At 47.9% G+C, this 115,343-nt stretch carries 107 protein-coding genes and 2 pseudogenes (2 of these 109 cut by a window edge); 46 read left to right on the top strand and 63 right to left on the bottom strand.

What is annotated here, in order from left to right; translation table 11 throughout:
* Positions 1–778, top strand: the 3' portion of a protein-coding gene (locus tag FMS18_RS01735) for an A24 family peptidase (protein ID WP_163292032.1). The gene continues 5 nt to the left of window position 1, outside the view; only the last 778 of its 783 coding nucleotides appear in the window; the start codon falls outside the window, past its left edge; the stop codon is at positions 776–778.
* A gap of 53 nt (positions 779–831) precedes the next feature.
* Here the strand turns inward: FMS18_RS01735 and FMS18_RS01730 are convergent, their stop codons facing one another.
* Entirely contained in the window at positions 832–1,092 is a 261-nt protein-coding gene (locus FMS18_RS01730) for a hypothetical protein (protein ID WP_163292030.1), read from the bottom strand.
* Positions 1,093–1,303: 211 nt separating this feature from the next.
* Between FMS18_RS01730 and lpxB the strand changes: the two genes are divergently transcribed.
* The 3 genes from lpxB to FMS18_RS01715 are packed head-to-tail and all read left to right on the top strand — an operon-like array spanning position 1,304 to position 3,645.
* Entirely contained in the window at positions 1,304–2,431 is a 1,128-nt protein-coding gene (gene lpxB, locus FMS18_RS01725; RefSeq protein ID WP_163292029.1) for a lipid-A-disaccharide synthase, read from the top strand.
* 36 nt (positions 2,432–2,467) lie between these two features.
* Positions 2,468–3,178, top strand: a complete 711-nt coding sequence (locus tag FMS18_RS01720) for a hypothetical protein (protein WP_163292027.1) — start codon at positions 2,468–2,470, stop codon at positions 3,176–3,178.
* Positions 3,179–3,201: 23 nt separating this feature from the next.
* The gene (locus FMS18_RS01715; protein WP_163292026.1) at positions 3,202–3,645 is read left to right on the top strand and encodes a hypothetical protein; all 444 of its coding nucleotides are present in this window, start codon (positions 3,202–3,204) and stop codon (positions 3,643–3,645) included.
* A 128-nt stretch (positions 3,646–3,773) separates the two neighbouring features.
* On the opposite strand, the pseudogene FMS18_RS01710 reads toward FMS18_RS01715, so the two are convergent.
* The 3 genes and pseudogenes from FMS18_RS01710 to FMS18_RS01700 form a co-directional block, all read right to left on the bottom strand.
* Positions 3,774–4,001: pseudogene (locus tag FMS18_RS01710) on the bottom strand (TusE/DsrC/DsvC family sulfur relay protein); the annotation flags it as partial.
* Between the two features lie 10 nt (positions 4,002–4,011).
* Positions 4,012–6,378, bottom strand: a complete 2,367-nt coding sequence (locus FMS18_RS01705; protein ID WP_163292024.1) for an adenylate/guanylate cyclase domain-containing protein — start codon at positions 6,376–6,378, stop codon at positions 4,012–4,014.
* A gap of 187 nt (positions 6,379–6,565) precedes the next feature.
* Positions 6,566–6,883: a TusE/DsrC/DsvC family sulfur relay protein gene (locus FMS18_RS01700; RefSeq protein ID WP_163292023.1), complete on the bottom strand. Its 318-nt coding sequence runs from the start codon at positions 6,881–6,883 to the stop codon at positions 6,566–6,568.
* 408 nt (positions 6,884–7,291) lie between these two features.
* On the opposite strand from FMS18_RS01700, the gene FMS18_RS01695 reads away from it, so the two are divergent.
* The 9 genes from FMS18_RS01695 to FMS18_RS01655 all read left to right on the top strand — a co-directional run bounded on the left by FMS18_RS01695 (position 7,292) and on the right by FMS18_RS01655 (position 14,355).
* Positions 7,292–7,576 carry a hypothetical protein gene (locus FMS18_RS01695; RefSeq protein ID WP_163292021.1) on the top strand — a complete coding sequence of 95 codons (285 nt, stop codon included), beginning with the start codon at positions 7,292–7,294 and terminating at the stop codon, positions 7,574–7,576.
* 154 nt (positions 7,577–7,730) lie between these two features.
* Positions 7,731–8,390 (top strand): phosphohydrolase, encoded by a 660-nt coding sequence (locus tag FMS18_RS01690; RefSeq protein ID WP_163292020.1) that lies wholly within the window; start codon positions 7,731–7,733, stop codon positions 8,388–8,390.
* Positions 8,356–9,264, top strand: a complete 909-nt coding sequence (locus tag FMS18_RS01685) for a D-alanine--D-alanine ligase (protein ID WP_163292018.1) — start codon at positions 8,356–8,358, stop codon at positions 9,262–9,264. The genes FMS18_RS01690 and FMS18_RS01685 overlap by 35 nt, the downstream gene beginning before the upstream one ends.
* A gap of 31 nt (positions 9,265–9,295) precedes the next feature.
* On the top strand, positions 9,296–10,570 hold the full coding sequence (locus tag FMS18_RS01680) for a 3-deoxy-D-manno-octulosonic acid transferase (RefSeq protein ID WP_163292017.1): 1,275 nt from the start codon (positions 9,296–9,298) through the stop codon (positions 10,568–10,570).
* A gap of 5 nt (positions 10,571–10,575) precedes the next feature.
* Positions 10,576–11,319 carry a 3-deoxy-manno-octulosonate cytidylyltransferase gene (kdsB, locus tag FMS18_RS01675; protein ID WP_163292015.1) on the top strand — a complete coding sequence of 248 codons (744 nt, stop codon included), beginning with the start codon at positions 10,576–10,578 and terminating at the stop codon, positions 11,317–11,319.
* The gene (gene carA, locus FMS18_RS01670; RefSeq protein WP_163292013.1) at positions 11,316–12,440 is read left to right on the top strand and encodes a glutamine-hydrolyzing carbamoyl-phosphate synthase small subunit; all 1,125 of its coding nucleotides are present in this window, start codon (positions 11,316–11,318) and stop codon (positions 12,438–12,440) included. Before kdsB ends, carA begins: the two co-directional genes overlap by 4 nt.
* A gap of 30 nt (positions 12,441–12,470) precedes the next feature.
* Positions 12,471–13,271 (top strand): tetratricopeptide repeat protein, encoded by an 801-nt coding sequence (locus FMS18_RS01665; protein WP_163292012.1) that lies wholly within the window; start codon positions 12,471–12,473, stop codon positions 13,269–13,271.
* Positions 13,272–13,391: 120 nt separating this feature from the next.
* A complete protein-coding gene (locus tag FMS18_RS01660; protein ID WP_163292010.1) occupies positions 13,392–13,931 on the top strand; it encodes an HAD-IIIA family hydrolase in 540 nt (179 codons plus the stop codon).
* The gene (locus tag FMS18_RS01655) at positions 13,924–14,355 is read left to right on the top strand and encodes a hypothetical protein (protein ID WP_163292008.1); all 432 of its coding nucleotides are present in this window, start codon (positions 13,924–13,926) and stop codon (positions 14,353–14,355) included. Before FMS18_RS01660 ends, FMS18_RS01655 begins: the two co-directional genes overlap by 8 nt.
* 74 nt (positions 14,356–14,429) lie before the next feature.
* Here FMS18_RS01655 and FMS18_RS01650 read toward each other — a convergent pair whose 3' ends face one another.
* Both FMS18_RS01650 and FMS18_RS01645 read right to left on the bottom strand, forming a co-directional pair.
* On the bottom strand, positions 14,430–15,449 hold the full coding sequence (locus tag FMS18_RS01650; RefSeq protein WP_163292006.1) for a methyltransferase: 1,020 nt from the start codon (positions 15,447–15,449) through the stop codon (positions 14,430–14,432).
* 47 nt (positions 15,450–15,496) lie between these two features.
* Entirely contained in the window at positions 15,497–15,934 is a 438-nt protein-coding gene (locus FMS18_RS01645; protein WP_203544484.1) for a MarR family winged helix-turn-helix transcriptional regulator, read from the bottom strand.
* Positions 15,935–16,034: 100 nt separating this feature from the next.
* Here FMS18_RS01645 and FMS18_RS01640 point away from each other — a divergent pair, with 100 nt between their 5' ends.
* Positions 16,035–17,330 (top strand): alpha/beta hydrolase, encoded by a 1,296-nt coding sequence (locus FMS18_RS01640; RefSeq protein ID WP_163292004.1) that lies wholly within the window; start codon positions 16,035–16,037, stop codon positions 17,328–17,330.
* Positions 17,327–18,208 (top strand): VacJ family lipoprotein, encoded by an 882-nt coding sequence (locus tag FMS18_RS01635; RefSeq protein WP_163292003.1) that lies wholly within the window; start codon positions 17,327–17,329, stop codon positions 18,206–18,208. The genes FMS18_RS01640 and FMS18_RS01635 overlap by 4 nt, the downstream gene beginning before the upstream one ends.
* 91 nt (positions 18,209–18,299) lie before the next feature.
* On the opposite strand, the gene FMS18_RS01630 is transcribed toward FMS18_RS01635, so the two are convergent.
* A complete protein-coding gene (locus FMS18_RS01630) occupies positions 18,300–19,136 on the bottom strand; it encodes a DUF4198 domain-containing protein (RefSeq protein ID WP_163292001.1) in 837 nt (278 codons plus the stop codon).
* 112 nt (positions 19,137–19,248) lie between these two features.
* Positions 19,249–20,223, bottom strand: coding sequence for a GlxA family transcriptional regulator (locus tag FMS18_RS01625; RefSeq protein ID WP_163291999.1), 975 nt, complete (start codon positions 20,221–20,223; stop codon positions 19,249–19,251).
* Between the two features lie 115 nt (positions 20,224–20,338).
* Here FMS18_RS01625 and FMS18_RS01620 point away from each other — a divergent pair, with 115 nt between their 5' ends.
* Positions 20,339–20,884 (top strand): cysteine hydrolase family protein, encoded by a 546-nt coding sequence (locus FMS18_RS01620; protein ID WP_163291997.1) that lies wholly within the window; start codon positions 20,339–20,341, stop codon positions 20,882–20,884.
* Here the strand turns inward: FMS18_RS01620 and FMS18_RS01615 are convergent.
* From FMS18_RS01615 to FMS18_RS01600, 4 genes are all read right to left on the bottom strand, one after another.
* Positions 20,881–21,813: a multidrug resistance efflux transporter family protein gene (locus FMS18_RS01615; protein ID WP_203544483.1), complete on the bottom strand. Its 933-nt coding sequence runs from the start codon at positions 21,811–21,813 to the stop codon at positions 20,881–20,883. The two genes, FMS18_RS01620 and FMS18_RS01615, sit on opposite strands and share 4 nt — an antisense overlap.
* Positions 21,814–21,837: 24 nt before the next feature.
* Entirely contained in the window at positions 21,838–22,662 is an 825-nt protein-coding gene (locus FMS18_RS01610; RefSeq protein WP_163291995.1) for a glycosyltransferase family 2 protein, read from the bottom strand.
* A 113-nt stretch (positions 22,663–22,775) separates the two neighbouring features.
* On the bottom strand, positions 22,776–23,786 hold the full coding sequence (msrB, locus tag FMS18_RS01605) for a peptide-methionine (R)-S-oxide reductase MsrB (protein ID WP_239060917.1): 1,011 nt from the start codon (positions 23,784–23,786) through the stop codon (positions 22,776–22,778).
* A 216-nt stretch (positions 23,787–24,002) separates the two neighbouring features.
* On the bottom strand, positions 24,003–24,692 hold the full coding sequence (locus FMS18_RS01600) for a M15 family metallopeptidase (protein WP_163291991.1): 690 nt from the start codon (positions 24,690–24,692) through the stop codon (positions 24,003–24,005).
* 89 nt (positions 24,693–24,781) lie between these two features.
* Here FMS18_RS01600 and FMS18_RS01595 point away from each other — a divergent pair, with 89 nt between their 5' ends.
* A complete protein-coding gene (locus FMS18_RS01595) occupies positions 24,782–25,807 on the top strand; it encodes a substrate-binding domain-containing protein (protein WP_203544482.1) in 1,026 nt (341 codons plus the stop codon).
* Positions 25,808–25,883: 76 nt separating this feature from the next.
* On the opposite strand, the gene FMS18_RS01590 is transcribed toward FMS18_RS01595, so the two are convergent.
* The 4 genes from FMS18_RS01590 to FMS18_RS01575 all read right to left on the bottom strand — a co-directional run bounded on the left by FMS18_RS01590 (position 25,884) and on the right by FMS18_RS01575 (position 30,262).
* The gene (locus FMS18_RS01590) at positions 25,884–26,246 is read right to left on the bottom strand and encodes a hypothetical protein (RefSeq protein ID WP_163291990.1); all 363 of its coding nucleotides are present in this window, start codon (positions 26,244–26,246) and stop codon (positions 25,884–25,886) included.
* A gap of 168 nt (positions 26,247–26,414) precedes the next feature.
* Entirely contained in the window at positions 26,415–27,761 is a 1,347-nt protein-coding gene (locus FMS18_RS01585; protein WP_163291988.1) for a deoxyribodipyrimidine photo-lyase, read from the bottom strand.
* On the bottom strand, positions 27,754–29,307 hold the full coding sequence (locus FMS18_RS01580) for an SDR family oxidoreductase (protein WP_163291986.1): 1,554 nt from the start codon (positions 29,305–29,307) through the stop codon (positions 27,754–27,756). Before FMS18_RS01580 ends, FMS18_RS01585 begins: the two co-directional genes overlap by 8 nt.
* Positions 29,300–30,262, bottom strand: a complete 963-nt coding sequence (locus FMS18_RS01575; RefSeq protein WP_163291985.1) for a DUF523 and DUF1722 domain-containing protein — start codon at positions 30,260–30,262, stop codon at positions 29,300–29,302. The genes FMS18_RS01580 and FMS18_RS01575 overlap by 8 nt, the downstream gene beginning before the upstream one ends.
* A gap of 191 nt (positions 30,263–30,453) precedes the next feature.
* Here FMS18_RS01575 and FMS18_RS01570 point away from each other — a divergent pair, with 191 nt between their 5' ends.
* The 3 genes from FMS18_RS01570 to FMS18_RS01560 all read left to right on the top strand — a co-directional run bounded on the left by FMS18_RS01570 (position 30,454) and on the right by FMS18_RS01560 (position 34,661).
* Positions 30,454–32,907: a response regulator gene (locus FMS18_RS01570; RefSeq protein WP_163291983.1), complete on the top strand. Its 2,454-nt coding sequence runs from the start codon at positions 30,454–30,456 to the stop codon at positions 32,905–32,907.
* 117 nt (positions 32,908–33,024) lie between these two features.
* Entirely contained in the window at positions 33,025–33,408 is a 384-nt protein-coding gene (locus FMS18_RS01565) for a pancreas/duodenum homeobox protein 1 (RefSeq protein ID WP_163291982.1), read from the top strand.
* A 164-nt stretch (positions 33,409–33,572) separates the two neighbouring features.
* A complete protein-coding gene (locus tag FMS18_RS01560; RefSeq protein ID WP_163291980.1) occupies positions 33,573–34,661 on the top strand; it encodes a tetratricopeptide repeat protein in 1,089 nt (362 codons plus the stop codon).
* A 14-nt stretch (positions 34,662–34,675) separates the two neighbouring features.
* Here the strand turns inward: FMS18_RS01560 and FMS18_RS01555 are convergent, their stop codons facing one another.
* Complete coding sequence (locus tag FMS18_RS01555; protein WP_163291979.1) at positions 34,676–35,158, bottom strand: methylated-DNA--[protein]-cysteine S-methyltransferase; 483 nt, start codon at positions 35,156–35,158, stop codon at positions 34,676–34,678.
* A gap of 2 nt (positions 35,159–35,160) precedes the next feature.
* A complete protein-coding gene (locus FMS18_RS01550) occupies positions 35,161–36,612 on the bottom strand; it encodes a DNA-3-methyladenine glycosylase 2 family protein (protein WP_163291978.1) in 1,452 nt (483 codons plus the stop codon).
* A gap of 221 nt (positions 36,613–36,833) precedes the next feature.
* Here FMS18_RS01550 and FMS18_RS01545 point away from each other — a divergent pair, with 221 nt between their 5' ends.
* On the top strand, positions 36,834–37,133 hold the full coding sequence (locus FMS18_RS01545; RefSeq protein ID WP_163291977.1) for a putative quinol monooxygenase: 300 nt from the start codon (positions 36,834–36,836) through the stop codon (positions 37,131–37,133).
* An 89-nt stretch (positions 37,134–37,222) separates the two neighbouring features.
* Here FMS18_RS01545 and FMS18_RS01540 read toward each other — a convergent pair whose 3' ends face one another.
* A complete protein-coding gene (locus FMS18_RS01540; RefSeq protein WP_163291976.1) occupies positions 37,223–38,374 on the bottom strand; it encodes a multidrug effflux MFS transporter in 1,152 nt (383 codons plus the stop codon).
* Between the two features lie 322 nt (positions 38,375–38,696).
* Here FMS18_RS01540 and FMS18_RS01535 point away from each other — a divergent pair, with 322 nt between their 5' ends.
* The 4 genes from FMS18_RS01535 to FMS18_RS01520 all read left to right on the top strand — a co-directional run bounded on the left by FMS18_RS01535 (position 38,697) and on the right by FMS18_RS01520 (position 44,679).
* Complete coding sequence (locus FMS18_RS01535) at positions 38,697–39,332, top strand: TetR/AcrR family transcriptional regulator (protein ID WP_163291975.1); 636 nt, start codon at positions 38,697–38,699, stop codon at positions 39,330–39,332.
* On the top strand, positions 39,322–40,362 hold the full coding sequence (locus tag FMS18_RS01530) for an efflux RND transporter periplasmic adaptor subunit (protein WP_163291974.1): 1,041 nt from the start codon (positions 39,322–39,324) through the stop codon (positions 40,360–40,362). Before FMS18_RS01535 ends, FMS18_RS01530 begins: the two co-directional genes overlap by 11 nt.
* Positions 40,359–43,487: an efflux RND transporter permease subunit gene (locus tag FMS18_RS01525; RefSeq protein WP_163291973.1), complete on the top strand. Its 3,129-nt coding sequence runs from the start codon at positions 40,359–40,361 to the stop codon at positions 43,485–43,487. Before FMS18_RS01530 ends, FMS18_RS01525 begins: the two co-directional genes overlap by 4 nt.
* 73 nt (positions 43,488–43,560) lie before the next feature.
* Complete coding sequence (locus FMS18_RS01520; RefSeq protein ID WP_163291972.1) at positions 43,561–44,679, top strand: MBL fold metallo-hydrolase; 1,119 nt, start codon at positions 43,561–43,563, stop codon at positions 44,677–44,679.
* 176 nt (positions 44,680–44,855) lie between these two features.
* Here FMS18_RS01520 and FMS18_RS01515 read toward each other — a convergent pair whose 3' ends face one another.
* The 9 genes from FMS18_RS01515 to FMS18_RS01475 all read right to left on the bottom strand — a co-directional run bounded on the left by FMS18_RS01515 (position 44,856) and on the right by FMS18_RS01475 (position 55,159).
* Entirely contained in the window at positions 44,856–45,194 is a 339-nt protein-coding gene (locus FMS18_RS01515) for a tRNA-binding protein (protein WP_163291971.1), read from the bottom strand.
* A 220-nt stretch (positions 45,195–45,414) separates the two neighbouring features.
* Positions 45,415–46,218, bottom strand: coding sequence for an AraC family transcriptional regulator (locus tag FMS18_RS01510; protein ID WP_163291970.1), 804 nt, complete (start codon positions 46,216–46,218; stop codon positions 45,415–45,417).
* 24 nt (positions 46,219–46,242) lie between these two features.
* Positions 46,243–47,973, bottom strand: a complete 1,731-nt coding sequence (fliD, locus tag FMS18_RS01505) for a flagellar filament capping protein FliD (RefSeq protein ID WP_163291969.1) — start codon at positions 47,971–47,973, stop codon at positions 46,243–46,245.
* Between the two features lie 9 nt (positions 47,974–47,982).
* Positions 47,983–49,191 carry a flagellin gene (locus tag FMS18_RS01500; RefSeq protein WP_163291968.1) on the bottom strand — a complete coding sequence of 403 codons (1,209 nt, stop codon included), beginning with the start codon at positions 49,189–49,191 and terminating at the stop codon, positions 47,983–47,985.
* 10 nt (positions 49,192–49,201) lie between these two features.
* Complete coding sequence (gene flgK / locus FMS18_RS01495) at positions 49,202–50,953, bottom strand: flagellar hook-associated protein FlgK (protein ID WP_163291967.1); 1,752 nt, start codon at positions 50,951–50,953, stop codon at positions 49,202–49,204.
* Positions 50,954–51,159: 206 nt separating this feature from the next.
* On the bottom strand, positions 51,160–52,701 hold the full coding sequence (locus tag FMS18_RS01490; protein WP_163291966.1) for a flagellar hook protein FlgE: 1,542 nt from the start codon (positions 52,699–52,701) through the stop codon (positions 51,160–51,162).
* 29 nt (positions 52,702–52,730) lie between these two features.
* Complete coding sequence (locus tag FMS18_RS01485) at positions 52,731–53,408, bottom strand: flagellar hook assembly protein FlgD (RefSeq protein WP_163291965.1); 678 nt, start codon at positions 53,406–53,408, stop codon at positions 52,731–52,733.
* Positions 53,405–53,950: a sigma-70 family RNA polymerase sigma factor gene (locus FMS18_RS01480; protein ID WP_163291964.1), complete on the bottom strand. Its 546-nt coding sequence runs from the start codon at positions 53,948–53,950 to the stop codon at positions 53,405–53,407. The genes FMS18_RS01485 and FMS18_RS01480 overlap by 4 nt, the downstream gene beginning before the upstream one ends.
* 351 nt (positions 53,951–54,301) lie before the next feature.
* Positions 54,302–55,159: a flagellin gene (locus FMS18_RS01475; RefSeq protein WP_163291963.1), complete on the bottom strand. Its 858-nt coding sequence runs from the start codon at positions 55,157–55,159 to the stop codon at positions 54,302–54,304.
* A 251-nt stretch (positions 55,160–55,410) separates the two neighbouring features.
* Between FMS18_RS01475 and FMS18_RS01470 the strand changes: the two genes are divergently transcribed.
* The 4 genes from FMS18_RS01470 to FMS18_RS01455 are packed head-to-tail and all read left to right on the top strand — an operon-like array spanning position 55,411 to position 60,099.
* Positions 55,411–56,115 (top strand): response regulator transcription factor, encoded by a 705-nt coding sequence (locus tag FMS18_RS01470; protein ID WP_163291962.1) that lies wholly within the window; start codon positions 55,411–55,413, stop codon positions 56,113–56,115.
* Positions 56,112–58,043, top strand: a complete 1,932-nt coding sequence (locus FMS18_RS01465; protein WP_163291961.1) for a TonB-dependent siderophore receptor — start codon at positions 56,112–56,114, stop codon at positions 58,041–58,043. The genes FMS18_RS01470 and FMS18_RS01465 overlap by 4 nt, the downstream gene beginning before the upstream one ends.
* Positions 58,031–58,591, top strand: a complete 561-nt coding sequence (locus tag FMS18_RS01460) for a YfiR family protein (RefSeq protein ID WP_163291960.1) — start codon at positions 58,031–58,033, stop codon at positions 58,589–58,591. The genes FMS18_RS01465 and FMS18_RS01460 overlap by 13 nt, the downstream gene beginning before the upstream one ends.
* Entirely contained in the window at positions 58,588–60,099 is a 1,512-nt protein-coding gene (locus FMS18_RS01455; protein ID WP_163291959.1) for an ATP-binding protein, read from the top strand. Before FMS18_RS01460 ends, FMS18_RS01455 begins: the two co-directional genes overlap by 4 nt.
* 12 nt (positions 60,100–60,111) lie before the next feature.
* On the opposite strand, the gene FMS18_RS01450 is transcribed toward FMS18_RS01455, so the two are convergent.
* The 8 genes from FMS18_RS01450 to FMS18_RS01415 all read right to left on the bottom strand — a co-directional run bounded on the left by FMS18_RS01450 (position 60,112) and on the right by FMS18_RS01415 (position 67,871).
* Complete coding sequence (locus tag FMS18_RS01450) at positions 60,112–61,170, bottom strand: TrkA family potassium uptake protein (RefSeq protein WP_163291958.1); 1,059 nt, start codon at positions 61,168–61,170, stop codon at positions 60,112–60,114.
* A gap of 77 nt (positions 61,171–61,247) precedes the next feature.
* Positions 61,248–61,499 (bottom strand): DUF805 domain-containing protein, encoded by a 252-nt coding sequence (locus FMS18_RS01445; RefSeq protein ID WP_163291957.1) that lies wholly within the window; start codon positions 61,497–61,499, stop codon positions 61,248–61,250.
* Positions 61,500–61,618: 119 nt separating this feature from the next.
* On the bottom strand, positions 61,619–62,200 hold the full coding sequence (locus tag FMS18_RS01440; protein ID WP_239060916.1) for a LysE family transporter: 582 nt from the start codon (positions 62,198–62,200) through the stop codon (positions 61,619–61,621).
* A gap of 71 nt (positions 62,201–62,271) precedes the next feature.
* Positions 62,272–64,005 carry a bacteriohemerythrin gene (locus FMS18_RS01435; protein ID WP_163291955.1) on the bottom strand — a complete coding sequence of 578 codons (1,734 nt, stop codon included), beginning with the start codon at positions 64,003–64,005 and terminating at the stop codon, positions 62,272–62,274.
* 181 nt (positions 64,006–64,186) lie between these two features.
* The gene (locus FMS18_RS01430; RefSeq protein WP_163291954.1) at positions 64,187–64,498 is read right to left on the bottom strand and encodes a glycosyltransferase family 2 protein; all 312 of its coding nucleotides are present in this window, start codon (positions 64,496–64,498) and stop codon (positions 64,187–64,189) included.
* Complete coding sequence (locus FMS18_RS01425) at positions 64,498–65,610, bottom strand: radical SAM protein (protein WP_163291953.1); 1,113 nt, start codon at positions 65,608–65,610, stop codon at positions 64,498–64,500. Before FMS18_RS01425 ends, FMS18_RS01430 begins: the two co-directional genes overlap by 1 nt.
* 85 nt (positions 65,611–65,695) lie before the next feature.
* Positions 65,696–66,871 carry a sensor domain-containing diguanylate cyclase gene (locus FMS18_RS01420; RefSeq protein ID WP_163291952.1) on the bottom strand — a complete coding sequence of 392 codons (1,176 nt, stop codon included), beginning with the start codon at positions 66,869–66,871 and terminating at the stop codon, positions 65,696–65,698.
* The gene (locus FMS18_RS01415; protein WP_163291951.1) at positions 66,861–67,871 is read right to left on the bottom strand and encodes a BMP family ABC transporter substrate-binding protein; all 1,011 of its coding nucleotides are present in this window, start codon (positions 67,869–67,871) and stop codon (positions 66,861–66,863) included. The genes FMS18_RS01420 and FMS18_RS01415 overlap by 11 nt, the downstream gene beginning before the upstream one ends.
* 221 nt (positions 67,872–68,092) lie before the next feature.
* On the opposite strand from FMS18_RS01415, the gene FMS18_RS01410 reads away from it, so the two are divergent.
* Positions 68,093–69,445 (top strand): diguanylate cyclase, encoded by a 1,353-nt coding sequence (locus tag FMS18_RS01410; RefSeq protein WP_163291950.1) that lies wholly within the window; start codon positions 68,093–68,095, stop codon positions 69,443–69,445.
* 78 nt (positions 69,446–69,523) lie between these two features.
* On the opposite strand, the gene FMS18_RS01405 is transcribed toward FMS18_RS01410, so the two are convergent.
* Positions 69,524–69,973, bottom strand: coding sequence for a MarR family winged helix-turn-helix transcriptional regulator (locus tag FMS18_RS01405; protein ID WP_163291949.1), 450 nt, complete (start codon positions 69,971–69,973; stop codon positions 69,524–69,526).
* A 120-nt stretch (positions 69,974–70,093) separates the two neighbouring features.
* Between FMS18_RS01405 and FMS18_RS01400 the strand changes: the two genes are divergently transcribed.
* Positions 70,094–70,540 carry an isoprenylcysteine carboxylmethyltransferase family protein gene (locus FMS18_RS01400; protein WP_163291948.1) on the top strand — a complete coding sequence of 149 codons (447 nt, stop codon included), beginning with the start codon at positions 70,094–70,096 and terminating at the stop codon, positions 70,538–70,540.
* Between the two features lie 200 nt (positions 70,541–70,740).
* Here FMS18_RS01400 and FMS18_RS01395 read toward each other — a convergent pair whose 3' ends face one another.
* From FMS18_RS01395 to FMS18_RS01360, 8 genes are all read right to left on the bottom strand, one after another.
* Positions 70,741–71,778, bottom strand: coding sequence for an FAD:protein FMN transferase (locus FMS18_RS01395; RefSeq protein WP_163291947.1), 1,038 nt, complete (start codon positions 71,776–71,778; stop codon positions 70,741–70,743).
* Between the two features lie 11 nt (positions 71,779–71,789).
* A complete protein-coding gene (locus tag FMS18_RS01390; RefSeq protein WP_163291946.1) occupies positions 71,790–73,904 on the bottom strand; it encodes an RnfABCDGE type electron transport complex subunit B in 2,115 nt (704 codons plus the stop codon).
* A 27-nt stretch (positions 73,905–73,931) separates the two neighbouring features.
* Positions 73,932–74,507, bottom strand: a complete 576-nt coding sequence (locus tag FMS18_RS01385) for an electron transport complex protein RnfA (RefSeq protein ID WP_163291945.1) — start codon at positions 74,505–74,507, stop codon at positions 73,932–73,934.
* A gap of 14 nt (positions 74,508–74,521) precedes the next feature.
* Complete coding sequence (gene rsxE, locus FMS18_RS01380; protein ID WP_163291944.1) at positions 74,522–75,208, bottom strand: electron transport complex subunit RsxE; 687 nt, start codon at positions 75,206–75,208, stop codon at positions 74,522–74,524.
* 9 nt (positions 75,209–75,217) lie between these two features.
* Entirely contained in the window at positions 75,218–75,787 is a 570-nt protein-coding gene (rnfG, locus tag FMS18_RS01375) for an RnfABCDGE type electron transport complex subunit G (RefSeq protein WP_163291943.1), read from the bottom strand.
* Positions 75,788–75,790: 3 nt separating this feature from the next.
* Complete coding sequence (locus FMS18_RS01370; RefSeq protein ID WP_163291942.1) at positions 75,791–76,762, bottom strand: RnfABCDGE type electron transport complex subunit D; 972 nt, start codon at positions 76,760–76,762, stop codon at positions 75,791–75,793.
* A gap of 256 nt (positions 76,763–77,018) precedes the next feature.
* Positions 77,019–78,164, bottom strand: a complete 1,146-nt coding sequence (locus FMS18_RS01365) for a 4Fe-4S dicluster domain-containing protein (RefSeq protein WP_163291941.1) — start codon at positions 78,162–78,164, stop codon at positions 77,019–77,021.
* 5 nt (positions 78,165–78,169) lie between these two features.
* The gene (locus tag FMS18_RS01360; RefSeq protein ID WP_163291940.1) at positions 78,170–78,646 is read right to left on the bottom strand and encodes a cytochrome c3 family protein; all 477 of its coding nucleotides are present in this window, start codon (positions 78,644–78,646) and stop codon (positions 78,170–78,172) included.
* A gap of 853 nt (positions 78,647–79,499) precedes the next feature.
* Here FMS18_RS01360 and FMS18_RS01355 point away from each other — a divergent pair.
* Positions 79,500–79,847, top strand: coding sequence for an antibiotic biosynthesis monooxygenase (locus FMS18_RS01355; RefSeq protein ID WP_163291939.1), 348 nt, complete (start codon positions 79,500–79,502; stop codon positions 79,845–79,847).
* A 225-nt stretch (positions 79,848–80,072) separates the two neighbouring features.
* Positions 80,073–82,100 (top strand): methyl-accepting chemotaxis protein, encoded by a 2,028-nt coding sequence (locus FMS18_RS01350; protein ID WP_163291938.1) that lies wholly within the window; start codon positions 80,073–80,075, stop codon positions 82,098–82,100.
* Positions 82,101–82,138: 38 nt separating this feature from the next.
* On the opposite strand, the gene FMS18_RS01345 is transcribed toward FMS18_RS01350, so the two are convergent.
* The 3 genes from FMS18_RS01345 to FMS18_RS01335 all read right to left on the bottom strand — a co-directional run bounded on the left by FMS18_RS01345 (position 82,139) and on the right by FMS18_RS01335 (position 85,641).
* Complete coding sequence (locus tag FMS18_RS01345; RefSeq protein WP_163291937.1) at positions 82,139–84,070, bottom strand: diguanylate cyclase; 1,932 nt, start codon at positions 84,068–84,070, stop codon at positions 82,139–82,141.
* A gap of 84 nt (positions 84,071–84,154) precedes the next feature.
* Positions 84,155–84,952, bottom strand: coding sequence for an iron export ABC transporter permease subunit FetB (gene fetB, locus FMS18_RS01340; protein ID WP_163291936.1), 798 nt, complete (start codon positions 84,950–84,952; stop codon positions 84,155–84,157).
* On the bottom strand, positions 84,949–85,641 hold the full coding sequence (locus FMS18_RS01335; RefSeq protein ID WP_163291935.1) for an ATP-binding cassette domain-containing protein: 693 nt from the start codon (positions 85,639–85,641) through the stop codon (positions 84,949–84,951). Before FMS18_RS01335 ends, fetB begins: the two co-directional genes overlap by 4 nt.
* A gap of 212 nt (positions 85,642–85,853) precedes the next feature.
* On the opposite strand from FMS18_RS01335, the gene FMS18_RS01330 reads away from it, so the two are divergent.
* From FMS18_RS01330 to FMS18_RS01315, 4 genes are all read left to right on the top strand, one after another.
* Positions 85,854–87,176, top strand: coding sequence for a M48 family metalloprotease (locus FMS18_RS01330; RefSeq protein WP_163291934.1), 1,323 nt, complete (start codon positions 85,854–85,856; stop codon positions 87,174–87,176).
* 1 nt (position 87,177) lies between these two features.
* Positions 87,178–87,915, top strand: coding sequence for an ABC transporter substrate-binding protein (locus FMS18_RS01325; protein ID WP_163291933.1), 738 nt, complete (start codon positions 87,178–87,180; stop codon positions 87,913–87,915).
* A 224-nt stretch (positions 87,916–88,139) separates the two neighbouring features.
* Positions 88,140–90,575 carry a methyl-accepting chemotaxis protein gene (locus tag FMS18_RS01320; protein ID WP_163291932.1) on the top strand — a complete coding sequence of 812 codons (2,436 nt, stop codon included), beginning with the start codon at positions 88,140–88,142 and terminating at the stop codon, positions 90,573–90,575.
* Positions 90,576–90,761: 186 nt separating this feature from the next.
* On the top strand, positions 90,762–92,318 hold the full coding sequence (locus FMS18_RS01315; protein WP_163291931.1) for a DUF1566 domain-containing protein: 1,557 nt from the start codon (positions 90,762–90,764) through the stop codon (positions 92,316–92,318).
* A gap of 41 nt (positions 92,319–92,359) precedes the next feature.
* On the opposite strand, the gene FMS18_RS01310 is transcribed toward FMS18_RS01315, so the two are convergent.
* The 4 genes from FMS18_RS01310 to FMS18_RS01295 form a co-directional block, all read right to left on the bottom strand.
* Positions 92,360–96,145 carry an SIR2 family protein gene (locus FMS18_RS01310; RefSeq protein ID WP_163291930.1) on the bottom strand — a complete coding sequence of 1,262 codons (3,786 nt, stop codon included), beginning with the start codon at positions 96,143–96,145 and terminating at the stop codon, positions 92,360–92,362.
* A 15-nt stretch (positions 96,146–96,160) separates the two neighbouring features.
* Positions 96,161–96,727: an SLATT domain-containing protein gene (locus FMS18_RS01305; RefSeq protein WP_163291929.1), complete on the bottom strand. Its 567-nt coding sequence runs from the start codon at positions 96,725–96,727 to the stop codon at positions 96,161–96,163.
* Positions 96,728–96,897: 170 nt separating this feature from the next.
* Positions 96,898–98,121, bottom strand: a complete 1,224-nt coding sequence (locus FMS18_RS01300; protein ID WP_163291928.1) for an NAD(P)-dependent oxidoreductase — start codon at positions 98,119–98,121, stop codon at positions 96,898–96,900.
* A 190-nt stretch (positions 98,122–98,311) separates the two neighbouring features.
* Positions 98,312–99,466, bottom strand: a complete 1,155-nt coding sequence (locus FMS18_RS01295; protein WP_163291927.1) for an iron-containing alcohol dehydrogenase — start codon at positions 99,464–99,466, stop codon at positions 98,312–98,314.
* Between the two features lie 423 nt (positions 99,467–99,889).
* Between FMS18_RS01295 and FMS18_RS01290 the strand changes: the two genes are divergently transcribed.
* Positions 99,890–100,240 (top strand): helix-turn-helix domain-containing protein, encoded by a 351-nt coding sequence (locus FMS18_RS01290; RefSeq protein ID WP_163291926.1) that lies wholly within the window; start codon positions 99,890–99,892, stop codon positions 100,238–100,240.
* Between the two features lie 66 nt (positions 100,241–100,306).
* Here FMS18_RS01290 and FMS18_RS01285 read toward each other — a convergent pair whose 3' ends face one another.
* A complete protein-coding gene (locus FMS18_RS01285; protein ID WP_163291925.1) occupies positions 100,307–100,963 on the bottom strand; it encodes a nitrite reductase in 657 nt (218 codons plus the stop codon).
* Positions 100,964–101,170: 207 nt separating this feature from the next.
* Here FMS18_RS01285 and FMS18_RS01280 point away from each other — a divergent pair, with 207 nt between their 5' ends.
* The 4 genes from FMS18_RS01280 (at position 101,171) to FMS18_RS01265 (ending at position 104,650) form a co-directional block, all read left to right on the top strand.
* Positions 101,171–101,503: a DUF3302 domain-containing protein gene (locus FMS18_RS01280; RefSeq protein ID WP_163291924.1), complete on the top strand. Its 333-nt coding sequence runs from the start codon at positions 101,171–101,173 to the stop codon at positions 101,501–101,503.
* A 2-nt stretch (positions 101,504–101,505) separates the two neighbouring features.
* Complete coding sequence (locus tag FMS18_RS01275) at positions 101,506–102,459, top strand: efflux RND transporter periplasmic adaptor subunit (RefSeq protein ID WP_163291923.1); 954 nt, start codon at positions 101,506–101,508, stop codon at positions 102,457–102,459.
* Between the two features lie 13 nt (positions 102,460–102,472).
* On the top strand, positions 102,473–103,828 hold the full coding sequence (locus tag FMS18_RS01270; RefSeq protein WP_163291922.1) for a TolC family protein: 1,356 nt from the start codon (positions 102,473–102,475) through the stop codon (positions 103,826–103,828).
* A 75-nt stretch (positions 103,829–103,903) separates the two neighbouring features.
* Positions 103,904–104,650: an ABC transporter substrate-binding protein gene (locus FMS18_RS01265; protein WP_163291921.1), complete on the top strand. Its 747-nt coding sequence runs from the start codon at positions 103,904–103,906 to the stop codon at positions 104,648–104,650.
* Between the two features lie 6 nt (positions 104,651–104,656).
* On the opposite strand, the gene FMS18_RS01260 is transcribed toward FMS18_RS01265, so the two are convergent.
* Entirely contained in the window at positions 104,657–105,373 is a 717-nt protein-coding gene (locus FMS18_RS01260; protein WP_163291920.1) for a bifunctional 2-polyprenyl-6-hydroxyphenol methylase/3-demethylubiquinol 3-O-methyltransferase UbiG, read from the bottom strand.
* Positions 105,374–105,548: 175 nt separating this feature from the next.
* On the opposite strand from FMS18_RS01260, the gene FMS18_RS01255 reads away from it, so the two are divergent.
* Positions 105,549–106,328 (top strand): hypothetical protein, encoded by a 780-nt coding sequence (locus FMS18_RS01255; RefSeq protein WP_163291919.1) that lies wholly within the window; start codon positions 105,549–105,551, stop codon positions 106,326–106,328.
* Between the two features lie 33 nt (positions 106,329–106,361).
* Here the strand turns inward: FMS18_RS01255 and FMS18_RS01250 are convergent, their stop codons facing one another.
* Complete coding sequence (locus tag FMS18_RS01250; RefSeq protein WP_163291918.1) at positions 106,362–106,709, bottom strand: helix-turn-helix transcriptional regulator; 348 nt, start codon at positions 106,707–106,709, stop codon at positions 106,362–106,364.
* 96 nt (positions 106,710–106,805) lie between these two features.
* Here FMS18_RS01250 and FMS18_RS01245 point away from each other — a divergent pair, with 96 nt between their 5' ends.
* Positions 106,806–107,012, top strand: a complete 207-nt coding sequence (locus FMS18_RS01245; RefSeq protein WP_163291917.1) for a hypothetical protein — start codon at positions 106,806–106,808, stop codon at positions 107,010–107,012.
* Between the two features lie 138 nt (positions 107,013–107,150).
* On the opposite strand, the gene FMS18_RS01240 is transcribed toward FMS18_RS01245, so the two are convergent.
* The 6 genes from FMS18_RS01240 to FMS18_RS01210 form a co-directional block, all read right to left on the bottom strand.
* Positions 107,151–108,002: a uridine kinase gene (locus FMS18_RS01240; RefSeq protein WP_163291916.1), complete on the bottom strand. Its 852-nt coding sequence runs from the start codon at positions 108,000–108,002 to the stop codon at positions 107,151–107,153.
* Positions 108,003–108,072: 70 nt separating this feature from the next.
* Positions 108,073–109,266, bottom strand: coding sequence for a putative sulfate/molybdate transporter (locus FMS18_RS01235; RefSeq protein WP_163291915.1), 1,194 nt, complete (start codon positions 109,264–109,266; stop codon positions 108,073–108,075).
* Positions 109,267–109,450: 184 nt separating this feature from the next.
* Positions 109,451–110,170: a thioredoxin-dependent peroxiredoxin gene (gene prxU, locus FMS18_RS20615; RefSeq protein WP_239060915.1), complete on the bottom strand. Its 720-nt coding sequence runs from the start codon at positions 110,168–110,170 to the stop codon at positions 109,451–109,453.
* Between the two features lie 133 nt (positions 110,171–110,303).
* Entirely contained in the window at positions 110,304–111,185 is an 882-nt protein-coding gene (locus tag FMS18_RS01220; RefSeq protein WP_163291913.1) for a hypothetical protein, read from the bottom strand.
* A gap of 126 nt (positions 111,186–111,311) precedes the next feature.
* Positions 111,312–111,587 (bottom strand): hypothetical protein, encoded by a 276-nt coding sequence (locus tag FMS18_RS01215; protein WP_163291912.1) that lies wholly within the window; start codon positions 111,585–111,587, stop codon positions 111,312–111,314.
* Positions 111,588–111,654: 67 nt separating this feature from the next.
* Complete coding sequence (locus tag FMS18_RS01210) at positions 111,655–112,128, bottom strand: methylglyoxal synthase (protein ID WP_163291911.1); 474 nt, start codon at positions 112,126–112,128, stop codon at positions 111,655–111,657.
* A gap of 184 nt (positions 112,129–112,312) precedes the next feature.
* Between FMS18_RS01210 and FMS18_RS01205 the strand changes: the two genes are divergently transcribed.
* Positions 112,313–113,293, top strand: a complete 981-nt coding sequence (locus FMS18_RS01205) for an AEC family transporter (protein ID WP_203544480.1) — start codon at positions 112,313–112,315, stop codon at positions 113,291–113,293.
* 56 nt (positions 113,294–113,349) lie between these two features.
* On the opposite strand, the pseudogene FMS18_RS01200 reads toward FMS18_RS01205, so the two are convergent.
* Positions 113,350–113,658, bottom strand: a pseudogene (locus FMS18_RS01200) (Spx/MgsR family RNA polymerase-binding regulatory protein); the annotation flags it as partial.
* Positions 113,659–113,790: 132 nt separating this feature from the next.
* Positions 113,791–114,531, bottom strand: a complete 741-nt coding sequence (locus FMS18_RS01195) for a hypothetical protein (RefSeq protein ID WP_163291909.1) — start codon at positions 114,529–114,531, stop codon at positions 113,791–113,793.
* Positions 114,532–114,613: 82 nt separating this feature from the next.
* Here FMS18_RS01195 and FMS18_RS01190 point away from each other — a divergent pair, with 82 nt between their 5' ends.
* Positions 114,614–115,343 carry the beginning of a glycosyltransferase gene (locus tag FMS18_RS01190; RefSeq protein WP_163291908.1) on the top strand. The gene runs 917 nt beyond the window's last position, so the window shows 730 of its 1,647 coding nt (coding positions 1–730); the start codon lies at positions 114,614–114,616; its stop codon lies off the right edge, out of view.

Raw genomic sequence — 115,343 nt, 5'->3', positions numbered from 1 at the left:
TCTAATTTCCATAAATATTTTTCAGATCGTGGCAGCAGCCTTAATCGGGGCAATTCTGGGCAGCTTCTACGGCTGCGCAGTATCCCGTTACATCAACGGTCAGACATTGATCAATCCGCGCCGTTCAACCTGCCCTGATTGCGGACACACTATCCGCTGGTATGAAAATATCCCTCTAATCAGCTACCTGCTGCTGCGCGGCAAATGCTCCGCCTGCAAACAAAAAATCAGCCCCATATACTCTGTGATCGAACTGGTGTCGGTTGCATGGGCAGTACTGCTAATGCTCACATTCGGACCCTCCGCACAGTGGCTGGTATACATGTTTTTCGGCGGACTGATGATTGTGGCTTCATTCATAGATCTGCAAACCTTCATTCTGCCGGACATCATCACCATACCCGGCTCAGTGATTGCTATTCCCTGCGCAGCCATGTTCACTCCCGTAGGCTGGGAAGGCGCGCTGCTCGGAGCAGGCATCGGCGGGGGATTATTCTGGTCGTTGCGCCTGCTCTACCGGGGATTGAAAGGAACTGAAGGACTTGGACTGGGAGATGTTAAGATCATGTTCATGATCGGAGCATTGGCCGGGCCGCAGAACCTGCCGCTGGTGATCACGGTTTCAGCATTCACTGGACTTGTAGCCGGACTGATCATGATGGTGGTTGATAAAGATCAGGAATACGGCTCAATGATTCCCTTTGGACCGTTCCTTGCGCTGGGGTCCATGCTGACTATTCTTTACGCTGATCCGTTCTGGAACTGGTATCTGATATAAAAAAAGGGAAGATCAGAAGATCTCCCCTTTATACCGTAAAAACGGAAATTTAATTACACACCGAAAGGACCGAACTTCTTAACGTATTCCTGAAGTTCTTCCCAGAGGTGTTCTGAAAAGTTGTCATATTTTTCAGCTGCACTGTCGTAGCTTTCCAGCTTTTTAACAACATTTGCTGCTTTTTCGTAAACTGTCTTGAACTCAGCTTCGTCCATGCCAGCCATTTTCATGGCTTCTTCTTTAGAAAGGTGACCTGTATGAGCAAAAACCCCGGACAGAACGCCCATCATATTTTTTACGTTCTTTTGAGCCATCTAACACTCCTTAATAAAATGAAATTCTAAAAACTACCTCACAACCATGTTGGGACTTAACACTATTTAATCCATCATTGCAAGCAGTTCCCTTTATAACGCTTAAATTCGTAAACAAATTTCAGCAGACTTTCGCGACCGCCTCAAGCGTTGCTTTTTCAAGAATGCAAACGTATTGTCCTGCTTTAAACCACTATTATGAGAACTAAAAATGAGCGTTAAAAATAACAGCATCTGGATCAACGCAGGCGAAGCTTCCGGCGACATGCACGGAGCACGGCTGGCAAAAGAACTCATGGAGCGCGACCCCGGCCTGAAAGTTATGGGCATGGGCGGTTCCGATATGGAAAATGCGGGCTGCGACATCCGCTACCCCATGCAGCTCATTTCACTGGTAGGGCTGACCGAAGTCCTGCCCAAATTGCCCCGGCTGCTGAAACTTTTCGGGCAGATTGAGGATATCCTTAAAGCAGAACGTCCCAAGGCAATCATTCTCATCGACTGCCCGGACTTCAATTTCCGACTGGTCAAAATTGCCCGCAAACTGGATATTCCTGTCTACTATTACATCACCCCGCAAATCTGGGCATGGCGTCAGGGCCGCGCAAAATTCCTGCAAAAACACGTGCGTAAGATTCTGTGCATCCTGCCCTTTGAGCAACAATTCTTTAAAGATCGCGGGGTTGATGCCCAGTACGTGGGCCATCCCCTGCTGGATCTCATGCCCCTTGATGAACTGGATGCCATCGCCCCGGACCCGAATCTTGTGGGCATCCTGCCGGGCAGCCGGAGCAAGGAAATATCATCACTGCTGCCGGAATTCGCCATGGCAGCGGAAAGGCTCTCAAAAGATTTCCCGGAACTGAAATTTTCCATTGCCCGCGCGCCGGGTGTAAAAGAGGAAAAGTTGCGCCATTTCTGGCCGGATCATATCCCGGTGACCATCAATCAGCCGGAGAACAGATATCGGCTCATGCGCAATTCCAATGTGATAATGGCTGCTTCCGGTACCGCAACTCTGGAATGCGCTCTCATCGGAACCCCTACGCTGGTGGCCTACAAGATGTCCGCCCTGAGTGGCTTTCTGGCTAAAAAAATTATCAAAATTAAATATGTCAGCCTCGCCAACATCATCCCGGATAAGCTGATCCTGCCGGAATACCTGCTGGAAAATGCAACTGCGGATAACTTCTACAAACAAATCCGCCAGTGGGTGGGCTTCCCTGAATCAGCGGAAAAAGTAAGATCTGAATTAAAAGAATTGCGTGAAATGATAGGAGAACCGGGTGTGGCTGCACGGACAGCAGAAACGATTTTGCAGGATTTAAAAACCTTGTAGAACCATAACCTGAAAGAAAGTCACCGGATTATCACTATGAAAAAACTTTTCCTGATATTCATTTTGCTGGCAAATCTCATCCTTTGCGGATGCGTGGCCCAGAAAGTTCCCGGCAAGCATGGTTTCTATTCCACCAAATCACCGGCCTTGACCATACAATTCAACGGTCTGGAATATCAGGGTGAGTACAAAGAGAACAAGAGCAAAGCCAGCGTACACACTTATTTTTACTCTGACCGGGAAGGCAATAACGGAGCATGGGTGGAGATCATCAACATGCGACAGGGCTGGACTGTACGCCCCAAACAGGTTCCGGGCGACAAGTTACCCAATACAGGCATTTATACGCGAAAAATAGCAGGTGAAAGCTATTACTGCCGCACTTTTCTCGTCCCGCCCGATTCAGGCAAAAGCGGTCTGGCCTCCCAGCCCGGATACACGGCAGTGCGTATCTGCAACAAACTGATATCCCCTGCACAAAAAATTTCCATCGGCTATGCCGGGAAAGTTGATCCTGCCCTGACTAAGAAGTTATTCAGTTCTACAAATTATGGTGGACTTACTCAGGCGCAGAAAGATTTTTTTACCGCCTTTGACAAGAGAGCGGACACTGTACTCATCATGGATAAGTATCAGCAAGGTGATGTGGAAGAGAAAATAGAGAATGCCGTAATTCTTGAAGACCCTTGGTATACATTCACGGATTTTCTGCCTTTGAATCGACAGATTGATAAGATCGTGCGATAAACGGCATTAACGGAGGTACTTTTATGAAATTCATTCCTGTGTATCTTTTAATTCTTCTGGCAACGACAATGGCATCATCGGCAAATGCCCAAACCCACCGCTACGAAGGATTCGGCAAATTCGATAGCGTCGGGGGATACCACCATTACTATTGCACTGTTACCGTAACCAGTAAGGCATGGAACGGAAGATGGACAGCCTATAACGTGCTTATAGACTGGGGACATGGAGATGCTCATAAAGCTGAGTGTACCACTAGACTTCCTAATCTGATGAAAGAGGAATTTATATCCGACCGCCACGAATGCACTATAACACCTATTAGAAAAAACGAATTCATATCAAATCCCGGCTTTGCAAAATTTACATTAGAATTTAATGATAAACATGCTGCAGGAGTTATCTGCCGAAGTATAAATGACAGATACTACATAAAGGACAAATACGCAGCCAGTCGGATAGACTAAGCAAAGCACAAAACACTGGAATGCACAAAGAACCCCAGAGCCGATCCCCGGGGTTTTTCTGACTTTGGACTCGCTGTGAAACAGCCAACGTGACTGCTTCACAATTCACAAACTGATTAACTTAAAAACTATACGCAGCCGGTAGGCTTAGGCAGACCAGCCATTTTACAAGCTCCCTTACCGGGACCGGAGGGGAACAGCTCATAAATGCGCTTGAGTTTGAATCCGGTAACCTTGGAAAGGATACGGACCATAGGTGCGATACCGTTCTTCTTGTAGTAGTCCTGCAAGAAGTCGATAACTTTCTGGTGCTCTTCGTTCAGTTCTTTGATGCCTTCGCCTTCTTTACAGAAGTCAAATTGCTATCTACTTGCTCAGCATGACCCAAACGCCGTCCCAATCGGCTGGTGGCGGGGAGCAGAGGAAGTGGTCGCATCGATCAATGTACATTGCGCTCATCTTGTCACCGGGCAAAAGCTTTAAACATTCCTTAAAAAGCTTCCGCGCGGCTTTGAACTCCCGGTTGCGATAAACTTCCAGAGCATGAACAAAGGTACGGACCACCTCCCGGAGGAGTGGGTGGTGCTCCTCCCTGGCATGGTCAAGCACTTCATAAATGGCCACAGGCTCGGTTTTGCCCTTGACCTGAATAAGATCTGCTTCCCGCAGGAGATAGTCGTCTTTGAGAGCCGCCACCGTGAACTCGCTGATCAGGATGTGGGAACCATACATCTTGTTAGCCCCCTCCAATCGGGCCGCCAAGTTCACCCCGTCACCGATCACGGTGTAGTCCATGCGCTTGAGGGACCCGATGTTGCCTACAACCACCGGGGCGGTATTCAGACCTATTCCGATATCGATAGGATCGTGCCCCTCCTTGAACCGGCGTTCATTAAAATCGCGCAGGGAACGCATCATCTCAATGGCTGACAAAACAGCTTGATCAGCGTCGCGATCCGTCGCAAATGGTGTGCCGAACACGGCCATAATTGCGTCGCCGATGTATTTGTCCAGTATCCCCCCTCGTTCGAAAAGGATTTCCACCATATCGGTAAAATAGTCGTTGAGCATGGAGACTGTTTCCTGTGCCCCCAAGGACTCGGACAGGGTGGTAAAACTGCGGATGTCGGAAAAAAAGACAGTGGCCTCCTTGAGCTGCCCGCCGAGCATGGCCTCATTGTCCATAAGCTGGTCAGCCACTTCCTTGGTCATATACCGGGCCAGAGTACCCTTGAGTCGTTTTTCGCTCGAAAAATCCTCGAGGACGAGCAGTACGCCGAGGTTCACACCCTTGGAATTAACCAGAGGCTTGCTCGATACATTCACGGACTTGGCCTTACCGAGGGTGGACAGTTCAGCATCCATGACCAACTCGGTCGTATTGTCGGTAACCGTCTTGTGAACAGCGTTCGCAATCCATTCATTATCATCCACAAAGAGCTCGTCCGCCTTCTTGGCAAGAATATCCATTTCGCGCATTTCCAGAATACGCTCCGCAGACAAATTGCATTTTTGGGCAATCCCGTCCTCGTTGAACGTGACCACGCCGTTGGCCATGGATTCAAGCATGGACTCATTGTAATTTTTCATAGTCAGGACTTCTTCAAAAAGCGTTGCATTCTCGATCGCAATGGAAGCCTGAGCAGAAAAAGCATTAAGCCGTTTTTCATCGACGCCGGTGAACGGACCGCCCTTCTTGTTCAAAGACTGGACCACGCCGATGATCTTGCCGGACTTGTTCTTCACCGGCATGCACAAAATGGTATTGGTCCTGTATCCGGTCTTCTTGTCCACCTCGGGGTTAAACCGGGAATCTGCATACGCGTCCGGAATATTGACAGTACTTCCGGACGTAAACACCGATCCGGCTATGCCAAGATGGTTGGGAAAACGGATTTCCTTTGTCTCCATTCCCTGAGCAACCATGGACCACAATTCTTTTGTTTTTTCATCGTTCAAAAACAAAGTGCTGCGGTCGGCATCCAGAAGCATGGAAGTGGTGGACATGATCCTGTTAATGAGAGGCTTGAGATGGATTTCCTTGGAGATGGCCTTGGTAACCTCAAGGAGTTGCGTCTCTTCCTTACGGGCACGGGTGACCTGCTCGAACAATTGGGCGTTGATCAGTGCCGAGGCGGCCTGAGCGGCCATGGCTTCCAGCAGGGAAAGGTCATGTTCGGAAAAATTGTTTTCATGCTTGTTGAGCAACTGGACCACACCCACGGCAATGCCATCCTTCCCCCGTATGGGAGCGGTGACAATATTGCGGGTGCGATAGCCGGTTTTTTTGTCCACTTCCGGATTGAATCTGGGATCGGCGTAGGCGTCATCAATGATGATCGACTCACCGGAAGTAAAAACCGAACCTGCTATTCCCAAGTGGTTGGGAAACCGGATTTCCTGAATTAATTCCCCCATGGCCACGCGCGAGAACAATTCGTCCGTCTCGGGATCATTGAGAAAAATCGTCCCCCTGTCCGCGCGTAACGCCTCGGTGGTCAGTTCCACAAGGCGGGTGAACAGAATATCAAGCGTCAGGATATCCGACACCTGATGTGTGACTTCCAGAACAGCATTCAACTTGTCGAAAGTGCCTGTCAGCGTCTCGACAAAAAAATCACGATCTTCCAAGGACAGTTGATTCAACACCTGACGAATATCGGCCTGTAGCAGCCGATGCTCCATCACATCCTTGAAAAGTTCATATTTGTCACTGTTCTCTTTATTTGCCACCAAAAAATCTCCTATACTCCCATCATAGGCAATTATTCTGGCCGCAGCAAATACACTTTAAAAAAACTATCGAAAATTAACCAAAAAAAACCCCGGAGCCGATCCCCGGGGTTTTTCTGACTTTGGACTCGCTGTGAAACAGCCAACGTGACTGCTCCACAATTCACAAACTGATTAACTTATAAAACTATACGCAGCCGGTAGGCTTGGGCAGACCAGCCATTTTACAAGCTCCCTTACCGGGACCGGAGGGGAACAGCTCATAAATGTGCTTGAGTTTGAATCCGGTAACCTTGGAAAGGATACGGACCATAGGTGCGATACCGTTCTTCTTGTAGTAGTCCTGCAAGAAGTCGATAACTTTCTGGTGCTCTTCGTTCAGTTCTTTGATGCCTTCGCCTTCTTTACAGAAGTCAACCCACTCGGGGCACCAGTCTTCAAACTTGAGCAGGAAGCCGTCTTCGTCTACGTCAAAGCTTTTTCCCATGAATTCAACGATTGCCATGTAAAACCTCCTAAAAAAATTAATCGTAAAAGTGCACCTGGCACTTTAACAACAGGATATCGTGAATTTCCCGAAATCCAATTCCGAGGAAAATTTCTCACTCACCCAAAGAGCCAATTAAAACCTTGGCAAGAAAAATTCAAGAAAAATATTGTGCGAGTTTGCATATTTCACACAAAAATGTCCAAACGGAAGCTTAAAACGACTCCATCAGGCACAATTTCTTTTTCAAAATTAATTCCTTCTTAAGCAAAAAGAGGAAAATCTTTACACTTCTTTTTCTGGCCTAACGGTCCAAAACGGAATTTTTGTCCCCCCTTACGCAACTAACAGCTTATAATACCTTACTTTTTATCCGTAGGAATAGTTCATGCTTAATATTTCTCCATAAAATCAGGAGGAAATAAAATGGAAATCAGTTTTGTTAACAAATCAGCAAATACGCCTATCAGAAACGAACACCCCGGTCAGGTCGCCCCGGCTACAGTTACCCGTGAGCAAAAACTTGACTCCGTTTCCGGAAATATCCGCTCCGGCCTTAAATCAGCACAAGAAGATCCTGACCAGTTGCTGGAACAGACCGTGGAAGCCAGTGCTCAGGAAGGTGCCATCGACGGTGCACACGATTTCAACATGGCCCGAATAATGGAACTCCTTTCCGACCCGCTCCTTCAGGAAGATGTGCCGGAATAAAAATTTACAACTCAAAACGATTTTCATTGAACAAAAAAGTTCATATTTCGAAAAGGCAAAGCCCCGGAAATGTTGTTTCCGGGGCTTTGCCTTTTCGCGCGCAAAATGGTAACAAGGGGAAGTTTCAGCCCATAAATGGTTACGACGATTTTCTATGAATAAAATCAACTTGATAAAATCCCCGGACAAACCGACTCTCAAATATCCGCCAATGGAGTCTGCCCTGATTCCGCCCCCGCCGGTGGAAATAGATCCTTCCTGGGCAATCCCTTCCGCCCGGCAATGCATCGCATGGTGGGATGACTACCGCATGCTCGACAACATCAAATCCCACAGCATGCTTGTGGCCGAAGTGGCTATTCAAGTCTCTACTCTGGCTGTAGAGTCGGGAATCAATGTTGACATACCGACAATTCAGGCTTCCGCCCTGCTACACGATATAGCCAAAAGCTACTGCATTTATCACGGGGGCAACCACAGCCAGCTCGGAGCAGCATGGGTTATGCGACTGACCGGAAATCCGGCAATCTCCATGGGCGTACTTCACCACGTCTTCTGGCCTTTTGAGCCGGAAGCCGACAAATATTTCCTTCCGCTTGTCGTCAGTTACGCTGATAAACGTGTAATGCACGACACACTGACTTCACTTGAAAAAAGATTCAATGATTTGAAGGTCCGCTACGGCAAGACCGACAAAATCAAACAAAGAATTCACAAAACTTTCGAGCAGGCCCTTCATCTTGAGGAACGGCTCGGCAAACTTATCGGAGTAGATCTGAATGCATGTTCTCTTGATTGCGGGCGGCTGGTCTGAGGAAAGGGAAGTATCCCTTAGCGGTGCAAAAGGCATTGAGCAAGCTCTTCTTGAACTTGGGCACGATGTTGAATTCCTTGACCCGGCAAAAGATTTTAAAAATATCCTCACGCTTGCTGAACATGCGGATTTTGCCTTTATCAACCTCCACGGTTCTCCGGGGGAAGACGGCCTTATTCAGGCTATGCTAAACCAAGTCAACTGCCCTTATCAGGGAGCAGAACCTGAAAGCTCTTTCCTGACTCTGAACAAAGCCGCAACCAAAACAGTCTTTGACCAGAACTCCATCATTACCCCGCGCTGGGAATTGGTCTGCGCAGCTGACGGCTGCAAAGGACTCGAAGAATTGGAGCCTCCGGTCTTTATCAAGCCCAATTCAGGCGGTTCCAGCCTTGGGATGACCTTTGCCCGGACCAGAGAAGAGCTGGAAAAAGGCATTGAGACTGTTTTCAGTCTGGGAGACAGTGCCCTCGTGGAAGAATACACCAAGGGAATCGAGGTGACCTGCGCAATACTGGATGGAGAACCGCTGCCGCTGATTCTGATCAATCCCCCGGATAACGCTGAATTCTTTGATTACCACAGCAAATACGCCCTTGACGGGGCGGAAGAAATATGCCCCGCGCCCATCGACCCGGTTCTGTCTGAACAGATTCAGCAGATCACTGTCAAAGCCCACCAATTGTTGGGCCTTAGCGATTACAGCAGGGCTGATTTTATAATTTCTGAAGGAGTCCCCTACCTGCTGGAAGTGAATACACTCCCCGGCATGACTCCTACTAGTCTGGTCCCGCAGGCTGCGAAGGAAGCGGGCTATTCATTCAATGAGTTAATTGCGAAACTCATTGAACTGGGACAGCGCAAGCGGAAGTAACTTTTTCAAACGGAAACGTCAGGATCAACACATGTCAGTATCGCTCAAACTCAAAGCTGCATCATTTCTCTACGGCCTCGGCTGGAAAGCCGCCATCCCTTTTCTCAAGAAGAATGACAGGTTAAGGGAAGGATTCGACCGCAGAACCCTCAAACACAGCCTGCCACCGCGTGCGGATGTCTGGATTCAGGCCGCCTCAGCCGGAGAATCTAAAATAGCTTCCCGGATCATGGAAAACATTTCCATGAGCAGCCCCACAAAATTCCTGCTGACCACCAATACCGAGCAGGGACTTTCCGAACTTGAAAGAACAGCCTACAGATTGAGTCCCAACCCGCGCAATGTTTCCGCATCTGCAACGTATTTCCCGTTTGACAGCCCTGAAATAGCCCGAAAGGCCCTTGAAGCTGTCTGCCCGAAGCTGGTGGTGCTCATTGAGACTGAAATCTGGCCCGGTTTCCTTTCCGCCTGCAAAGAGCTCGGCGTAAAAGTGATCATTATCAACGGTCGCATGACCACTAAGAGCCTCGCCGGATACATGGCCCTGCCTGAATTTTTCCGTTCCGTGGCCCCAGAAGAGATCCTCGCCATCTCCGAAGATGATGCCACCCGTTTCAAGACCCTTTTTGAAATTGAAAAAGTCTCGACCATGCCCAATGTCAAATTTGACAGCACCGGGACAGCCGCAGCAGTACCCTACACTGCCAACCCGCTCTCTTCTGTCTTTCGTCCCAAGACCCCGTTCATTATCCTCGGCTCAGTACGCAAAGAAGAGGAGTCGCAGGTACTCAAGCTGGTTCAGGGCTTGAAAAAAGAACGTCCCAAAACCGTAATCGGCCTTTTTCCGCGCCACATGCATCGCATTGAAGCATGGAAAAAAATGCTCGAAGATGCAGGCCTGCCTTGGGTTTTACGCTCTGAAATTGAATCCACCGCTCCCTTCGGACATGTGGTACTATGGGATGTATTCGGTGAAATGCAGTCCGCATTCTCACTCGCCCGCGCGGCCTTTATCGGAGGTTCGCTGGCCCCGGTGGGAGGACAGAATTTCCTTGAGCCGCTTTCGTACGGAGTCACCCCGGTGATCGGCCCCTACTGGTCCAACTTCACATGGGTTGGCGAAGAAATTTTTGAAAAGAAACTGGCCCGTCAGGAACAGGACTGGGAAGGTGTGCTTAAAGGTCTTCTCGATATCAGCAAGAAAGCCTTCAAGCCCGAAAAAGTAAAAAAAGATTTTGAAAAATATCTCGCAGACATGCGCGGCGGAACCGAGGCCGTGTGCGAAGCTATTAAAAGGAATATTTAGTCTAAATGAGTATAACTTACGGTTGTTATGGTATTATTCCGGCTCGGTATGATTCGAGCCGCTTTCCCGGCAAACCGCTGGCAGACATCTGCGGCAAGCCTATGTTCTGGCATGTCTGGAACCGGGCATCAAAATGCCCGGAGATGGACAAGGTTGTGCTGGCTACAGACAGTGAAATAATTCTGGAAGCAGCAAAAAAACACGGCGTCCCGGCAATAATGACCCGTTCAGACCACAGCACAGGCACTGAGCGAGTACTGGAAGCGGCCCGCAAAATGGAACTGCCTGCCGATTCCGTGGTGGTCAATATTCAGGGCGACGAACCCTGTCTGGCCCCGGAAATGATTTCGGAACTGGTTTCACCCTTTTCCAAAGACGGGGTCAGAGTCACAACACTGGCCTCTCCCATCAGTGCGGATGAAGCCCAAAGTCCGGACCGGGTGAAAGTAGCACTTGCAAAAGATGGCCGGGCGTTATACTTTTCCCGCTCACCCATTCCATTTTCCCATCAGGGTGACGGGGATTACCTTCTACATATCGGCCTTTACGGTTTCCGCATGGAAACCCTTGAAACCTTTGCCGGCACGGACGTTTCGCCTCTTGAAAAAAGAGAGCGGCTGGAACAGCTCCGACTGCTGGAAAACGGAATACCCATCCATGTCACCATCACCGAACACTCCTGCCACGGAGTGGACCGTCCAGAAGACTTGGATACAGCCATTAAGATTCTTGAGAGGGAGAAAATATGAAAGCCATACTGGCACTTGAAGACGGCACCTGGTTCGAAGGAACTTCCTTTACCGGCCCCGGTGAATCCGGCGGCGAAGCTATCTTCAATACCGGCATGACCGGATATCAGGAAGTCCTAACCGACCCCTCCTACACCGGACAGATGGTCTGCATGACCTACCCGCTTATCGGCAACTACGGCATCACCGAAAAAGATATCGAATCAGCAAAAATCCACGTTGCCGCATTTATCGTCAAGGAATGCTGTAAGCATCCTTCCAACTGGCAGTCGATTATGTCTCTGCCCGAATACCTGAAAGAAGCCGGAGTCATGGGCATCGAAGGTATCGATACCCGCGCCCTGACCCGCCATCTGCGCATCAACGGAGCCATGCGCGGCATTATTTCAACCAAGGAACTCGATCCGGCAAAACTGGCGGCAAAAGCTAAACAGCTACCCACCATGGAAGGCCAGAACCTTGCTGACACCGTAACTTCCGAAAGCTGCTATGCATGGCAGGACAACAAGCCTGTTCCGGTTGACGTTTCCTCCGGTTACAAATGGAGCGGCAAAGGCCCCCGCCTAGTGCTTATTGATTACGGTGTGAAATGGAACATCCTGCGCCTGCTTGATGAACAGGGCTTCGAAGTCCTTTCCGTTCCTTCCCACTACAGCGAAGAACAGGTCAGAGCCCTCGAGCCTGACGCGATTTTCCTTTCCAACGGCCCCGGTGATCCGGCGGTTCTTGATCAGGCAGTACAAAACGCAAAATCCTATTGCGAAGATCTGCCCGTGGCCGGAATCTGCCTCGGACACCAGATTCTGGGACAGGCTCTCGGCGGTAAAGCATTTAAGCTGAAGTTCGGCCATCACGGCTGCAACCACCCTGTTATGGACATGGAAAGCAAAAAAATTGAGATTTCTTCGCAAAACCATGGGTTTTGCGTTGACATTTCCGACTGTTCCGATCTTAAGATTACTCACAAGAACCTGAATGACGAAACTCTGGAAGGATTTGCTCACAAAACCAAACCGGTCATCGCCATCCAGTTTCACCCTGAAGCAGCTCCCGGTCCGCATGACAGCTGCTACTTCTTCGCCAGATTCCGTGATCTGGTAAAAGAAGCTACCGGAAAATAAACTGCGCTTATAACTACGTCGGAGACAAATATGTCCGGTGAACTTACCAATGCCAGAAAAAAACTGGCCAGCGTCCCTTCCCTGCTCAAGCAGCAGAAAGCCATGGCAGCAGTTCAGTCTGCCTATGACGCTGTGCTTGCCATGCTTAAGGGCTCTTTGATGAAAGCTGAGCGAGAGGAATTTCAGGAGCTGCTAGACAGCACTGTCCATATTCTCAACAGCGATAAAAAGCTCCGGGAAGACTATCCGCTCATCATCAATTATGCTCCCGGCGAAGAAAAAGCCCTGCTTGAAACCTTGCGGGAAATTTTGCAGGAATTGCAGAAGAACGTAAGTGCCGGGGCTCAACAGCTTCTTGAAGCAATGGAAAAGCGCAAAAGAGAGCAGCTGGAAAAAGGTCAGGCACTCATTGAAGAGAATAATGTTTCTGAAGCGCAGAAACTTTTTAATGCTCTGATCAAAGAATTTAAGGATGACACTGAACTTCGTGCTGAAATTGCCGACAAGTTCATTAAATCCGGACTTTACAATGAAGCTCTTGAGTATCTGGAAGATGCGCTGAAAAACGACCCTAATGCGATATTTCTATATAACCGTATCGGGATCGTACTGCGCAAGATGAAGGACTTTGAGGCTGCTGAAAAGTACTACCTCAGGGCTCTTAAAATAAACAACAAAGACGAGTATCTTTATTTCAATACCGGTCGTCTTTACTACGACTGGAAAAAATGGGACCGCATGGCCAAAGCCGCCCAAAAAGCCCTTGCCATCAACCCCAACTTTGCTGAAGCTGAAAAGATGCTTAAATTCGCCCAGAAAAAGATGGGATAAAGAGTTCTCCGGACTCTCCCATATTTTTTTAACAGGCTTCGCAACTAGCAATACTAATCCGTATAGAAAATATCAGGGGGGACTGTTTTTCAGTCCTCCCTTTTTTTAATGAGACTAAGCATGAAGTATATTTTGCTGGACCGTGACGGGACTATTATTGAGGACAAGCATTACCTATGCGACCCGGAAGGCGTTGAATTATGCCCTAACGCCGGACAGGGACTAAAAGCCATGCAGGATGCAGGATACGGACTGATCGTGGTAACAAACCAGTCCGGAATTGGCCGGGGATATTACACCACTTCGGACATGGAAGCAGTGAATACCCGCATGGCTCAACTTCTGGCCGGAGACGGCATTGAATTCAAGGCCGTATACCATTGTCCGCATGCACCGGACCAGAAATGCGATTGCCGTAAACCCGCGCCCGGCATGTTTGATCAAGCTATTTCCGAGTTCGGTATGAATCCAGAAGACTGTTTTGTCATTGGTGATAAAATTTGTGATGTGGAGCTGGGCATGGCCCGCAAGGCCCGCTCAATTCTGGTCCGTACCGGGAAGGGGCTGAAAGAAGAGCCGGATTGCATCGGCAAGGCTGCCTACATCGCTGACGACCTGCTTGATGCATCAGAATATATTAAAAGGGCCATCGATGAATAAGGTTCTTACTTTAAAGCAATTTCAGGACCTTGCGCAAGAAATGATCAGCCTTGAACCCTATGTGGAAGTAACTGCTGAAAATTTCCACATGGGTGATGAGGACAGAGATGTAGAAAAAGTTGCTGAGGTCTACGGTTTTTCCCGCCACAGCAAACCGGGCTATGAGATAATTTTTGACTGGGTGGCAAAAGGCAATCTGGATGGCTTTCTTATCGACATGTTTGATTTCAGTATAGAAACATACAAGAAAGGAGAATTCTGCCCGACCTTCAAAGGAGCGGTAGTTCTGGACGACTACAAGGAACCTTTTGAGGGCCATGAAATTGCCCAGAAAATTCTGGAACTGATCAAACCGGAACAATGGACCAAGTGGCTTATCGAATACCTGCCCGAGCCGCGTATGCTGGTTGATTTGGAAGAGTAAGCTGAATATTTTTTAATGCCTTATTAAGCAGGTCCGGCCCCTATTTCGTGACCGGACCTGTTTTATTTTAACTGCTATCCAATCTTCTGGGCAGAAACCAGCAGTATACCCTTATTTGAATCACTCCACGTCCTGTGAAAATTTCCAAATCCGCACTCCGCCAACTCCTTCTCAAGAACATCCGGTTCAATAAAATGGGAAAAATATCCGGCAAAGGTTGTAATAACTTCCAGCGAAGCTATGGTCTGAGTAGACATGGGGCTGCCAGTCTTGGCGTAATGATTGGCGCAAAACCACCCGCCGGGCCTGATGGATTTTGCAATTTTTTTCAGCACAGGGGTCAGATTCCCTCGGCAGGCATAAAGCACGTGGGAAGCAAAGATAAGGTCAAAATCAAGTAGCGGAAGTTCCTCTTCGCGCATATCAACTGCCATACCGCGCACACGCTTATCGAACCCATTGTCCCGACAACGCTGCTCGGCCAAAGGAGCCACATGGGGCAAATCTAGAACAACTCCCTCCAGTTGCGGATTTCGGGCAAGCACAGACATAGTATAATTTCCGTGATTACCGCCAAGGTCGCCCATAAGTTTAAAATCATGGAAGCCGGGAAGTTCGCATATGGCATCAACAGTCGTGTGCAGTCCGCCGCTAAGTGATTCCTGAGCCGTCCCTTCCATAGCATCTGTGGCGGCCCATTTTTTATCGCTGTCATCCCGTTGGCTTTTCTTACCCTTAAGCAGTTCGCCCATATCCCGGATTACTTCAGAACAAAAATCCATGGTCAAACCCATGGCCAAGCCCTGATACAAAGGAGAAGTGCTAACCAGATATTCAGTGGCAAGGTGGGTGTTGGAGTAAAGCCCCTGCTCATTCTGCACCAGATCGCAAGATTCAAGCAGATCCAACATAGATCCTAATTTCAATTCATCAAATTCAAAATATTCAGCCAAGCCCTTCACACTGGCAGGCTTCAATTCAAGAGTATCAAAAAGTTTGAAATTGACCGCTTCCATCACTACCTGTGAAGAAACGCTCTGGATAATCAAATTATGTACCGGGGAAAAATCTTGTTCAGGCTTGGGATAATTCATTTCATCCTCCGCAAGCGTTTAGCAACTAAACACTATGGTTAAAAAAATTATTTCAAATAACTGTCCATCCAATCATTCATTTTACCACAGATACCGTCGAACATTTCAAGCTCCTCCTCTGACATGGAACGTATATAATTGATGAATTCCCGATCATGATCCAAATGAAATTTGTAGTGGTTATCACTGGCCTCTTTGCCCAGTTCAGTCAGCCGCAAAATCACCTTTGAGCCGTTCTCCGGGTCAGACTCTTTAAGCAACAGTCCTTTTTTTACCAATTTACTGACCAGTTGCGACGTAGCACCCTTGGTTACTCCGGACTCACGAGCCAATTCGGTAACTCCACAGCCCCCCAACTGATCAACCGCGGAAAGAGTATGAATTTCTGACGGGTATAGCTTTACACCAACGCCAAAATCAAAAATTTTCCGCTCGACCATATTGTACTTGACCAGCACCCTGCCGAACTCACGCATATGAGGCATTATTTCTTCTATCGTTTTCACAGCCTCAGTGTTTAGTAGCTAAACAGTTTTTTGTCAACCACGAATTTACAATACCAATGACTATTGCTACAAACAAAGCATGAAAAAAGCATTTATGGGTCTGGAAAAACGAATTTTATTATTCTGCTTAACATTACTGCTTCCGCTGCTATGCATGGTCCGGCCTGTATCAGCCGAAACCGTGCAATTTCCCATTGCCGATCCCTATAAGGCTACTATCTTCGGCACTCCGCCGGAATTGATGTATAAATTAAAAGAGCCTACCAAACCGGATGAATGCGAAATAGTCATTGAAGACCGCAATATTCCAGATATCTTCTGGTATAATGAAAAATTTTACTATTCAACGGCCATGCAGGATGAAGAAGCTCCCCTGCTGTTCATCATTGCCGGAACAGGCTCGGAGCATGACTCCACTAAAATGCGTTTCCTGACTCAACTTTTCTACGAAGCCGGCTTTCACGTAGTCGCTCTTTCATCACCGACACATATGAATTTCGTAGTCAGTTTTTCCAAGTATGGTGCCCCAGGCTACGTCCCGCACGATGTTGAAGATTTATACCGGGCCATGAAATGGATTAAAGCCGACCTTCAAAACGACCACGAAATCAGAAATTTCAGCATCACCGGATACAGCCTCGGCGCCATGCACTCCGCATTCCTCGCCAAGTTGGATGAAGAGCGCAAGGACTTCCATTTCCGGCGGGTACTGATGCTCAATCCCCCGGTAAGTCTATACACTTCCGCATTGCGCTTTGATTCATGGCTCAGCCCGGAGAATCTCGGCGACAAGACGCCCCGGCAGGTCATTGACGATCTAATTGAAGCTTTCTCAGAGATTTATATTCATTCCGACATTGTCGACCTTGATGATAACTTTCTTTACGCCCTTTCACAGCATACTGGTTTTTCTGATATGGACATGCGGGCGATCATAGCCGCAGCATTCAGAATGTCATCGTCAAGCATGATCTTCAGTTCCGATGTCTGCCTCAACGCCGGGTATGTAGTCCCGGTAAACAAACAGCTCGGAACAGGCGATAACCTCATGCCCTATACACGGGTGGCGGCGGCCATCACCTTTGAAGATTACGTGGATGAATATCTGCTGCCCTACCTGCAATTTCTCAAGCCGGGAAGCACAAAAGGGGAACTGGTCCAAAACTGCGATCTTGGAAGTATCAAGGAATACCTGAGTAAATCGGATAAGATTTTCGTGCTGGGAAATGAAGACGATATAATTCTGAACAGCGCGGATGTGGATTTCCTGCGGAAAACCTTTGGACAGCGGGCCATTTTCTTTCCCCGAGGCGGCCACTGCGGCAATATGATGTTTGAACCATATGCCCGTAAAGCACTGGAGCTGATCAAATGAGAAAATTATTCAGCTTCATTCTACTCTTTCTCCTGCTGCAAGGGTGCGCCACCATCAGCAAAAACGATCCGTCACTAAACTTGAAACCGCAAGGGTTCATTGCCCCGGTCTCCCATGCCCCCATAGCTGGACAGCACAAAACAAAGAATGCAGATTTGGATTTTCTTGATGTCTATGACCCGTGGGATTCCATGAACCGCCACATTTATTCTTTCAACGCCCGCTTTGACCGCGCTATCTACCTTCCGGCAGTGGATGTTTATACCACGGTCCTGCCTTCCCCGGTACGCACGGGCGTGACCAATGCGGTCAACAACCTGAATGAAGTAAAGTCTTTCACCAACGGAATTCTACAATTCAACGGAGACAAGACCGCACGAGCCTTTTCCCGGTTCATGATCAACTCATCTGTCGGACTGCTGGGTTTATTTGACGTAGCAACCATGTGGGATTTGAAAAGAATGGAAACCGGATTTGCGGACACCCTCGGCGTCTGGGGAGTTCCGCCCGGACCTTACGTAGTCCTGCCCCTGCTCGGACCTTCCAGCGTGAGAGACTCTGGAGGTTCACTGGGTGATTTTGCCCTGCTCTGGTACGAAATGAACTGGGTCTACGATCTTGCCGGAGTAGAGGAAGGGCGGACAGCCATCGGTATCGGGGAATCCACTGTCCGCGGACTGAGCCTGCGCGCCAATGTACCTTTCCGTTACTACCAGACCGGTTCACCATTTGAGTACGATCTGGTCCGCTTCCTCTACACCAAGAAACGCGAACTTGATATGGAACGCGAAGAACTGGGTTCCTCCACCGAGGGCAAGCCGTACATGAAAAAGAAATTTGATACCCCCCGCAGAAACCGTGAACCCCAAAAACAATAAGAAACCTCCGGCGGCCAAAGAACCCTTTTGAAAAAGGGTTCTTTGGACTCTCCTAAAACTTTTATTAAGGGACCGCCGCTGGGACACTTATTTAATGACTATCAAGTTTTGGCCGTATACGCTCGTTAGGCACTTCAAAAACCAAAGTTGCGGTTTTCTTCTCCTGTAAGAAATCTGGGCTTGCTTTTGCCGGCTTCTTCTTGGTGAAGAAACGGACAAACCATCTTCCGGTCACATCTATAGTCAGCTTGATTTTGCCATCTGAAATCTCCTGACGCTGGATATACATATCCTCAGCCTGAGTGGAAAAACCATTATAGGTTGCATCCCAATAGCCATCGCCATGATAGGGTTTTCCGTCCATGTAGACCTGCATCTCCAGCAGATCACCTTTCTTGAGCATGGACACATCCTTTGCAGGGACCAGCTCCATGGGCATGCCCACAGCTGCCGGGAACACTGCGGAAGGATTTTCGCAGACCACGTAAGTTTTGGTCCACTGACTGCTGCGCAGACTGGATACAATCTTCGAGGCCCGGTCTGCCACGCTGCTCATGGGCTTGATGGAATGACGTTTACGGCCCTTCTCATCCAGCCATGTTGTAAAATGACCAGGGTTAGTGGCAGCGGTCAAAACAAATGTTCCGGGCATGTCGTAATCAATTACGTAGGAATGCAGGGACTTTTCATCCCGCAGTTTGATTCCATAGGTCTTGGAATCAGGTTTCTGCACTGTAATGTGATTAAGTTTTTTCATACGCACGGCATCATCAACCGGGACATGGTGTCCGTAGCAGAAAAAGAGCGGAGAGTTTTTACCTTCAGCAACATGATACCGCCCAGCCTGAATATACAAGGAATGGGCTGAAGCCGCAGCAGGAACGAGTACACTGAAAACCAAAAAGAATGAGAGCAATTTTTTAAACATCTGTCGATCCTATTTACTTGTTACAGTTACACGAGGCTAACGACAGGTAATGAAATTCGTTTTCATTTTCAAGAGATAATCAATAACTCATTGTTTGACCCAAAAACTGCAACTACCCCACTCTGCTGAAACGACTGCGATATTCGCGAGGATTCAAGCCGGTCATCCGCTTAAAAAGCCTCCTGAACGATGAAGGATTGTCATAACCGACCGCAGTGGTAATCTCATCTACCCCCTTGGAACTGACTTCAAGCAGATGACGGGCAGCCTCAACACGTAGTTGCTGGAGATAATTATTGGGAGTCAGGCCAGTTGCACGCTTGAAACGACGCAGGAATGTTCTCTCACCAAGCCCTGCTTTCTCAGAGAGGACTTGAATTGATGCAGTAAGTTGATAATTTCCCTGCATCCACTTCTGCACCTTGAGAATTTCCTTGTCTGCAAAACCATTTTCTTCTGACTTGCTCTCAAACATAAAATAGGGAGTCTGTACATCACGGGTGGAATCCATAACCAGCATTTTTGCACAGGCTGATGAAATTTCCCGACCCATAAAGCGGGCCACAATGTGCAGGGCAAGATCCTGCCAAGCCATGGCCCCCCCGGCACAAATATAGCTTCCCCCATCGATAAGCATACGCCGGGGCTGCAAGTCTACCCTTTCAAAACGGGCTTTAAAATCCGGGGCCAGCTTCCAATGAGTTGTGGCAGGCTTGCCGTCCAGCAATCCTGCTCGGGCCATGAGAAATGATCCGGCACAAGCTGAAGCTAAGACAGTGCCTCCCCTTCCAAGATCGGTAATGCGCTCTATGAGCGGAACGTCTTCCAGCAAGACCTCGATATCACCAAAAACAGGTGGAATGACCAGTATATCGGGCTTAACATCCGCGATCCCCACGCTGACCGACAAAGATATTCCCACATATCCGATTACATCTTTCCCATGTGGGCTGACTATTTCCAAACCGCTGAATTGATTTTTGCCACCGTACTCGCGTGGCAGGGAATTAGCGATACTCAAAATCTCCAGCACCCCGGAAACTGCACTGACCAGACAATCATCATAAGCAAGAACTGCAACATTCATAATGCCTACACTGTCACTTTAAGCATGTTTATTGTCAATACCGCCACTTAAAAATAATCACGATTCTGTCAGCATGAAATCAGCTCGAACCAAAAATTTAACCAAGGAGAATAAAATGAGCAAAAAAGCACTTATCATCATCGACATCCAAAACGACTATTTCCCCGGCGGAAAATTCCCCCTCGACAACAGCGAGCAGGCCGGAGCCAAGGCCGCAAGAGTACTTGACCATTTCAGGAAAACCGGACAGCCGGTAATCCACATCCAGCATATTTCTGTAAAAGAAGGAGCATTCTTCTTCCTGCCTGCAACCGAAGGAGCTGAGATTCACACGTGCGTGAAGCCACTTATGAACGAAACCGTAGTTCTCAAGAATTTCCCCAACAGCTTCCGGGAAACCGCTCTTGAGGATGAACTAAACAAACTGGGAGTAAATGAATTGGTGATAACCGGAATGATGAGTAATATGTGTGTGGACGCCACCACCCGCGCGGCTGCGGATATGGGCTACAAATGCACGGTTGTGCATGACGCATGCTGCGGGGCCAGCCTTGAATTTGACGGGGTGAAGGCGGGGTCAGCAGAAGTTCATGCCGGATTCATGGCTTCGCTTGGCATGTTCTATGCGCAGATGATCAGCGCGGAAAAACTTATCGCTTAGCGCACATTCTGAACCCGGATATATAGCACTAGTCCCAGCATGGTCAGCCCGATACCGGACCAACCCAGCATTCCGGGCAGGATTCCGTGCAGAAGCACAACTTCCCCGCCCAGAGAGAAAAGAACTTCCATGGACTGGGTGCAATCTGCTGCGGCCAGTTCTGCTGCGTTCCGGGCCTTGTGCCGGGCGTAAAGAAACAGACTGGTCGCGGCAATGCCGGAAAATATAGCCACTAAAGCGGTATTAAATATCTGTCCGCTTTGCGGCAAGGGAGGCTGGGTGAAAAGAATCAATACAAGCCAGAGCGGCAGGGAACCGAGAGTCAAAAGCAGAACCCGGCAGAAAGGATCATCCATGGCCGGATCTGCCAGCGCGGGAATACGCCCGCTGCCGCCATTACGTGCTTCCCAGACCAGCTGGTTCCCGAAAGGGTAGGCAAAAGCAGCCACGAACACCGGGATTGCTCCCAGCAGGACTGCGTTCAACGAACTTTGCTCCATACTTTCAATATTTACCAGCAGCACCCCGGCGAAAATTATCAGAGTCAGCAACATTGCCCGCAAGGGGATCTTTTTGCCAAACCCCAATAAAACCAACGGCGTGGCAAGAATGGTAGTCTGCCAAGTAGCTGCAACTACCCAGCCCGGAGTATAGGACGCACTGAAGGTGATCAAAGCATAAAAAACTCCGAAGCCCACTCCGCCCGCAAGGGTCCAGAACTTCAAATGATTCAGGTAAAGTTTGAATGAACGAACCAGCAGCTCACGACGAAATAGACCGAGGCCAATAAAAAGAAATCCCAACATCCAGAAATAACGCAGACTTGCCGACCAGACCCAATGTCCGCCCTCAAGGCTCATGGCCCGATTGAGTACAAAGGTGGTACTGAAAAACAAAGCAGCAAGGATTCCGGTCAGGATAATCTGCATCAACATCTCCGTAAGAATAGTTTTTTATATCCCGCCGATCTTAATCATATCTGACAGCTTCAGGAGGTCCTCGGCTGTGGGGATATAGCCGCGCTGAAAAGAAGGAGCATGGGCACGCCCACGCAAATGGTCAGCGGCCCACTGAGCTACTGACTGATGAAAAAAGCCGGGATTATTCAAAACAATGCGGGCCTTGGCTGCGCCGTCCTCTTTTTCCGCTTGGTGGGAAAAATTGGTTTCGTGCACATGATGAATGTAGAGCGGCTGGTCAATATGTTTAAATTTGCCTCCGGCCATCAAACATTGCACCCAGTAATCCCAATCCTCATAAACGGTGTTGTCCCGGTAGCGGACTCCTCCGTCCCATAACTCCCGACGATAAAGTGCGGCTGTTGCAACGGTATTCTGAGTCCGCAAATGCCGGGGGCTGAAATCCGGCAGGAAGCGGTGAAACGACTTATCCGGACTGGTTTCAAGATAATCACTGTAAACGACAGAAAAAATCGGATTGGATTCCAAAAAATAAATACAATTCTTCAAAAACTCCGGCTGAAACTCATCATCAGGATCAAAACAGAGCAGATATTTACCCGTGGCCTGCTCCAGACCGTGATTGCGCACCGGACCGGGCCTGCCGGCCCTCGGCGGAGTAAGAATTTTGAATTCCCGGCACTCGAGTATACCAGCCCATTTGCAGGCCTGTTCAAGGGAATCATCGCTACTGCCATCATCCACAAAAATGATTTCCGTCTCAGCAAGAGACATGGTCTGCGCTGCCAGAGAACCATAAAAACGATCGGCAAAATGTCCGTAATTATAATTGGGTATGATGATAGAAAGCAGAGTCATGAAAGTATATCCGTTACGGGAACTATTTTTAAAACAGATACACCACACGGCTGTCATTGAAAACCGTTTTAAATCAATCAGCCCGGAACACAAATGTTCCGGGCTGATATTTTTTACTTGAACAATTTTAAATATTCTCCGTACCCCTCAGCTTCCAGTTCTTCCACCGGAACAAACTTAAGAGATGCGGAGTTGATGCAATAGCGCAGTCCTGTGGGCTGGGGTCCGTCATCAAAAACATGCCCCAGATACGAATCAGCCTTGCGGGAACGGACCTCAATGCGGGTCATGAAAAAAGACCGATCTTTCTTTTCCACCACACCCCGCTCATCAATAGGCCGGGTAAAGCTGGGCCAGCCCGTGCCGGAGTCAAACTTATCGCGGGAACTGAAAAGAGGCTCACCGGAAACAATATCCACGTAAATTCCTTCGCGGTGATTGTCCCAGAATTCATTGCTGAAAGCAGGCTCGGTACCATCCTCGCGAACCACCTTAAATTGCAATGGAGTCAGAATTTCCTTAAGCTGTGCATCATCGGGACGTGTGTAGCCGTCTATTTCACCAGTAGATTCATTACGCCCATCTTTCCCACTCCAATGCTCCTCGATAAATGAATCCCGACCGGACATGAAGCGGTACCAATTGTAGCGTACAGGATTCTTCTTGTAGTAATCCTGATGATATTCCTCGGCCCGATAAAACTTTTCAAAAGGAATCAGTTTTGTAGCCAGCGGGCGCTCAAACACGCCAGCCCCATCCATCTTTACCAACACTTGCCCGGCAATCTTCTTCTGTTCATCGTTATGATAGAACACTGCTGAAGTGTATTGATTGCCACGGTCATTAAAAGAACCGCCCGGATCAGTGGGGTCATGGTGCTTCAGGAAAACTCGCAGGATTTCTTCATAGCTCACCTGCTCGGGATCAAAGCGAACCTGAACAACTTCAAGGTGTCCGCTATTACCGGAACTGACCTGCTCGTACGTGGGATCTTCCACATGTCCGCCGGAATAACCGGAAACCACGTCAATCACACCGGAAACTTTTTCAAGGTCGGATTCAACGCACCAGAAACATCCCCCGGCAAGGGTCGCTATTTCTACATTTTCAGTTCTTTTCTGCATGTTATCATCCCCTATAATTTCGGCGGCAACAGCATGACCGGCAAACAGGACAACGATTAAAATCATCGGTAATATTTTCAACATTGTTGCAACCTCACTATTAGTAGTCATTCCTAATAGTGTATAAACATATTGAATATAGTCAATCGGAAATTGGAAAATAAAAAAGCGCAGCCCGGCAGGACTGCGCTTTACTTAATCAATTTCAAACTTCCGCTACTTTATCGGAAAATTAAAATAGGTCTCAGCAAAAGGTTCAAACTCAAGGGTAAAATGCCACCACTCTTCTTTCAAAGGCTTAAACCCGTTTCGGACCATAACCTCACGCAGCAGGGCACGGTTGGCCCGCACTTGAATGCCCATTTCTTTATTGTCAGGCCACGACTTGGGACCAAAAAAATCAAAGCCCGTGCCCATATCCAGTTCCTGTCCGGTCTTGAGATCAATAATAGTCAGGTCCACTGTGGACCCCCGAGAATGGCCGGATTTTGCTGCTATGTACCCGTCGCGAAACAAATTCTTTTTCTGCACATCCGGGTAGTATTGCTGCTTCATGCGGGTATCGCCAAGATTCTCGGCCCAACGCACAAAATGAAGCACTGCATCCTGTGGCCGGTAGCCGTCAAAAATCTTAACCCCCAGCCCGAACGGAACAAGGTCCTGCTGCACCCCGGCAAGTGCCGCTGCGGCTTCGCGGGTCAGAATAACGCGCGGAACATGGTAACCGTCAATACGTTCGCCAACAAAATTATTACGACCGAAATAGCGGACATCATATACCGCATCAGGAATCATTTGATCCAGATAACAAAATTCATCCGGCAAATCACTTCCACCGCATACAGCAGCAGCCGGGAACAGCGTAATCAGTATAACAAACATCACAACTTTCTTTACACTTAGCATCAAACCTCCGGCGAAACCCGTTGCGGGAAAATTGAAATAAATATACTCTTTTATAAATCAGACTGTTCAACAAAATGGTTGCTAATCGAATGAATAAAACAACATCCCCAGCCCGCTCCCATAAGCATGTTTACGCTTGCAGGCTCATCGCGGGCTTATTAATTGCAACTTACATACTGTGCAGTCCCTGCGCAAGCCACGCGCAAAAAACAATCGTTGCCATTCCCAAAGCGACCATCCTCAACTTCTGGAAAATTGTCTGCACCGGTGCCCACGAAGCCGCAAAAGGACAAGACATCAATCTTATCTGGCGCGGTCCCAGAGTTGAAAATAAATCAAAAGCACAACAATACCTGCTTGAATATTATACTGAGCAAAATGTAGATGCTATTGTAATTGCCCCGGCAGACAAAACGGCACTGAATAAACATATTGATAAGGCCGTCGATGCAGGAATAATTGTAGTAGTTATTGACTCCCCGACAACAACAGACTCACCACACTCCTATATTGCGACAAATAACTACAAAGCAGGAGAACAAGGAGCAGAGCTTCTCCTGCAAAACGTTACTACAAAAGGTCCACTATTGCTGATTGGGCACGCAGCAACTAATGGTGCTACTTTTTTACGGGAAAATGGATTTATAAATAAAACCTCAGAACTCTCTCCCGGAAGAACGATTATAAGACTACATATTAAAGATGGTAGCGAAAGAGCAACAAGAATAGCCACAGAAGAAATTTTAAAAACCATGCCCAATATTGCCGGAATTTTTGCAGTAAATGAACCTACCTCTGATGGGATGCTAAATATTCTTGAAAAACAAGTAGAACTCAACATCCCTTTTGTAGGCTTTGATTATAACAAAAGACTTCTCCAAGGAATCAAAGAAAATAAAATTCAAGCCCTGATCACACAAAAACCATATGCAATGGGATATTTCGGGGTTAAAGCCGCAATTGACCTGCTCAATGGCAAAAAGAATCCAAAACAAATGGAAAGTCCAACAACAACAATAATAACCAAAGACAATTTAGAACTTTCTTTGAGCCTGCGCTGCCTGCGAAAACTCTCTGAGGAAGAAAAATCCAACTGCCCTATCTGTTTTAACTAATAAAAGCGTGAAGCTGAAAATGAAAAAGGCCAGTCAACTTAGGACCGGCCCTCTTGATCATAGACTTTAATCACAATCAACCACCGAACCAGCCGGGAGCCAAAACTTCCATAGCTTTGGTGTAATGGACCCGCAAATCTTCCAGCTTGCTGGAAATAACTTTCTCCTGTTCGCCCAAACTGGTAGGACAAACATCCTGCATTTGGACCACTACCGCTTCCAGCTCTTTCATGGTCGACTTGAGCATCACAACCTGATCCTTAAGTCTTTCAGACTTATCATCGACTAGTACATCGTAAAGACGAGCTTTCCAGGAATTAAGTTCCATTTCCAAACCCTTGCAATAATGATTCACAGCCTGTTTTTTTGCTTCTTCAGTGCTGCAACCGTCAATACCGACACAACTGGGGCAGGGTCCGGGATAATCCATATTAGCCATTAGAAACCTCCAAATAATAGATTTAGAAACTTCTAAATTCTAACACACAATATAAAGACCTACATTATTTTTATAAAAAATTACCTCTTTCGATAAACAATCATAATTCAAGAATTTATCACTCAAAAGTAAGCAGACACTTACTGCCAACAAGCACAATTCTCTTTTCTATGTACCAAGACCCCACTTCTCAATATAAGTATCAACATCAAATTTTCGGCGGCACCCCCGCTCGTTCATGTAACGGATTGAACCAAAAACAGACCTTTTTTTCCACGCTCGGTCATGCAACCCCGCAATGGACCAAAGCGCACCCACATAACCATTAGGATCACGCCCATCCAGTTGGAACCGATCATTGAGTGCTATGGTGATCCTCAAAGCCTCTTCGGGTGATGCAGACCATTCTAAAATTTTCTTTGCCCAAAACATACGCATGTAACCATGCATAAATCCTGATCGCACCATCTGATTCTGCGCTGCGTTCCAAAGCGTGGAGTGAGTGCGGGCCTGCTCAAAATTTTCATAGGTATAAAGGTAGGGTCGAATATCATCAGAGTGTTCAGCTAAAGTCTTCAATGCCCACTCCGGAGCAGCCTCCAGTGAATCATAATTCAAAGTATGCAAGCAAAAATTATCCGCAAGCTCACGCCGGACTATAAGTTCTTCAAGATATGACTGAGCTCCATCTCCCGGAAGGCTGGTAGCGACAGTTAATGCAGCCCGCTGCGGAGCCAGTTGCCCGAAATGGTAATAGGCCGAAAGACGTGAAGTTGATTCACCATTGGGGTCGTTACGCTTATCGGCATATTCTCCAAGCCCTAGGCCTACAAATTCATCAAGGGCAATATGAGCAGATTCTTCACCGGAGGGAAGTTCAACCGGACCGACAGTATCATCGACTTCAAGAGACTTCCTCATCTGCTCCCAATCTACGGCAGGAAAGCTCTCTCCCTTTACTTCAGCGAAATCAAGTTCAGGAAAATCCTCCAAAAATTCCGGGAGCAAACGATGAATTTTCGGCCTGACAGTTCGTGCACCATACTCGCGCTTGTCAGTAACAAAGCGAGCCGGGACTATATTATGCCCATCCACTTCAATTAAAGGGATATCAATGTTCAGACTGAGATGATCCTGCCATTGACGCTTAATGCGCAAGGGATCGAAGTCGGTAACAACAGCCCCCGCCCTGACTTTGCGAACAAAATCCGGCAACACTTTATCAGGTGCCCCACTCAACAGAACAAAATCGTAACCAAGACTCCTCAAATCTCTCTCAACCTGCTGCAATCCCTTAAGCATAAAGTCGTAATGACGCAGGGTTGCCCCCAGAAATGAAGGAACTAGACAAAAGACAACAATTAGCGGAGCCTCGGCCCCGGCAAGCTCACGACAATGAAGCAACCCCCAGTTATCACGGACCCGCTGCTCCCGACTCATCCAATAAATTATCGGTCCTTCTAATTTATCAGCAGAATTGAGATAATGAATCCTTCTGTGGTCTACTTTAATCATTCGCCCCGCCCTTGCTGCCGGGAATAGGGCAGCGGGGTGCCGGACCTTCCAGCAATTCAGGACCTTCCATTATGCGACAACCACTTTTTTGAGCCAACGAACGAGCCATACCTTTAAAAACAAGCGCATGAAAAGGATAGACCCCCCACCAATAAAACATCCCTTCCAGGCCCCGAGGCAAGAAACGTGCAGTCATGGTCAACTCGGTATCCCCGGCCAAGGTCCTCTCAAGGCCGAACTCAAGCAGGGCCTCTCCGGGCAGCTTCATCTCCGCAAGCAGAAGCAGTCTTTCTCCCGGTTGAACATCCAGCACTCGCCAAAAATCTAGCGCATCACCAATACTGAGATCCGAAGGATGTCTGCGCCCGCGCCGCAACCCCACACCACCTACCAGCTTGTCCAGCCATCCCCGCAAAGACCAAAGAGAATTACAACAATACCAGCCTTCATCACCGCCTATAGATATAATTTTATTCCAAAGGTCATCCGCACATCCCTCCAACTTAACCCTGTATGCGGAATGGTAGACTGTGCCACCGGAATATCCGGCATCACCGCAAATAGCCCATTCCGGGGTTTCAAGGGTTCCGGCGTCAGACCAGCAGGTATCAACCACCTCCTGCTGTATTTTATTAAGAGCGCGCCGGATGGCGGTTCGGCAATCCGTCAATTCATGGGGCATGATCTCACGGATACGGTAATCCTTGCAGACAACCCGGTTACGCAATCCCAGAACCAGCGGCACAGCAAGTGAAACCGGAACCGGAGAAACAAACCCCAGCCAGTACGATGACAACTTCGGTGAAACAAATGGAACAGGAATAATAAACCGCTTACGCAACCCCGCTTCCTGCTGGTAAATGCGAAACAATTTTTCATATGTCTCGAAAAACGGCCCGCCGATATCATAACTTTCCCCAACGGTTTCAGGGTGCTCAAGGCATCCGGAAAGATAAAACAAAACATCGCGGATACTGATGGGCTGACTTTCTGTTCGCACCCAGCGCGGGGTAATCATTACCGGAAGGCGGTCCACCAGATAACGCAAAATTTCAAAAGAGGCACTGCCTGAGCCAAGAATTACCGCCGCCTTCAGAACAGTGCAGGGCACGCTTCCACTGGAAAGAATCTCGCCTACCTCGGCTCTGGATTTAAGATGATGGCTGATATTAGGATCGTCAGGCACCATGCCGCCAAGGTAGATAATGCGCTGAACACCGGCCTGTTCGGCAGCATAAACAGTATTCTGCGCGGCCTGACGGTCCTTTTTGACAAAATCGGAACTGCCCGATTGCATGGAATGCACCAGATAGTAAACAGCATCACACCCACGCAGAGCCTCCTGTAAAGACTCACTGTCAAAGAGATCAGCCTCGGCAAGTTCACAATTTTTATGAAAACTGTACGGACGGGTGCGCAGCTTGGCTTTTGATCGACCAACAGCCCTGACTTTCCAGCCTTTATCCAAAAGCTGAGGAACCAGACGCCCGCCCACATACCCGGTAGACCCCAACACGCAAATCAACATATTTTGACGATCAGACATGATTCCTCAACATAAGTTCAGCAGGATAGGGATTGAGATAGAGTTGCTGCTGCAAATACACCTTGTCATATTTACGCACATAATGGTTAAGCAAGGTCACCGGAACAATCAACGGTATTAACTTCTTATGGAAACGATCAATCAGTTCCAGCATCTCCTGCTTTTCATGCGCTGAAATGTCTTTCTTAAAATGGCCCAATGCATGGGTCAGCACATTTACATGTTTCTTGACTGTTGGCCTGTAGGTCAAAGCCTTGAAAAGTAGCTGGGCATAATCACCACTGAGAGCGGCATGATCAGCAATTCCTGCTGTGGCTACAAGCTTGCCCATTTGCCGATAAATAATTTCATTATGGGCCATGACCAGCATTTTATGGCGGGTATGAAAATCAACCAACTTTGCCGGAAAAAAACGCCCTCGCATCGCATCCTGCCAACGCTTGAAAGTAAAAATACGGTTGATAAAATTTTCGCGAATTCCGTTGTCGTGCAACCGGCCGTCATCCTCGCAAGGCAGGGAAGGAAAATGGTCCATTACCATGCGAGCCCATATTCCGGTCCCAGAATAATAAATACGCCCATCATCACTGAATACCTTCATCCGGCCCATGGAATTTGAAGGTGAGCCGTGTTTAAAAATATAACCGCTAAGATTTTCCTTTTCGAGGCGGGACAGCTGCCCACGTCCCCACTCCTGCATGCGCCCAGTCCAATCCTCACCAGACTTACGACCAACCAGACGGGGATTCTCAAGTTCTCCAACAAGCCGAACCGCCTCGCGGGGGATACCCATGCCGCATTCCACTTCCGGACAAACCGGAACCCACTCAACAAACGGCCCCAGAACATCTCTAATGTAGCGGTCCAATTTGTGGCCACCATCATACCGAACATTCTCACCCAACAAACACCTGGCTATACCAATCCTGACTTTAATTATTTCATAACCTTCCATTCCAGTCTCCATAACTTAAGAGCTATCTTTAACGTAAAATAACTCATATACTGAATGAAAACCATCCCAATTGATGGAACGTTCTAAATACTTTTTGAAAGTCTTTAATGGAAAATTACTCGATTATATAATATTATAAAAATTCACGGAAACTTTCAAAACACATTGCTTTTATGGACGGTTCATCAAATATGCAGTCATCACAGGAAGAATTGAAAAAAGCCCGGCAACAAGTTCTGGACGCAGAAATAAATTTCAAAGCACTTCTTGACGCAAACACCCAATCCATACTCCTTCTTGAAAACGACGGTACGGTCATTCACGTCAACCGTACAGTCGCCGATATACTTAACACAACCCCCACTGAACTCAGTGGGAAAAACATATTCAATTACCTTCCACCTGAGCTGGCCCGCTCAAGACAAAAAAGTTTTGACCAAGTTGTGGAAAATGGAAAACCGACAAAATTTCAGGATGTAAGAGATGACAGAATAATACTTCATTCCCACTACCCCGTTATCGAAAACGGAAAAGTAGTGCGGGTTGCTATTTACGCTGAAGACATAACCGAAATAATTATCAAGGAGCGGGAACTAGAACGCAGCAAACAGCTCCACTCCCTGCTCCATGAAATTATCTGCCGGTTTAATTCCGCAGATACCCTGAGTGAACTGATGCGCTCAATACATGAAATAATGCTTGATAAACTCAATGCTAAGAATTTCTATATCGCCCTCATTGAGCCGGAACAGGAAAAACTTATATTCACTTATTGTGTTGACGAAGGCGTGAACGAATATCCCCCTGTTCAAAATATTTATGACCAGGCCAACAATAGGATCAGCCTGCTTCCTATCCAAAAAAATGAAATAATCCGTCTGGATCGTCAATCCATAACGAACTCTATTGCAGACGGTTCGCTGGAAGTAGCGGGAAGAATTCCGGAAATATGGATCGGAGTCCCCATGCGGGTGGGCAACACCCCCATCGGGGTACTGGTTATTCAGGACTACGACGACCCTGATATTTTTTCTGAAGAGGATGTACAACTTTTCTTAGCCTGCTCACATCAGATAGCTTTGGCTATTGAACGGAAAAAATATGATTCCGCAATCCGGGAAAGCGAAGAACAATACCGGGCTTTTTTTGAAGACAACCATTCGGTAATGTTCATCATTGACCCCGAAGACGGAAAAATACTCGATACCAACAAAGCTGCCGCCAATTTCTATGGCTTCTCCCGTGATGATTTGAAAACAAAAACTGTTTACGATCTTAATCAACTGCCGAGAGAGGAACTAAAAGCAAAAATGAACAAAGCTCAGTCCAACAGATTGAGCAAATTCATCTTCCAGCACAGACGCATAGGCGGAGTACTCAAAGATGTAGAAGTCTTTTCCGGCCCCTTCAAACACAAAGGTAAAACGCTACTTATCTCCATAATCCATGACATAACCAAACGTCTGCAAGACGAAAAAGAACTTTCCAAGGCCAAGGAAGAAGCCATCCTCGCCAACAAAGCAAAAGACGAATTTCTCGCCAACATCAGCCATGAAATAAGAACTCCCCTCAACGGAGTTATGGGCATGCTGCAAGTTATGGACTCAGCAGATTTGAAGCAGGAACACAAAAATTGCATCAATGTGGCCCTCCAATCATCTAGAAATCTGCTCCGTGTTCTTGACGATATTCTGGACCTTTCAAAAGTGGAGATGGGAACTCTTGATCTTTTCGAAGACAAATTTTCCTTAAATGACCTGCTGCTGGAAAGTGTAAACCTGTTCAAAATACAAGCTGAGAAAAAAGATCTTTCACTATCATACTCCATTCATCCGCAAGTGGACGGATATTATCTCGGAGACGAGGGCCGCATCAGGCAGATACTGTTCAATCTGGTAGGCAACGGCATCAAATTTACCGATCACGGCTTTGTAAAAGTTGAAGTCAAATCCGGCCCGGTGACCTGTCAGGGAAAACGCAGCATTTCTTTCACCGTACGCGATTCAGGTGTGGGTATACCAAAAGATTCTCAGGAGAGGATCTTTGATTCATTCACGCAGGTGGACGGCTCTCTCTCCCGCCGATACAAAGGTGCCGGACTGGGGCTCTCCATTGTAAAAAGACTTATTGAACTTATGGACGGGTCCATAGAAATCGACAGCTCGCCTGAGATGGGGACTATTGTTAATTTTACTATTTCCCTCAAAATCACAGAATCTTACAAACCTGAAAAAGCCGAACATACGAAAAGTACGGAAGAAATATCAAAGCTCAAAGTCCTTCTGGTGGAAGATGAGCCGGTTAATAGAATGATGGCCCGCAAACTGCTAGAAAGAATGGGCCATGAAGTCACCTGTGCAGAAAACGGGGCCGACTGTCTTGAAGCTCTGGGCAGGAATAACTTTGACGCAATTCTCATGGATATCCAGATGCCGGTCATGGACGGCCTTGAAGCAACCCGGACAATCCGCACTTCAACAGACTTCATAAAAGTCAGAGAAATTCCCATTATTGCCCTTTCCGCCCATGCCAACAAAGAAAGCAGGTATTCCGCCCTTGAGGCCGGAGTCAACGGTTACCTCTGCAAACCCTTTGAAATGGATGACCTTAAGAAAATACTTGCGGGAACAGCACGCAGGACTTAGCCCCCTTACATCAGCAAGAAGTCCCCTGAAACAGTTGACATGAAGGTATTTTCAAAGGCATCTATTGGACCTTGGCGGATTGCTCAAATAGAACGAAAACAAATGACCGGAGTTATTATGACTCAATATGCTGATATTTTTAACCAGGAAATGATGACCACCCTTTTCCCGGAAGGCAAAACCAACGATTTTTTTGAAGCCCTTTTCGGCGATGCGGATGAAGGCAGCTACGACATTTCACTAGCTTACACCGGAGAGAACGGAGATACCGTTCACTTTGAATTACAGCTTAAACAGCGTCCGGGCTGCTGTCTGGCCTGCAACCTGACTTACGGATTGCCGCAGGTTTTTTCCCGCCATCCGATTATCAACATACAGGGTGTGGCTGAAAAAGTAGGCGAAGCTCTGGGTAAACCCCAAAATGTAAGCTGGAAGCTGGGCGCGACTCAGGAAAAAAGCAGAGAGCTTCATGTAATCCCCCTGTCTATCAGCCTGAGCTAAGCTTATTTTTAGTGTTTGACTCAAAATAGGCCCGCTCCCGCCGAAAAGGGACGCGGGCCTTGACCGCTTAAAAATAAAATCACGTAATTATAGTGAAAATTTAGTTGAATCAAACCAGACGAAAAGGTAATATATTGTTAAATTAACCACTTCAGGAGCGGGGAATGCTTGAAGAACTTCGCTATGGTATCTTTTCTAACAATTCCAAACACATATCAAATGACAGGCTAACCCTGGTCGGGCTTGGCGCATCTGATATCTACGTTTATTCCACATGGGATAATGCTATCACCGCACTGGAAAACGGAGAAATTGATGTCGCGCTTGTTGATGAATCGCTGCACGACACCTCCGGTGCAGACTGTGTAAGGAAGATGCGCAAGCATGCTATGCGCTCACTTCCGGTAATCATGGTCACCCCTGATAAGCGTAAGGAATCCGTACTCAACTCCATTGCAGCCGGAGTCGGGGGCTATGTGCTGCGCCCCTACAGCATGGAAACCCTCAAACGACACGTCTTTGCCGCATACATGAGTGTCAGCCCCGATGAAATTGAAAAAGAGCTGCTCACCTCCTCGTGGGATCTCGTAGCCAACGGCAGTTTTGATGAAGCTATCGACAGTTTTTCTGAAATAATCGATGAAGTAACTGATGCGGATAAAAACCCTGCTGAGGAATATTTCGACAAGGGCTTGCATTTCCTTTCACAGGAAAAATTCGGTAAAGCCATTATCGCCTTTAACAAGGCAATCGCCCTCAATGAAATGTATGCTGAAGCCTACAAAGGTATCGCTGACGCCTATAAAGGCAAAGGCGACATGGATAATTATCAGGATTTCCTGACCAAGGCAGCAGATATTTACGCTGTTCAGGACAAACTTGATGACGTCAAAGACCTGTTCATTGAAATTCTTCAAAACGAACCTGACGCAGTAAATCCGTTTAACCGTCTCGGAGTAAAACTCCGCAAGGACGGAGACTATCAGGGAGCTATCAAAGCCTACCATCAGGCCTGTACCTTCACACCTAATGATGCCAACCTTTATTATAACATGGCCCGCGCATACACCTATGCCAAGGACTATGAAAGTGCCCTGAATTATACGGAACTAAGCCTGAGACTTGACTCCAATCTCGAACCAGCAAGAAATCTGCATTCACAAATAGTTAAGATGATAGAAAAACAGGAAAAAGAAAACCCCAGCCCGGAAAATGATTCCCCGAAAGTAGAGATTGACGACGAACTTGAATAGTATTTTTTACATGCCTAAAGACACTTCTCAAGTTCCAAAAGTTTCTGCTTGATCTTTGTACCGTGTGCAAAACCTGCAAGGCCGCCATTGGCTGCAATTACACGATGGCAGGGAATAATCAGCGGCACGGGATTTTTCCCATTTGCCGTACCCACGGCCCGACTCGCATTTTCATTTCCAAGCGCAGCCGCAACTTCCTTGTAAGACCTTGTCTCACCACATGGAATCCGGCATAGTTCAGCCCAGACCCGCTTCTGAAAATCAGTTCCCTGCGGGTTTAATTTCACATCAAATTCAGTACGCTTTCCAGTTGCGAATTCCTCAATCTGTGTCCTGACATCAGCAAAAAAATCATCATTGCGTACCCAACTGGGGGCAATTTCAAAAACACGCTTCCCTTCTCCTGTCTGTAAATGCAAATAAGACAGGCCCTCTTCGTTTCCTGCCAGAATAATTTCGCAAAGCGGAGTCATAAATCTTGTGTAATAAACTGCCATAACTATTTATCTCCCAAAGAATTCCAAAGACATAGAGTTGCATAGCTGCGGTAGGGACGCCATTTTTCCGCAATCAGAAGCACTTCCTTAACTGAAATCTTCGTCCCGTCCGCGCTCAGAGCTTTGATAACCCCAAGGTCACCGGCAGGAAAACTGTCCGGCAGCCCCAGCCCGCGCATGGCTACATAATTTACAGTCCAATCACCGATGCCCTTTAAAACAGAAAAATCACGATGAAAATCCTCAAACGACTGATTGGATGTCAGCTTTACGGAGCCGCCAAGGACAGCCTGAACCGCTGCATTGATCGTATTACACCGGGTATTGGTCAATCCAACACCGTCGAGTTCAACTCCGGCCAACTCTTTCGCATCCGGAAAAAAGTAATCCAAACCTTTTGGATACTCACCTAAGCAGCGAAGCCCTGCTTTCGCAACAATACGTCCAGCCATGGTGGTTGCGGCCTTGACCGTAACCTGCTGCCCGAGAATAGCCCGGATCATGAACTCAAAAGGATCATAGGCCTTGGGTAAACGCGGCACCAATCCGTCCTTCATACCTTTTTCCAGCAACGGGTCATCACGGAAATGTTCCCTGATAATGCGAAAATCCGTATCAAGATCAAACATGCGCCGTACGCGATTGTAGATTTCCATATAACACTTGATGTCATCGGAAAAGATACTCATCCGCAGGGCAGACTCTCCGGGATCATCAGTTACCGTAAAATATCCTTTGGCCTCGGCTGTCCTGAAGGTCCGGCTGTAACTGTCTTGCGTGATAACTTCCACTCCGGTCAAAGCCCGCTCCCGCATGAAAGAAAGCATAAGTTTGAAATCAAATGGCGGTTCGTATTTTAACAACAGGGAGGTATTCTCCTGCGAGGCAGAACAAATGCGCGACTCCTTACGCATAGCTGTTGGGTTAGTATTGAAAACAGCCTTGAATACTTCGTTAAACTGGCGCAGCGAGCCAAACCCTGCGGCAGCGGCGATATCAGTAACGGAATTATCGGACATAAGCAGCATTTTACGCGCGAACATGGCTTTGTGGTATCTGGCAATCTTTACCGGAGGCACGCCCAGCCGTTCCACAAAAAGCTGACGTAAATGGCGATCGGAAACCCCAAGCTCCCCGGCAAGATCATTGAGAGAATGGTAATTGAGATAGCCGTCATAAATCTTGCGCAAGCCGTCGTTAACAAGTTCGTGGGATGACGGATAACCGCTGCCGTACTCAATGGCTATATCTGGCCGGCAACGAAGACAAGGCCGGAATCCGGCTTCAAGTGCCTGAAAAATTGAGTCAAAATAGGTTACATTTTCTTCCTTGGCCCGAGGAGAAGGACAGGATGGACGGCAGAATATCCCGGTGGTTTTCACTGCAAAGAAAAACTTACCATCAAAATTTCTATCCCGCGCAATACGCGCCCTGCTGTATTCATGTTCTGTCATCTACCCTCCGGCTCATTAAATCTGATATCCCGCACTTCTTCTATTAAAATATCTGCAACCAAGATTTAAACAAGCGGTTTTCGGAACTGACATTAAAGAACTTTTTTCAGGATAGAAATAGATATTAACGGCTCATTTCAGCTAAATTACTGATCTCCAAGATAGTAAAATTATCTACAAGCTGGCATACCATAACTGAAACATTCAACTTGGAGAAAGACATGATAACCCTTACCGCAAAAGCACAGGCAGCCACAGGCAAAGAGCAGGAACTTGAAATAGTTCTGCGCGAGCTGGTTAAAGCAACCGCAACTGAAGAAGGATCGGTGGAATACAGGCTGCACAAGGTCGTTGACACGCCCGGAGCATTTCGCTTTGTGGAAAAATTCAAGGATCAGGATGCATTCGACTTCCATTCGAATTCAGATCATTTCAAAGCAGCCGTTGATAAACTCGGTAAACTCACCACAGGGGAAGGTGAACTTGAAATGCTGGAATTAATTGACTCTATCCCTGAATAGAAAAAGGCTTCCAATAAAGCTACACAAAAAAAGCCCGTGCATGTCCATATGCGCGGGCTTTTTGTTGTTTTCTACAGAAATTTAACTGATCAAACTCTCTTCTTCCGCCGCGCCATCCAAATCAGCGCAAACAGCGGAACAAGCCCGCCAACAATTCCCATCTCACCGATCACATTGATCTTTGAAGGCCAATCAAAAGAAATCAGCTCCATGGCTACAGCACCGAAGATGAAGTAGGTAAAAGTCAAAAGCGCGGAAGCAGCACCGACATCCCGGTCCACGGTCTCAAGGATCATGTGGTTACTGATGGGCCTGCTGACCCCGATGGAAAAAGTCATCAGAAACATGGGGGCGGCAAACATGTACTCCGAACCATCCAAAGCCAGCATCCCGAGACTGGCCAGGACCACGCCTGCCAGCGAGACTTTGAGAATAGACATAGACGAATAGCCCACGCAAAGCCTTGAGCAGGTGAACGATCCGGTCATAAAACCGATGGCATTGAATCCAAAAAACATGGCGTACTGCTGCTCATTCAAACCAAATCCGCGGATATAAATATCCGCCGAACCAGCCAGAAATCCGAAGAAACCGATTCCGATCACAGAAAAAGCGAAGCAGTAAGTGCTGAACTCAACATTTTTGAGCACGACCAGATAACGGGAAAGCATGGACCAGATGCCGCCCTCAGTCTTTTCAAATTCAGGCTCCTTGAACACGAGAGTACCGTAAAAAGCCATGGAAGCCAGCACAGCCTGACACCCGAAAATCCATTTCCAGGACAAAAATTCAAGCATCATACTACCCATCATCGGCGCAATCATGGGACAAAGAGGAATAATCACCCCGATGTAGGCCAGCACTTTCTGCCGTTCAACCCCGGTATAAAGATCTTTTGCCAGAGCCATGGAAAGAGCCGATGCAGATGCCGCCCCGGCAGCCTGTACAATACGAGCCGCCACCAGAAACCAGATATTGGTGGACAAAGCACAGAGCAAGCTTCCCAGCACATAGATCCCAACCCCGACGATCAGCACGGGTTTGCGTCCGTATTTGTCAGAAAGCGGCCCGTAAATGAGCATAAAAAAACTGAACAGGATGAAAAATAAAACCAGCGAAAGATTAACTTCTGCAAGGGAAATCCCCCACTGCTCCTGAATGGTCGGCAGGGCTGGGAGATACATGTCTGTAGACAAGGCGGGGAAAGCCGCCAGCATAGTGATAAAAAGAAAATTTGGCATAGGAATACGTTTGTTAAATTTAAAAAGTGCGGATTAACTCAGATAAAAAGCGGAAAATTGTCAGGTAATAGGCATGATTTTGCAGTAGATCCGGAGACAAGATTTTCAAACATTAGACTTCCCTTGATGAGAGGTCAACTATTATTACCATTGCACCTGAAGATCTTTAGAATTCTTAATACTCAGCCAACCATCTAGAATAAAAAGACAAAACTTCAACAACAAACAACACTTAAAACGTTGTTTAAAATAGTGCTTGACTGAATCCTAACAAACTCATACAAAACTTCAAACACTGTTTAAATCCTTGTTGGAGAAATATATGAGCGATCAAAACACCAAAAACAGAATTCTGGAAGCTGCCAGCCGGGTCTTTTGCGGCAAAGGATTCAAGGCTACAACTGTACGCGATATCTGCGCCGAAGCGGATGCAAACGTGGCGGCTATCAACTACCATTTCGGAGACAAGCGAAAACTATACATTCAGGTCCTCAAATCCTGGATGGATGGGATGTTCAAGGACGCGGACAGACTCAATGGAATCACTAAAACATCAACACTTGAAGAACGTTTACGTGCTTATATTTATGGAGAACTCAGAGCACTGTGCACCTACGATGATCCGGAAAAAATCAAAAAAAGCAAAATCCGCCTTCTCTTTGAAGAATATGTTTCCGAAGACTGCGACCCGGAATTATTCAAATGCCATGAAGAAATTGACGGGGAACTGCTGACCCCGATCATCCGTGAACTTCTTACCCCTATCGAAGATGAAGAAATCCTTCGACAAGCCCATATGGCTGCCAGCGGAGTGCTGGTTCACCATTTTCTCGGAATCATCCATTACCCTGAAGGTGAAATTGAATCCAAGGAAAAACTGGAATTCATGGCCGACTTCTACACCACTTTCATTCTCGGCTCCCTGAAAGCCATTAAGGAAAAATACCATGCGCAATAGATATTTAATTCCACTGACTCTGGTCATTCTGCTATTAGCCCTTTGCGGCTGTGAATCTGACTCTAAAACAGAGGCAAACACCGCCGCCCCGGAAAAAGCTGTGCGGGTCGGCACTATTGAAGTTATGCCCGTAACCATCAAGGATATGCTGACCCTGCCCGGTGAAACAGCACCCGACAAAGACGTCTGCGTTTCCTCTGAATCCGCCGGAACAGTGGTCTGGCTGGGTGTGAAAGAAGGTGATCATGTACGCAAAGGCCAGCTCATTGCACGCCTTGACGGTGCTTCCAGCGGTGCAAAATTTGACCGCGCCAAAGCGGCCAAAAAACTTGCCGCAGAGCAGCTGCGCCGCCGTAAAGAACTGCTCAACAAGGGAGTGCTGGCGCAGGAAGAATACGACCAGATCAAGGCCGAACTGGAACAGAGCGAAGCATCCCTCAAAGAGATGATGGTTAACGTGGAATACGGTATCGTGCGTGCACCCATCGCCGGGGTGATCAATAAACGCTACATCGACCGTGGGGAACGTCTGGAAGTTGGTTCCGATGTCGTTGATATCGTTGACTCTTCATCCATCAAAACCCTTGTAAACGTACCTGAAATGGATATTTCCTATATCAAAAAAGGCCAGAAGGTGACTGTTTCCGTGGATGCCCTGCCCGGTAAAACATGGGATGGAGTTATCGACTTCGTATCCTTCAAAGCTGATAAATTTTCCAAGACCTTTGAAACGAAGGTTCTCACCGACAATTCCAACGGTGAAATCCGTGCCGGAATGCTGGCCCGTGTTTCCCTGCTTCGCCGCACTGTGACAGGTGCTGTAACCACTCCCCTTTCCGCCATCATCAACCAAGGCGGGGAACGGATCATCTATGTAGAAAAAAACGGCGTGGCTCAGGTGCGGACCATTGAAATCGGAGTAATCGAAGGCAGCCGGGCCCAGATAACTAAAGGACTCAAAGCCGGAGAAAAACTGATCACAGTCGGACACACCATGGTTGAAGACGGTACCAAGGTGGTGACACAGTGATTATCAACAAAACAGCACTGAACAGGCAGTCTACCGTAATGGTTCTGCTTGTTTTCATCATCATAGCCGGGATCTCAAGCTACGCTTCCCTGCCCCGCGAGAGTGACCCGGACATCACCATTCCCTACATCTTTGTGCAGACAAATTTTGAAGGGGTGGCCCCGGAGGACATGGAAACCCTGATCACCATGCCCATTGAGCGCAAGCTGAAAGGGCTTTCCGGGACCAAAGAAATATCATCTATCTCTGATGACGGAGTTTCCATCATCAAGGTCGAATTCAACCCGGATATAGACATTGACGACGCTTTGCAGAAGGTGCGCGACAAGGTTGATCAGGCCAAGCCGGACCTGCCCTCGGACCTTCCCGACGAGCCGGTAATCAACGAGGTAAACCTTTCGGAACAGCCCATCCTGAACGTTGTTCTGTCCGGGCCATTCTCCCTTAAGCGACTGAAAGTCTTTGCCGAGCAGCTGGAAGACCGCATTGAATCGGTACAGGGTGTACTCGACGCAAAGATCATCGGTGGCCTTGAGCGTGAAATCCACGTGGAATTCGACATGGACCGCGTGGCCTACTACAACATTCCCATTTCCAGCCTGCTGAATGCGCTGAAAAATGCCAACGTGAACACTCCCGGCGGGTCTGTTGAAATTGGAAAATCAAAATACCTTGTACGCGTGCCTGAAGATTTCAAGCACCCGGATGAAATCGATAAAATCGTGGTTTACGAAAAAGACGGACGCCCCATCTATCTGCGCGACATCGCTTCCATCCGCGACCACTACAAAGACCCGACCTCCAAAAGTCGCTTCAACGGAATCCGCAGTGTGACCATTGAAGTAAAGAAAAGGGCCGGGGAAAACATCATCCGCATCATTGATACAACCAAGGAAATTTTGAAGGAAGAGCAGCAGATTTTGCCGCCAACCCTCAAGATCAACCTCACCGCCGACCAATCCGATGAAATCCGCCAGATGGTTGCGGATTTGCAGAACAATATCATCACCGGACTGCTGCTGGTTCTCATCGTGGTCTTCGCCTTTATCGGCGGACGCTCAGCCCTGTTTGTCTCGCTGGCAATTCCGCTGTCCATGCTGATCACCTTCACGGTGCTGGAAATTTTCTCCTACACCCTGAACATGGTTATTCTCTTCTCGCTCATTCTGAGCCTCGGCATGCTGGTTGATAACGGAATCGTGGTGGTTGAAAACATCTACCGCCACATGGGTATGGGTAAATCCCGCTATCAGGCTGCCATGGATGCCACCGACGAGGTAGCATGGCCGGTTATCGCCTCCACCCTGACCACTGTGGGCGCGTTCTTTCCCATGGTATTCTGGCCCGGTATTATGGGCGAATTCATGAGCTACCTGCCCATCACGGTAATTATCGCCCTGATCGCGTCACTGTTCGTGGCACTGGTCATCAACCCGGTGCTTTCAGCCAAGTTTCAGGATGTGCCCAAGATTGATGAAAACGCCAAGCCCGGTTTTATTGACCGCATGATGGAAGCACTCAAAGCGTTTTACCGCCCTATCCTTGAATGGTCGCTGGATCACAGGTTTCTGGTGGTTCTCTTTTCCTTCGGATTCCTCATTGCCTCCACAGTCAGCTTCGGCATGTTCGGACGCGGGGTGGAATTCCTGCCCAAAACAGAACCCAAGCGGTCCGATGTAAAGATCAAGGCCCCGGTTGGGACCAATCTTGAAGCCTCAGACCAGTTCGTAAAAGTGGTAGAAAAAATCGCTGCTGAATACCCGGACATTGAATACGTCATCGCAAACACCGGGGAGTCCGGGCAGTCCGATGAAATCGGCACCCACTACAGCCTCGTAAAGCTTGATTACGTAGACATTCAGGACCGCAGCCGTCCTTCATCTGAAATCACAAATGAAATCCGTGACCGCTTGCAGAATTCCATCCGCGGTGCGGAAGTTCGTGCCGAACCGGAAAAAATGGGACCGCCCACCGGCAGTGCCATCAACATGGAAATATACGGTAAGGACTTGCGTCAGTTGGGTGAAATTGCGGCCTCTTTCAAACGGACCATCAAGAACATCCCCGGATTGGTGGACTTAAAGGACAACTATATCTCTGCCAAGCCTGAAATCCGGGTGGATGTGGATAAAGAAAAGGCTGCCATAATGGGCCTCGACGCCTTTACCATTGCGCAGGCGGTAAAGACCGCCATCAACGGCTTTAAGGTAGGTGTCTACCGCGAAGGCAAGGACGAATACGACATCATCGCCCGTCTGCCTAAAGAAGAACGGGATTCCCTTGAAGACATCAAGCGCATCACCGTTTCCGGCCCCAAGGGTGAACCTGTGCCCATCACCAGCCTTGCTGAAGTGACCATGGGCGGCGGACTGGGCGGAATCAACCGCATTGACCAGAAAAGAGTAGTGACCCTTTCCGCCGATGTATCAGGACGCCTTGCCGAGGAAGTCATTGGAGACATCAACAGGGCTGTGTCCGGCATCGAACTGCCGCGCGGATATTCATACAAATTCACGGGGGAACAGGAAGAGCAAGCCAAGGCCTCCGCGTTCCTTGAAAAGGCCTTTGCCGGAGCATTGTTCCTGATCTTTATAGTACTGGTCACCCAGTTCAACTCCATTGCCACCCCGTTTATCATCCTGACTGCGGTCATCCTCTCCCTCGGGGGTGTCATGGTCGGACTGCTCATAACCGGGACAGCCTTCGGGGTCATTATGACCGGGGTCGGGGTACTCTCCCTTGCCGGGGTTGTGGTTAACAATGCCATTGTACTCATTGATTACTATGAGCAACTCAAGGAACAGGGTCGCAATGTCCGCGAAGCACTTATCGAAGCCGGGTTGACCCGTTTCCGTCCGGTACTGCTCACCGCCATCACCACTGTGCTGGGCCTGATCCCCATGGCGACAGGAGTCAGCTTCGACTTCATCAACATGCGTCTGGACATGGGCAGCGAAACCTCCCAGTGGTGGGGCCCCATGGCTGTGGCTGTTATCTTCGGGCTGGCAATCGCCACCGTGCTTACGCTGGTGGTCGTGCCTACGCTCTGTTCTGTGCAGGAAAGTTGGAAGGAACGGGTCGCAAAACGCAAAGCCGCTAAATTGGCAGCTCAGCCCCAAAACTAGAGTTATGTCTGATGAGCAAAAATTAATTACCTGTTAAATTCCTATGGACAAACTTAACAGGCAAAACAAAAAAATGAAAAAAGCAATACTTTATATATTCGCATTACTGGCAGCAGCCGGGATTTCCATCGGAATCCCGGCCTGCTCCAAGATGGGCCACGCCCCTTCTCTTGAGGAAAGCCTTATGTACGAAAAATCAGCTAATTACAAAAACGGAACCTTCACCAATGAGACTCCGGTGAACATGACTGTTGAAGGATTCACTTTTGCCAAGGCTATTAACTTCTTCTTTGACCTGAGCCGCACACCGGACAAAAAACTACCCTTCCACCAGCTTACAAAAAATTCTTTTTCTCCCGATCCCGCAGGATTGCAGGTAGCATGGCTGGGACATTCTTCCATGATCCTCGACATTGACGGGGTGCGTCTGCTCATCGACCCGGTTTTCGGCAATGCTTCCCCGGTGCCGTTCACGGTCAACCGCTTCCAGCCCTCCCCCATCGCACGGGAAGAACTGCCCGAAGTTGACGCGGTAGTAATTTCCCATGATCATTATGATCATCTGGAAATGTCCACCATCAAGTATTTAGCCCCGAAAATAAAGCTGTTCATCGTGCCTCTGGGAGTCGGTTCCCACCTGCGCAAGTGGGGTTGCAGGCCGGAACAGATTGTAGAGCTGAACTGGGATGAATCCATCATCATCCGCGATGTGGAAATCATTGCCGCTCCTTCGCAGCACTTTTCCGGGCGCGGTTTAGGGGACAGGTTCAAGACCCTTTGGGCTTCTTTCGTCTTCAAAGGGAAAGACCACTCCGCTTACTATTCCGGAGATGGCGGATATGACGGACGATTCAAGGAAATCGGCGAAAAGTACGGTCCCTTCGATCTGACCATGATCGAATCCGGTGCTTACGACAAAGGCTGGAAGGACGTACACATGATGCCCGATGAATCCGTGCAGGCACACATTGATCTGGGTGGGAAATACATGATTCCTGTACATTGGGGGGCTTACGATCTGGCTTTTCACAAGTGGGATGAGCCCATCCGCAGGGTCTCTGCTCTGGCCGCAGAACAAGGGATTAATCTGCTGACCCCGCAGATGGGTGAGATCTGCATGCCCGGTAAAAGTACCCATAGTGCTTGGTGGAAACCTGCCGAGCAACAGAAATTAGCAATCGCTACGAATTAAGATGCCTCCGGCGGCTGGGGAAGGGGAACTTTTGGGAAAAGTTCCATCTCTGCTCTCAGTATCCGTAAGACTCGAAGCAAAGCTTCTCGTTAACGGCTACAGGCCTTCCCCAGACCCCATCCCCTCAAACTTTTCAGTAAGGCTTCGCCGCTATCGCTTATAGAAACGACCTAGCCTTAACAGAGCTTTGCCCCTAGCGGCACATCCTTATCCGGCACACAGAGTGCCACGTCTCCATTTTCATCATGAAAGCCTGTCACCAGGCACTCGGACATGAACGGGCCGATCTGTTTTTTAGGAAAGTTGACCACCCCAACTACAAGCTTTCCGGGCAGTTCTTCCACATTGTAAAGTTTGGTGATCTGGGCACTGGATTTACGCATGCCGATTTCCGGACCGAAGTCTATATGCAGGATATAGGCGGGAACACGTGCCTCTTCAAATACCCGCGCTTCGATTATCTTTCCGGCCCTGATCTCCACCTTTTCAAAATCATTCCAACTAATTGTATCCATTATTCTTCTCCTTCAGAAGTTGTTATCGTGAAGAGAGAATACCTATCTCTGTCTTATCAATATTGAATAAAATTGACATGAATTGCGATCTAGAAAAATTAAACCGGCGAAGCCCTAATAAAAAGTTTTGAAGTGTCCAGAGAAACTTTTCCCAAAAGTTTCTTTGGCCGCCGGAGGCATATCTTTTAATAAAAAACGCGGCAGCGCATCAGATCACGCATCAAAATGCCTTCTGATACTGGCGGGGAGTGAGCCCGTACCTGATCTTGAACAGGCGGGTCAGATGACTTTGATCTGAAAAACCGCACTGCACGGCGGTATCGGCAATATTTGCATTAGCGGCAAGGAGTCTGCGGGCTTTTTCAAGCCGCAATTGGATCAGGAAAGAATGTGGCGGCAAACCTTTGTGGCTGCGGAAGATACGGATCAGATGAAACTCGGTACACCCGACAAGATCCGCGAGTTCGGCAAGACTGAGACTGCTGTCCATATGGGCATGCAGGTAATCGATAACCATGGCAACCCGCTTATCTTCGCTTCCGGGTAAAATATCCTTGGCATCGGCCTGCTTGTACAGCCCGGACAGTACGGAAAGAATATTTTCCTCTGCTTCAAGCTTTTCAGCGGGACTGAGCAATTTATTGTGCAGCCCGGACAAAGCCTGCCAGAGCCGCTTATTTTCCAGCAGCCTGTTGCGAAATGGCGAAACTGCATTTTCCCGGCCCAGTAATTTAAAATTCAAGGAACGGACAAATTCTTCGGAAAAATAAAAACTGCGCAGATGCCTGCGCTCGATACAGCAGGGGCTGTTGGCATGGATGGTTTCCGGCTCGATTATACTGATGGAGCCGGGCTGCAAAATATCGGAACTCCCCTTCACGCTATAATTTTCCCCGGACTCGGAATTGAGCCAAAGCACATACCCATCGTGCAGGTGGCTCTTGAATTCGCGCCCGCTGCTGCATGAAAGAACTTCCAGCCCCTCCATGGGCGAAGAGTAAATTATGGTTCTGTCATTTTTCATTTCATTAAATCAAGCCCGTGTCTGCTAACTGGAATCAAGTGAAGCCAAAGTCGTTTCGAGCTGGGCTTCCTGTCCTGAATAGTAAGCCAGCATGGTGTCCAAAGCGGAATACTTGCGCTTCAACTCTGTTTCATAAGCGTCCAGACGGGCTTCTTCCTCGTAAATATCATTTTCAAGCTTAACAGTCAGGTCGTCATAACTTGCAGCCAACAGAGGGATGCTTCCGGTGGATACATCTGTCAGGGCTGAACACAGGTCCGCGACCTGCCCGCATTTCCCCTGCTTCACTGTAACTGTGCTGGAATAACTGCCGTCCGTCAAATCCGAGACCTCAAGGTAAAGACCGTTGGCATTGCTGTCACTCCCGGCAAGCAGGGTATTCCCGTCAACCATCATATCTACACCGTTAATGGTTGCAGATGTGATTGCGCCACCGGAAACCGTATACTCAACGTCATAATCCCCGGCCCCGGTCAAACCTGCAATGGATGATATGACCCGCAGATCCGAACTGTCCGTTTCCGCCTCTCCGTTGGCGGCAAAAAGCATGGCTACGGCTTCCGGGTCCTTGGCAAGAGCATCCTCAAGCTCTTCATAATCAACCTGCAGCTGACCGAAAGTAGCAGAGCCTTCTGTACTGTCCGTTGTAATGCCTAGGGCGGACAGGGAAGCGAATTGATCCCCTTTTCCGGTATCACTGTCATAATACAAAAAACCCAGTCCGGCGGAAGTGAGGGCGTCCTTTACTGAGCTGTACACCAGATCAAGAGTGGCATCCTTGATGTATACACTGGTATTATCCTCATCGTTCTCCGTATCTGTAAGTTCCCCGGTGATATCCAGCAGATCGTAAAGCAACTGGTTGACCTCTGAAACAAATGTTTCAATAGTTTCAACCATGGCATCCGTATCATAAGAGACACCTATGTTGACGCCTGCGGCATCGGTAGTGGCGTTAAGGGTCATGGTCATATTGTCGATAACGTCATCCACAGTATTAGTCGGCCGTTCTATCCACTCATCCGCACCGGAGGGAAAACCGTCTACCTTCATCTGCGAATTCTGGGCGGTCTGGGTATTAGTGAATGATCCTGATGAATATCCGTCAATGGCACTTAAGTCAGTAAGCCCCACGGCGTTATCTTCCCCGGTGTCCTGCCCGCTGAATTTGATATAATAGTTGCTGCCGTCACTGATCAGCGAGGCACCGATCTTGCCGTCAAAGTCAGGATCACTGTTAATCTGGTCCACCAGTTCCTGCGCAGTGGTCCCGGCGGTGACATTCATGGAAATATCTTCCCCGGCATAGGAAAGGGTGATGGAGGAATCGGATGATATGATCTGCTGGTCAGCTGAGGAGATAGACATGGACTCGGAAATCCAGACATCCTTCTGGGCCAACTGATTGACCACCAGATTATAGGAATCTTCCGTTGCCCCGTCCTCAATGGAGGCCTGCACTTCCCCATCCCCGGTAGTGGAAACGGAATAAGCCAGAAATTCGTCCATTTCATCCATGCCCTGCAAAGTTGCAGAAAGAGCAATCACCTCTTCGTTCAAGGCCTCAAGAAGCTCCGAAGCAGCTTCCGCCTCCTCCAGATCTTCATTGTACTGATCCAGCTCATAGCTCTCAGCCTCCACAGAAGCATTGATCAGATCGGTCCAGTCGGTACCGTCCCCAAGGCCGTTAACAGTAAAACCGCCGGAAGTACTGGTGGACTGATATGATCCGGTAGAAACAGAAGCAACAGCCATAACCGCCTCCTACAAATAATCCATAATGGACATGTTTATCACTTTGGATGAGGAACTGAGCACCGCGTTATAGATATATTCGGTACGACTTAGCTCCAAGGTCAATTCGGTGCTGTCCGCATCTTCCACATCGCTGACAGCGGATGCCACCCGCTCACGGGTCAGCGACAGGCTCTGGGAAGTGAAATCCGCTTTCTGCTCCCGTGCCCCCACATTGGAGGCCTCAATAAGCATCTGATTGTAGCCGTCATCTATGGTCTCAAGGGTTGTCGCAGTACCCTTTTCATCGCCGATCCACATGTAGGCCACAGAATCGCTTATGGCTTCAAACATATTCGGTTCCGGGTAAGGTTCTCCGGTAGCCGGATCAACACCGCCGAACATCTCACTGCCCACGGAATTGACTTCCAGATCGGTACTTTCAGAAATATTGACCGCCATGGCTTCGTCTGCGCCATTGTACTGCATGGAGTTACGGACCACGAACTGCCCGCCCATCTTGGCATCGGAATCATAAGCTGTTGCCGCTGTCCCGGCATTCATCTCCACGGAAACATCCCCCAGCTCCATGGTCGTATCGGGCGGAGTGGCGGTTCCGTCCATGGTCCCGGTCAGCCACGTACTGCCGCCGTCCAATGAGTAGCGGTAATCCACAGCATCGGTGCCGATGGTTCCGTCAGATGTAAATTCCACGATCACCGGATCATCAAGCTCCCCATCGAAACTTACAAAATCACTCTTGGCAGGGGAATCCCCGGTTATGGTCACTCCGGGCACATATTCATAAGGCGCGGTATCTGTGGATTCACCGGAAAATAGATAGTCATCACCCATCTCGGCATTGGCTATAGCCAACAGGGAATCCTGATAGCCCATCATATTTATGGACATAGCCTGCTGCTGTTCATCGGTATAAGTCCCGGTTGATCCCTGCTCGGCCTGTTCCTTGGCGGAAATCATGATTTCGCTGGCCTCACTGAGCAGGCCATCTGCACTGCCCAGCAGGCTTTCGGCATACTGGGTATTATTGTAGTAGCTTTCCAAGCTCTGATCATAGCTACGCAGATTGACTACATTTCCCATACCTGCCGGATCATCGGACGGGGTATTGAGCTTTTTCTGACTGGCAACCTTATTAGTGGCATTCATATAATCAGTAAGGGAATTACTGATATTCCCCATGCTCTGATCATAAATCTGTGATGTACTTACTCTCATGGATGCCTCCCTACATAATGCCCAGAATGGTATCGATCATATCGCGGGTAACTGAAATAATCTGGCAGGCAGCACTGTACTGCTGCTGAGCCTTGGTAAGATTGACCAGTTCCTCATCCACATTCACGCCGCTGACGGATTCCTGCTGCTCGGCATAAATCCCTGCCGCCGCAGTGTCACAGGTAACCTGCGTTTCCGCTTTGGATGCCGCCGCCCCCACATCAGAAACAATTGCAGCCAGATATTCGGTCAGTGAAGCATCAGTTGCCGAGACTCCCTCACCTATTGATACGGTCTCACTCAGCAAATCGTTTATGGACTTGGCGGTATAGTTACTTCCCGATGAAACCGTCCCGTCCCCCCCTACCTCTCCGGCATTGAGGTGCGAAGGATCGGATGAAACATAATTGTTGACCGCAACATCTCCCGCGGAGCTGCCATCAAAAAAAGTATTGATTCCCGCAGCAGCCAGAAAACCGGAACTATCTTCCCCGAACTCAAATGAAGCATCGCCCACAGCCTGAATTTCCAGTTCGCCGTCAGCATTAACTGAAGCGGTCAGGGTTCCCGCAAAGGCTGTGTTAATGTCCGCCACAACGTCATCGAAGGAATCCGTCGCAGGATCGACGGAAATAGCGGAACTTGCGCTCATATTGCCGTCAGCATCATAGGTGTAGATATTGAATTCACCGGAAGTGATCTTGTCTTCGTAATCCAGCCCGCTGCTTGAAAGTGCTGCTGTCTGATCGTCCACCCCGTAAGAACCTTCAACCGCAGTGTGATGCTCCAAGCCCGCTCCCTGTGAATGGGCAACATTGGTTTCCCAGATCAGGGCCGAGGTATAATCGTCCAGACTGTCCAGAGTGGGCTGAATGTAATCGTCGCGAGTGATGAACAATCCGGCAATGGAACCGCTGTCGGTGCGCCCGGAAACCGGGTCTCCGTCAGCATCTTTCATGGGCGTAATGTCGATCAGTGCGCCGGAACCGCTTTCCCAGAACAGTCCTGTCTTGGAAGTATCATCATCGTAGGCAACGGCGAGGTAATGAGTCTCTTCCCCTTCCACCAGCGGTTGCCCGGTCTCGGTATAGATCTTGGTCTGTCCGTCACTGTAGCTGAGCACTTCCACCCCGATCAATTCATCCAGTTCACGGATGGCCTGATCACGGCTGGCGGTCAGTTCATAATTTTCGGAGTTAGCTGCTATCTGCTCGTTCAGCAGCGCAATAGAATCAATCAGTTCGTTGGCGGTATTAACCTGATCGACAATTTCTGATTCAACACTGGCAGACATATCCTTAAGTTCCGAAGACGTTGAATTGAGCGCATAGATAAGTGAATCCGCTTCACCAAGCAGATCTTCCCTTTCAGCAAGAGAGTCCGGGTAGGTGGAAAGGTCGTTCCATGCGCTCAGGAATTCATCCTGCGCCGCAGCCAGCCCTTCCCCTCCACTCTGATTGAAGATGGAATCCATCTGGGTAAGATATTTATTCTGAGCTTCGCTGGAGGCCAGATCCGCCGAGGCTGCAAGGTACTGCTTCTCAATAAAGCTGTCCCAATTGGCCTGCACCGCAACAATGTCCGCCCCGGTACCCAGACTATCGCCGTAAACAGTGATGTTGCCCGTGCTGTCGTAAACAGCATCGGCGCGCTGGTAGCCCTCGGTTTCGGCATTGGCGATGTTGTTGCTGGTCGTGTTGATCGAGACCTGCGCATTGGCTACTGCCTTCTCACCTATGGACATTGCATTTGATAAACTCATGGTGGTGCCTCCGGCGGCTCTCCGAGGGCTTAAACCCTTTTTGTAAAAAGGGTTTAAGAATCCCAAAAACTTTTAATAGGGCTTCGCCGTTGCAGCACACCTATCCGTGCGTGACTTAAATTCAACCCTCAGGGATTCCAAAGGGGATTATCCCCTTTGGCCGCCGGAGGCGAAATAAAATCGACTAAAACGCGAAGCGTATCAAATTAACTCTTCAAAGAAATCGCAGTCTGCAACAGGGTATCAGCGGTTGTTACAACCTTACTGTTGGCCTGATAGGCGGACTGGATGATGATCAGTTCGGTCATCTGGGATGCGAGATCCACGTTTGAGGCTTCCAACGAATTGGAAACCACGGTTCCGAACCCTGCGGACCCGGCGGTTCCAATGATGGCTTCACCGGATTCGGTGGTGGCCCGGAACAGGGTTCCGCCTTCTGCGGTAAGCCCGCCCTGATTGGTAAAGTCGGCAAGACCGAGCTGGTAGAGTTCGATGGATTGGCTGTTGGAATAGTTACCAACGAGAATACCGTTTTCGTCCACTTCCACGGAGACAAGGGACCCGGTGGGATAACCGTCCTGCCCTATGCTGTATGTGGCAGAAGAACTGTCGGAATAACTGGTGGTCGCTCCTAAAGAGAGAGTGTAGTCTGCAAACGAGGGCAGATCCGAATAGGCGGTAGCGGCGGTGATATCACCGAGGGTGTTTATCCCCCCGGAAGTGTCCCAGGTAGCATCATCGCTGGACATACCGAAATTTATGGCAACATCCTGCCCGCTGGTGCTTCCGGTAAAGTTGAGATTTACCTCCGGGTATCCTTCGGGGCTGAGATCAGCCAAGCCCCACTGATCGGGGTCCTTGGTATCGGCGGAAGTTGCTGCATTGGAGAGAGTGAAAGCGGTCATGGAGGTCATCTGGCCTTCAGAGTTGAAGGTCATGGTCCCGGTCATGCTCAAACCTGCACCGCTGGTGGTATTCAAGGGATTGCCGCCCGAACCGGACCGCTGATCATCTTCTGCGTCAGTGGCAGCCACATATTCCCAGATAATATTACCGTCGGAATCCACATCCACCGGGTCCATATAATAGGTCATGTCATGGGCGGAACCGTTTTCATCGTAAACGGTCATGGTTGTGGAATAACTGTACTGGGAATCATCCAACGGCGGATTATTGGTACCGTCATAAAGCTCGAAGAGAGAGGTATAAGGATTGGTGGTCTTGGCCTCATCAACGCTCTGGGAATCAAGGTTCATGGTCAGGCTGATCTCGGAAGTTGCCTTCGGCGGTGACTGGGACTGGTCCAGCTGAATGGTGGTCAGCGACCCCGAAGCGGTTCCGTCTTCAATTTCCCAGCCCTGTACCTGATTACCGTAGGGATCGACAAGATAGCCGTCTTTATCGAAATCAAAGTTACCGGCGCGAGTGTAGTAGGTTGTGCTGGTGTCCGGGTCCACTACTATAAAGTAACCGTCACCGTTGAGAGCCACATTGGTGGATACACTGGAATCCTCATAAGACCCCTGAGTGTAATCGGTGTTGATTGTGGAAACCCCGGCCCCGTTACCGACCTGTGAAAGACCTCCTCCTGTGGTGATGGTAGAGTAGAAAACATCTTCAAAAACCGCATCCGAACCTTTAAAACCTACTGTAGATGAGTTGGCGAGGTTGTTGGAAACCACGGATGTTGCCTGTGAGTTTACGTTAAGACCTGAAATACCTGTGTACAAAGAACTGGTGACACTCATTTTTTTGCTCCTGCGGTTGTAAAATTTATTTAAATGAATGAAACGTCGGTAATGGAAACTTCCCGGCCGTCATTAAGGGTAAGGGTGGTGTTGCCGGAATCATCCTGATCCACCGCAGTGATGGTACCGGCGGACTTGATGTAGACAGGCACGGAAGAGTCGTTGGCATCGTTGGCGAAAACCATGGCTACAAAGGTTCCGTCCGTTTCAAGATTGCTCTCACTGAGCAGATCTTCACCGGAAACTTCAAACTCGCCAGCTTCAAGGTCGGTGTAGTAAACGGTGTCCACGAGGGTTCCTTCGGAGTTGTAAATATTGAGACCAAGGGTGGATGCGTCTTCCTGAAGATCAATGGTCACGTTGGTGGCATCGCCGCTTTCCACGGTGATGATCCCGCCGTCGGCCATGACTTCCTCGCCGATGTAGCCGGAAGTGCTCAAAGCGGAGATGGCGTCCAGTTTATTAATGATGGTTTCCAGATTCTCGTTCTGCTGCACATCTTCATCGAGCATGGAGTAACTGGTCATCTGGTTGACCATTTCCGTGTTATCCACGGGGTTGGTAGGGTCCTGATATTCCAGCTGAGTGGTCAGCAGAGTCAGGAAATCGACCTGATCAAGCGAGGTATTGTCGCTGGCGGTAGTTGTAGTACTGGCCGAATCTGAACCGGTTAAGCTGCTGTAGTAGCTGACGCCTTCGACACTCATGATACGACCCTCCTCTCACTGACCGCTGAAAAATGGCGGCGTAATTTTTGAATTGCCTGATGCTTGATGCAGCGGACAGTACGAGAGGTGATCCCCAACTGTTTCGCTACTTCAACAGCCTTTAAATCTCCCCAGAAAATCATCCTGACCACTTCATCCTGACGTTTAGACAAAAGTCCTTCAGGAAGATTAAAATCAACTTTATCTTTTTCTAATTCAGGAATATCACTCAACTCTTCTACATTAATATATATACGATTATTTCTTCTCATATAATCAACAGCAACAGAACGGCTTATGATATATAGCCATGTATTAAGTGAGCTTTTCTTAGAGGAATACTTAGATATATAATTATTTTTCAAAATCTTTAATGCTACTTCTTGGCAAACTTCATCCACATCACTTTTAGTAGCACCAACATACTTAGAGAATAAAAATTTATTAACAACATTTTTAATATAGTTAATATTGGTAACAAAAAAACAATTCACATCTCTTTCAGAAATATAATCATATTTGTTTTCAATGTAAGTATTCATAGTTCCTCCTACTGGTTAGAAAGAAGCAACTTACATTCCCTACAATATTAATTTACAATCACATTACATTCAGAATAAAACAGATTAGGTTTACGATTTATTAAATAGCTGTAGGAGAATTAATAAAAAAAGGCTGAAATTAACGATTCTTAAGACCAAAGAAGCAGTTTGTGCAGCAAGAGGAGCTCTTGGTTGAACTCAAAAGACAGAAGGGAATTTTTTGCCGGGAGATTCCCCACGGCATGAACGCAAAAAGCCGCCCCCCCTGAACACAGAGAGCGCGGCCTTAAGCTTGCCAACATAAGAAAGGCCCGGTAAACCGGGCCTGCCAGACTGATTGAAACTTTGTAATTAACCGATGAGCGACAGGGCCATCTGAGGCAGGGAGTTAGCCTGTGCCAGCATGGAAACAGCGGACTGGGTAATAATCTGCTGCTTGGAATAGTTGGTCATCTCGGTTGCCACGTCAACGTCCGAGATCTGGGACTCAGCGGATTGCAGGTTTTCGCCCTGAATCTCGAGGTTTGAAATTGTGGCTTCAAGTCTGTTCTCAAGAGCACCAAGGTTAGCCCTGATCTTATCCTTGGAAGTAATGGCATTGTCCAAAGCTTCGAGTGACTGCTGAGCTGCTTCCTGAGTGGATACCGTGTAACCGGCATTTACAGCACTGTTGTTACCGACCCCGAGAGCTGATGCGGTGCAGGTACCAATCTCAACGTCGTACTTGTCTTCCGCGCTGTCGTTACCGGTTCCAAAATGGATGGTAACAGCGTTATCACCGGAAACATTACCATTAAGCAGGTGAATACCGTTGAAATCGGTAGCACTTGCAATTCGGGTAATCTCGGAAGCCATGGCCTGATATTCCTGGTCAATCAGGGCACGCTGAGATGAGGTGTAAGTACCGGTTGCAGCCTGCTCTGCCAGTTCCTTCATGCGGATGAGCTTTTCATCCACAACTCCGAGGGCACCGTCGGCGGTCTGGATCATGGAAATACCGTCATTGGCATTTCGCACACCCTGTTGCAGGGTGGAGATATCCGAACGCATAAGTTCGCGAACTGCCAGCCCTGCGGCATCATCCGCAGCAGAATTAATACGCAAACCTGAAGACATCTTCTCAGTAGAAGAACTGAGTGCACTGTAGGAATCGTTAAGATGCCTTGCAGTCGCGTTTGCAACGGTATTGTTATTGATTACTAAAGACATAAAAACCTCCGTGTTGTATCGTACATCCTTGCACTTTCGACAGATGACCGATTCACCTGCCTTTACAAGATTATACGCAGCGGAGGTAAAGAACGTTTACATGGGAAATATTTTCATACCCTGCTCAAATTCTGGACACTATAGACAAATCAACTCTTTCTTAACATTTCTTAAGTTATTTAACACTTATTTACACTAAACTTATTTGCTTATCCCTTCTAAACACATAGTATGCCACGCAGGAGAACATTATGAACAAGATACTTCTTATCGACGACGACCCGGAGATGGGGGAACTTTTATCCACCTATCTGGACGGCGAAGGTTACAGCCTGCACCACAAATGCACTGCAAAGGAAGGGCTCAAATCATTCGGCAGCGGGGAATACGACCTTGTCCTGCTGGATATTGTCCTGCCTGACATCAGCGGGCTGAATGTGCTGGAAAAAATCCGGCTGGACTCAACAATCCCGGTAATAATGCTCACCGGCAAGGGAGACGAGGTTGACAGGGTTGTCGGTCTTGAGATGGGTGCTGACGACTACATCTGCAAACCCTTCCCTTTGCGGGAACTGCTGGCCCGCATGCGCGCTTCCCTGCGTCGCTCCACCATGACGCCGCAATCAGCAAGCATCATCCCCACTTCACGGGGAAAACTCAAAGTCGGCGAATTGGACATCAACCTTGATTCCCATTCCATTCTGGTCAAAGGAATCGAAACCCACTTCACTGCCGCAGAATTCAGCATTGTCGAACATCTGGCTTCCAGTTGCGGAAAACTCATCGAACGTGATGAACTTATGGAAATAGCTCTCGGCAGAAGTGCCGACTTTGACGATTATGTACTTAATGTACACATGAGTAACCTGCGCCGTAAGATCGGCGACTCCGTTTCCATCAAGACCATCCGCGGACGCGGCTACATGATGACTTCGAGGACTCAGGCCGAAGCATGATCCGACTGCGGCTGGCAGTTGTTGCCCTCTCTCTCTTTATTCTGGCCATGGTGGCCGGAGCCGCACCAAGTTTCGCAGAAGACAAGGATGTCTCTGCTGAACTGGAAAATCTTGACCTTGAAGACCTGTTGCAGGTCGAAATGGTCTCCCCTTCCGAACGCAAGCAATCCCTCGAAAATATAGCCGGTTCATACACCATCCTGACCGAAGAAGACATCAGACGCAGCGGAGCCAGATCGGTTCCGGAAGCACTGCGCACGGTTCCCGGCGTGGTCGTTACCCGTACCGACACAGACAAATGGGCCATCGGAGTCAGGGGATTTTCAGGCACATTCAACAGCAAACAACTCATTCTGGTAGACAACCGCCCGATCACATCCCCATATTTCCACGGGGTTATCTGGTCCAGCCAGAACCTGCCCATCCAGATGGTCAAGCGGATTGAAATTATCCGCGGACCATGGACCAGCCTTTGGGGCTCGGAATCATTCAATGGGGTAATCAATGTAATTACCAAGTCAGCTGCTGAAATGCAGGGAAACCAAAGCGTTACCACAGCCGGTACTGACGGGGTAAGCCAATTCATCCGCAAAGGCGGACATATTTCCGAAAACGCAACTATAGCCGTATACGCCAAAGGCGGATATGAACCGGGCACGAATTACCGTATCCGAGGACGCACCGAAAAAGGCTCTACCGACTGGACAACCGGAAGCGGTGGATTTCGAGCCGACTGGCTCAACGCATATACCGACCAATTCTCGCTGCAAGGCCAGCTTGCAGGTTCATCAATTACGGAACACTCCCCTCCGGGCAACCCCTTTTCAGCCAATAAGGATAAGAGTGATTACAGCGGCTATACCCAGATTCTATGGGACAGAAAAACCGGGGCCCGCTCCGGTATGCAGTTCCGTAGTTCCTACACCCGGACTGAAATTACTGTCGCCGATATGGAAAACATGTCCAACACAGTTGACGCGGAATTCATATATTCCAACGAACAATTTGAGGACCATTTGCTGACCTTCGGGGTCGGAGGAAAATATTTCTGGGACGACTTTAAGCAAGGCGAAAAAGTACAAGTTTCAAACGATAGTATATACAGGCTGGATTTCAGTGGATTTGCTAAAGACCGCATTACCCTCATTGATGAAAAACTTTTCCTGACCCTCGGCCTAAAACTGGATTATTCCGGTGATTCCAGCTTAGCCCCCCAACCCACGGCCCGGCTTCTGTATATGGAAGATGACGAAGAATACTGGGTGGCATATTCATACGCTAACCGCAAACCGGGTTACTGGCTGCGCGACGGAAGCTACCGAATCAGGGTAAGGGACAAAGAATACACAATGGATTTCAGCGACGACCTTGATAATGAGAAGTTGAATTCCTTTGAAGCCGGGTACCGCAAACTCTTCAGCGAAACCCTGAAGCTGGATGTCTCCCTGTACATGAACAGCTATGACCAGATGGTCACCTTCAGTTTTGACGACGACACTAGTACTGCTACCCCGATAAGTGGACTGAGTGGTCTTTCCTATGGAACTGAAATAGCATTTGACTGGCAGCCATATTCATTCCTGATCCTGCGTCCTTCCATTGATATTTCCAATCAGGACTTTCAAAAAGTTCCGGACGGAATTCCCGGATTTTCACCGCCGCTGAACACCCCGCTCTACAACCTCAAGCTACAGGCCTTAATAGAACTGGCTAAGAATTGGGAATTGGGCCTATTCACATCATATTTGAACAGCATGGACGACAAAGACCTTTCCACCGGATTCGGTTTTGATGCCCGTCTGGCGTGGCAGGCCCGTAAAAATTTATCCCTTGAACTAATCGGTAATAACCTGCTGACCTCTGCCGATGAAAGTAATTTCTCCCCTGTGGAACCATCCTGCACGCTGAGGTTGACATGGGACTTCTAAAAATCCATAAAATTATGGCAATTACAGTTGCCGCCCTTTTTATGGTATGTTCCATGCCGGAGTTGCCCGCCCACGCCCGTGCTAAAAACGGACATCAGCGCAGGATCAAGGTAACCCAGCCGCAATTGCAGGCCCTGTTTATCAAAAAAATCACCAAATATGTGCTCGGTCCCGACAAACGCAGAGTTACTGCCGAACGCCCGGTAACCGTAGCCACTATCGCCCCGAAAAAACTTTCCCGTTTCTTCCGGAAGCCGGACAAATTCAAGCTGGTTCGCTGGCCTGACGAAGAAAGCAAAGTCCTTTTCGTCGATGTGGACAACCCGCGTATTATTGCCGCTGTACTAAAAAAAGTAAAAGGCAAACCGATCCTGACCATCGGGCAAAGCCCCGACTTCCTGCGGTTAGGCGGGATGATCAACCTTGTGGAATCCGGTTCGCGCTTTAAGTTGCAGGTCAACATCTGCGCCGCGCGCAAGGCAGGGCTGACCATCAGTTCTAAATTGCTGAAACTCTCTGAAATATATTGCGGAGACACCCCCCAATGAAAAAATACCGGAACAGCATCGGGCGCAAAGTAGGCCTTGCGATTCTGGGTACGACCATTGCCGCAGTGGTGATCTCCATGACCCTTAATATCGCGTCTTTTTTCCATTCCTTCAGGCAGGGCACCATTAAAAAAGCAACCTCGCTGACGCAGGTGCTGAGTACTTCAGTTGCCCCGGCCCTTGATTTTGATGACCGGGATTCAGCAACAGAGGTGTTGGAATCGCTTACCCTTGTAGGCAACTCAGTGGGCGCGACAATCTTTACCCCGGACGGGCAGGTTTTCGCAGGATTCGGAACACAGGCAAAAAAACTTCCTGCAAATAAAACGGAAATAATTGAAGACTTCAACCGCTACCGCATAATTCAGGAAATCCGCTCCGGTGATGAATTGCTGGGCTATATTGTCCTTGACGGCTGCTTCACCGACCAGTTGGACTGGTTCTTCCAAAATCTGGCAACTTCCGGGCTTATTCTGGTCACAGTTTTAACTACTTGTTTTCTGGCCACCAGTTTTATCCGTAAAAAACTAACCCAACCTATCGGTCAATTAACCGATACAGTACGAGAAATTTCAGAAAGTAAAGACTACACCCGCCGGGTATCCTACCGCAGTGATGATGAAATCGGCTATCTGGTTACTGAATTCAACTCCATGCTGGCCAAGATCGACAAGCGGGACCAGTGGCTAAACAGCCATAGGGAAATGCTGGAAAACATTGTGTCGCAGCGCACCAAGCAGTTACGATCAAAACAAGCTGAACTGGAAAAGAAAAATAAACTGCTGGTGCAGCAGATCCATGAAAGACGCACGGCAGAAATGATTCGCGACGAGGTAGAACGTATCAACAGGCACGACCTTAAATCCTCGCTGAACCTTGTCATCGGTTACCCGGAACTTTTGCTCAACAGCGAAACCCCGCTAGCAGAAGATCAGCGCAAATATATTAAGCGTATCGCTTCGGCTGGCTACCGCATGCTGGACATGATCCAATTTCATCTGGACATGTTCAAGATGGAACAGGGGATCTACCGTTTGAAAACCATGCGTGTGGATCTGGTGGACCTGATGACCTCACTGGAAGAAGAAATGGCCCTGCTGCTAAACCAGTCCGGGGTAAAACTTTCCATCATGCTGGACGGCAAGGAAATTGAAGGGGTGGAAGAATTGTTCCTGACCGGGGAAGGAATGCTCCTGCGCACAATGTTCCGCAATCTGATCAAAAATGCTGTGGAAGCCTCCAAAGAAGGTGACACTGTAACCATCGCCATCAACAGTGGTCCGCCCGTTTCAATCAGCGTTATGAACACCCTTGCGGTTCCAGAAGAAATCAGGGAAAGATTTTTCGACAAGTACGTTACCCTCGGAAAAGAGGACGGAACCGGACTTGGCACATACTCCGCCAAACTCATTGCCGAAACCCACAAGGCAACGATAACAATGCACTCAGCTGAAGCCACCGGGACAAAAGTCACAGCCAGTTTTATGGATGAAAACAGCGCGGCCTGAACTTCCTGACAATCAACCCTGCTCAGCGTAGTAAAGACCCTCGGAACAGCCGAACAGTTCGTTCAAACGGTCCACATTACGACCTGAAGTAAGAACTATCAGATAATCCCCAGCCCGGACCGGCAAGGAAAACGGCGGCAGCTTGTTCAGCTCATGCCCCTGCCCGATATCCTGACTGACCCCGATAGTCAGCACGTTAAAAGACTCGCGCAATTCTTCAAAAATTTCCCCGTAACTCTGCCCGTCATATTTGCTGCCTTCCTTGATAAAATACTGCTGCACATCATAATCCTGATTACCTGAAGCAGAGGAAAGCAGGTCTTCATTAAACAGGGCAACACTGGGCTCAAAGATGTAGCTGGCTACAATTTTTGAAGAAATGTCATTACGGCAGATGGTGAAACTGACCCCGGCACTGGTGAACGTTTCCTTTAATTCGGAATTGTCGATGGTCGCCACAAAAGAAAGATGGGGATGGTATTTTTTGGCGTTAAGCACAAAAACAAGATTGCGGGTATCGTCCCCCAGATTGGGCATGAGCGAGACAGCCTCGGCGGCATTGGCTTTTTTCAGACATTCCCGGCAATTCATATCCGAGAAAATCACAAAGACCTGTTCCCGTGAAAAACTCTCGTAAATAAAATCAATATGGTCCTTATTGTCAGTAACAATGCAGACCTTTTTCCCGGCATGGACCAATTGGGTGACAACATCTTCCGAGAATTCGTTCCAGCCGACAATGACCACATGATTGCTAAAACCTGTTCCGTCAAAACCCATTTTACGCCTCTCCGCCAAAACCTGAATATGTTCGGTGAGCCTGCCGATAAAGTAACCTAGAATACCGATGCTGCCCAGCACCATGGTCATGGAAATGATCTTCCCGGCAACAGACGTAGGGTACAGATCCCCATAGCCCACAGTGGTCAGGGTGACCAGCGAATACCAGAAAGCATCAAAGATGGTTTTGATGTTGGAATCCGCATTGGCTGATTCAAAATAATAGATGAGCAGAATAGTGGCGAGGTAGCCAAGCAATGCCGCCCAGAAAAAACAAGTGCCCTTTTTCATGCTCTATTTTTAGCATTTTAAAGGGCACATAACAATGCGGCTGGCACTGTTCTTTATGGTAAAAAACAGGATTTAAATTAGTCAGGCTGCTTGATGCTGTTAAATCTGCGCACAATCAGGGCGATACATGGAAGCATGGTTCCAATAACAAAAAGTCCGCTGACAGTATCGACAACCTTTGCAAAAAAAGGATGGTCAACAGCAAAACCAAGAAGAAGAAACACGCCGAGGATTGCAAAATGAATCACGGCAAAGTGGATAAACTCTTCACGGCTGGCCTTTCCATGAAAATCATTAAACTGCTTAAGGATCGCTATATATTTTTTCATTCTTTTTTCTCCTGTTCTAAAAAACTGACCGTTGTTCGGTCTGGGAACTTTTCGGATCAAATCTAAATTGTGTCAAGAATTTTTGACAGAATCAGGAGGGAATTCTACAGGACCAGCTGTTATCCGGTAAAAAAGATCAGCCCGCCCAGCAGAATAAGAATAGCCCCGGTAACCTTATTAATAAGACCTATATTGCCCCCATAAATACGCTGCACAACCGCAGTATTCAAAAAAAGCACAAACAAGCCCCAGCCGAAAAAAGCTTCCAGCACAATAACCGAGCCGTAGACAGCTTTCTCGCCCAACCCGGCACCCGGCCCTACAAGCTGCATAAAGATGCTGATGATAAACAGAGTTACTTTAGGATTAAGCAGGTTACAGAAAAGCCCGTCCTTTACGCCTTGCATGAAAGTTGTACCGGCGGGACACTCAGAGGATGCTTCCAAGTCCAGTCCACCACGGTCAGTAAAACAACGGTAGCCGATATAAAGAAGGTAAGCTGCCCCGGCGTAACGAAGAGCATTGTAGATAAACGGATTACTCTTGAGTACGAAGGCCAATCCCAATACGGAAAGGCTGACATGAAAGGTAAGCCCCATGCAGACCCCGAGAACACAACCGTACGCAGCGGGAGATCTGCGAAAAAAACCACGCCCCTTAGCGGAGGCACCGCATCCGGCATGATGGATAAGCAACATCATATCCGGCCCCGGACTCATACGGCCTAAGAAACATATTGTAAGTAAGGTAAAAACTGTTTCAAGCATTATCCCTACTTGACCCCATGACTGTTCAGGAATGAGGTATATTTCATATCCTCGCCCTGAATATGCTCGATAAGCCAGTCTTTGAGAAATTTCATAACGTCCATGGTCACCTTAGCCTTACCGCTAAGCAATGCAGCTTCAAATTCAAGGACCTGATTGACGAATTTACCGTGCAGTTTTTTGTGTTCGGCAGTTTGCGGGTAGCCGAGGCGATCAAAGAGCTTTTCCTCAGTACTGAAATGATCCACGGTGTAATTTTTAAGCTCTTCCACCAGACGCTTCATCACAGTATCGGAAGCGCGGTCACGCATGGCCTTATGCAGTCCGTTGATCATGCCGACCAGTTTTTTATGCTGCACATCAATGGCCCGGACATTGACGGAAAATGCTGAATCACTCCAAGTGACAAGTTCATCCCCGGCCACAGCATCAAGGTCGCCTCCGGCCATACCGTGGATCAGCCCGTCCAGTTCCTGAACAAGGCTTGAAACTTCCAATAAAATCTGACGGGCCTCGCCCATTTCCTCTGCTGTTTCCTGCGCTACATGGGTAACGTCTGAAACCGCGCTGTTGATCTCTTCACTGGTGGCAGACTGCTGTTCGGAAGCAGTAGCAATGGATTCCACCTGCTCGGAAGTAGACTCAATGATAGTCACAATTTCCTGCATGTATTTACCGGACTCAACCGCTGTCTCAGTACCGGCAACAATATCTGCTGCCGCACGGTCTACAGAGGCTACGTTGGTCTTGGCATGCTCCTGAATATCGGTAATGGCGTCGCCAACTTCTCTGGTCGCTTCCATGGTTTTCTCAGCCAGTTTGCGGACTTCATCAGCAACAACGGCAAATCCTCGCCCGGCCTCCCCGGCCCTCGCAGCCTCAATGGCAGCGTTCAAGGCCAGCAGGTTGGTCTGGTCAGCAATATCATTAATGACGTTGATAACCCGGTCAATATTCTCAGCACGCTCACCAAGCTGCCCCATAGTCTGCTTAAGGGAAAGAACTTCGTCTTCAACCTTTTTAATGGCATCCACAGCGTCATTAACACCACCTGCACCGGTGGCGGCATTTTCCCGTGACTGATCGGCATTGCCGGCAGCAAGGGAAGCGTTCCTGGCTACCTCGGCAACAGTGGAATTCATCTCTTCCATGGCGGTGGCGGTTTCGGTCATACGGTCACGCTGAACCTCAACACCTTCGCTGACCTTTTCTATCCGGTCACTCAAATCGCTGATATCTGAAAAAATACGTTCGGATGAATCTCCGGCCTTATCTGCAACTTTACGCATGGAGGATAGAAGCCTTTGTGTTTCTTCTTCCTTATCCCGGCTGGTCTGCAAGGCAGCCTCAATCTCAAAGGCCTTTTTATGCGCCTCATCGCTAAGGGACTCAGCTCTTTTGTTGGCTTCTCCCAAACTATCGATCATGGAACAGACTGCTACTTTAAGTTCCTCCAGTTCATGCATGTAAAAACCGGAGCATTCGTTGTTAGCCTTCCCTTTCTGAATATCAACAGCATAATCCCTTAAATTTTCAATAGGCGAGATAACATTGCGGCTGATGCTGTAAGTAATAAAAAAGGTCAGTACAATACTGGCCGCAATACCGACAAGCAATACCGTTGACGACGCTGACCCCATGCTAAAATCAGGACAAAAAACATAAAGAATCAAGCCGATAACAACAGGGATAAAACCAAGAGCAAAAACCGAAAGTTTAAGGCGGGCAGATAAATTCATGTATGATACCTCTGATTTCTTCAAACATTCTTGATTAAGAGAACTCGAAATAACATCATCATATTCAAAAATAAAATTATTTTCGTGTGACAGACGTTTTCAGTTGATTTCGTTTTCTGAGCAACACCTACTTAGTAATCATTACTACTTAGGTCAAGGATAAAATAATCAAAGAGAATAATTAATGCCTTGCTACAGCGGCCTCAAGCCAGCCTTCACGGGGGTATGCATCGTCATCCATAAACGCAATAATATCTCCCCGGGATTGCTCAAAAGCAACATTACGACGCACATTGGCGTGGGTCTCGACGCAGGGAATCAGCTTAAAATCATACTTATCAGTTTTAAAATCCACACCGGCAACATCCCCCGCACAAAGCACTTCAAATTCAACTTCGCTATCAAGCGCATCAAAAGCTTCAAGACAGCGGATCAGGGCCGCGGGCCGGGAACAAGCAATAATTACACTCAAACGAAGGTTGGCTGAACTCATTACTTTCTCCTGCAAACCATGCTGCGTAATGCTCCAAAACCGATGAATGCAGCATCTTTCACATTAATCACCGAAGCACTGTTGATCGCGCAGGTCCACGTACAATTGCACTTACCCTGTCCTAAACGGATTGCACAAAATTCATAGTAACGGTCTCCTTTCAGGATGCGGGCAAGCTCATAATTTGACTCGCGGAGATTGCCAACCGACTCCCAAAGAGGCTCACACGGAAAAACATTTCCCTCCTGGTCAATAACCACTATGGATTTACCTGCGCGACAATATGCTCCGGTATCCCGTTCACCTAAAGCTGCCTGCATCAACCTTTTACGGGACAACTCCTTGGAAGCAGCAATGGCTGCGGTAAGCAGATCCATACGTGAAGAAAAGCCTGCTCTGTCCAGCACCTTCTCCACTGCCGGGATATATTTTTCAAGCTGAATACGAACTTCGGGATTATCATCTCCCGGCTCCAGCATCTGTTGCGGAAAACTGAGATTGAATCGATCGCAACGGGCAACATCTTCAAACCATGCAGCCAGCTCATCCAATTCATCGGCATTGGACTCCAGATAAAGACCGTTGCCCTTAATTTTAAAATTATCATATCTTCGCAAAAATTCGAGTGCTGCAAGAGTTTCCTTTACCTTGTCCAGCAGCCCTGAAATACCCCGTATATCATCATGCCTATCGTCAGGATGATATACGGACAGCTGCAATTCAAAATGCACTGACGAATTAGCCGGAACCAACTTTCCAAGAGTGGAAACCATACGCGAGGTGTAAAAAAAATTGGAAGGGATATCGATGGCCTGAACATCGCAGTGGTCTATGAAGGTTTGACAGATTTCTGCAAGGTCTTCACGAATAAAAGGTTCGCCCCCGGAAATGGAAAGAAAATGGAGCGGCCCGTAATTTTTAGCTATCTTATCATATTCACTGACTGAAAGCTCCGCAGAACGGGCAGTGGGATTATCAACAGAATGTTTGTAAAGACAAAATTCACAGGTTGCATTGCAACGTGCGGTCACGAATAAATTAAGGGTCTGCGGCAACAGACCCGACTTGAACGGGAGGAGTGCTGTTCTGGTAAATAATTTACGATTTCTCATGCCCGACGCATAATACAACAATATTTTTGCGGCAATATTTTTTGCAGAGCATTACAGAACTGTAATTTTAAGAACGGAAAAAATTTTATTCAACCGGACCAAGAACGACTCTATCCCTTCCATCAGCCTTAGCCTTATAAAGGGCCTTATCTGCAATATCCATGAGTCCCTCAAGCTTTTCCGAGCCATAAAACCCGGTAAATCCGACGCTTACGGTAACTTTCTCACCATGGGGGAATTCATGTTCTGCTACGGCCTTCCTTAGCCTGTCCAGCAAACGAAGAGCATCCTCGGACGGGGTCTCAGGCATGACCAGAACAAACTCCTCTCCGCCGATACGAGCCAAAAGATCGGTCTTGCGGATTCGCCCTGAAATGATTTCAGAAAATTTTTTCAAAACTTCATCACCCACCGGGTGACCGAAATTATCATTGATGGATTTAAAGTAGTCGATATCAAAAATAGCGAGAACCAACGGGTGTTTGTAGCGACCGCTAAGCCAGAGCAACTTTTCCACCTCACCGTAAAAACCACGCCGGTTGGGCAGCCCGGTGAGTTCATCGGTAATAGCCATCTCCCGCATGAGGCTGAAAGTCTTGTCCAGCTTGGTACGCATATCATCAAGGGTTTTACCCAGCATGGAAAATTCATTATGCCCCTGCCAGCGGTAAGGAATTCCCAGTTCACCCTTGGAAAGGACTTCCACCTGCCGCATCAATCTGTTCAGGGGTCTGAGGACCTTGAAATAAATAGCCGGAATAATCAGCAGTAATCCGCCCACAAACATGGTCACAAACATGACTATAATATGATTGCGTTCCTTCTCTATTCGCGGAGTCACCCAGTCTTTATCCACCGCAACCAGTACATAACCAAGTTCTTCGCCGTTTTTGACTACATACTTTTTTAATTCCTGAGTTTTGAACCGATGTTCAGGAGTCACCTTGGAAACACGCAATAGGTACAAATCATAGATTGACGAAAAAATTTCAATTTTTACAATTCGCTCATCCTGCAAAAGAAAACTAGCTATATTGCGTGCTCCCTCCGGGGAGAAAGAAACCATTGCATCTTCAGCACTATCAATCAGGGTATCCAGAGATCTCTGGTTAAAATCGTTAAGTCGAGCCTTCATCTCTTTTTTTTCCAACTCAAAAGAAATAATCAGACCAGCCGCCAGCGGGACAATAAGCCCGAGCAGCATGACCTTCAGCAAAAAAAAGGTGATACTATGCAGTCTTGTAACGTATTTACTTATCATAACTCGGACAGGTCGGATTTTCAGTGTACTCGTCCACTACAATTTCCCCGAGGACTATCTTCTTTCGTAAATTTTCTATTCTGCTGCGCATTTCAGGGGTGACCAGAATTTCGTTATGTTTATCGAACGCTAAACCGACGGCTTCCTGTGCCAAACCAAGGCGTTTATAGTTATCCCGCCAGATCCCTCGTTTAGCAAGCATCAGAGCGGCGAAAATAGCCTTATCCGTATGCTTGACCATGGAGGTGAGCACACTGCCCGGATAAAGACCGTTCTGGTTGATATCCACACCTATGCCGAGCTTTCCCCGCGCAGCACAGGCTTCCAGTACGGCGGGCCCGGCTCCCCCGGCAGCTTGGTAAATCACATCCGCACCCTCATCCATCATCTCATTAGCCAACCGGGAAGTGGCGTTTCCATCAAACCATGCCCCCTCATAATTACCGGTAAAACCTTTGAGAACTTCAATATCCTGCTTAATATATTTTGCGCCCTGAGTGTAGCCGCATAAAAAACCGCGCTGGAAGTCAGTATCCACCACCGAGACAAAGCCTATTTTGCCGCTTTTGGAAACCATTGCCGCCAGGGCCCCGGCAAGAAAAGAACCTTCATGATCAGCCAGAACAAAGGAATAAACATTAGGCTCGTCACGGACAGTATCAAGGACAATAAAGCGGGTTGCAGGATACTTACGCACAAAAGGAACCATGTCCGGAAAATGGTTTCCGTACATAAGGAAAATCGGAGAGTACCCCTCATCAGCGAACTTTGTAATCGTATCCACGTACTCTTTGAGGGTCATACCTATTTCAATTTCCGTGCACTCCTCACCGGTCTTGACCTTGAACCTCTCAACTCCTTTATGGATTGAGACACTGAATGAATTGTCTTCAACTTTGCCCTGATAAACAAGCACCGGCTTGAATTCATCCGCATAGGAGTTAAAAGGCGATAATATGAAAGTTGAGAGAAGTATCAATAGTACAAAAACATATCTCATCAAACACCCGCTGATAGACAAAATTAGTTTCACACGGCAACATACCGATCATCTGTATTTTCAAAACAGTTTGACTTTATTAAACAATACGTCTTTAGCCGCAAAAATCAAGAAAACATTATTGCAGCTTATTATGATTTTTTCTCTGCACCTGATACTCTTGTCATAGAATAATGTTTACATTAATAAAAACACTATTTTCAATATCTTCTGGAGAATCAATGCGTTCAAGTATATATATTCTGGCTGTATTTCTTCTTTCGGTACTGCCGATACCAACTGCTCAGGCAAAGGACATTCCCGAAACTCTGGTTATCACCAACTCAAATTCATGGCCTCCGTACTCTTTTGCAGGGGAAAACGGTGAGCCCAGAGGTTTACTGGTCGACCTTTGGCGTGAATTCGAAAGACAGAACAATGTAAAAATTGAATTCATACTCGCAGACTGGGCAGACACTTTGAAACTGATTCAAGAACGTAAGGTCATGGCCCATGCAGGACTCTTCGAATCAGCACAACGCAGCAAATATCTTGATTTCACCCACCCGCTGAGTCTTCCTTTAAACACAAGACTCTTTATTTCCACCAAGCTGAACATCAAGGGCCTGTCAGATATGGGGAATATCTCCATAGCTGTCACAAAAGGAGGCTACGTTGAATCTTTTCTCAATCGACTATATCCCGGATTAATTCTGGTTCCCTACCCTAACAGCCGGGAAGGGATTGAAGCTGCTGTTCGCGGAAAGCATCTGGCCTTTGCAACGGATTACCCTGCTGCCATGTATCATCTGCATAGGCTGGACGCATATGACAAATTTTATGTTGCAGACACCCTGTACACAAAGAAACTGAGTGTCGGAGTTCCAAAAGGTCAGACAGAACTTCTAGAATTTATTGAACATGGAATGGCAAAAATCCCCCCGCAGGAATTTGACCGCATTACCCAGAAATGGATTCAGACAACGACAATAACCCCTGAATGGCTTATGCCTACAGCAGTCTCCGGCCTTGTAATTATGGTTGGCGGATTCGTTTTCATTTATATATATTTCTTGAAGCGGCAGGTAGCCGCAAGAACAATGGAACTCCAAAAAATGTCGCAGACCGACATGCTGACCGGGCTGTACAACCGTAGGAAAATGGATGAAGTCCTGCAACGCGAATTTGACCGTTTCAAACGCTATAAAAGACCGCTCTCGCTTATTTTGATAGACATCGATAATTTCAAGGAAATCAATGATACATACGGGCATGCAGTGGGAGATAAAGTCCTTGTCCGCTTTGCTGGGATTCTTTTATCCAGCACCCGCAGCATGGACCGTATCGGACGTTGGGGAGGTGAAGAATTTATTATTGTCTGCCCGGAAACAACCGTATCTGAAGGTGTCATAATTGCTGAAAAACTACGCAGCCACATTGAAAATTCGCAATTCAACACAATAGGCGGCAGCACCGCCAGTTTCGGGGTGACTGAAATAAAGGACGACGATGATTTCATAAGTATATTTGTCCGTTGCGACGCAGCCCTTTACAAATCAAAAGAAAATGGACGTAACAGGGTCAGTGAAGGCTGAAATTGTTTCAGCCATAAGAAACCAGAACTTTTTTCTTGATCTCTCAAATTTAAAAGAAGCCGACAACAGCTTCAGTCCCTACTCCTTATTCCACTTTTCCAGTGTTTCCCGCACATCGGTCAGTAACCTCGTTGCTGTGAGCACATCATCTGCAATAAAATCCGGAAAGGCTTTTTTGATGATTTCGTTCTCAGCTTTTTCCGACAACTCATACAATTCCCGGCCATAATCGGTCACTTCAAGTAACTTAGCCTTTTTGTGCCGGGGGTTATCAATCATCCGCACATATCCCTGATCAACCATGACAGTAGCCCCCACCTGCACTGACTGCCGGGAAACTCCGCGCGCAAAGGCTAAGTCAGAGACCGTCATCGGTCCTGATGTAATAAGATGCGCAAGATTAATCTTCTGGGCCTTACTCAGCCCGCTTTCCATGTGGATGGATTCCTCCACGCCCTCTACCGCTTTCCAAGCCCCGTACAAAGACTTGAAGAACTCATGAAGCATTTCTCCGTCTGCATTTTTCATAACCAGACCATTAGCACAGAATTTTTTTTATGACAACATCAATGTCGTTTTGACAACAAGGTTGACAAAAATAAAAGCCGAACTTATTTATTGGATAAACACATGCCACAGGAGGCAAAAATGAAGTTTTATCCATTACCCCCCATGCTGTTCTTCTTCAGCATCATTATGATCACTATGGCCTCTATTGCTGATCTTACTCCCATCAGCAGACCGGAGTATCTCACTTGGGCCGGCTGGTTCCTGATCGTAGCGGGAATGGCTTTCTGTTATTCAGGTTCTATCCTATTCAACAGATTGCGGGCAAACATCAGTACTTTCAAAGACCCCAATAAACTGGTTGTCAGCGGTCCGTTCAGGATCAGCCGTAATCCCATGTATGTAGGCATGGTCGCAGCCTTGCTGGGCACCACCCTTGTGGGCGCAACCTATGTCGGAATCGGATTCTTGTTACTATTCATAATGATTGTGGCAACGGTCTACATTCCCTTTGAGGAAGGCCGTATGATTGCTATCTTCGGAGAGGAGTATGAGGAGTATTGTTCGAAAGTAAGACGTTGGCTGTAAGTAACGGGCTGGAAGAGTGAGCTTCCAGCCCGTTCGGCTTTCATGGGGACAAGGTGATCCCATGTATGAGGCTGTCGTATTCCGAATTACTGAGTTGTTGCCCTGAACGGTGTGAGAGTTACCGTCCCTTACAGTGTGCAGGAAACCATTCATTTAGGAGGTTTTAAGCTCCCTGCATCCGGAATCGACTTTATATTATTTTAAATCCCGACCAGAGTTCCCCAATTGCGGGAACCAATCTTAGCACCGGATGAACCGGAGATCAGACATTCACTTTTATTCTGCGCATTAATGAAACGAAGCGCACCTTTCTGGTTCATGGCAAATGCCGAAGTAGAAAGCGCATCCGCCTCCATCACCGTGGGAGCAACAACCGAAAGGCTGGTGCCCTGACGTGATGAAACCGCTGTTTCAAGTTTAAGAACGTGATCATGAGAATGATCGGCATCAAAGTAGAATTCACAGCCGCCGGAAGTTGCCACAGCTGAATCCCTAAGCTGAATCACCGCCGAGTATCCTCCTTTACCGGAAGGCTTCTCAATGGCGACGATCCACGGCTGTCCCATAGCACGTTCACCTCGAGCACGGATATCACCGCCTGCGATAATCATGTGGTTGTCCACACCGTTTGCCGCCAGAATATCCGAGGCCCGATCTACAATGTAGCCGCGCCCGATCCCGTCAAGAGTAACGGCCATGGAGTTTTTGCTGAAGCTGATTCCATTGTCAGAAACATTTACGGAACCAGATCCGACCAGAGCCATTGCATCATCAAGATCACTTTGACTCAGCAGCAACCTGCCCTCAGAATCACTGTTATCACGAAGCATTTCCAGAACAGGCAGAACAGTAGAATCAAATGTTCCGTTGGAACGGTGATAAAACTCTTGGGCCTTTTCCATTACTTCACGCAGTTCTGGTGGCACATCGCACAACTTTCCGGTTTTATTGAGCTGGAAAACCGGAGTGCCGGAATGATGACGATCAAAAATTGCGGAAAGCCGTTCTATCTCGCTAAAGGCCAGAGACACGGCCTGCTGGGCCGCATCTTTGGATAGATGCAAAGCTACGAGAGTAACCTGTGTTCCCATGAGGAACCGGGTCTCACTCTGCTTGTGCCTTCTGTCACCGATTCGCAGGGTATCCGCCAATTTCATTGCCGCAGCCAGCGGATGGGCAATGGAGGCCGCCTTTGAACCGAATGATTTAGCGAAGGAACGGTTAACCGCATTTTCCATGAGCTGACTCCCTACTCCTTGCCCTGCTCGCTGAACTTCTGCACGTCGGAATCCTGTGCGTATTCCGCACCGGCTTCGGCATCGTAGCAGGTCAGGCCGCAACGCAGGCAACGACTGCCTTCCTTGCGGGCTGCTTCATAGACAATAGAACCTTTGACTTCTTCCTTGAATGTGGACTTACGTTCTTCAACGGTGATCTCGGGAACATTGATTCTCGGGATGGTGTAGGTCACGTCCATATTCTTGAGAATGGATTCGGGAATAACACGCAGCTGGGGATTTTTAGGCAGAGGAATTTCACCTTCAGTGATAAAATGGTGAATTCCGCGGGCAGCCATACGTCCGTCAGCAACGGCCTGAATAATGATGGAACGACCGGTATGCAGTTCGCCGCCAACAAATACGTTGGGCATGCTGGTCTGCATGGAGGTCTTGTCGCAATCAATACCGCCGGTCTTTTTGTTAAGCTTAAAGGGAATTTCGCCTTCAGCATCCTTGAACGGAGTCATGTCGGGCACACGGTCGGTAGCGACGATGACCAGATCGGCATCAATAACAGCTTCAGTGCCTTCAACAGGCAGGGGGTCGCCAAGGGCCTTTTTGGGGTCTTTGTACTGAACTTCAATATATTCAACTCCGCTGACCTTACCGTTCTCAGCAATAAAACGGGAAGGCTTGGTCAGGTAAAGGAGTTCACTGCCCAGTTCGGCAGCGCGTTTAACTTCGTTTTTGTTAGCAGACATCTTGCGCTGGATGCAGCCCACCAGAGCGGTTACATCACAATGGAGACGTGCTGCACTGCGCACAACGTCCATGGCGGTGTTGGTGTCGCCGATAACCACAATTTTCTTGCCTTTGAGATCGGTGATGGACTTACCCACTTCCTCAAGGAAAGTAACTGCGTCCATAACCCCTTCAGCCTGAGCATTCTCAAGTTCGAGGGTGGGAACTTTCCACGCCCCGGTCGCGATAAACACGGCTTCAAAGCCGTCACGCTCAAGAGTCTCAAAGGTAATATCCTTACCGAATTCAACGCCGTTTTTAACTTCAACGCCGAGATCAAGGATGGTCTGGACTTCCCAGTCAACAACCTTTGCAGGCAAACGGTACTCGGGGATAATTCCCTTCATCATACCACCGGTCTGTTCGCGCTTTTCAAAGATCACAGGTTCGTGACCGATGCGACGCAGAAAGTATGCTGCGGAAAGACCTGCGGGACCGGCACCGATGATAGCCACTTTGTGGCCGGTGGGCGGGTTGCAGTTCAGGTTTACGCGGTTACCGGAATTCATTTCCCAGTCAGCCACGAAACGATGCAGGGTGTGGATAGCCACACCATCGTCAGCAATGTTACGACGGCAGATTGTTTCACAGGGTGCGGGGCAGAGACGACCAACAGCAAGCGGAAGCGGGTTGCGTTCCTTCATGGTCAGCAGTGCGCCGCGCATATCACCGTTTTTCATCTGGTTGATATAGGTACGAACATCGATCTGAGCCGGGCATTTCTGCATGCACGGAGCCAGACAATCGTCGATTTTATTCAGATGGAGCAGATCCATGGTCATACCGCTCACGCGGATGGCTCCGGTGGGGCAGACTTCAGCGCATTTGCCGCAGGAAACGCAAGCGTTCATATCGACAATAGGGACGCCCTCTTCGTTAAGGCGGATGGCATCAAAGCCGCAGACCTTTACGCAGGAAGCAAGCCCGAGACAGCCGAGGCCGCATGATTTTTCACCGCCGTAAAGCAAAGCTTCAGCGCGGCAATCTTCAACGCCTTCGTACTCGAAGAGCAAATTTGCGCGGGAACCGCCGGTGCAGATATTGTTGGCAACCTTGGGTTCCTTGAAAGAAGCTTCAAGCCCCATTATGGATGCGATATTCTCGGCAATTTCAGGACCGCCGGCTACGCAGATCTCAGGACCGGCTTCACCCTTTACAATAGCACCGGCAGCAGCGGAACAACCGGGGTATCCGCAGCCACCGCAGTTTGCGCCGGGGAAACATCCTTCGACTTCAGCAATGCGGGGGTCCTCCTCCACATGCAACACCTTGGATGCGGCAGCCAGTACGGCTGCGGCGGTTAGACCGAGCAGGAATAGGACCAATATAGAAGAAGTAACCATAACTAAATATTCTCCTTGCTTAACCTGTTAAGCAGCCATGCCCTGAAAGGCGAAAAAGGCCAGAGACATGATCCCTGCCATGATCAGCGCGATGGGTACGCCCCTGAAAACATGGGGAACCGGAGCAATGTCCAGACGTTCACGAATGGACGAGATGATAACCAGCGCAATGAGGAATCCGATACCGGAAGCCAGCCCATACATCATGGACTTGAAGAAAGAATATTCGTTACGCTGAACCATGATCGCCACACCGAGCACCGCGCAGTTGGTGGTGATCAGCGGAAGAAAGAGTCCCAGAGATTTATACAGAGGCGGGATGACCTTTTTGAGGAACATCTCAACAAACTGTACCAGTGACGCAATGACCAAAATAAAAACGATGGTCTGGAGGTACTCGATTCCACAAGGGATGAGTATGTACTGGTGCAGGGGCCAGGTAATGGCGGTTGCCATCAAGGTAACAAATATAACCGCTCCGCCCATGCCCATGGCAACATCGGTAGACTTGGATGTTCCCATGAAGGGGCAGGCACCAAGGTACTGAACCAGTACGATGTTGTTGATGAAAATGGCGGAGATAAAAAGCAGAAAGTATTCCATTTTAGCACTCTCCCCTATTTATCCTTAAGGTTTTCGATTCCGCCGCAGGCACCACAAGAGGCACAGGAGGAATTCATTACATCCGGCGGGGTCTCACCCTTCTTACGGCTCTGGTACCTGTTGAAGGCATTCATACCGGCAAGGATGACACCGAGGCCGACAAACGCACCGGGAGCCATGACCATGAAACCTGCGGGATTAAATGATTCCCACATGACCGGAACACCGAAAACAGTTCCGGCACCAAGAATTTCACGGAGAGCGCCAAGAAAGGTCAGGGAGGCGGCAAAACCGATTCCCATACCCAGAGCGTCGGCAATGGAGAGGATCACTCCGTTCTTGGAAGCGAACGCTTCAGCACGACCGAGGATCAGGCAGTTAACAACAATCAGCGGAACAAAGATGCCCAGCTTCTGGTAAAGCGGATATGCGTAGGCCTGCATGAGCAGCTCAACCGTAACAACCAGTGATGCGGTGACAACGATGAAGCAGGCGATACGAACTTTCGCAGGGATAATTTTTCTGATGCTGGAAATGATCAGGTTGGACATGGTCAATACAAAGATGACCGCCATTCCCATGCCTAGGCCGTTCTCCGCAGAGGAGGTAACAGCCAGTACGGGACAAAGTCCCAGCAGAACTCTGAACGGAGGAAGCTCATCCCAGAGTCCTTTTGCAAATTCTTTTACTAAACGGCTCATGGTTTCTCCTTAAGAGTTCTTCCAAATGTTGGTGATCTCAGGCTTGATGGACTGGTAGACCTCAATAGCCTTGCGGACAGCGTCCACAGTACCTACGGAGGAGTAAGTCGCCCCGGCGATAGAGTCGATGTCCCCACCCTTCTTGGAAACCTGCATGGAATCAAGACCGTGGCCTTTGAACTTGTCGGTAAAGGAAGGTTTCATAACCTTGTCACCGAGACCGGGGGTCTCAGTCTGGGTAGTGATGCCGATGCCGATCAGTTCGTCTTCATTCACATCAAAGCCGACCATAACGCCGATGTCGCCGGAGTAACCGGGAGCAAAGGCTTCAAGGGCGATACCGACCAGCTTGCCGTCCTTCATGGCCGGGAAGACAGTCACATCTTTTATTTTCACACGTTCCTTAATGGGGTCGTTGTCACGATTTTCAAGGACTGAGAGCAATGCGGGACCCTGCACATAAGTCAGGACCTGCTGTTCAATTTGGGATTTGGTGGCCTGCTTCAGGTTAACCAACACCGCACCGGATGTGGCGCAGATTATGGAGAGGACCACGAGCATATGAAGTATTTCGCGCATGACTTACTTGCCTCCGAAAGGTTTGGGACGCACGCGGTCCAACAAGGGGGTAAGCAGGTTTGCCACCATGATGGCAAAAGGAACGCCGTCGGGGTAGATACCGTAAACCCGGATGATGATAACCATAGTTCCGGCAATAAGTCCGAAAAGGACCTGCGGAATCACACCCACCGGGCTGGAAGCAACATCGGGAGCAAGAAAAAAGGCTCCGAACATTACTGATCCGGTCAGCAGATGGAAAAGCGGGTTGGCGTACATCTCAGGATCGATCATCCAAAAAATGGAAGCGGTAACAGTCACGCCCACGAGGAACGCTGCGGGAATGAAGAAACGCACCCAGCCTGTGGCGATGAGGAAAATTCCCCCGGCCAGTACGGCAATGATCTGGGATGCGCCCAGTCCGCCAAGCTGCTTGCCGAGAAACAGGTCGGTGTAGTTGAACTGCTCAAGAGTATCAAGACCGAAGTACTTGAGCTGGTCCAGAGGCGCGTTGATCATGAAATGGGCAAGATTAGTGTCAATATCCATGGCGGCAGGCCATGAAAGACGACAGAAAGCCCAGGCAACCAGAGGCGCACAGATGGGGTTGCTACCGAAACCGCCGAAAACAGTGCGGCCCATGACAATGGTCAGGATTGCGCCGCAGGCTACCAGCCACCACGGAGCTCCCGCAGGCAGCAGAAAGGCAAAAAGAATACCTTCGTAAAGAGCGGTGTAGTTATCTACGTTTACGTCGCGTTCCTGCATGCGGAGGCAGATTACCTCGGCAAGAACAGCAGCGGTTCCGGCGATACCCACAGTCGCGAGAGCGGGCAGGCCGAACATATTGAAAGCCATGAGCAATGCGGGAACCAGAGCCAGAAGATGATACTGCATCATCTTCTCCACGGTACGCTTGCTGCGCCAGTGAGGAGCAGGCGAAACCGTGAGTCTGACCGCAATGTCGGACATTGCTTTAATTACTGGAGGAGTCATATTTTAACCCTTGGAACTTGTATGTTTAACCGCGATCCATGCGTCCCTGTATGATTATTCAATCAATATCCAGAACAGGTTACCCCGGTTTCATATCAGGATTGCCTTCGGCGAACCTGCCGGGAGCCTCAAACCCTTTTGCAAAAGGGTTTAAGAATCCCAAAACCTTATATTAGGGATTCCAAAGGGGCTTAATCCCTTTGGCCGCCGGAGGCGAAATCATCCATCAAAAGCGCGAAGCGCAACAAATCTGCCTTTAACTCTTCTCTGCCTGACCGCTGACCAGGAGCTGATCCTTGGCAAAGCGGATATACTGAAGAATGGGGCGTCTGACCGTACAGTTGAAGGAACAGAGACCGCATTCAAAACAGCTGTGCAGGCTGTGCTTCTCAGCCATTTCAAACATCTCATACTCGGCATAGCGGCTGAGCATATTGGGCTGAATCCTAGCAGGACAACTGAGTACACATTCACCGCAGTTGATGCAGGTTGCGTCTTCAATGGAAGGAAATGTTCCCGCAGGAATTACGAACAAACCGTAATCGCCCTTCTTGACGCCTTCATCAAGGCTGTAAATAGCTTCGCCGCGAAAAGGACCGTCAAGAACAACCTTGTCACCGGACTTGATGTCGATATCCAGTTCAGCACAGATGTGGCGGACAGGAGTTCCGAAGAGCACCCGGTAATTATTCTCGCCGATAGTCATAATTGTATCGGTGATGGGCATGCCGGTTTCGTAGACCCTGCCGAAGTTGTAAAGATCCATGACACTGATCACCTTGGTGTCATCAGGAAATTCCTTTCCGGTGACTTTCTTGACCACGAGGGCATCAAGGGATCTGGGATATTTGGGTTTTACAAAAACCCGCTCTGCCCCGGCAAGTTCGTAGGAAGAACCGGCTGCAACAGCCAGAGTTGTGTGCACGGGGTTGATCATTGATTCAACAAGACGCAAACCCGCTTCAATGGTCTTTTTTTCATCCTTGAGCAATTGTTCAGCAACGGAAATTCCCGGTTCGGGATTAAGGCCGTTGATAACCAGATTATCAGCATGGGAAGACAAGGCGGCAATGTTCAGACCAAGCTCCTGCAAGGTACGCAGCAACTCTTTACCCGGTCCCATGGATCTTACGTCGATGGGTTCAACACTTTCCTCACCGCCATCGGCTTTGATGGTCAGGTGGTGGTAGTTGACCTTAGTCGCCTTACCGGAAAGAGCCGCACTACAGGCAGCACCGTATTTGGAAGGACGCTCGGCAAGGAGTTCACCTGCTGCGAGCTTTTTGCCTTTTTTAATTTTCAGAATCTTGTTGCGCATGGAGATATTAAGTTCCGCAGGCGCAGCGATGTCGGAAATGGTCTTCTGAACATCGGATTCAAGGGAATAATGTATTCTAAGCATGAGACCTACCTCGCATGGCAATCGTAACAGGAGTCTTCACCGTAGGGTCCTCCGTCACTCTCGTGACAGTCCATACACTGGGCGTGAAAAGCTTCGGCGCGCAGGGGAATGCTCTCAGTGTCAGGCTTATCCTCTTCTGCGAGAGGACCTGCGGGAACATCGTCGTGACAACGCAGACATGCTTCTTCACTGGGGAAGTTCTTCTGATGTTCTGCCCTGAATTTGGCATCAAAAGCGGCCGGATGGCAGCTGCCGCAGGCTATCGGTCTTTCCTGACCGATATCATCGTGGTGACAGTCGGAACATTCATAACCATACTCGTCCGCGTGGACAAAATGGGTAAAAAGAACCCTGCCGCCACTGTTATCCATAACGACACGGGCGGGATTTTCCTGCACTGCCGGCGGAAAAAGAAACCCTGCTATGGCCGCAACGGACAAGACAGCAACAATTAAAGTTATTGGGATATATCTGTTCTTCAACGGATCAATCCTTAATTTAGAAAGATTCAAGATTAAGGCCCTAAGGCCGGAAACTACCGATTAGAAGCAATACCTAATGCATCAATTTGCAGTTTCATCCTCCGGTAAATCTTTAAAAAGTGTATGGAACCCTCTCCCCACAGCCTTTTACGAAAGATTCAGTCCGCCCCCGCGATCCCCTTTCCGCAACCTCTTGGGAAAGGCACGAAACGAAAGGAGAGCACGAAGGCAGTTAGTGATTGGTCAATCATTCAGTATTTATTTCGGAGTAACCCTTTCCAAAAAATACCGTTTCGGTCAAGTAGGAAATAACTCCTTAACCTACGACCAGAGCCAAAAAACAATTGCCTGAAACCACCGACACCTGCCCAGCAAGTACCGGAGACAATTGAGTATTCATTCAGCGCATGTAAGTAAGCAAATACTATACCACGATTTTATAAATTCATGTCCGGATAATTATTTTGGCTACTCAACATATTGAAAATATGTCATTTAATTAAAACAGAAACATATTGTGAAAAAAATATTATAATTTCTTAATCGAACTTGAGCCCTTTCTTTTGTGCTTTTTTGCACAAAGTCTGAAAAATAAGAGTCTGAAATTAAAGACAACAAATCATAACTAGCTGTTTAGACAAGTATTAACAGTGTAAAGACATCCCTAGAAACAGTCTTCTTTTCAAGACATAAAACTATTTAAAAGATCATAGTCAAAATTATTTACCAATAAAATAAGCAACATAATCATTTTTAGTGCAAATTCCGAAAATCGCTTGTCTGAAAATCCGGAGCAGTGCTATTTCATCGCATACGAAACAAACAACCGATAACTTTGTTCAGGAGAGAACATATGTATGCAGTAATATTTGAAGTTTACCCGAAAGCAGATGGAAAAGACGAATATCTGGAAATCGCCGCTAAGGTGAAATCTTTCTTAAAAGACCGCCAAGGATTTATATCAATTGAAAGATTTCAAAGCCTTGCTGATGAAGGCAAGGTATTAAGCCTGTCTTTCTGGGAGAATGAGCCTTCAATAGAAAAGTGGCGTAATCTTATTGATCACCGCAAAGCCCAAAAATCAGGCAAGGATAAACTTTTTCATTCATACAGGATACGAGTTGCAAAAATCACACGAGACTATACGGACAATAACAGAGCGCAAGCCCCGGCAGACTCAAACCTAGAACTCATGGATTGAGCATACACTTCTCTTTTATATTTAATCAGGTGCCAAAGCACACTCATATTTTATAATTGCCCCTTTCTTAATATTCACTATAATTACTAGAGTAAGAATAATTGCACCACTATAGGCATAGATAAGCACACAATTATTTTATTGGAGAAAGGCTCAAAAGAATCTCCGGGGAGGGAGCTCTTTTGAGTAAAGGGATGAAAGCAATTTATAATCAAAAAGGGTGCTATGACTTTTTCAATTCGAAACAAAATCGTATTGATGGCAGTGGTGATCGCTTTGCTGACCGCCACATCAATTTTCCTGACTGTTAACCATTATGTCGGCGAAGGATTTTCCAAAGAATCAATCCGCAATATTTCAACCATGAAAAAAGTTGTCGACCGCCATATTGACAGCCTATCAAAAGGGTTCCGTGAAAAAGCGGAATTAATGGCCCGCGATATTGACCTGATCAATTCAATCAAACTGGGCAGCTCTGAAGAATTACAGAAACACCTCCGCGCATTGATGCTGGAAACAGAATCCGAATTCCTGACCCTGACCGATGCAAATGGAATTGTCCTCGGACGTGCTCATGCCAACAGTTTCGGCGACAATGTGCAAAGACAGGGGACAGTGGAAAAGGCCCTGCGCGGGACAGTCACTTCAGGAATAATCAAGGGAAAAGAAATTCCTTTTTCTTTGCGGGCAACAGCACCGATCATGGAAAATGGTAAGATAATAGGAACAATTTCGCTGGGTACCTCCCTTTCGGACAAGGACTTTGTGGATGACGTCAAAAACTTTTCTGACCTTGAAGTAACTGTATTTAACGGTGATACCCGCGAAATGACGACTATCATCAAAAATGGGCGTCGGGCCGTGGGAACGAAGATGACCAACCGTCAGGTTACCGCAACAGTCATTGATCAGAGCCAAACCTTTCTTGCCCGCAACAACATTCTCGGAATCGACTACCAGACCGCGTACTGGCCTATCAAAGGCGTGGATGGAAGAAATATCGGGATGTGGTTCATTGGAATGCCTATTGAAACCATGGTAACCGCACAGAATAATGTAAAAACATCCTCGCTGATGGTCATCGCTGTCATCCTGCCGCTCATCATGCTTGCAGCGTGGCTCTATGCAAGGTCAATGTCCCAACCTATTGTTGAGGCAACCAAGTATGCCACCCGTGTTGCCGAAGGTGATCTCGACCATGTTCTTGAAATCAAAACCCGCGATGAAGTTGGCGTGCTTGCTAATGACCTGAATGCCATGGTTGTGACCCTCAAAGAAAAAATCAACGAAGCAAACGAACAAACCCGCCTTGCTGCCGAAGAGACCGAAAAAGCACAACAGGCCACGCATGAAGCAGAAGAAGCACGCAAAGAAGCAGAAAATGCCAAGCGCGAAGGTATGCATCAGGCCGCCCGCGAGCTTGAAGATGTAGTTGAAATTATATCCACTGCTTCTGAAGAACTTTCCGCCCAGATAGAACAGTCTGCAACCGGGTCCGACATGCAGAGCCAGAGGACTGCGGAAACGGCCACCGCCATGGAACAGATGAACGCTTCCGTACTTGAAGTGGCCCGCAGCTCCGGTGAGGCGTCTGCAACAGCCGGAGACGCCAGCGAAAATGCTACCAGCGGTGCTGATGTGGTCAAACAGATGCTCTCAGGAATTGATGTTGTGCATGAGTATTCCGAAGCTCTTGAAAAAGAGATGGGTGAGCTTGGTGAAAGTGCTGAAAAAATCGGCCAGATCATCGACGTGATCTCCGACATTGCCGACCAGACCAACCTGCTGGCCCTTAACGCTGCCATTGAAGCTGCTCGAGCCGGGGAAGCCGGGCGTGGATTCGCTGTTGTAGCAGATGAAGTCCGCAAACTGGCGGAAAAGACCATGACCGCAACCAATGAAGTTGAATCCGCAATTGGCGAAATCCAGCGCGGCACCAAATTAAGTATGGGCCAGTGCTCCAACACTGTTCAGGAAATCGGAAATGTTTCCGCAATGGCTGAAAATGCCGGCAATTCACTCAGTGAAATTCTTTCGCTTACCGATACGGTTTCCGAACAGATTCAGGGAATTGCAGCCGCATGTGAAGAACAGTCCGCCACATCGGAACAGATCAACCGGGCTGCGGATGAAATCAACAATATCTCAATAGAAACAAACAGTGCCATGCGCCAATCCGCAGAAGCGGTATCCGACCTTGCTTCACAGGCACACCAACTCAAATCCATTATCGACAACATGAAATCAGCGTAGAAAAATAAATTGCCGGTGCACTGAAGTGCACCGGCAATTTAATCTGTCATCCGGCAATATGATACAACCCGGTTGCGGCCCTGCTCCTTGGCCTGATACAAACAGTTATCCGCATGCTTCAGAGCCACTTCAATATCTTCATCGGCACAAACCATGGTAAGGCCGATACTCACAGTAAATTTTACAACATGATTTCCGGCATGAACCTCCAAATCTTCAATAGCCGCACGTAACCTTTCAGCCACCTGCATAGCTGATTCTACGCTCCCGTGAACCAGCAGGGCTGCAAACTCCTCTCCCCCCAAACGCCCGAAAACATCAGAAGTCCGCAGGGTGGAAATGCAGCACTTGACCAGCTCCTTGAGAACAATATCCCCCACGCTGTGTCCGTAAGTGTCGTTGACATTCTTAAAGTGGTCAATGTCCAGCATCATCAGGTAAAGTTCGCCGCCGTATCGCGCCAGACGATCCAGTTCGGTTTCCGCGCGATCCATAAAGGAACGTCTGTTGCTGGCACCGGTCAAATAATCAGTACTGGCAAGTCTCTTGACCTCTTCAAGCATCTCTTTCTGCTCAGTTATATCGTGGGCTGTAATACTGACCAACCTATCCCCGTCAACAGTTGATTCTACCGGATGATAGGTAACTGAAAAAAAACGTTTCCCAATAGATGGCAATTCAAGCCATGCTTCAAAATTTGTTGTACCACCAGCAAGAGCTGAATCAATCATGGGCTTTGAATGTTTTTCAAAAACATCATGCCCGACAACCTCAGACACTGATTTGCCTACAAAAAATTCACTTGGCTTGTTGAACCTTTTCTCATAGGAACGATTCACCATCACATAACGATATTCTGAATCGACCAAGGAAATCATATCGGGACTGACCGCGATTATCCTTTCAAACTGGCGGAGTTTTTTCTCAAAAATCCGACGCTGCTCAACTTCCTGCTCTATCTCCGAATTGATCTGCCTAAGGTCCGCAAGGGCTGAACTCAGTTCCGCTGTACGCTCTTCCACCTTGCATTCCATCTCCACATAGGCCTGCCGCAAAGCCTCATCCGCTTCCTTGCGCCGGACAATATTCCACATGCCCTCCATGAGCAGGCTCAACTGACGAACATCCTCATCACCATACTCATCTTCCTTGTTCCCGACGCCCACAAGCAAAACAATTTTACCTTCATCAAACAGAGGAACATTCATATGGCGCTTAATGGGAACATGCCCCTGCGGAAGCCCCTTCTTGCCTTCACAAGCAGCATAATCATTAAGAATCATAGGACGGCGTTGCCTGATGGCCTCTCCCCAGACGCCCACATCGGCCACGTGGTAGGCATCGGGAATGGACTCCACCGAGCATTGGGGCATAACACTGCGCGACCAGGCATAAAGTCTGAGTTCCGATTCATCCTCATTAAGAAAATAGATATATCCGATCTCGCTTCCGGTGATCATGACCGCCGCTTCCAGAGCAAAGTCATAGAGCTTATCCAGGGAATATTCGGCCATCCCCGCAAGAGTGGAAAGAGCCTCGAACCTGCTTTCGTTCAACCGGGCCGCCTTCTCACCCTCCAACAGCTTTGCTTCAGATTTTTTGCGCCCTGAAATATCCCTGAGAATGGACACAAGTACCATATGCCCTTCGACATCCATAACCGAGACACTGATGCTGGCAACAAAAGAATTCCCTCTACGATCCAGAAGTTCGGTTTCAAAATCCTGCACATGCTGCCCGGAGGAAAGCATGTCGAGCATTCTGGACCGATCCGCAGCGGACTTGTAACTGCCGTTAACATTGTGGGGGATTGCACTTTTATCCAAATAGCCGAACAACCGTGCAGCACGCGAATTCCCGCCAAGCACAGTTCCTTCAGCATCGGTAATTACAATTGCATCAGGAGAGACTTCTATGAATTGTTTGCACAGGCTGTTATTGGCAAATAGCTTCTGAAATTGCTCACTCAAATAAAACAACGGATTCCCCCTTCAAACTGGCTTAAAACTCTACCGCATTCATACACCATAGTGAAAATAAATACCACACTACAACTATTTCCCTGCTTTCCTACCGGCAAGCAAAATCATTGCCGACGAGAAACAACGTTTGCGGACCAGCAAAAGTACAATGATAGAAGAAAGGGCCGTGGAAGACACCAACATAAACATAACCACAATCTGGTAACGGACCGCCTCTTCAGGGTCGGCCCCGGCCAAAATCTGTCCGGTCATCATGCCGGGCAGAAAAACCAGCCCTACACCCATCAGGGAATTAATGGCTGGAATCATACCCGCACGCAGGGCATCACGGAAAATTTCAGCTGTAGCTTCCTTGTAATCCGCCCCGAGGCAAAGCAGCATCTCCACCTCATCCCGGCGGCTTTTAAGTTCGGAAAAAAACCTTTCAAGTGAAAGAGCCAGTGAGTTCATGGAATTACCGGCAATCATACCTCCAATGGGTATAAAATACTGGGGGTCCCACCAAGGCTGGGCACCGATAACCACTTTAGTCACCAGAATAGTCACCAACGAATAACTGAACATGACCGCCAGTCCGGTGGGCATGAGGTAGGAAATGTTCTTTTCCTTAACCCTCCCGTGGATGATGTGGACCGAGAAAAAAGTCATAGCCAGATAAAGAGCCAAAACCAATACGGCACTGTTCAGCCCGAACAAGATTTTGAGCAGGTAGCCCATGGTCAGCAATTGTACAAAGGAACGGACGACCCCGACAGCCAGATCCTTCTCCAGCTTGAGCTTATAATAAATGGAAAGGAACCCGGAAACTGATACAAGACTCAGGGCAATCAGCAGCTGCACCCAGGTGATGGAAATAAAAGCACTGTTCATGAAAGAACCTCCACCTTGCCTTCAGAAACCGTCAGATGCATGTGCGGACAACTTGGATGGTAGCTGGTATGATTAACCATAAGTACAGTGATCCCTTCAGCCGCCAGCTCTTCGGCAACTCTCTCCACCCGCTCCCGGCTTTCCCGGTCAAGGGCGCTGGTGGGTTCATCAAAACAGATCGCGATCGGTTTCGGCAGAACCGAACGAATCAGACAAAGACGCTGACGCTGCCCCACGGAAAGATCAGAAGCTTCACTGTCCAGCGCGACATCACCAAGAGCCAGCCTTTCCAGCCAATAAGCCAGATCATCGTCCGAAGGAACACTGCTCCCCTTTCTGACATCAAGGGTAAACGGCATAAGCAAATTATCGCGCACTGTACCGGGCAGCACAGTAGGAGTCTGTTGCACAAAACCGATCCTGGTCCGCAATTCAGGGGGAAAGTAGGATTGCACAGGCTCTCCACTTAAAAAGATTTCCCCCTGCCCGACCTCTTCCAGCCGCACAGCCAGACGCAGCAGGGTCGACTTCCCGGCACCGGAAGGACCGGAGATAAGCACGAACTGTCCTGCGGGTACGGCGAAAGAAACATCGCGCAATCCCTTACCGCCCGGCCAATTGAAGGAAACATTTTTAAATTCGAGAACAGGTATCTCTCCTGATGATTCCTCTTTCAAGGGAATATTCACTTTGCAACTCCATAATGCATTTTTACTATTCAGGTTCAGAATCCGGCATAAATATATGCCCAATTACAAGACATAGAGTCGTGTTTAAGTCAACATCCCGGCCGCAAATGTAATCAATTGGTAATCTTTGCCATCATGACAGAAAAGGGAGAGGTTGCCAAAGGTGCTGCACGGATATATCTTTTTAGATAATGAACATTTTCGGAGGAAGCATGGGCGGTAAAAATAAAGCAGGATCAATTTCCAGAAGACAGGCCCTGAAACTGGCTGCCGGGGGAACTCTCGGTATTTTGAGCGGATGTGCCATCAACCCGGTTACCGGACAGCAGCAGCTTATGCTGGTTTCCGAGCAACAGGAAATCCAGATGGACCGCCAGAATTCACCGCATCAATTTTCTGCGGACTATGGCGCGGTACAGGATAGCCGGGTCAACAATTACATAACCCGTGTGGGAATCTCCCTTTCTTCCAGCAGTCACAGGCCGGACATGCCTTACTCTTTCCGCTGCGTGAATGCCAACTACGTCAATGCCTATGCCTTTCCCGGCGGAAGCATCGCCTGCACCCGCGGAATTCTGGTCACCCTTGAAAACGAAGCAGAACTTGCCGCGCTCATGGGCCATGAGATTGGACATGTCAACGCCCGTCACACTGCCTCACGCATGAGTTCATCCATCGCAGTGCAAGGCATTGTGGCTGTCGGCGTGGGTGTTGCCGCAACACAGGACAGCCGCCTTGTGCCGCTGGCAGCCGGACTGGGCGGAATTGGAGCAGGAATGCTTTTGGCGAGCTACTCCCGCTCGGACGAACGGCAGGCGGACAGCCTCGGTATGGCTTACATGGATAATGCGGGCTACGATCCTGAAGGCATGGTCGGGCTTATGGACGAGTTGAATAAACTGCATAAGAGCAAACCATCTTTCGTACAGCAGATGTTCGCCTCCCACCCCATGAGTTCAGAAAGATATGCCACCGCAGTAAAAAAACGGGATACCGTTTATGCCGACAACCACGGCAAACTTCTTCGCGAACGGTACATGGACAACATCGCCTCGATTCGTAGAATCAAAACCGCCATTGTGGAAATGCAAAAAGGTGAAGGGGCCATGGGCAAAAAGAGTTACCATGAAGCTGAAGACCATTTTTCAAAAGCCCTGCGCATCGCGCCCAATGATTATGCCGGACTGCTGCTCATGTCCAAATGCCAACTCGCACAGGGCAAAGCCAGAAAAGGTTTGCAATACGCCCAGCGAGCCAAGGACCGTTATCCACAAGAAGCGCAGGCCATGCACATAACCGGAATGCTCAGTCTTGAAAACCGCAAATTCAAACAGGCCCTTTCCAATTTTGATGCATATGAAAAGAAACTTCCCGGCAACCCCATGACGACTTTTTACAAGGGAGTCTCATACGAAGCCCTCGGTAATCGTGACATGGCCGCCAATGAATACTACCGTTTCCTCAAGGTGAATAATCAAGGGAACTATGCAAAACATGCATATGACCGGCTGATCGGCTGGGGATATCTGCAATAACATGAACACAAAAATCAATTACATATTAACAATTTGCATAACCTTGTTCTCCCTGAACTCGGCAAATTTATGTCACGCAGGCGAAAAACTGATACTGTCTGGAATCGAATCTCCACGCTCAAAAATAACTTTCCAAATTCTGCGTGAAGCGTACTCTTCTCTGGGAATTGAAGTCGAATTCAAACCATATCCCATATTACGCTCAACACATTCAGCCCATTCAGGTGCAGTGGACGGGGAACTTTTCAAGGTCAGTGGAGTAGACAAAAAGTTCCCGAGCCTTATTAAGGTCCCCGTTCCGATTGATCATCTGGATTTAATGGTGATGGTCCGCCAAGGTTCACAAGTAGAACCTACATGGAAAAATTTGCGCGATTTGAGGGTTGGCCACTTCAGAGGCATTTTTTTCATTGAAAATAAAATTGCCACTGAGGGCATCCAAAACGCTAAAGAACTTGAAACCAACGAACAACTTATAAAAATGCTCAGCCGCAAAAGGCTTGATGCAGTACTGATTGCCCGTATTGCCGCAATGATGACATTAAAAAAGATTCAAGCTGATGATGTGACAATACTCTCTCAACCTCTCGAAATAACACCAATGTACCATTATCTTAATATCAAGCACGCTGCACTGGTTCCAAGTATTACAAAAGCCTTAGAACAAATGAGCAAAAACGACCGAATCAAAGAAATTAGAAACAAAATACTCAAACAGGAACTCGGGAACCACGACTAGCACTACGCAACAAACTTAATACTAATGGAGAAACACCCCGGACAATGTTCCGGGGTATTTTTTTACCTTCCGCAACAATTATACTACACTTTTACAACCTAAGCATATATAGTTAAAAGTTAAACTAAATACACGACCAATTGACAAACCCCATCCTTTACTCTAATTATCACAACAAATCCACACAGATAACAAGCCAGACAATCAAAAGGGGAGTGTGTCCGATGCTTAAAAATTTAGGAGTAACAACTAAAATAACTGCGGGATTCGGGCTGATCCTGATTCTGCTTGCAATAACTGCGGGACAGGGAGTTTTAAAGCTGACCGACAGCTCGGACGGGTTCACGCAATACCGGAAACTGGCGCGCCAGACAAACCTTACCGGACGCATTCAAGCCAACCTCCTGCTGACTCGCATGGGCGCAATCACCTATATGAATTCCGGGACAGCTGCCTCCCTGAAGCAATACCATGAAAAAATATCCAAACTTCAGGAGTTCATCCGGGCTGCGGAAAAAGACATGAATTCATCTGAGCGGAACGGACTGGTTAAAGAGATCAAGCATGAAGTGGATACCTATCAAAGCACTTTCAACCAGTATCTTTCAGCAAAGGAAAAAGAAAAAGAATCAATCAAGAATGCTGGTAAAAACGGAAAGATCCTTGTCGAAGGCTTAGGGACATTGCTGCAAAATGCCAATGAAAGAGAAGACAGTTTCCTGATTGCCATGGTGCAAAAAAGCAGGGCTGCACTATTTGAGGCTAGACTGATCAACTCCATATATATTTTTAAAAGTCAGCAAAAAACCGATGCGGAGAAAGCAATCAGCCTTCTCGTCGAATTTGAAAAAAGCATCGGGGATATCCAGAACGTCCTCTACTCCCCTTCTGATCTCGGTCTCATCAATGAGCTTAATGAAAACAACAAGCAGTACGTTCTACATACCAAAAAAATCATCGAAGCAAATATGGGACAGGTTGCGGCAAAACAAAAGCTTGATTCCCTCGGCCCCCTCACAGCACAACACATAGAAGACCTTAAGCTTTCCATCATGGAAGAACAGGATGAACTCGGACCCGAAATGCAGACAACCATTGCCGCAGCAGTGGACAATATGACTGTCATGTCCGCATTGACCCTGCTCGCCGGGGCTGTGCTGGCATTTTTCATTGCCCGGAGTATCACCGTTCCATTGGCAAAAGCTCGAACTTTCGTACAGGAACTGTCAAACGGAAATCTCAGTTGCGATATGGGAGTGGATCAAAAAGACGAAGTAGGCATGATCTGTAAAGACATGGCTAAGGTCGGCACCACTTTGAACTCGGTCATGTCTGAAATAGACACAACCATCACCGGGATTGAAGAAGGAAAAATTGACAGTCAGGCGGACAACAGCGGATTCCGGGGCAGCTATGCAGACCTCATTGACCGCACCAATCTGGCAATGAATGTAATGAGGTCTTTCATTGATGCCGTACCGATGCCGGTAATGACCATAGACCGCGAAATGAACGTACTGTTCATGAACAAACCCGGCACAGAACTGCTTGGAACATCTCTTGATAAACTTAAAAAAAGCAAATGTTCCAATGCACTAAATACCGCAGACTGCGGAACTGAAAAATGCGCCTGCTCCAAATCTTTTACTTCCCGCAAGGCTGAGACCGGTTCAACCACATTGGACACTCCCAGCGGAAAACTGGACATGGACTACTTCGGCGTGCCCATTGAAAAGGACGGCAACGTTGTCGGTGCCATTGAAGTAATCCTTGATCAGACCGCTGTTCGAGAAGCGCAGCGGAAGATGCAGGATGTGGCAGAACGAACCCAAGCCATTTCCGAACAGCTCTCTTCCGCCAGTGAAGAGCTGGCCGCGCAGGTGGAGCAAATCAGCAACGGTTCCGAAATTCAGCATGAGCGGATCACTGAAACCGCCACTGCCATGGAACAGATGAACAGTACCATATTAGAAGTTGCCCGCAGTGCATCAAGCGCATCAGGCAAAAGCATCGAAGCCAAGCAGCAGGCTGAAGAAGGGGCGCAGATTGTCTCCCAGTCAGTGCGTTCTATCACCGAGGTTAGTACTATCGCCGATGACCTGCGCTCTAGCATGGAAAATCTCGGCAAACAGACTGAGTCCATCGGCACAGTCATGGATGTGATTTCCGACATTGCCGACCAGACCAACCTGCTGGCCCTCAACGCCGCAATTGAAGCGGCCCGAGCCGGAGAAGCCGGTCGCGGATTCGCCGTGGTTGCTGACGAAGTCCGCAAACTTGCTGAAAAGACCATGTCTGCCACCCACGAGGTGGGCAGTAACGTGGAATCCATCCAGCAGGCCATGCGTACCAATATGCGGGAAGTCGAAAATGCGGTCAGTGCAGTTGAACAGACCACGGAACTGGCAGCCAGGTCCGGATCATCTCTTGATGCTATTGTCAGCACGGTTGAATACAGCGCAAGTCAGGTGGAAGGAATCGCTACAGCCTCTGAAGAGCAATCCAGCGCATCTGAACAGATTAATAGCGCAATCAGCGAAATCAATAACATCACCCGAGAAACATCTGACGGTATCCGCCAGTCCGCACAGGCAATTCAAGAATTGGCCGCCATGTCCGGCGAGTTGACCGACCTGATCAGTGAACTGCGTTCAGCGTAACGCTTCCCCACAAAGACTTAAAATCCCGGCAGGTAATGCACCTGCCGGGATTTTTCTTACCCATCTCAATGCACTCAAACTACATTAATAAATCTTAACAACCGCACTACTTTTGTAAAATTAGCTCCTTTCCTCTAGCTGAACACCTCACTTCATGCTTTAATTAAATGCAAAAAAGGAGCGTGCATGAAAAAATACAGCCTACTGATCACCATCACTACCTTATTCATCTGTGCAACATCCGCCTGGGCTGGAAACTACCCCATTGTGGACAGCGGGCAGGAAGCCTGTTTCAACAATTCCCGTCAGATTCACTGCCCGGACCAAGATCATGGATTCTACGGGCAGGACGCCCAATACAAAGGCAACCAGCCACGCTACAAGGATAACGGGGATGGCACAATCTCCGATCTGGTTACCGGCTTGATGTGGGTCAAGGAACGCGGCCCCGCACTGACCTGGCAGCAGGCTATGGACGGGGCCAAAGATTGCCGGGTGGGCGGACACACGGACTGGCGCGCCCCGAACATCAAAGAACTTTACTCACTAATCGACTTCAACGGCTGGGTACAGGCCACAGAAAAAGATTCCACCCCGTTTATCAATACGGACTACTTTGAATTCAAATTCGGTGACACTTCCAAAGGACAGCGCATCATCGATTGTCAGGACTGGTCCTCGACCACCTACGTGAGCAAGACCATGGGCAGCAATCCCACGGCTTTCGGAGTCAACTTTGCGGACGGACGCATCAAAGGCTACGGCAAGAAAGATCCCCGCGGCAAACGCAGCAAATACATCCGCTACGTACGCGGCAATCCAGATTACGGAAAAAATATATACGTTGACCGCAAGGACGGTAGTGTTGAAGACACTGCAACCGGATTAATCTGGCAACAGACCGACAGCGTCAAGAAGCTTAACTGGAAAGAAGCCTTGAGCTATTGCGAAAACCTCAATCACGCCGGACGCTCCGACTGGCGGCTGCCGAATGTAAAAGAGCTTCAATCCATTGTAGATTACTCCCGCAGCCCCAAGACCAGCGGCACCGCAGCCATTGATCCCATCTTCAAAGTAACGGACAAAGAATCTTACTACTGGTCATCCACCACCCACATGGACGGTCCCAAGCCTTCCCACGCCTCATACGTCGCTTTCGGACGCGCTTTAGGCTATTTCGCGCCCCCGCGCAGCAGTAATAAAAAATGGATGGACGTGCACGGGGCCGGAGCGCAGCGCAGTGATCCGAAATCCGGCAACCCCGATGCTTTCCCCAACGGACGCGGCCCGCAGGGCGACGACATCCGCATATACAATTACGTGCGTTGCGTTGCAGGAGGTGGAGTTGAACCATACGACCCGCCCTACACTAAAATCCCCACCTGGAAAGGCGGTTCTCCGAATTCCTTCTCAGATGGCATGGGAACTATGGGCGGTAACAGACAGGGATTCGGAAAAAATCAGGGAATGAGCAGAAATCAAGGCCGGAATTCCGGCATGGGCCAAGGTATGATGCAAGGAGGAATGGGGCAAGGCATGGGACAAGGCCGTGGCCCCGGCAACGGCCAAGGTCCGCCCGAAGAAGCTTTCACCGCCTGCAATGGCAAATCCCAAGGGGATGAATGTACAGTTGAAACCCCGCGCGGAAAACTTTCCGGCCTGTGCATGAGCCGGGGAGAACAGACTTTCTGCGTTCCCGAAGGGCATGGACGGAGCGGAATGCGCGGTGGAACTAGGCAATAAGTAAAAAGGGCCCGGAATGGATAACCATTCCGGGCCGTATATCAGAGATTATATCTTTGTTTTAGCTGTTCAATTCGTTCATCATCGGCAAGTCCGGCTGATTCGAGACGGGGGATAATTTCTTTCATCTCATAAGATACCCGTCTATTATCGTTAGGATTGTCTGGCAAAATTTCCATCAAAACATCAAGGACTAATTTATAATCGTCGAATGTATCAGGACAATCTGAGATAAAATGTCCAACAGCATACATATCAATACTAGGTATACTTTCTAAGTGAGGCAAAATAGCCTCAGCCTTCTCAACGAAAAAATCAGGACTACTGAAAAGCAATTTAAATAATCCCTTCTGAACTTCAGGAGTCCTAACTGTTTTTTCTTTGGGCCATGTCCTGCGTACAAATTCTGCTTGTAATGCCCCCCAGTTTTCTCTCTGTATTGACTTGCTTGATTTTGAAAGCCATTTAATCCTATTAAGAATTTCACAACGCAAACCATCACCGCAATTCACAAAAACCTTGCGCATTTCGTCATCTGAAATCAAATTATGATAATCAACCGCTTCACCAGCCCAACTGTTTAATAGCAATTCGGGCAATAACGAATATCCGTAATATCCTACTTTCCCTCTAAAATTCTCGGTAAAATGCAGCAAACTTGGCTTAATACGCTCAAACAAAGATTCATCAGTGAGATAATTTCCCCTAAGAAAACCGGACCAAAAAGCATCTTTTGTATTCTGAGTATCTTCTTCAAACACATAAAGAAGATTAATTTCTGTCCATGTTGGATCTATCCGGTAATACCAATCAAGGTTCCCTGTAAGATGATTTATGGCATACAATTTCCCCGTTCCCGGAAGATTTAAAACCCTCTCAAGCAGCGCAAACCAATCTTTTAAATTCTCAGCAGTACAGGATTTATCTCTAAGTCTAGGATCACTTTCAAGACTCTCCAAAATATGCCTGACAGGTGAATTCCATAAACGAGAACTCCAATCCTTGCTTTCTGCGTCAGAATCAACTGCAAGATCTTCCTTGCCTTCTTGTCCTTCTATTGCCTGCAACAAAACATTGAATAACTTCAAGTAGACATCATTATTTTGCTCTCTTAGAATCACAGAATTACCAGAGAACCAAGAACTTACATGATAAAGGACTTTACCCAACAATTCTACGGGAAGCTCGCAAAGACGTAGTGCAACAAGGATAGCAAACCGCTCTTTACTTTTTACCTCACCACAAGAATTCAAAAATTCATTCCAACCCCACGCTGCGTCTTCTGAATCAGCAGCAGCGCGCAAGGCTGACAAAGCCCGTACAGGTCTGTTTTGGCAAAGCCCTTTGAAAGGTCTTTTCTGAACCTTGTTCTCCCAATCCTCTACTGAATATTCTTTTGCGCGAGAGAGGACTTCTACCAGTTGGATATTAGCCAAACACGAAAAATCTAAATCAGTACTATAGCTACTTACTTTCATTCCCCAGGACCTATCCGCTCTTTCGGAATGCTTAAAAGTCCAATCGGGACAAGAGTATTTTAATTTCTTAGTTTCTTCATCCAAATCAAATGAAAACCGACACCCTCTGCTATACAACCAATGAATTCGCTCAAGTATCCCTGCCGCCCATCCTATTTCGAAATCTTTTTCATCAATCCCTTCCCATTTGTCCTCTCCAGCTAAAAGTCTTTTTTCAAGCTGGCTGCGATGTGTGTTTGAAAGATCACCCCATCTATCCTTCAAAGCGATCAATAAGTCGCGCTGTTTGTAATTATCCCAGAAACTTTCTTCACTAATCCCAAGCAAAGACTCTCCTGCTTCATCAGGAGAAAGGAAATCCGGCAGGCTGCAACACCACAACTTAAAACTGTCAAAAATGGGGGAATCTTCATAAGCCCAACTCATAAATTCTTTTCGAGCCGCGGACTCGTTGTTTTCAATCAAGGACGTAAACCATGATTTGAAAACATAGACCCACCCCTTTAAATCACTACCATCAACAAGTGTGCTATCATCCTTTCCGGGATGCATCGTGCCGATATGCGAAACTCTGTATCTTCCGTACTCAAGTTCCCAAGCTTCCGCTAAAAGCAAATTATTTCGCAGCAAAGACAATGCATACGGAAGCCATTCTATAGGAGGAGAAAATTTAAAACTCAGACGAGGGTAAGCCACATCAAAATTAACCATTCCATCCGGTCTACTCTCACGAACTGGCGGCACGGCCCAACGTAAAGTATAGTGCCCTGCTTTAAAGTATGGACGGATTGCCTCTGCCCAACGGTGCAGTAGATGTTTACTCCAGCCTCTTTCTTTAATTATGGAAGTAAGTTCAAATATGGAAGAATCATAATCTCTTTCACTCTTACCAGATTGCCAAACCTCAAAAATCCTGTACCACGACTCTAAAAGAGTAATATCCATTTGTTCACGTTTTCTACGGACTTCAAACTTTAATGTTCCTTTCACCCAAGGATGCAAATCTTCTTTTGAGACCACCCACCAAATTACTGCGGGATCATCCACATTCTCGGCAAGCCAAGAAATGATTTTCTCTACACTCCCTGAAACCTGAGCAGCTTTATTCAAATGAATGGATGGCTGCGAGATATTTTGAGCAGGCAATTGTAATTCATTATCAAAAATATCCCATACCGCTTCAGGAACATTTAAATCATTATTATTTTTCTTCCTAACCGGGGGAATATCAGAGGCGAGAGAATAACGTTCAAAGGGGTCAACTTCCTTACCTTCCGTCAAATCATCAGTATATCCGGGCCTTGCATACCTGCGAAATTTATCAAAAACACAAATCCACTCTATTGGAGGATTGACTGCAGCAAACTGCCGAGCCCCTTTCTCCGTTACAACGAATCCCGCTACCTTTTCCCGTTCGTAAGGGGTCAATCCCACCGGACCGCGCGCAGCCAGTTGCAATACCTCACGGCTCCATTTTTCAGGCTCGGAAACCATTCTGGCCCATGCCCCCAAAGTATCCCATAATTCTTTAAAATTGTTCTTAGACGAATATGGAATTGCTGTAATTTTCTTTTCCCGCCAGTGATCCGGTGTTGCCTGATCATGAAAAGCGTAAACCTGATAGCTACTACTTTCCTTGAACTTTAAAGACTCCAAAAAATACTGCACCGGAGCGTCTTCTGCTGAGTAACCGACAAAGACTACCACATACCTTTCAACAATAGCTTTAAAAAAATCCGTAGCCCAGCCCTCACCAAGGTAGGCCCTGCCGAACTGGGAACTGGAAAGGACAAATCTGTTTTCAGCACCGGAATAATCCCTATTGACCACACCGTGCAGGTGTACGACTCCATCAAGAGGTTCACCCTCTCCAATTCTGGGAAGGTTACCCGGTTTGATCAGGTTAAGATCCGGGTTGCATTCGCTGAAAAGACGGTCGAAATTTGTTGTGACCAGCTGAACCGTATCCTGCGGGGTTGTTGCTAGCTTCAAGAGTGTTTCGTGGGCAGCAAGGCCGGGGGCTTCTGGCTGTAAAGCCTCAGCCACAGCACGTTCAATATCCTTGATATAAAAATCCCTTTCCAGCAGCCCGAAAATTCGATCCACTGACAAAAGACTGCTACCAAGCTTAAGCCCATTAATTTCCTTGGCCTGCCTCATCAAAGTGCGAACCGGGGATTCATCCTGCACCTGCAAGGTTACTGCTACCCTTTCGCACAACTCGGTAAAATCACATATCCCCGCAGACTCTTTAGATACCCCGGCACCGCAAAAAAAGACCGCCCGGCCTTCATCGCGCGCTTGAATCAGATCATTGGGAATGATGGGACCATCTTTAACAAATTTCATTGCAACACCTAGATATTACAGAGGCAATTCATTCGTATCTGTGCAAAGCTTTTTCAATGCCTTTTCAGCTTTGCGATCAATTCCCTTTTCTTTTATTTCCGCCAGAATTTTTTTCTTGCTTTCAACCTCTTTGATAACAGCAAATTTGGTCAGCGGAGAATCAAGGGCAACGCCCTCCCATTCCTTTTCTACATTGCGTATGGTTGTGCGTAAGTCCCAAAGCCCGTCAACATCTTCGCCATGGGCCATCTCAAGCTTACGCTTCATAGCACCATAGCGGGCGGCCTGTGCCCTGTGAACTTCGGCTTTCTCACCGGGCTTATAAAAAGTCTGTATGGCCGAAAGTATTGTAACCAAACCACTTGCTCCGGCCAGCCCCCATCTGCCAAGCTCATCATACTTGTCAGGAACTTCAAACAATGAAAATGCAGTAATTCCTACTGTAAAAACAATAATTGCCCCGCCAATCCAATTTGCCCTGCAACCCATCTTTTCGCTTTGGATGTAATGCCCCATCTGGGCATCAAGCAAACGCCCCTTCCAGATATCCACCAACTTATTAAGCTTCGAAGTATCAGTCATTATTCCCATCTTTTTTAGTACAACAGAATTTATTAATAAGGAACACATATACATGGAACTACTGGGCAAGCCAATATTGTGAGCAGTCTTTTCTGCTAAGAAAAAACAAAAACTCCCCTGTCCATAAGGCAAGGGAGTTTTGAAAGCAAAACAACTATGTAAATAAAAGTTTACAACCCTTCCACATAATCCATAATAGCCTGCGCGGAATTCTTGGAACAGCGCACGGCTTCGGCCACGGTTCTGGCTCCGGTGACTACGTCTCCGGAAGCGAAGATGCCATCGCGGGTAGTGCGGCCTTCCTCATCGGTGATGACCAGCCCGGTCTTGCCGATTTCTATTCCGGTAAGGTTATTGCGCGGTGCCTGACTTACTGCGATGAAGATGGAATCAGCCTCTTCCAATTTTTCCGACCCTTCCACAGTGACCAGCTTAGTCTTGCCATCTTCCCCGGTTTGTTTTTCCGTGCGTACGCAAATGACTCCTTCTTCAGTCAACTCCAGCGGGGAATGATAAAATTTGAAGCAAACCCCGTCCAGCTTAGCGTAATCCTGCTCATATTTGGTGGCGGACATATCTTCCTGACCACGGCGGTAGAGCACGGTCACTTCCTCCGCACCTTTGCGCAGGGCGGTGCGGGCCACATCCATAGCCACGTTCCCGGCTCCGATGACCGCCACTTTCTTCCCGAGCTGGTAGACATCAGGATTTTTCAAGTAGTTAATCGCGTAATGGACATGCCCGAGGGTTTCCCCTTTTAGCCTCAGCGGACGCGGATTCCAGACCCCGGTGCCAATGAAGATCGCTTTGTAGCCGTCACGCAACAGATCATCGAGACTTATAACCGGGCCGATGAGCATATTGGGACGAATTTTCACGCCCAGTTGAATGAGCACTTCACGCAGCTTTTCAAGGATATCCTTGGGCAGACGGAATTCCGGTATACCATATTGCAGGACCCCGCCGATCTTATCCTCAGATTCAAAGATGGTCACCTCATACCCTTTAAGGGCTAAGATAAAAGCCACAGTGATCCCGGCCGGACCGGAACCGACAACGGCGATGCGCTCTTTGCGCTCCTTTTTCTTCTGCGGCTGAAACTGGGCCAGATAGTAGCGGGAGATGTAGTTCTCAATGTCACTGCACTGCACCGGGGAACTTTTACGCCCCAGAATGCAATGCCCTTCACAGAAATTTTCATGAGGACAGATGAGCGAACAGACCACGGAAAGCGGGTTGTTCTCAAAAAGCATGGCCCCGGCCTCCTGCATTTTTCCGTCCAGCAGAAGTTCGATCATTTTATTGATAGGTGTTCCAAGGGGACAGCCTTTGCTGCAAAGCGGTTTCTTGCATTGCAGGCAACGGGTCGCCTCTTCAATGATGTGTTTTCCCATATGAATGATGTGTGGTTTGGCCCTTGAATGCCGGGCCTATTTTAATGAGAGGATTGGAAAGTAGTGCGTGGAAGACGGGTAATAACAGGGCCGGACCGTTAGGTCCAGCCCTTTGACTGACGGTAAAGAACCGAAGCACTTTCCGTCAGCATGATTATTCAGCTGCTTCAACAATCCGCAGCCTATGGTCTTATTTACCGTAAAAGGATTCCTTGAACAGTTCTTTCATCTGCTCAACGGAAATCTCACGTGGGTTGGTGCTGGTGCAGGGATCTGCGCATGCGCCTTCAGAAATCTTATCGAGATTGGCAAGGAAGTCGTCTTCGTTAACACCGAACTCTTTGAGGGTTGCAGGAATCTGCATCGCCACGTTGAGTTCCTTCACAAAGTTAATCAGGGAATCTACCAGTTCTTCAGTGGTAGCTCCGGCAAGACCGAGTCTCTTTGCGGCGTCCGCGTATTTTTCACCTGCTTTTTCAGCATTGAAACGGATAGCAGCCGGGAGATAAATGGCATTTGCGCAACCGTGGGGAACACCGAAAAGATGCCCGGTCTTGTGGGCCATACTGTGAACAATTCCGAGAATTGCGTTGGAGAAGGACATACCTGCAAGGCACTGGGAAATGTGCATTTTGTCGCGTGCTTCCTCAACACCTTTGTAAGATGCAACCAATTCGTCCTGAATCATCTCCATGGATTTCATGGCAAGGCAATCGGTCAGTTCGTTGGACATGATGGAAACGTAAGCTTCCAGAGCATGGGTCAAAGCATCCATACCGGTGTGGGCCACGAGGGACGCGGGCATGGACTGAGCCAGATCGCTGTCAACAATCGCCAGATCGGGGGTGATGTTGAAGTCGGCAATGGGGAACTTGAGTTCAGTATCATTGTCGGTAATGATGGAGAACGCAGTTACCTCGGTTCCGGTACCACTGGTGGTGGGAACAGCCGCGAAACGTGCTTTCTTGCGCAGTTCAGGCAGGTTGAAGGGCTTTGCAGCTTCTTCAAAGGTGAACTCGGGGTTCTCGTAGAAAATCCACATTGCTTTAGCAGCATCGATAGGGGAACCGCCGCCCACACCGATGATCCAGTCAGGCTGGAAATCGTTCATGAGTTTTACACCACGGCGAACGGTAGCAACTGAAGGGTCAGCCTCAACACCTTCGAACAGGGTGGTTTCGATACCAGCTTCCTTCAGGAAGCCTTCAATCTTATCAAGGGCACCGTTTCTTTTTACAGAACCGCCGCTGATAACGATTACAGCTTTGTTTCCTTTAATATTCTTGAGCTCTTCAATGCTGCCTGCACCAAAGTATACTTCACGGGGGATGGTAAATCTTGCCATTTTAATTTTCTCCATTAACTTTTAAAGCAACTCTACTTTCATGAAGAGGCTTTTATTTTAAAATAAATCAAAACTGATTATTTTTTACTTTTTAAATTTTTAATACCAGCCAAACAAAACTACATGCACAAACCAGAAACGTTTCTCTGCATCGGTTGAGAAGCTATAAACACAAAAAATTTTCTTATGTAAAGTACGCACCTTTCAGTATCGTAGTTTACAACTGGTTAGTAGTTCCCATTTGGTAACTACCTGTTAGAATCATTTGAGAACTACACAAAAAACATAAAATCTGGTAAGTTGAAGACTCTGCTTAATTGAAAGCAATTTTCTGAAAACGCAAAAATCAGCGCGATATTAATTTAAATATTTTTTATTTTTTTTGATGACGGCCAAATTTCGCCGCAAGAAATGGAGAAAATCATGCCTGAAGATAGAACGCACAAAGTGAGTTGCAGCAGCTTTACATATGAACTGGAAGTGGCCTTTGAAATCTTGTCCGGCAAATGGGTGCCGCTGATCATCTGGCACCTGGCGGACGGAGAACCCAAAAGATTCGGGGAAATGCGCAGGCTGATGCCCAAAGTGACCCAGAAAATGCTGACCCAGCAACTGCGAGCCTTAGAAAAACATGGCATAGTCAGCCGAAAAGTATATCAGGAAGTGCCCCCGGCAGTGGAATATTCACTCACCGAAATGGGGCTGAAGCTGATCCCCATCTTCGAGAGCGTAAATGGTTGGGCCGTGGAGTATCTGGATAAGCGGGACGGGTAAAATATCAATAAAAAAAGGCGGACTCCCCAAGGGAATCCGCCTTTTTCATAATCAGACTAAATTTACTTATTTAACAGCTTCAAGCAAAGCTTCTTCACCGAGACGATCTACCAGACCGCTGATGCGTTCACGTTTGCGGCCATTTTCTTTGTAGAAATCAAGGGCCTTTTCGATCAGTGCGAGGGCTTCATCACCGCTCAGTTTGGTGCCGATCTTTACTCCGGCACGGACGTTTCTTGCTGCACCGCCGCCGAAAAGAACGTCCCAACCTTTGGGGGTTCCAACTAAACCGATGTCACGCACGTGGCTGAAGCCGCAAGCAATCTTACAGCCGGATACACCGCTTTTGATTTTGAAGGGATAAGGACCGTTCTGTTTGATGACTTCGAGCAGTTTTTTACCCATACCGCGGCTGTCCTGCATGCCGTATTTACAGACACCCACGCCGGTACAGACACCTACGGTCGGTGGAACTTTATCGATCTTGGTCCCGAGGCTGGCAACAACCTCTTCCAGTTTGTCCTTGGGAATTCCTTCCAGATTCAGACGCTGCCCGGTGGTCACGCGCAGGGAAGTCAGATTAAATTTGGTCATGGTTTCCATGACGGTTTTCAGCATACCGGGGTTCATCTGCCCCTGATTCAGAGGAATACGCAGGGCGTAAGTTCCGTCTTTGCGCTCAACGGGCATGGCAGTAAGAGATTCAGCAACAATATTATCCATAAAAAGACTCCTTGCTTGTTTTATTGAATATCCATTTACATCAGAGCGTCCGACAGTGCAAATAGGAGAGGTTTATCAGCAATTACCCTATGAAAGGGGGAGTTTTTGATAGGCCTGCACACATAAATATGCTACTAAAATTCAAAGCTCATTTTCAGGTAGAGCAGTTAATTACTTACATGCATATTCTTTCGGAAGGAGACGCTTATGATTCAGACAGATTCCCGGATATTGGACTATGTCGGTGCCGGAATGCTGATCTTTGTATTTCTGGTTCTGGTGTATGGTATCATATACATCCACGATATCCCCTATGGCATAGCAAAAAAGCGTAACCACCCACATCAGGACGCCATCCATGCTGCCGGCTGGGTCAGCCTGTTTATGCTTCATGCAATTTGGCCTTTCCTCTGGATCTGGGCCATGATCCATAAACCGGACATGGAAAGTGACGAAGCCTTTGTAGAACATGAGGTTGAATCACCCTCTACAAAAGAAGTCGCTGAATCGGAAGTAAAGCCGGAAGCAAGTGAGGTATAGCCGTGGATATACTTATTGAATTAACCTACGCGGCTATTGTTTTTGTTGCCTTCAAAGTGCTTAAAATACCCGTAACAAAATGGACTGTGACCACTGCCGTAGTGGGCGGTATTTTTGTAGTAGGCGGTATATTTCTATGTATGGCCTTCTATCATCCCTACACCCCCAATGCGCGTATCTATTTCCAGACCACGCCCATTGTGCCGCAGGTTCGCGGCAAAACTATTGAAGTATACGTAAAGCCCAATACTCCGCTCAAAGCAGGAGACAAACTTTTTGCCATAGACCCGACACCGTATAAAGCAAGAGTGGGTGAAGTTAAAGCCCAGCTGAAATTTGCCAGCCAAAGACTCAAAGAATCTCAAGAGCTTGCAAGGCACTCCGCCGGTAGCAGATATGATGTTGAGCAATATCAGGAAGAAGTGAACCAATTGCAATCCGAGCTTGAAAAAGCAATCTTCAACCTGAATAGCACAGTGGTGGTTGCACCCACGGATGGCTGGGTTACTATGCTCAGACTGCGGCCCGGCATGATGGCAGTCCCCCTGCCCCTGCGCCCGGTAATGACCTTTGTCCATGCTGAAGACCCCATGCTGGTGGCGGCCTTTAAACAGAACCCGCTCCAGAACATTAAACCCGACTTCAATGCAGAGATAATCTTTCCGGCCATTCCGGGACGGGCTTTCAAAGGTAAAGTAACTAAAATTCAGGAAGCATTGGCCGAAGGACAACTCCAGCCTTCCGGAGACCTCCTGAGTGTTTCCACTCACATTCCCGAAGGCCGGGTTCCGGTTTTTATCCACATAACTGATGACATGTCCCAGTATAATCTACCCTTGGGTAGTGCCGCTGCGGTAAGTGTTTATAGTGAAAGCATGGAGCCACTGGCCCTGATCAGGCAGGTTTTGCTGCGCATGGTCAGCTGGCGGAACATCATCTGCTTTGAAGCTATTTAAGCTGGAGAAAATTATGCGCACCAACTTAAAAATATTACTGTTGAGCATAGTGGCCCTGTTGGCACTCTGCGGCTGCAAAAGAAATTACTCACACTCAGAAGCGACTACCGGAACTGACAGCACCAAGACAGCCGGCCCGGACAAATGGGCTGGATCTGTTATGGACAGCGGCACAGTCAAAGACGGTTGGATCCACGATTTCAAAGATGCACAGCTCGATATGCTGGTAGCCGAAGCCATGAAAAACAATCCTAACCTGCAAGCTTCTGCTGCTAAAGTTGATCAGGCCAATGCCCTTGCCAAGCAGGCTGGGGCGGCCCTGTTGCCTACTGTCGGACTGGGCGGTCAGCTGGCCGGGACTACCGCGGGAGGCACAGCTAGACCACAAGGAGCAGGGCTTGGTATTTCATGGGAAGCTGATGTCTGGGGCAGGCTTGGACTTGGCGAACGATCCGCCGAAGAATCTGCCAAGGCAGTGCAAGCGGATTATGAATTCGGACGCCAATCACTTGCCGCCGCCACAGCCCGCAACTGGTTCCTACTTAATGAAATCGAAGTGCAACAGGATTTCCTGAAATCCATTGTTGATATTCTGGAAAAAATGAACACCATTGAAAGCCGGAAACAAAAAGTGGGCAAGGTTTCCATGATGGAAGTGCATCAGGTCCATGCCCAGCTAGCCTCTGCAAAGGACACGGCAACCAAAGCAGAACAGGCCAGAGAAGAAGCCGCACGCAGCCTTGAAACCCTTATCGGACGTTATCCTTCGAACAAGCTCAAAGGAGCGGATAAACTTGCGGCAACACCCCCACCTATTCCTGTGGGCCAGCCTTCTTCCATCCTTGAAAGAAGACCGGACATAATTGCTGCTGAAGACCGCGTTGCTGCTGCCTTTTATGCGCAAAAAGGAGCAGAACTGCTGCATCTGCCCCGCTTTACTTTTGGCGGCGGCGGCGGAATCAATGCTCTGGGTGACGCCATTGCAGGACTGACTGCTGGACTTTTTGCTCCACTCTACACCGGCGGTGAAATCGAGGCTGAGGTAGAACAAGCCACGGCAGTACAAAAAGAGGCCATTGCCAATTACGCATCCGCAGCCCTAAATGCTTTTAAGGAAGTGGAAAACGGGCTGGCCGGGGAAAAGCTTCTCAAGGAGCGCGAAGCATACCTTGCCCAAGCTGCCGCGGACAACAAAAAGACCTTCGAGCTGGCCCAGATTCAATACAAGGTTGGAAAGATCGACCTTTTTGAACTGCTCAGCCACCAGACCCGCTGGATAGGTTCTGAAATGTCCCTGCTGAACGTCCGGCGCGAACGCCTGGATAACAGGATCAACCTGCATCTGGCCCTTGGCGGAAGTTTTGAATGATGTATATATCAGGCAGGACCTTGAGTTTACGAGGTCCTGCTTTCTTTTTTTATTTAAATTAAGTACTAAATCCCAATGAAGCAAATACTCACAATTCTACTGGTCATACTCTTCAGCACAGGAACTTCATGCTTTGCACAGGAAGTAATCGTTCCGCTTAATCATTATCCACCGTGGCGAATCATAAACAACAGACAAATCAGCGGAATCAACATTGAATTGACTGATGCCCTACTGCAAAAAATAAATTTAAAAGCAACATACGTTGTCCGCCCATGGAAGAGAGCGCAATGGATGATGAAGAAAGGGACGGCTGATTTGATGAGCGGCCTACTCAACCACAATGAACGCAAAGAATACATGGAATTTCTTGAACCGCCCTACAAGACTGAAAGCTCCAAAGCTTTTTACATCCTGAAAGGGAGTACAACAAAAATAACCTGCTATGAGGACTTATATAGGTACAGAATAGGAGTAACTCTTGGAACAAAATTTTTCCCAAAATTTGACCATGATGCAGAATTAAAAAAAGACATGGGGAAGGATGCGTCCAATAATTTCCAAAAACTCGAAGCAGGCCGCATAGATACGTTTATCCTTACAGAAACAGTTGGGGATTACCTGATTCACAAGCTCGGATATCAGGATAAAGTGAAAAAAGCTGACTACGTATACAGTAAACCGCTTGCCGTTTACTTTGCAGTATCTAAAAAATCCCCACTGGCCGAGCGTGTCCCGGAACTTAACACGGTCCTGAAGAAAATGGTTGAATCCGGGGAAATGAAAAAAACAATAGATCGTTTTTTGACCAACCTTAACTAAGATTTACTACCCTCGATAAGCAATCAACTCTTTGGAAAAACCCAGCACCCGATTACAAAACACCCCGTCCGCACAGGGGAAAAGAGTGCGCATCTGTACTTCATCAAGCAAATTAAAATCCGGAGACGTGCGCTTGATCCAGTATTTTAAAATCATCTCCAACCGGGCCACATGCAATGCTCTTGATTTCGGGTAGGAGTAGAAAGTCGGCAGCCATGAATGGGACTCCAACGGGAAATCAATGCACGGGGTCTGCACAAAATACTTTTTCGCCACCCGCTCTATGTCAGCCGCAAAATCCTTCTGCACTTCAAAAGCCTTTTCATAAAAATCGTCAGCCGTATAATCCCAAATTTCAGACTTAGGTAAAGTCACATGTTCAATCACGCTATTACAAAAAATTGTATCAAACCGGTCATCAACAATATGCTCAAAACTATTCTCACGCAGTTGGTATGTTTCAAAGCCCCTACTCTCAGCCTTTAGCAGGTCTTGGGAAGAAATGTCCGCGATAACTACCCGCAAACCATACTTCTGCACCAAATCAAAATTATCATAAAAAAAAGATCCGCTTCCCCCGCCAAGATCAAGGACGACCTTGCCCGGTTCCGGTTTGACCAGATCAAGAAACTGGATAAACCGTTTTCTTTTCCAGCCCCTGGAAATATGCTGGTAAAATCTTGATGCATTGCCGCGCACGATTTTCTTGAATCCACTCATCATCGAACCTGCTGTTTAAACTAGACGACTTTCAATATACACAGCTGAAAGCTTGCCCCATTTATAACGGAAAAGCCAGAATAGATAAATTTTGTGCCGTTTCAACAGCAGAGCAGGCTTGGTTGACTTGCACGATGATGGATGGGATGGGTGACTTCTATTCAAAAGGAGAAACTGAATGCGCATCTATATGGGCTTTGATGATACTGATGATAAAAACGCCACCATGGGAACCGGACGATTGGTCCGTGAATTCGTTTACGGGCTGGACAGCGATTGCCATGTGATCGGCGTTGTTCGTCACCAGCTTCCAAGACTGCAAAATATTCCGTATACCTCCAACAACAGCTCAGCCTGCGCCATCATTGAGATTTCCCCGGACAGCAACCTTGACTACCTGCGCACACAGGCCACTGAACACCTGCATAAATACTGCGCCCCCGGTAGTGATCCGGGACTGTGCCTTGCCCGCGAGGACGAAGTAAACAGTGAAATTCTGGAATTCTCCAAAACCGTCACCGGACGCCGGAAGACCCAGCAAGACGCCATGCACGCAGCCCGCAAGATTGAACTCTACGGGCTGGGCGGAACCAATGACGGCATTATCGGGGCCACCGCCGCCGTGGGACTGACTGTTTACGGCTGGTGCGGACGCTTTATTGAATACGGACGGTTGCGCGATCTCGGCAGCAACCTGCATGTTCAAGATCTGCATAAAGCCGGAATCGACGTAATTTCCACAGACCGCGATCCGCTGGTCCCCCTGCCCGGAGATGAAATATGCAATGCCGCATGGATCAGGCCATCGCTTTGGGGCGGACGCCCGGTCTTGCAGGTCAAACGCATAGATTACGGTATCTGGGAACCCGCACACGGCAAGCGCAAAAAAGGCAACATGCAGCCGGGATCACAGAACAGAGCGACTGTCGAGTCCGGCAAATTCACAGATATGAATTAGATACGATAATAGATTTTACAGACCTACCCGGCCCTACAGCCCTGCCCGGTAACGGGTAATAAAATTCTCCAGCGCGTCACGTTGGCGTTCCATGTGGATTATCCACGCTTCCAGAATTTCCAGACCTTCCGGGGTGACGGAATAAACCCGCTTTGCCGGGCCGTCGCCCTCAGCATCCCACTTTGATTCCACCAGACCTTCCTCATCCATCTGGCGCAGATGGCGGTAGATCATGCCCGGAGGAGCCTCTCCACGCAGAAAGCCGTACCCGCTAATTGTCTGAATTAATTCATATCCGTACGAAGACCCTGATTTTAATGCCATCAATAATGATGGTTGAATATACCTTTGTGGCTTACCGCCGCCTGCTTTTTTCGACATTTCACACCTGTTCTTCTTGACTATATGTTCTTAGAGGATATATATCTAGTATAGACGAATATCCGTAAAGACACAACAAACCGCAGAGGAGGCTTTATGAAAATTTTCGTAAGGGAAAGAGTTAAGGCCACAGATGGCGACAAGAGACCCCGTTACCGCGTAGTCGGCGTACAGGGTGAAGGTCTGACCATGAAAGTTAAGCGCATCCGCAAGTGTGAGCTTAAGGAAATTGCCAAGCACACCGGAGCTGAAATCGTTTATCTAGAACGTGACGGCAAGGGAAGCGAAGGCAAGAGAGGCTAAAAAAACGGGGAGCAGTAATAAAACTGTTCCCCGTTTTTAAGTTATACAGATTTAAAGCTAATAGGGATTCCAAAGGGGCTTAGTCCCTTTGACCGTCGGAGACGAAATCACCTATCAAAACGCGAAGCGTATCAAAATTTAATCTTTATAAACAATGGTTCCCACATGTTCCCCGCGCAATGCGGCATGTACGGATTCAGGATCACGCAGCACATCGATAATCTGGAACTGCTTGAGGGTCTTGGCATTCTTGAGAAAGGTCAGCACGGCCCGCTCGACAATCAGATCATCAAGATCCATTTCAATCAATTCTTCAACGTGAATACGATCGTAAAATTTGAGGGTTTCACGGTCCTTGGCCTTTTTGGGATCATCCTCGTAAAGCCCCTTTTCATCCTTCAGGTAAATAACAGACTTGGCACCGATATTTTCAGCCAGCAGAAACGCCCCTGAGTCAGTACGATGAGGAGGAATGGAGCCGACTTCAGCCGGATGCTCAAAAAAACCGTAAGGAGGAATCCCGGTGGTGATAGGCAGGTAACCGAGCTGGCAATACATGTTCAGCTGTTCCAGATGGTCGCCATGACCGATCTTAACACCGCCACGTTTAGCCAGCAGAACGGAAAGCATTTCCGCGTTCTGCCAGGAAACCTTATCCCCCAGTTTTGAAAGAACACCGGTAGGCATGCCCAGATCAACGCCGATGTTATAGACGTGACGGGCGCGGGTTCCCCCCCCGGTCATGAGCAGGATTTTGTGCTCTTCCTTGGCTTTGACCAATTCATCCAGAATAGGCAGCAAGGCATTGGCCCCACGGTCCATAATGGACTGACCGCCGATCTTGAGCACATTGACATCCGGCTGCATGTGAAAATACTTATCAGCCTCGGTATCGCGCAGGCAGTCCTTGCCCACGAGAGATTCACCCAGCAGCTTGGTTTCTATATGCAGGCGGCCCTTTTCGCCTTCTTCCTTAACTAATTTACCCATAAGAACCTCCGTTTTAGCAGTATTGTCATCCTTGAGGATTGCGAGATGACCAAGTGTAAACCATTCACAGCTATTGTGACACCTTAATTCTTGAAAAAATAACACTTAGCAAAATTCCGGCCCCGAAAGCCCATGCGAGATTTGAGAGTAATGTAATAACGAGCATGACAACAATCACAGCCTGAGCAGTTCTAGTAGTCATATCGCGCATGGCCAGCACCAGCTGTACCCCGGCAAAAACCAGCAACACACCAAGCACACCCATGGGGATAAGCTGTAAAACCTTAACTGACTGCGCTCCGAAACCGATTGCCAGCAGAACAAACAAAACTCCGATAATCAGATTGGAACCGCAGGTCCGGGCCCCGAAACGGTAATGGGCGGCAAGTCCCCCTGCACCGTGGCAGAGCGGCATTCCGCCTACCAGCGCGGCAAAACCATTCGCAATACCCATACTGATGCACAAAGCCCGATTCGTCACCCTGCGGCTTTCGCTGCCAAAATATTCATGGCTCAAATCACGATTGGCAATGACCGCATTCCCCAGAGTCATGGGAATCTGAGGCAGCACCAAAGCAAGCAAGGCAAAAGAAAAATCATCAGCAGTAGGAAAACCGAAAGGCATAAACTGCGGCAGATGGAATCCAAAACTAAGATCAGCAAGTCCCTGCCATGCTCCAAGCAAGCCGCCAAGAACCGCGCCGCAACCTACGACAACCAGTCCGGCAGGCATCCGCTTGCTGTTGATCAATTTTAAAGTGACTAACCCGAAAACAACTCCGAACAACGCACTGAGCGGAATCGGCCCCAAGGACTGAAAATCAAGAAAAGGTTCAACCTTACCCTGCGCAGCCTGTAGAGTACTGGTCCCGGCGGCTAGATAGATACCTTTTAAAAGCAGCAGCATCCCGGTGGAAACCTGTACCCCGCGGATAACAGGTAGGGGGATAAGCTGAGCGGCCCGCTTAACCAGTCCGCTGGCACCGAGAAAAAACATAAGCACGGCGATTATGTACCCGGCCCCTGTTATAACCATGGGACTGAGCGACTGGGCAATGGCATAGGCCGAAACAACCTTCATGGGCTGCACAGCAATGGGTACACGGTAATACATCCCACCGATAAGATAGAACAACCCCACTGAAAGAAAAAGTCCGGTAGCAGAAAGCCCGTTGACCATGATCATGGCAAAGGCCAATGGTAACAAGGCCCCAAGGTCACCTACGGCTCCGGCCCACTCCATCCTGTTGAAACTGATACGCACGGCAACTCCTATTCATGTCAGCTGATTAACTATTACTGTATTATGTAATAAATTCACAACGATTTTAAAAGCTGACAGCGCTGATATAATTACATTCTTGCACTTTTTTCCATATACAGGACTAAAAAATCCCGGTCAGCTTTACGCCAACCGGGATAATTTAAAACAAAATCAGGTCATGGAATTAATCACAGGCCATATCCACTTTCCATTCTTCCCAAACCTTACCCACGAGATCCGGGCCGGGCTTCAGGACTTTCTTACCGGGTTTCCAGCCGGAGGGGCAAACCTCGGCAGCACCGGTCTTTCTCACGTGCTGATATGCCTGAATCTGACGCAGGGTTTCAGAAACATTACGCCCTACAGGCGGGGTCAGCACTTCGTAACCGACGATAACACCGTCAGGATCAATGAGAAAACGACCGCGGACATCCACACCGCCATCCTCATCGTACACGCCGTACATCTGCCCCACTTTACCGCCACCATCGGAAAGCATGGGAAAAGGAACCCTGCCTGCAGTGATCATCTTGGAAAGCTCATCCTCTTCCCACATTTTATGGACAAACATGCTGTCGGTACTCATGGAGAGAACCTGAACGCCAAGAGCTTCAAACTCGGAATGTTTTTCGGCGACCGCCGAAATTTCGGTAGCTCAGACAAAGGTAAAATCACCGGGATAAAAACAAAGCACTACCCACTGGCCCAGATAATCAGAAAGTTTAACTTCTTTAAATCCGCCATCCTGATAAGCACCTGCGGTGAAATCAGGAGCTTTCTGCCCAGCTTTAATCATGATTCCTGCTCCTTTGGTGGTTTCGGAGGTTACACTTTCAATTTCCGGCTGCGCTTCTTCGGCTTTTTGCCCGACAGGTATTGAGCAGCCTGCTTGTGCATTACTCATATTAAATTCCTCCATTTGATCTTAAGCTCCTTTGTATCACCCCTCACTATCAGTAGGAAGTATTTTTATCAAAAAAGCTGATATCTATAAAAACAAAAACACAAAGTAGTATTAAGGGGCAGCCCATAACCATTCAATCAACTGGAGTTGTCTTTATTTTAAGGAAAAACTTCTTATATTCATCATCTACCCCTTTAATGAAGGGGTTCTTTATCTTATAAAAATTAACATTTCTAAAATCACTGAATTTAAGACTAGATTCATATTTTTCCTCCCATAAACGCAGGAGCGAACCATCATTATATGCCAGCACCAACCCTTCATAGACTCTGCGCGCTGCCAATTTGCCCCTTTTATTCGTAAAAAAGAAACGCGGTAGAGGATAATAAAATCCTACTTTTTTATTCAGACGCAGACCATTCAAACTTTGATTTGCCTTATACTCTTCTTCCACTTCATTTACACCGCGTGAAAAAAGATCAAACCTTCCTTTAGCAACCATCGGAAAAAGACTTTTATACTGTGCGACAACGACCACTTTAAAACCGGCTGCTTTCAAAATCTTACTATCAAGCCAGCCAAAGCCCTGTCCTATGCTGAATTCCTTAAGCTTACTAATAGAGTCCACCAAACTCAGTTCAGCATTCAATCTTTCAGAAACAAAGAACATCCTGTAGCCCACAATGCCAAGATCGACCGGGAAAGCCGCATACTTAAATTGTTTGCAGTGCTCCTCAGAAACGGAAAGTTTGAACATAGGATTTTCCAACTTCCCTTCCTGCAAAGCGGATATACTTCTGGAAAAGTTCATTACCGGACTTGGAACAAGTTCATAATCGCCCCAAGTATCTTTTGTTTTTTCCAAAGCAAGCTTCAATACGGCATTATCATAATCATACCGTTTATCTGAATTACTTTCGGGAGTACGGTAAGTAAAGACTGTAACTTTGGCATGGGCCATACTAGCAAACACAACAAACAAAACTAAAAAAGCAAAAACAATATTTTTTTTCATAAGGACATCCAATTTTTACATAATTTCACCTTCCTATTAGAAACTTTTTACACCTTCAAAGCAATATTAAAACAAAAAAAAAGCTGTCCCAAACAGGACAGCTTTCAAGAAAAACACATATTTAGTTTACCACGGCATGGGATCGAGCAGAATCACATCATCTGAATAATCATATTGATCAAATTGCTCCGAGAACCAATCGAAAAACTCAAAGTAAGGAAAAATTTTACGCCCGGCTTCAACCTTGTCCAAAGCCTCATCCCCCTCGATATCAATATCCTTGGAATCAAGAGCCATAATGGGCACCAAATCAGCTGGACAGACATAGGCCACTTTGCCGACTACATAGTAACGGATATCATATTTTTTGAAGGTAACCTTCTTCACATCACTCATACTCATAAACACCTCACGCTTGATCTCATTAAATTCAGCTGGTCATAAATCAAATGAGAACGACGCACAACCGCTAGATTTTACGCTGGGTGTAATCGCTGAAATCAGTTTCTTTACGCTGAAATTCACCTTCAAAAAAGGGTGATGAAATCAAAAATTCAGCTGTGGAACGGTTACTGGCAGTGGGGATATTGTAAAGCACAGCCAGACGAAGCAAAGCCTTAACATCAACATCGTGGGGCTGCGGCTGCATGGGATCCCAAAAGAAGATCAGCACGTCAATCTTACCTTCTGAAATCATGGCCCCAAGCTGCTGATCACCGCCCAGCGGGCCGGACTTCATTCTCTCAACCGGCTTGAAATCATAACCGTCATCTTTCTTCTGAGCCGACCTTTCCCTGATCATTTCCTCAACCAGACCACCGGTGGTTCCAGTGGCCACAAGATTATGCCGTGCAAGGATATTATGGTTGCAATCCACAAAATCAAGCAACTCTTTCTTGCAGTTATCGTGGGCAACTACAGCTATATTTTTCACGATACTCATGACAGTCATCCTCTTAATTTAAAGGTATTTATTTACGGAGATTATGACATGCTGAGAAGAGAATGTCACTTAGGCAAAGTTACAAGAATGCAACGAATTACTGACTATCTCTGATGCATCGCTTCAACTCTACATATTCCCTTTATAAAGACACACAATTAAATTACAGTCCCGGAAATCAACCTTGAGCAACCACTTACCAAGGACACTCATGAACCTATTCACCAGCCTCACGCAAGCAATCTTAAGCCTTGTTATAGTCTACATTTTAGCCCTTTACATGCGCCACCGCGAAATCCTCAAAGAAGAACATTCGCTCACTCTTGCCCGAATAGTTACGGAACTGTGTCTTCCGGCAGTTGTCTTTGTAAATCTTGCAGGAAACAACATTGAAATAAAACATCTGCAACCGGCATTCGTAATGCTCGGGGCAGAACTTTTTTGTATCGCTTTAGCATGGGCTGTGGGGACCGCATTGCGTCTCACCAAAGGGGAAACCGGAGCGGTTGTGTTCTGCTCAGCCTTCGGTTCATCCACTTTTTTAGGCTATGCCATCATCATGCAGCTATACCCCGACACTCCCCAAGCCATGACCGAAGCAGTACTTATCTCAGAAGTGGGGGTGGGCTACCCCATTTTCATCCTCGGCCCCATGTTGGCTGCATATTTCGGAAGCTCCGGGGTGACAGTACGGGACAACCTGAAATCATCACTGAGATTTTTTAAATCCCCGGTCTTTTTTGCCCTGATATTGGGCCTTATCTGGCAACCGCTGGGGCTGCCTGATGGAGAGAATGCATTCATTAAGCCCTTCTTTGAAGTCTGCGCAATACTAAGTCAGGCCCTTACTCCACTGGCAATTATCGCAGTAGGATTGATGTTCAAAATTCCAAACCTGCGACAATGCGTAATAACTTTAGGTGTTGTCATTGCCATCAAACTTTTTCTGAAACCGCTTATGCTTTCATCGGTTTCAGATATCATGGGATTTGAAAAGCTTTGGAAGGATGTACTGGTCCTTTTAGGAGCAATGCCCCCTGCTGTTCTGGGAGTTGTTTTCCTGCGCCGCTACGGCGGAAACGCTTCGCTGGCTTCGGCCCTGCTGCTGGCGGCAACAGTCTTGAGCTGTGTTTCAATTTTAGGAGTTTTCTGGTTCGCTGGATAAAAAAAGGGCTGCCATAATTCGGCAGCCCCACTAAACTCAATACAAAATCAAATAAATTAAAACCGTTCTTCCCATTCCTTAAGCTTGAAGCCGATAAGTACAAAATCATCAGCAACAAGGAGAGGCCTCTTAACCAGCATTCCGTCACCGGAAATGAGTTCGAACAGATCCCCATCAGACATGGAATCTATGGTCTCTTTCAGCCCCATTTCCTTGTATTTCTTGCCGTTGGTATTCACGAACTTCTTTTTATCCACTGCGGCTATCTTCTGCCATGCAAGAAATTCATCTTTAGTCGGGGTCTCTTTGACAATATGACGGATGGTGAATTCCACTCCCTTTTCCTCAAGCCAAGCCTTGGCTTTACGGGAGGAGGTTCAACTGGGGTAATGTACTAAAATCATGGTTACTTCATCTCCATCTGATAGTTGCGGGTAATTCAAATCACCAAACCTATCAATAACACGAATGAAAAACACTCACAATTATAGACAAAACTAGAAGGTACGAAAATCGCGGCAGGCTTCAAGCTCCTGTTTGAGCACAGCTTCATATTCATCACCGAGACGAGCAGCCATGTATTTGTGCTGGGCCTCGGCTGCTGTGGCAAGAAACCCTTCCACCTTTTTGGCTGTGCTGTGGTAGATATGGCGGATTGTTACCTGATGATCCACCACCACCGAAAATCCGGCCCTGTGCAAGGCCAGAGAATTCCAGACATCCACCCCGTAGCCGTAAATATTGCCCTCAAAATCCAATCCGCCGATTTGCTTTAAACATTCCATGGAAAAGAGCGGGGAAATGCCGTCAATGTAAGAAACAAGTGAATACTGCATCCCCGGCTTTTCAATCATCTGAGGGTGATAGGGACTACGATGGGTTGCCGGAGAATAAACCCCGATGGGACCGATTTTAGCATCCAGTTGTTCCAACCGTTTCCACGCCTTGAGAATATGCGGAGGTTTGGAACCGAACCAGATATCATTGTTCAGAAACCAAAGGTGGGTATAGCCGCGGCTCTCAAATTCCTTCAGACAATAATCCAGTGCCCCGGCCCAATATAAATTATCATCAAGCCTGCGCCACGCACCGGGAAAAGGCTCCGGGGCATGATTATCAAGAACAAAAAGATGTTCCGCCAATTTGGGATCGGAAAGCTCAAGCTGTTCTTTAACCCTTGAAGTCAGGGCCGGATCTCCATAATGCAGGATAACCACCGCCAAACGTCTGTCCGCCACAGCAAACTCCTTGCAATGCATGAGGATTAACTAGTAAAGGAACACTCTAGAAGTTATTAACAATTCCATCAAGGGCAGTATCATGGACACATTCTGGAACAGGCTTCCCCGTGAACTTGCGGAAAAATTTATTGTCGGGGGCGTGGGACGCACTCATTTAACAGGCATCGGCTATAAATGTATTGAGCTGAGCAAAAACGATCCTGCCAACCGTGATTTATACATCAAGCTGGCCTTTGAAACCCTGCTCTCCGCATGGTGCCATGATCCCCTGAACCTGCAAAGTGCAGAACTACAGCAAAATCTAATGGGACAGGCCGGACCGAGTTCGCCCATGGGCAAAATGCTGGCCCGCATTATTGAAGAATCCCGCAAAGACGATTTCAGCGCGCAGGAAAAAAGGCTTCACAGCCTGATCAGCCGGGAACGTTTTGAGCCGGCTGCTGAACTGCTGACCCAATTGCTGGGCGAGGCTCCTGATTCCCTTAACCTGCTGAAACTTTCTAAAGAGCTTTACGAAGCCACAGACGAAGAACCTTTCCTTAAAGCGGCCCTGCAATTGATGGAAAATATTGACTTCAGTGCCATGGAACCGCTGCACGATTTCCTTTCCGCCAATCTGCATTTCGGACAAGGAGAATACGAACAGGCGGCAGCATATTATGAAAAGTCTTACAACTCCGGTTCATTTCCCGAAGCCCTGCCCCGTCTGGGAGAGTGCATGCTGCGCAGAGGGTATCGCGACGAAGCCATCAGGCTCTACCGGCAGGATGCCGAAGCACGCCCTTGGCGGATAAACACCCTGCTGCGCA

The sequence above is a fragment of the Desulfovibrio sp. JC022 genome, from assembly GCF_010470665.1.
In the GTDB taxonomy this organism is placed as follows: domain Bacteria; phylum Desulfobacterota; class Desulfovibrionia; order Desulfovibrionales; family Desulfovibrionaceae; genus Maridesulfovibrio.
The sequence above is the reverse complement of the archived record's forward strand: the minus strand, read 5'-3'. Positions and strand labels throughout refer to the sequence as shown.

Bases quoted from the DNA above. Each gene is read 5' to 3' on its own strand.
- FMS18_RS01730 (WP_163292030.1), bottom strand. From the start codon at position 1,092: ATGGCTCAAAAGAACGTAAAAAATATGATGGGCGTTCTGTCCGGGGTT.
- lpxB (WP_163292029.1), top strand. From the start codon at position 1,304: ATGAGCGTTAAAAATAACAGCATCTGGATCAACGCAGGCGAAGCTTCC.
- FMS18_RS01720 (WP_163292027.1), top strand. From the start codon at position 2,468: ATGAAAAAACTTTTCCTGATATTCATTTTGCTGGCAAATCTCATCCTT.
- FMS18_RS01715 (WP_163292026.1), top strand. From the start codon at position 3,202: ATGAAATTCATTCCTGTGTATCTTTTAATTCTTCTGGCAACGACAATG.
- FMS18_RS01700 (WP_163292023.1), bottom strand. From the start codon at position 6,883: ATGGCAATCGTTGAATTCATGGGAAAAAGCTTTGACGTAGACGAAGAC.
- FMS18_RS01695 (WP_163292021.1), top strand. From the start codon at position 7,292: ATGGAAATCAGTTTTGTTAACAAATCAGCAAATACGCCTATCAGAAAC.
- FMS18_RS01690 (WP_163292020.1), top strand. From the start codon at position 7,731: ATGAATAAAATCAACTTGATAAAATCCCCGGACAAACCGACTCTCAAA.
- FMS18_RS01685 (WP_163292018.1), top strand. From the start codon at position 8,356: ATGCATGTTCTCTTGATTGCGGGCGGCTGGTCTGAGGAAAGGGAAGTA.
- FMS18_RS01680 (WP_163292017.1), top strand. From the start codon at position 9,296: ATGTCAGTATCGCTCAAACTCAAAGCTGCATCATTTCTCTACGGCCTC.
- kdsB (WP_163292015.1), top strand. From the start codon at position 10,576: ATGAGTATAACTTACGGTTGTTATGGTATTATTCCGGCTCGGTATGAT.
- carA (WP_163292013.1), top strand. From the start codon at position 11,316: ATGAAAGCCATACTGGCACTTGAAGACGGCACCTGGTTCGAAGGAACT.
- FMS18_RS01665 (WP_163292012.1), top strand. From the start codon at position 12,471: ATGTCCGGTGAACTTACCAATGCCAGAAAAAAACTGGCCAGCGTCCCT.
- FMS18_RS01660 (WP_163292010.1), top strand. From the start codon at position 13,392: ATGAAGTATATTTTGCTGGACCGTGACGGGACTATTATTGAGGACAAG.
- FMS18_RS01655 (WP_163292008.1), top strand. From the start codon at position 13,924: ATGAATAAGGTTCTTACTTTAAAGCAATTTCAGGACCTTGCGCAAGAA.
- FMS18_RS01650 (WP_163292006.1), bottom strand. From the start codon at position 15,449: ATGAATTATCCCAAGCCTGAACAAGATTTTTCCCCGGTACATAATTTG.
- FMS18_RS01645 (WP_203544484.1), bottom strand. From the start codon at position 15,934: ATGCCTCATATGCGTGAGTTCGGCAGGGTGCTGGTCAAGTACAATATG.
- FMS18_RS01640 (WP_163292004.1), top strand. From the start codon at position 16,035: ATGAAAAAAGCATTTATGGGTCTGGAAAAACGAATTTTATTATTCTGC.
- FMS18_RS01635 (WP_163292003.1), top strand. From the start codon at position 17,327: ATGAGAAAATTATTCAGCTTCATTCTACTCTTTCTCCTGCTGCAAGGG.
- FMS18_RS01630 (WP_163292001.1), bottom strand. From the start codon at position 19,136: ATGTTTAAAAAATTGCTCTCATTCTTTTTGGTTTTCAGTGTACTCGTT.
- FMS18_RS01625 (WP_163291999.1), bottom strand. From the start codon at position 20,223: ATGAATGTTGCAGTTCTTGCTTATGATGATTGTCTGGTCAGTGCAGTT.
- FMS18_RS01620 (WP_163291997.1), top strand. From the start codon at position 20,339: ATGAGCAAAAAAGCACTTATCATCATCGACATCCAAAACGACTATTTC.
- FMS18_RS01615 (WP_203544483.1), bottom strand. From the start codon at position 21,813: ATGCAGATTATCCTGACCGGAATCCTTGCTGCTTTGTTTTTCAGTACC.
- FMS18_RS01610 (WP_163291995.1), bottom strand. From the start codon at position 22,662: ATGACTCTGCTTTCTATCATCATACCCAATTATAATTACGGACATTTT.
- msrB (WP_239060917.1), bottom strand. From the start codon at position 23,786: ATGCAGAAAAGAACTGAAAATGTAGAAATAGCGACCCTTGCCGGGGGA.
- FMS18_RS01600 (WP_163291991.1), bottom strand. From the start codon at position 24,692: ATGCTAAGTGTAAAGAAAGTTGTGATGTTTGTTATACTGATTACGCTG.
- FMS18_RS01595 (WP_203544482.1), top strand. From the start codon at position 24,782: ATGAATAAAACAACATCCCCAGCCCGCTCCCATAAGCATGTTTACGCT.
- FMS18_RS01590 (WP_163291990.1), bottom strand. From the start codon at position 26,246: ATGGCTAATATGGATTATCCCGGACCCTGCCCCAGTTGTGTCGGTATT.
- FMS18_RS01585 (WP_163291988.1), bottom strand. From the start codon at position 27,761: ATGATTAAAGTAGACCACAGAAGGATTCATTATCTCAATTCTGCTGAT.
- FMS18_RS01580 (WP_163291986.1), bottom strand. From the start codon at position 29,307: ATGTCTGATCGTCAAAATATGTTGATTTGCGTGTTGGGGTCTACCGGG.
- FMS18_RS01575 (WP_163291985.1), bottom strand. From the start codon at position 30,262: ATGGAAGGTTATGAAATAATTAAAGTCAGGATTGGTATAGCCAGGTGT.
- FMS18_RS01570 (WP_163291983.1), top strand. From the start codon at position 30,454: ATGCAGTCATCACAGGAAGAATTGAAAAAAGCCCGGCAACAAGTTCTG.
- FMS18_RS01565 (WP_163291982.1), top strand. From the start codon at position 33,025: ATGACTCAATATGCTGATATTTTTAACCAGGAAATGATGACCACCCTT.
- FMS18_RS01560 (WP_163291980.1), top strand. From the start codon at position 33,573: ATGCTTGAAGAACTTCGCTATGGTATCTTTTCTAACAATTCCAAACAC.
- FMS18_RS01555 (WP_163291979.1), bottom strand. From the start codon at position 35,158: ATGGCAGTTTATTACACAAGATTTATGACTCCGCTTTGCGAAATTATT.
- FMS18_RS01550 (WP_163291978.1), bottom strand. From the start codon at position 36,612: ATGACAGAACATGAATACAGCAGGGCGCGTATTGCGCGGGATAGAAAT.
- FMS18_RS01545 (WP_163291977.1), top strand. From the start codon at position 36,834: ATGATAACCCTTACCGCAAAAGCACAGGCAGCCACAGGCAAAGAGCAG.
- FMS18_RS01540 (WP_163291976.1), bottom strand. From the start codon at position 38,374: ATGCCAAATTTTCTTTTTATCACTATGCTGGCGGCTTTCCCCGCCTTG.
- FMS18_RS01535 (WP_163291975.1), top strand. From the start codon at position 38,697: ATGAGCGATCAAAACACCAAAAACAGAATTCTGGAAGCTGCCAGCCGG.
- FMS18_RS01530 (WP_163291974.1), top strand. From the start codon at position 39,322: ATGCGCAATAGATATTTAATTCCACTGACTCTGGTCATTCTGCTATTA.
- FMS18_RS01520 (WP_163291972.1), top strand. From the start codon at position 43,561: ATGAAAAAAGCAATACTTTATATATTCGCATTACTGGCAGCAGCCGGG.
- FMS18_RS01515 (WP_163291971.1), bottom strand. From the start codon at position 45,194: ATGGATACAATTAGTTGGAATGATTTTGAAAAGGTGGAGATCAGGGCC.
- FMS18_RS01510 (WP_163291970.1), bottom strand. From the start codon at position 46,218: ATGAAAAATGACAGAACCATAATTTACTCTTCGCCCATGGAGGGGCTG.
- fliD (WP_163291969.1), bottom strand. From the start codon at position 47,973: ATGGCTGTTGCTTCTGTTTCTACCGGATCATATCAGTCCACCAGTACT.
- FMS18_RS01500 (WP_163291968.1), bottom strand. From the start codon at position 49,191: ATGAGAGTAAGTACATCACAGATTTATGATCAGAGCATGGGGAATATC.
- flgK (WP_163291967.1), bottom strand. From the start codon at position 50,953: ATGAGTTTATCAAATGCAATGTCCATAGGTGAGAAGGCAGTAGCCAAT.
- FMS18_RS01490 (WP_163291966.1), bottom strand. From the start codon at position 52,701: ATGAGTGTCACCAGTTCTTTGTACACAGGTATTTCAGGTCTTAACGTA.
- FMS18_RS01485 (WP_163291965.1), bottom strand. From the start codon at position 53,408: ATGAGTGTCGAAGGCGTCAGCTACTACAGCAGCTTAACCGGTTCAGAT.
- FMS18_RS01480 (WP_163291964.1), bottom strand. From the start codon at position 53,950: ATGAATACTTACATTGAAAACAAATATGATTATATTTCTGAAAGAGAT.
- FMS18_RS01475 (WP_163291963.1), bottom strand. From the start codon at position 55,159: ATGTCTTTAGTAATCAATAACAATACCGTTGCAAACGCGACTGCAAGG.
- FMS18_RS01470 (WP_163291962.1), top strand. From the start codon at position 55,411: ATGAACAAGATACTTCTTATCGACGACGACCCGGAGATGGGGGAACTT.
- FMS18_RS01465 (WP_163291961.1), top strand. From the start codon at position 56,112: ATGATCCGACTGCGGCTGGCAGTTGTTGCCCTCTCTCTCTTTATTCTG.
- FMS18_RS01460 (WP_163291960.1), top strand. From the start codon at position 58,031: ATGGGACTTCTAAAAATCCATAAAATTATGGCAATTACAGTTGCCGCC.
- FMS18_RS01455 (WP_163291959.1), top strand. From the start codon at position 58,588: ATGAAAAAATACCGGAACAGCATCGGGCGCAAAGTAGGCCTTGCGATT.
- FMS18_RS01450 (WP_163291958.1), bottom strand. From the start codon at position 61,170: ATGAAAAAGGGCACTTGTTTTTTCTGGGCGGCATTGCTTGGCTACCTC.
- FMS18_RS01445 (WP_163291957.1), bottom strand. From the start codon at position 61,499: ATGAAAAAATATATAGCGATCCTTAAGCAGTTTAATGATTTTCATGGA.
- FMS18_RS01440 (WP_239060916.1), bottom strand. From the start codon at position 62,200: ATGATGTTGCTTATCCATCATGCCGGATGCGGTGCCTCCGCTAAGGGG.
- FMS18_RS01435 (WP_163291955.1), bottom strand. From the start codon at position 64,005: ATGAATTTATCTGCCCGCCTTAAACTTTCGGTTTTTGCTCTTGGTTTT.
- FMS18_RS01430 (WP_163291954.1), bottom strand. From the start codon at position 64,498: ATGAGTTCAGCCAACCTTCGTTTGAGTGTAATTATTGCTTGTTCCCGG.
- FMS18_RS01425 (WP_163291953.1), bottom strand. From the start codon at position 65,610: ATGAGAAATCGTAAATTATTTACCAGAACAGCACTCCTCCCGTTCAAG.
- FMS18_RS01420 (WP_163291952.1), bottom strand. From the start codon at position 66,871: ATGATAAGTAAATACGTTACAAGACTGCATAGTATCACCTTTTTTTTG.
- FMS18_RS01415 (WP_163291951.1), bottom strand. From the start codon at position 67,871: ATGAGATATGTTTTTGTACTATTGATACTTCTCTCAACTTTCATATTA.
- FMS18_RS01410 (WP_163291950.1), top strand. From the start codon at position 68,093: ATGCGTTCAAGTATATATATTCTGGCTGTATTTCTTCTTTCGGTACTG.
- FMS18_RS01405 (WP_163291949.1), bottom strand. From the start codon at position 69,973: ATGAAAAATGCAGACGGAGAAATGCTTCATGAGTTCTTCAAGTCTTTG.
- FMS18_RS01400 (WP_163291948.1), top strand. From the start codon at position 70,094: ATGAAGTTTTATCCATTACCCCCCATGCTGTTCTTCTTCAGCATCATT.
- FMS18_RS01395 (WP_163291947.1), bottom strand. From the start codon at position 71,778: ATGGAAAATGCGGTTAACCGTTCCTTCGCTAAATCATTCGGTTCAAAG.
- FMS18_RS01390 (WP_163291946.1), bottom strand. From the start codon at position 73,904: ATGGTTACTTCTTCTATATTGGTCCTATTCCTGCTCGGTCTAACCGCC.
- FMS18_RS01385 (WP_163291945.1), bottom strand. From the start codon at position 74,507: ATGGAATACTTTCTGCTTTTTATCTCCGCCATTTTCATCAACAACATC.
- rsxE (WP_163291944.1), bottom strand. From the start codon at position 75,208: ATGAGCCGTTTAGTAAAAGAATTTGCAAAAGGACTCTGGGATGAGCTT.
- rnfG (WP_163291943.1), bottom strand. From the start codon at position 75,787: ATGCGCGAAATACTTCATATGCTCGTGGTCCTCTCCATAATCTGCGCC.
- FMS18_RS01370 (WP_163291942.1), bottom strand. From the start codon at position 76,762: ATGACTCCTCCAGTAATTAAAGCAATGTCCGACATTGCGGTCAGACTC.
- FMS18_RS01365 (WP_163291941.1), bottom strand. From the start codon at position 78,164: ATGCTTAGAATACATTATTCCCTTGAATCCGATGTTCAGAAGACCATT.
- FMS18_RS01355 (WP_163291939.1), top strand. From the start codon at position 79,500: ATGTATGCAGTAATATTTGAAGTTTACCCGAAAGCAGATGGAAAAGAC.
- FMS18_RS01350 (WP_163291938.1), top strand. From the start codon at position 80,073: ATGACTTTTTCAATTCGAAACAAAATCGTATTGATGGCAGTGGTGATC.
- fetB (WP_163291936.1), bottom strand. From the start codon at position 84,952: ATGAACAGTGCTTTTATTTCCATCACCTGGGTGCAGCTGCTGATTGCC.
- FMS18_RS01330 (WP_163291934.1), top strand. From the start codon at position 85,854: ATGGGCGGTAAAAATAAAGCAGGATCAATTTCCAGAAGACAGGCCCTG.
- FMS18_RS01325 (WP_163291933.1), top strand. From the start codon at position 87,178: ATGAACACAAAAATCAATTACATATTAACAATTTGCATAACCTTGTTC.
- FMS18_RS01320 (WP_163291932.1), top strand. From the start codon at position 88,140: ATGCTTAAAAATTTAGGAGTAACAACTAAAATAACTGCGGGATTCGGG.
- FMS18_RS01315 (WP_163291931.1), top strand. From the start codon at position 90,762: ATGAAAAAATACAGCCTACTGATCACCATCACTACCTTATTCATCTGT.
- FMS18_RS01310 (WP_163291930.1), bottom strand. From the start codon at position 96,145: ATGAAATTTGTTAAAGATGGTCCCATCATTCCCAATGATCTGATTCAA.
- FMS18_RS01305 (WP_163291929.1), bottom strand. From the start codon at position 96,727: ATGACTGATACTTCGAAGCTTAATAAGTTGGTGGATATCTGGAAGGGG.
- FMS18_RS01300 (WP_163291928.1), bottom strand. From the start codon at position 98,121: ATGGGAAAACACATCATTGAAGAGGCGACCCGTTGCCTGCAATGCAAG.
- FMS18_RS01295 (WP_163291927.1), bottom strand. From the start codon at position 99,466: ATGGCAAGATTTACCATCCCCCGTGAAGTATACTTTGGTGCAGGCAGC.
- FMS18_RS01290 (WP_163291926.1), top strand. From the start codon at position 99,890: ATGCCTGAAGATAGAACGCACAAAGTGAGTTGCAGCAGCTTTACATAT.
- FMS18_RS01285 (WP_163291925.1), bottom strand. From the start codon at position 100,963: ATGGATAATATTGTTGCTGAATCTCTTACTGCCATGCCCGTTGAGCGC.
- FMS18_RS01280 (WP_163291924.1), top strand. From the start codon at position 101,171: ATGATTCAGACAGATTCCCGGATATTGGACTATGTCGGTGCCGGAATG.
- FMS18_RS01270 (WP_163291922.1), top strand. From the start codon at position 102,473: ATGCGCACCAACTTAAAAATATTACTGTTGAGCATAGTGGCCCTGTTG.
- FMS18_RS01265 (WP_163291921.1), top strand. From the start codon at position 103,904: ATGAAGCAAATACTCACAATTCTACTGGTCATACTCTTCAGCACAGGA.
- FMS18_RS01260 (WP_163291920.1), bottom strand. From the start codon at position 105,373: ATGATGAGTGGATTCAAGAAAATCGTGCGCGGCAATGCATCAAGATTT.
- FMS18_RS01255 (WP_163291919.1), top strand. From the start codon at position 105,549: ATGCGCATCTATATGGGCTTTGATGATACTGATGATAAAAACGCCACC.
- FMS18_RS01250 (WP_163291918.1), bottom strand. From the start codon at position 106,709: ATGTCGAAAAAAGCAGGCGGCGGTAAGCCACAAAGGTATATTCAACCA.
- FMS18_RS01245 (WP_163291917.1), top strand. From the start codon at position 106,806: ATGAAAATTTTCGTAAGGGAAAGAGTTAAGGCCACAGATGGCGACAAG.
- FMS18_RS01240 (WP_163291916.1), bottom strand. From the start codon at position 108,002: ATGGGTAAATTAGTTAAGGAAGAAGGCGAAAAGGGCCGCCTGCATATA.
- FMS18_RS01220 (WP_163291913.1), bottom strand. From the start codon at position 111,185: ATGAAAAAAAATATTGTTTTTGCTTTTTTAGTTTTGTTTGTTGTGTTT.
- FMS18_RS01215 (WP_163291912.1), bottom strand. From the start codon at position 111,587: ATGAGTATGAGTGATGTGAAGAAGGTTACCTTCAAAAAATATGATATC.
- FMS18_RS01210 (WP_163291911.1), bottom strand. From the start codon at position 112,128: ATGAGTATCGTGAAAAATATAGCTGTAGTTGCCCACGATAACTGCAAG.